104 protein-coding genes, 3 tRNA genes and 2 riboswitches (2 of these 109 running past the window's edge) are annotated in these 109,272 nt (G+C 68.0%); of the genes, 71 read left to right on the forward strand and 36 right to left on the reverse strand.

What is annotated here, in order from left to right; all coding sequences use genetic code 11:
• On the reverse strand, window positions 1-2,472 hold the 5' portion of the coding sequence (locus tag ACSX1D_RS06105) for an intermembrane phospholipid transport protein YdbH family protein (RefSeq protein ID WP_439861416.1). The gene continues 138 nt to the left of window position 1, outside the view; 2,472 of the gene's 2,610 nt are visible here — the first part of the coding sequence; its start codon is at window positions 2,470-2,472; the stop codon falls past the left edge of the window.
• A 140-nt stretch (window positions 2,473-2,612) separates the two neighbouring features.
• On the opposite strand from ACSX1D_RS06105, the gene ACSX1D_RS06110 reads away from it, so the two are divergent.
• The 4 genes from ACSX1D_RS06110 (at window position 2,613) to rmuC (ending at window position 6,315) form a co-directional block, all read left to right on the forward strand.
• Window positions 2,613-2,981 (forward strand): antitoxin Xre/MbcA/ParS toxin-binding domain-containing protein, encoded by a 369-nt coding sequence (locus ACSX1D_RS06110; protein WP_208708945.1) that lies wholly within the window; start codon window positions 2,613-2,615, stop codon window positions 2,979-2,981.
• Between the two features lie 76 nt (window positions 2,982-3,057).
• Entirely contained in the window at window positions 3,058-3,810 is a 753-nt protein-coding gene (locus ACSX1D_RS06115; protein ID WP_439861417.1) for an RES family NAD+ phosphorylase, read from the forward strand.
• A gap of 541 nt (window positions 3,811-4,351) precedes the next feature.
• Entirely contained in the window at window positions 4,352-4,759 is a 408-nt protein-coding gene (locus ACSX1D_RS06120; protein WP_439861418.1) for a tetratricopeptide repeat protein, read from the forward strand.
• Window positions 4,760-4,950: 191 nt separating this feature from the next.
• Window positions 4,951-6,315, forward strand: a complete 1,365-nt coding sequence (gene rmuC / locus ACSX1D_RS06125) for a DNA recombination protein RmuC (RefSeq protein ID WP_439862274.1) — start codon at window positions 4,951-4,953, stop codon at window positions 6,313-6,315.
• Window positions 6,316-6,320: 5 nt separating this feature from the next.
• Here rmuC and ACSX1D_RS06130 read toward each other — a convergent pair whose 3' ends face one another.
• Complete coding sequence (locus tag ACSX1D_RS06130) at window positions 6,321-7,577, reverse strand: MgtC/SapB family protein (RefSeq protein ID WP_439861419.1); 1,257 nt, start codon at window positions 7,575-7,577, stop codon at window positions 6,321-6,323.
• Between the two features lie 84 nt (window positions 7,578-7,661).
• A complete protein-coding gene (locus ACSX1D_RS06135) occupies window positions 7,662-11,144 on the reverse strand; it encodes a hybrid sensor histidine kinase/response regulator (protein ID WP_439861420.1) in 3,483 nt (1,160 codons plus the stop codon).
• Between the two features lie 247 nt (window positions 11,145-11,391).
• Between ACSX1D_RS06135 and ACSX1D_RS06140 the strand changes: the two genes are divergently transcribed.
• The 4 genes from ACSX1D_RS06140 (at window position 11,392) to ACSX1D_RS06155 (ending at window position 15,083) form a co-directional block, all read left to right on the forward strand.
• Window positions 11,392-11,961: a GNAT family N-acetyltransferase gene (locus tag ACSX1D_RS06140; RefSeq protein WP_439861421.1), complete on the forward strand. Its 570-nt coding sequence runs from the start codon at window positions 11,392-11,394 to the stop codon at window positions 11,959-11,961.
• Between the two features lie 83 nt (window positions 11,962-12,044).
• Complete coding sequence (locus tag ACSX1D_RS06145) at window positions 12,045-12,758, forward strand: AzlC family ABC transporter permease (RefSeq protein ID WP_439861422.1); 714 nt, start codon at window positions 12,045-12,047, stop codon at window positions 12,756-12,758.
• Entirely contained in the window at window positions 12,758-13,087 is a 330-nt protein-coding gene (locus ACSX1D_RS06150) for an AzlD domain-containing protein (protein WP_439861423.1), read from the forward strand. The genes ACSX1D_RS06145 and ACSX1D_RS06150 overlap by 1 nt, the downstream gene beginning before the upstream one ends.
• A 118-nt stretch (window positions 13,088-13,205) precedes the next feature.
• The gene (locus tag ACSX1D_RS06155) at window positions 13,206-15,083 is read left to right on the forward strand and encodes an MFS transporter (protein ID WP_439861424.1); all 1,878 of its coding nucleotides are present in this window, start codon (window positions 13,206-13,208) and stop codon (window positions 15,081-15,083) included.
• A 37-nt stretch (window positions 15,084-15,120) separates the two neighbouring features.
• On the opposite strand, the gene sugE is transcribed toward ACSX1D_RS06155, so the two are convergent.
• Both sugE and rdgC read right to left on the reverse strand, forming a co-directional pair.
• Window positions 15,121-15,435, reverse strand: a complete 315-nt coding sequence (gene sugE, locus ACSX1D_RS06160) for a quaternary ammonium compound efflux SMR transporter SugE (protein WP_439861425.1) — start codon at window positions 15,433-15,435, stop codon at window positions 15,121-15,123.
• A gap of 153 nt (window positions 15,436-15,588) precedes the next feature.
• Window positions 15,589-16,509 (reverse strand): recombination-associated protein RdgC, encoded by a 921-nt coding sequence (gene rdgC / locus ACSX1D_RS06165; RefSeq protein WP_439861426.1) that lies wholly within the window; start codon window positions 16,507-16,509, stop codon window positions 15,589-15,591.
• A 161-nt stretch (window positions 16,510-16,670) separates the two neighbouring features.
• On the opposite strand from rdgC, the gene ACSX1D_RS06170 reads away from it, so the two are divergent.
• The 7 genes from ACSX1D_RS06170 to ACSX1D_RS06200 all read left to right on the forward strand — a co-directional run bounded on the left by ACSX1D_RS06170 (window position 16,671) and on the right by ACSX1D_RS06200 (window position 19,912).
• Window positions 16,671-16,746, forward strand: a tRNA-Val gene (locus ACSX1D_RS06170).
• A 21-nt stretch (window positions 16,747-16,767) separates the two neighbouring features.
• Window positions 16,768-16,844 (forward strand) — tRNA-Asp (locus ACSX1D_RS06175).
• 197 nt (window positions 16,845-17,041) lie between these two features.
• Complete coding sequence (locus tag ACSX1D_RS06180) at window positions 17,042-17,746, forward strand: FKBP-type peptidyl-prolyl cis-trans isomerase (protein ID WP_208708956.1); 705 nt, start codon at window positions 17,042-17,044, stop codon at window positions 17,744-17,746.
• A 368-nt stretch (window positions 17,747-18,114) separates the two neighbouring features.
• Window positions 18,115-18,564 carry a YkvA family protein gene (locus ACSX1D_RS06185; RefSeq protein WP_439861427.1) on the forward strand — a complete coding sequence of 150 codons (450 nt, stop codon included), beginning with the start codon at window positions 18,115-18,117 and terminating at the stop codon, window positions 18,562-18,564.
• A 189-nt stretch (window positions 18,565-18,753) separates the two neighbouring features.
• Window positions 18,754-19,083, forward strand: a complete 330-nt coding sequence (locus tag ACSX1D_RS06190; RefSeq protein ID WP_439861428.1) for a helix-turn-helix domain-containing protein — start codon at window positions 18,754-18,756, stop codon at window positions 19,081-19,083.
• Window positions 19,080-19,445 carry a hypothetical protein gene (locus ACSX1D_RS06195; protein WP_208708959.1) on the forward strand — a complete coding sequence of 122 codons (366 nt, stop codon included), beginning with the start codon at window positions 19,080-19,082 and terminating at the stop codon, window positions 19,443-19,445. Before ACSX1D_RS06190 ends, ACSX1D_RS06195 begins: the two co-directional genes overlap by 4 nt.
• Complete coding sequence (locus ACSX1D_RS06200) at window positions 19,445-19,912, forward strand: sel1 repeat family protein (protein ID WP_439861429.1); 468 nt, start codon at window positions 19,445-19,447, stop codon at window positions 19,910-19,912. The genes ACSX1D_RS06195 and ACSX1D_RS06200 overlap by 1 nt, the downstream gene beginning before the upstream one ends.
• On the opposite strand, the gene ACSX1D_RS06205 is transcribed toward ACSX1D_RS06200, so the two are convergent.
• Together ACSX1D_RS06205 and ACSX1D_RS06210 are read right to left on the reverse strand one after the other, a co-directional pair.
• Window positions 19,909-21,669 carry a bifunctional diguanylate cyclase/phosphodiesterase gene (locus tag ACSX1D_RS06205; protein WP_439861430.1) on the reverse strand — a complete coding sequence of 587 codons (1,761 nt, stop codon included), beginning with the start codon at window positions 21,667-21,669 and terminating at the stop codon, window positions 19,909-19,911. The genes ACSX1D_RS06200 and ACSX1D_RS06205 overlap by 4 nt on opposite strands.
• 97 nt (window positions 21,670-21,766) lie before the next feature.
• Complete coding sequence (locus tag ACSX1D_RS06210; RefSeq protein ID WP_439861431.1) at window positions 21,767-23,842, reverse strand: carboxy terminal-processing peptidase; 2,076 nt, start codon at window positions 23,840-23,842, stop codon at window positions 21,767-21,769.
• A 128-nt stretch (window positions 23,843-23,970) separates the two neighbouring features.
• Between ACSX1D_RS06210 and ACSX1D_RS06215 the strand changes: the two genes are divergently transcribed.
• The 3 genes from ACSX1D_RS06215 to ahpF all read left to right on the forward strand — a co-directional run bounded on the left by ACSX1D_RS06215 (window position 23,971) and on the right by ahpF (window position 27,389).
• A complete protein-coding gene (locus ACSX1D_RS06215; RefSeq protein ID WP_439861432.1) occupies window positions 23,971-24,936 on the forward strand; it encodes an NAD(P)H-quinone oxidoreductase in 966 nt (321 codons plus the stop codon).
• Between the two features lie 177 nt (window positions 24,937-25,113).
• The gene (gene ahpC / locus ACSX1D_RS06220; protein WP_439861433.1) at window positions 25,114-25,677 is read left to right on the forward strand and encodes an alkyl hydroperoxide reductase subunit C; all 564 of its coding nucleotides are present in this window, start codon (window positions 25,114-25,116) and stop codon (window positions 25,675-25,677) included.
• Window positions 25,678-25,832: 155 nt separating this feature from the next.
• Window positions 25,833-27,389: an alkyl hydroperoxide reductase subunit F gene (gene ahpF, locus ACSX1D_RS06225; protein ID WP_439861434.1), complete on the forward strand. Its 1,557-nt coding sequence runs from the start codon at window positions 25,833-25,835 to the stop codon at window positions 27,387-27,389.
• Between the two features lie 113 nt (window positions 27,390-27,502).
• Here ahpF and ACSX1D_RS06230 read toward each other — a convergent pair whose 3' ends face one another.
• A complete protein-coding gene (locus ACSX1D_RS06230) occupies window positions 27,503-27,925 on the reverse strand; it encodes an organic hydroperoxide resistance protein (RefSeq protein ID WP_439861435.1) in 423 nt (140 codons plus the stop codon).
• 156 nt (window positions 27,926-28,081) lie between these two features.
• On the opposite strand from ACSX1D_RS06230, the gene ACSX1D_RS06235 reads away from it, so the two are divergent.
• The 3 genes from ACSX1D_RS06235 to ACSX1D_RS06245 are packed head-to-tail and all read left to right on the forward strand — an operon-like array spanning window position 28,082 to window position 32,298.
• Entirely contained in the window at window positions 28,082-28,750 is a 669-nt protein-coding gene (locus tag ACSX1D_RS06235; RefSeq protein ID WP_439861436.1) for an ABC transporter ATP-binding protein, read from the forward strand.
• Window position 28,751: 1 nt separating this feature from the next.
• A complete protein-coding gene (locus ACSX1D_RS06240) occupies window positions 28,752-31,229 on the forward strand; it encodes an FtsX-like permease family protein (protein WP_439861437.1) in 2,478 nt (825 codons plus the stop codon).
• A complete protein-coding gene (locus ACSX1D_RS06245; RefSeq protein ID WP_439861438.1) occupies window positions 31,219-32,298 on the forward strand; it encodes a lipocalin-like domain-containing protein in 1,080 nt (359 codons plus the stop codon). Before ACSX1D_RS06240 ends, ACSX1D_RS06245 begins: the two co-directional genes overlap by 11 nt.
• Before the next feature lie 5 nt (window positions 32,299-32,303).
• Here ACSX1D_RS06245 and ACSX1D_RS06250 read toward each other — a convergent pair whose 3' ends face one another.
• The 4 genes from ACSX1D_RS06250 to ACSX1D_RS06265 all read right to left on the reverse strand — a co-directional run bounded on the left by ACSX1D_RS06250 (window position 32,304) and on the right by ACSX1D_RS06265 (window position 36,613).
• Complete coding sequence (locus ACSX1D_RS06250) at window positions 32,304-33,041, reverse strand: TSUP family transporter (protein ID WP_439861439.1); 738 nt, start codon at window positions 33,039-33,041, stop codon at window positions 32,304-32,306.
• Between the two features lie 25 nt (window positions 33,042-33,066).
• Window positions 33,067-33,813 carry a DUF3726 domain-containing protein gene (locus ACSX1D_RS06255; RefSeq protein WP_439861440.1) on the reverse strand — a complete coding sequence of 249 codons (747 nt, stop codon included), beginning with the start codon at window positions 33,811-33,813 and terminating at the stop codon, window positions 33,067-33,069.
• A complete protein-coding gene (locus ACSX1D_RS06260) occupies window positions 33,813-35,534 on the reverse strand; it encodes a hypothetical protein (RefSeq protein WP_439861441.1) in 1,722 nt (573 codons plus the stop codon). Before ACSX1D_RS06260 ends, ACSX1D_RS06255 begins: the two co-directional genes overlap by 1 nt.
• A gap of 161 nt (window positions 35,535-35,695) precedes the next feature.
• Window positions 35,696-36,613 carry a LysR substrate-binding domain-containing protein gene (locus ACSX1D_RS06265; protein ID WP_439861442.1) on the reverse strand — a complete coding sequence of 306 codons (918 nt, stop codon included), beginning with the start codon at window positions 36,611-36,613 and terminating at the stop codon, window positions 35,696-35,698.
• Between the two features lie 93 nt (window positions 36,614-36,706).
• On the opposite strand from ACSX1D_RS06265, the gene ACSX1D_RS06270 reads away from it, so the two are divergent.
• The 6 genes from ACSX1D_RS06270 (at window position 36,707) to ACSX1D_RS06295 (ending at window position 46,153) form a co-directional block, all read left to right on the forward strand.
• Window positions 36,707-38,149 (forward strand): aldehyde dehydrogenase family protein, encoded by a 1,443-nt coding sequence (locus tag ACSX1D_RS06270; RefSeq protein ID WP_439861443.1) that lies wholly within the window; start codon window positions 36,707-36,709, stop codon window positions 38,147-38,149.
• An 11-nt stretch (window positions 38,150-38,160) separates the two neighbouring features.
• The gene (locus ACSX1D_RS06275) at window positions 38,161-39,150 is read left to right on the forward strand and encodes a membrane dipeptidase (protein ID WP_439861444.1); all 990 of its coding nucleotides are present in this window, start codon (window positions 38,161-38,163) and stop codon (window positions 39,148-39,150) included.
• Between the two features lie 47 nt (window positions 39,151-39,197).
• Window positions 39,198-40,760, forward strand: coding sequence for a BCCT family transporter (locus ACSX1D_RS06280; RefSeq protein WP_439861445.1), 1,563 nt, complete (start codon window positions 39,198-39,200; stop codon window positions 40,758-40,760).
• A gap of 76 nt (window positions 40,761-40,836) precedes the next feature.
• Window positions 40,837-41,208, forward strand: coding sequence for a RidA family protein (locus ACSX1D_RS06285; RefSeq protein ID WP_439861446.1), 372 nt, complete (start codon window positions 40,837-40,839; stop codon window positions 41,206-41,208).
• A gap of 398 nt (window positions 41,209-41,606) precedes the next feature.
• Window positions 41,607-45,182, forward strand: a complete 3,576-nt coding sequence (locus tag ACSX1D_RS06290; protein ID WP_439861447.1) for a PAS domain S-box protein — start codon at window positions 41,607-41,609, stop codon at window positions 45,180-45,182.
• Window positions 45,179-46,153 carry a GGDEF domain-containing response regulator gene (locus ACSX1D_RS06295; RefSeq protein WP_439861448.1) on the forward strand — a complete coding sequence of 325 codons (975 nt, stop codon included), beginning with the start codon at window positions 45,179-45,181 and terminating at the stop codon, window positions 46,151-46,153. The genes ACSX1D_RS06290 and ACSX1D_RS06295 overlap by 4 nt, the downstream gene beginning before the upstream one ends.
• 41 nt (window positions 46,154-46,194) lie before the next feature.
• Here the strand turns inward: ACSX1D_RS06295 and ACSX1D_RS06300 are convergent, their stop codons facing one another.
• From ACSX1D_RS06300 to ACSX1D_RS06315, 4 genes are all read right to left on the reverse strand, one after another.
• Entirely contained in the window at window positions 46,195-46,779 is a 585-nt protein-coding gene (locus tag ACSX1D_RS06300; RefSeq protein ID WP_439861449.1) for an HD domain-containing protein, read from the reverse strand.
• Window positions 46,779-47,906, reverse strand: a complete 1,128-nt coding sequence (locus ACSX1D_RS06305) for a TauD/TfdA family dioxygenase (RefSeq protein WP_439861450.1) — start codon at window positions 47,904-47,906, stop codon at window positions 46,779-46,781. The genes ACSX1D_RS06300 and ACSX1D_RS06305 overlap by 1 nt, the downstream gene beginning before the upstream one ends.
• 358 nt (window positions 47,907-48,264) lie before the next feature.
• Window positions 48,265-49,542: a Coenzyme F420 hydrogenase/dehydrogenase, beta subunit C-terminal domain gene (locus ACSX1D_RS06310; protein WP_439861451.1), complete on the reverse strand. Its 1,278-nt coding sequence runs from the start codon at window positions 49,540-49,542 to the stop codon at window positions 48,265-48,267.
• Between the two features lie 10 nt (window positions 49,543-49,552).
• Window positions 49,553-49,723, reverse strand: a complete 171-nt coding sequence (locus ACSX1D_RS06315; protein WP_439861452.1) for a hypothetical protein — start codon at window positions 49,721-49,723, stop codon at window positions 49,553-49,555.
• Window positions 49,724-49,924: 201 nt separating this feature from the next.
• On the opposite strand from ACSX1D_RS06315, the gene ACSX1D_RS06320 reads away from it, so the two are divergent.
• Window positions 49,925-50,851 (forward strand): LysR substrate-binding domain-containing protein, encoded by a 927-nt coding sequence (locus tag ACSX1D_RS06320; RefSeq protein WP_439861453.1) that lies wholly within the window; start codon window positions 49,925-49,927, stop codon window positions 50,849-50,851.
• 31 nt (window positions 50,852-50,882) lie between these two features.
• Here the strand turns inward: ACSX1D_RS06320 and ACSX1D_RS06325 are convergent, their stop codons facing one another.
• The 7 genes from ACSX1D_RS06325 to ACSX1D_RS06355 form a co-directional block, all read right to left on the reverse strand.
• On the reverse strand, window positions 50,883-51,296 hold the full coding sequence (locus tag ACSX1D_RS06325; protein ID WP_439861454.1) for a hypothetical protein: 414 nt from the start codon (window positions 51,294-51,296) through the stop codon (window positions 50,883-50,885).
• A gap of 86 nt (window positions 51,297-51,382) precedes the next feature.
• Window positions 51,383-52,036 carry an HAD family hydrolase gene (locus tag ACSX1D_RS06330; protein WP_439861455.1) on the reverse strand — a complete coding sequence of 218 codons (654 nt, stop codon included), beginning with the start codon at window positions 52,034-52,036 and terminating at the stop codon, window positions 51,383-51,385.
• A complete protein-coding gene (locus tag ACSX1D_RS06335; protein WP_439861456.1) occupies window positions 52,036-53,025 on the reverse strand; it encodes an ABC transporter ATP-binding protein in 990 nt (329 codons plus the stop codon). Before ACSX1D_RS06335 ends, ACSX1D_RS06330 begins: the two co-directional genes overlap by 1 nt.
• Window positions 53,022-53,819 carry an ABC transporter permease gene (locus ACSX1D_RS06340; RefSeq protein WP_208708988.1) on the reverse strand — a complete coding sequence of 266 codons (798 nt, stop codon included), beginning with the start codon at window positions 53,817-53,819 and terminating at the stop codon, window positions 53,022-53,024. The genes ACSX1D_RS06335 and ACSX1D_RS06340 overlap by 4 nt, the downstream gene beginning before the upstream one ends.
• Window positions 53,806-54,720 (reverse strand): ABC transporter permease, encoded by a 915-nt coding sequence (locus ACSX1D_RS06345; RefSeq protein ID WP_439861457.1) that lies wholly within the window; start codon window positions 54,718-54,720, stop codon window positions 53,806-53,808. The genes ACSX1D_RS06340 and ACSX1D_RS06345 overlap by 14 nt, the downstream gene beginning before the upstream one ends.
• A complete protein-coding gene (locus tag ACSX1D_RS06350; protein WP_439861458.1) occupies window positions 54,717-55,523 on the reverse strand; it encodes an alkaline phosphatase family protein in 807 nt (268 codons plus the stop codon). Before ACSX1D_RS06350 ends, ACSX1D_RS06345 begins: the two co-directional genes overlap by 4 nt.
• Before the next feature lie 94 nt (window positions 55,524-55,617).
• Complete coding sequence (locus ACSX1D_RS06355) at window positions 55,618-56,676, reverse strand: ABC transporter substrate-binding protein (protein ID WP_439861459.1); 1,059 nt, start codon at window positions 56,674-56,676, stop codon at window positions 55,618-55,620.
• Between the two features lie 326 nt (window positions 56,677-57,002).
• Here ACSX1D_RS06355 and ACSX1D_RS06360 point away from each other — a divergent pair, with 326 nt between their 5' ends.
• Window positions 57,003-57,719, forward strand: a complete 717-nt coding sequence (locus tag ACSX1D_RS06360; protein ID WP_208708992.1) for a UTRA domain-containing protein — start codon at window positions 57,003-57,005, stop codon at window positions 57,717-57,719.
• A 10-nt stretch (window positions 57,720-57,729) separates the two neighbouring features.
• Here the strand turns inward: ACSX1D_RS06360 and ACSX1D_RS06365 are convergent, their stop codons facing one another.
• Window positions 57,730-59,019: a M18 family aminopeptidase gene (locus tag ACSX1D_RS06365; RefSeq protein WP_439861460.1), complete on the reverse strand. Its 1,290-nt coding sequence runs from the start codon at window positions 59,017-59,019 to the stop codon at window positions 57,730-57,732.
• 107 nt (window positions 59,020-59,126) lie between these two features.
• Window positions 59,127-59,837 carry a 4'-phosphopantetheinyl transferase family protein gene (locus tag ACSX1D_RS06370; protein WP_439861461.1) on the reverse strand — a complete coding sequence of 237 codons (711 nt, stop codon included), beginning with the start codon at window positions 59,835-59,837 and terminating at the stop codon, window positions 59,127-59,129.
• Between the two features lie 409 nt (window positions 59,838-60,246).
• On the opposite strand from ACSX1D_RS06370, the gene ACSX1D_RS06375 reads away from it, so the two are divergent.
• Together ACSX1D_RS06375 and ACSX1D_RS06380 are read left to right on the forward strand one after the other, a co-directional pair.
• Window positions 60,247-61,044: a helix-turn-helix domain-containing protein gene (locus ACSX1D_RS06375; protein WP_439861462.1), complete on the forward strand. Its 798-nt coding sequence runs from the start codon at window positions 60,247-60,249 to the stop codon at window positions 61,042-61,044.
• Between the two features lie 195 nt (window positions 61,045-61,239).
• Window positions 61,240-61,893 (forward strand): hypothetical protein, encoded by a 654-nt coding sequence (locus ACSX1D_RS06380; RefSeq protein WP_439861463.1) that lies wholly within the window; start codon window positions 61,240-61,242, stop codon window positions 61,891-61,893.
• Window positions 61,894-62,044: 151 nt separating this feature from the next.
• On the opposite strand, the gene ACSX1D_RS06385 is transcribed toward ACSX1D_RS06380, so the two are convergent.
• Window positions 62,045-62,890: an EamA family transporter gene (locus ACSX1D_RS06385; protein WP_439861464.1), complete on the reverse strand. Its 846-nt coding sequence runs from the start codon at window positions 62,888-62,890 to the stop codon at window positions 62,045-62,047.
• 197 nt (window positions 62,891-63,087) lie between these two features.
• Here ACSX1D_RS06385 and ACSX1D_RS06390 point away from each other — a divergent pair, with 197 nt between their 5' ends.
• The gene (locus ACSX1D_RS06390) at window positions 63,088-64,272 is read left to right on the forward strand and encodes an MFS transporter (RefSeq protein WP_439861465.1); all 1,185 of its coding nucleotides are present in this window, start codon (window positions 63,088-63,090) and stop codon (window positions 64,270-64,272) included.
• Window positions 64,273-64,288: 16 nt separating this feature from the next.
• On the opposite strand, the gene ACSX1D_RS06395 is transcribed toward ACSX1D_RS06390, so the two are convergent.
• Window positions 64,289-65,287 carry an AraC family transcriptional regulator gene (locus ACSX1D_RS06395; protein WP_439861466.1) on the reverse strand — a complete coding sequence of 333 codons (999 nt, stop codon included), beginning with the start codon at window positions 65,285-65,287 and terminating at the stop codon, window positions 64,289-64,291.
• A 231-nt stretch (window positions 65,288-65,518) separates the two neighbouring features.
• Here ACSX1D_RS06395 and ACSX1D_RS06400 point away from each other — a divergent pair, with 231 nt between their 5' ends.
• From ACSX1D_RS06400 to ACSX1D_RS06425, 6 genes are all read left to right on the forward strand, one after another.
• Window positions 65,519-66,700 carry a CaiB/BaiF CoA transferase family protein gene (locus ACSX1D_RS06400; protein WP_439861467.1) on the forward strand — a complete coding sequence of 394 codons (1,182 nt, stop codon included), beginning with the start codon at window positions 65,519-65,521 and terminating at the stop codon, window positions 66,698-66,700.
• A gap of 194 nt (window positions 66,701-66,894) precedes the next feature.
• Window positions 66,895-68,358 carry a c-type cytochrome gene (locus ACSX1D_RS06405; RefSeq protein WP_439861468.1) on the forward strand — a complete coding sequence of 488 codons (1,464 nt, stop codon included), beginning with the start codon at window positions 66,895-66,897 and terminating at the stop codon, window positions 68,356-68,358.
• Between the two features lie 40 nt (window positions 68,359-68,398).
• Entirely contained in the window at window positions 68,399-70,174 is a 1,776-nt protein-coding gene (gene ctaD / locus ACSX1D_RS06410; RefSeq protein ID WP_439861469.1) for a cytochrome c oxidase subunit I, read from the forward strand.
• Entirely contained in the window at window positions 70,171-70,860 is a 690-nt protein-coding gene (locus ACSX1D_RS06415; RefSeq protein ID WP_439861470.1) for a cytochrome c oxidase subunit 3, read from the forward strand. The genes ctaD and ACSX1D_RS06415 overlap by 4 nt, the downstream gene beginning before the upstream one ends.
• A gap of 4 nt (window positions 70,861-70,864) precedes the next feature.
• On the forward strand, window positions 70,865-71,581 hold the full coding sequence (locus tag ACSX1D_RS06420; protein ID WP_439861471.1) for a heme-copper oxidase subunit III family protein: 717 nt from the start codon (window positions 70,865-70,867) through the stop codon (window positions 71,579-71,581).
• Between the two features lie 21 nt (window positions 71,582-71,602).
• Window positions 71,603-71,920: a cytochrome C oxidase subunit IV family protein gene (locus tag ACSX1D_RS06425; protein ID WP_208709006.1), complete on the forward strand. Its 318-nt coding sequence runs from the start codon at window positions 71,603-71,605 to the stop codon at window positions 71,918-71,920.
• A 54-nt stretch (window positions 71,921-71,974) separates the two neighbouring features.
• Here ACSX1D_RS06425 and ACSX1D_RS06430 read toward each other — a convergent pair whose 3' ends face one another.
• Window positions 71,975-72,529, reverse strand: a complete 555-nt coding sequence (locus ACSX1D_RS06430) for a magnesium transporter (RefSeq protein ID WP_208709008.1) — start codon at window positions 72,527-72,529, stop codon at window positions 71,975-71,977.
• Between the two features lie 330 nt (window positions 72,530-72,859).
• Between ACSX1D_RS06430 and ACSX1D_RS06435 the strand changes: the two genes are divergently transcribed.
• Complete coding sequence (locus ACSX1D_RS06435; RefSeq protein ID WP_439861472.1) at window positions 72,860-73,366, forward strand: O-acetyl-ADP-ribose deacetylase; 507 nt, start codon at window positions 72,860-72,862, stop codon at window positions 73,364-73,366.
• Between the two features lie 50 nt (window positions 73,367-73,416).
• On the opposite strand, the gene ACSX1D_RS06440 is transcribed toward ACSX1D_RS06435, so the two are convergent.
• From ACSX1D_RS06440 to ACSX1D_RS06450, 3 genes are all read right to left on the reverse strand, one after another.
• Window positions 73,417-73,911, reverse strand: a complete 495-nt coding sequence (locus tag ACSX1D_RS06440) for a SprT family zinc-dependent metalloprotease (protein WP_439861473.1) — start codon at window positions 73,909-73,911, stop codon at window positions 73,417-73,419.
• A gap of 114 nt (window positions 73,912-74,025) precedes the next feature.
• The gene (locus ACSX1D_RS06445) at window positions 74,026-74,625 is read right to left on the reverse strand and encodes a Yip1 family protein (RefSeq protein ID WP_208709014.1); all 600 of its coding nucleotides are present in this window, start codon (window positions 74,623-74,625) and stop codon (window positions 74,026-74,028) included.
• Between the two features lie 167 nt (window positions 74,626-74,792).
• A complete protein-coding gene (locus tag ACSX1D_RS06450; protein WP_439861474.1) occupies window positions 74,793-75,389 on the reverse strand; it encodes a DNA-J related domain-containing protein in 597 nt (198 codons plus the stop codon).
• Window positions 75,390-75,488: 99 nt separating this feature from the next.
• On the opposite strand from ACSX1D_RS06450, the gene ttcA reads away from it, so the two are divergent.
• The 8 genes from ttcA (at window position 75,489) to ACSX1D_RS06490 (ending at window position 80,238) form a co-directional block, all read left to right on the forward strand.
• On the forward strand, window positions 75,489-76,313 hold the full coding sequence (ttcA, locus tag ACSX1D_RS06455; protein ID WP_208709019.1) for a tRNA 2-thiocytidine(32) synthetase TtcA: 825 nt from the start codon (window positions 75,489-75,491) through the stop codon (window positions 76,311-76,313).
• 17 nt (window positions 76,314-76,330) lie between these two features.
• Window positions 76,331-77,002 (forward strand): DNA-3-methyladenine glycosylase I, encoded by a 672-nt coding sequence (locus ACSX1D_RS06460; RefSeq protein ID WP_439861475.1) that lies wholly within the window; start codon window positions 76,331-76,333, stop codon window positions 77,000-77,002.
• A 15-nt stretch (window positions 77,003-77,017) separates the two neighbouring features.
• A complete protein-coding gene (locus ACSX1D_RS06465; RefSeq protein WP_439861476.1) occupies window positions 77,018-77,797 on the forward strand; it encodes an NAD-dependent deacylase in 780 nt (259 codons plus the stop codon).
• 54 nt (window positions 77,798-77,851) lie between these two features.
• The gene (locus tag ACSX1D_RS06470; protein ID WP_439861477.1) at window positions 77,852-78,490 is read left to right on the forward strand and encodes a C40 family peptidase; all 639 of its coding nucleotides are present in this window, start codon (window positions 77,852-77,854) and stop codon (window positions 78,488-78,490) included.
• Window positions 78,491-78,573: 83 nt separating this feature from the next.
• Window positions 78,574-79,095 carry a C40 family peptidase gene (locus tag ACSX1D_RS06475; RefSeq protein ID WP_439861478.1) on the forward strand — a complete coding sequence of 174 codons (522 nt, stop codon included), beginning with the start codon at window positions 78,574-78,576 and terminating at the stop codon, window positions 79,093-79,095.
• An 18-nt stretch (window positions 79,096-79,113) separates the two neighbouring features.
• Complete coding sequence (locus tag ACSX1D_RS06480; RefSeq protein ID WP_439861479.1) at window positions 79,114-79,776, forward strand: O-methyltransferase; 663 nt, start codon at window positions 79,114-79,116, stop codon at window positions 79,774-79,776.
• 21 nt (window positions 79,777-79,797) lie between these two features.
• On the forward strand, window positions 79,798-80,118 hold the full coding sequence (locus ACSX1D_RS06485) for a hypothetical protein (protein ID WP_439861480.1): 321 nt from the start codon (window positions 79,798-79,800) through the stop codon (window positions 80,116-80,118).
• 44 nt (window positions 80,119-80,162) lie between these two features.
• Window positions 80,163-80,238: transfer RNA gene (locus ACSX1D_RS06490), tRNA-Ala, on the forward strand.
• Window positions 80,239-80,298: 60 nt separating this feature from the next.
• Here the strand turns inward: ACSX1D_RS06490 and ACSX1D_RS06495 are convergent.
• On the reverse strand, window positions 80,299-80,646 hold the full coding sequence (locus ACSX1D_RS06495; protein ID WP_439861481.1) for a GFA family protein: 348 nt from the start codon (window positions 80,644-80,646) through the stop codon (window positions 80,299-80,301).
• Between the two features lie 100 nt (window positions 80,647-80,746).
• Window positions 80,747-81,154: riboswitch (cobalamin riboswitch) on the forward strand.
• Between the two features lie 120 nt (window positions 81,155-81,274).
• On the opposite strand from ACSX1D_RS06495, the gene ACSX1D_RS06500 reads away from it, so the two are divergent.
• The 21 genes from ACSX1D_RS06500 to ACSX1D_RS06600 all read left to right on the forward strand — a co-directional run bounded on the left by ACSX1D_RS06500 (window position 81,275) and on the right by ACSX1D_RS06600 (window position 104,787).
• Window positions 81,275-85,591 (forward strand): cobaltochelatase subunit CobN, encoded by a 4,317-nt coding sequence (locus tag ACSX1D_RS06500; protein WP_439861482.1) that lies wholly within the window; start codon window positions 81,275-81,277, stop codon window positions 85,589-85,591.
• Window positions 85,592-85,593: 2 nt separating this feature from the next.
• Window positions 85,594-86,070, forward strand: coding sequence for a MotA/TolQ/ExbB proton channel family protein (locus ACSX1D_RS06505; RefSeq protein WP_439861483.1), 477 nt, complete (start codon window positions 85,594-85,596; stop codon window positions 86,068-86,070).
• The gene (locus tag ACSX1D_RS06510; protein ID WP_439861484.1) at window positions 86,048-86,347 is read left to right on the forward strand and encodes a DUF2149 domain-containing protein; all 300 of its coding nucleotides are present in this window, start codon (window positions 86,048-86,050) and stop codon (window positions 86,345-86,347) included. Before ACSX1D_RS06505 ends, ACSX1D_RS06510 begins: the two co-directional genes overlap by 23 nt.
• Window positions 86,348-86,411: 64 nt before the next feature.
• A riboswitch (cobalamin riboswitch) is annotated at window positions 86,412-86,648 on the forward strand.
• Window positions 86,649-86,769: 121 nt separating this feature from the next.
• A complete protein-coding gene (gene btuB / locus ACSX1D_RS06515; protein ID WP_439861485.1) occupies window positions 86,770-88,617 on the forward strand; it encodes a TonB-dependent vitamin B12 receptor in 1,848 nt (615 codons plus the stop codon).
• A gap of 53 nt (window positions 88,618-88,670) precedes the next feature.
• Complete coding sequence (locus tag ACSX1D_RS06520) at window positions 88,671-89,246, forward strand: hypothetical protein (protein ID WP_439861486.1); 576 nt, start codon at window positions 88,671-88,673, stop codon at window positions 89,244-89,246.
• The gene (gene cobO / locus ACSX1D_RS06525) at window positions 89,243-89,854 is read left to right on the forward strand and encodes a cob(I)yrinic acid a,c-diamide adenosyltransferase (protein ID WP_439861487.1); all 612 of its coding nucleotides are present in this window, start codon (window positions 89,243-89,245) and stop codon (window positions 89,852-89,854) included. Before ACSX1D_RS06520 ends, cobO begins: the two co-directional genes overlap by 4 nt.
• A 124-nt stretch (window positions 89,855-89,978) precedes the next feature.
• Complete coding sequence (locus ACSX1D_RS06530; RefSeq protein ID WP_439861488.1) at window positions 89,979-91,271, forward strand: cobyrinate a,c-diamide synthase; 1,293 nt, start codon at window positions 89,979-89,981, stop codon at window positions 91,269-91,271.
• Window positions 91,268-91,915 (forward strand): 5,6-dimethylbenzimidazole synthase, encoded by a 648-nt coding sequence (gene bluB, locus ACSX1D_RS06535; RefSeq protein WP_439861489.1) that lies wholly within the window; start codon window positions 91,268-91,270, stop codon window positions 91,913-91,915. The genes ACSX1D_RS06530 and bluB overlap by 4 nt, the downstream gene beginning before the upstream one ends.
• On the forward strand, window positions 91,912-92,709 hold the full coding sequence (locus ACSX1D_RS06540) for a cobalamin-binding protein (RefSeq protein WP_439861490.1): 798 nt from the start codon (window positions 91,912-91,914) through the stop codon (window positions 92,707-92,709). The genes bluB and ACSX1D_RS06540 overlap by 4 nt, the downstream gene beginning before the upstream one ends.
• A complete protein-coding gene (gene cbiB / locus ACSX1D_RS06545) occupies window positions 92,706-93,614 on the forward strand; it encodes an adenosylcobinamide-phosphate synthase CbiB (protein WP_439861491.1) in 909 nt (302 codons plus the stop codon). The genes ACSX1D_RS06540 and cbiB overlap by 4 nt, the downstream gene beginning before the upstream one ends.
• The gene (cobD, locus tag ACSX1D_RS06550; RefSeq protein ID WP_439861492.1) at window positions 93,607-94,599 is read left to right on the forward strand and encodes a threonine-phosphate decarboxylase CobD; all 993 of its coding nucleotides are present in this window, start codon (window positions 93,607-93,609) and stop codon (window positions 94,597-94,599) included. The genes cbiB and cobD overlap by 8 nt, the downstream gene beginning before the upstream one ends.
• Window positions 94,596-96,044 carry a cobyric acid synthase gene (locus ACSX1D_RS06555; RefSeq protein ID WP_439861493.1) on the forward strand — a complete coding sequence of 483 codons (1,449 nt, stop codon included), beginning with the start codon at window positions 94,596-94,598 and terminating at the stop codon, window positions 96,042-96,044. The genes cobD and ACSX1D_RS06555 overlap by 4 nt, the downstream gene beginning before the upstream one ends.
• A gap of 205 nt (window positions 96,045-96,249) precedes the next feature.
• Entirely contained in the window at window positions 96,250-96,771 is a 522-nt protein-coding gene (gene cobU / locus ACSX1D_RS06560; RefSeq protein WP_439861494.1) for a bifunctional adenosylcobinamide kinase/adenosylcobinamide-phosphate guanylyltransferase, read from the forward strand.
• Window positions 96,768-97,823: a nicotinate-nucleotide--dimethylbenzimidazole phosphoribosyltransferase gene (cobT, locus tag ACSX1D_RS06565; RefSeq protein WP_439861495.1), complete on the forward strand. Its 1,056-nt coding sequence runs from the start codon at window positions 96,768-96,770 to the stop codon at window positions 97,821-97,823. The genes cobU and cobT overlap by 4 nt, the downstream gene beginning before the upstream one ends.
• Window positions 97,820-98,395, forward strand: coding sequence for an alpha-ribazole phosphatase family protein (cobC, locus tag ACSX1D_RS06570; protein ID WP_439861496.1), 576 nt, complete (start codon window positions 97,820-97,822; stop codon window positions 98,393-98,395). The genes cobT and cobC overlap by 4 nt, the downstream gene beginning before the upstream one ends.
• The gene (locus ACSX1D_RS06575) at window positions 98,392-99,129 is read left to right on the forward strand and encodes an adenosylcobinamide-GDP ribazoletransferase (protein WP_439861497.1); all 738 of its coding nucleotides are present in this window, start codon (window positions 98,392-98,394) and stop codon (window positions 99,127-99,129) included. Before cobC ends, ACSX1D_RS06575 begins: the two co-directional genes overlap by 4 nt.
• A 295-nt stretch (window positions 99,130-99,424) precedes the next feature.
• Window positions 99,425-100,633: an MFS transporter gene (locus tag ACSX1D_RS06580; RefSeq protein ID WP_439861498.1), complete on the forward strand. Its 1,209-nt coding sequence runs from the start codon at window positions 99,425-99,427 to the stop codon at window positions 100,631-100,633.
• A complete protein-coding gene (locus ACSX1D_RS06585; protein WP_439862383.1) occupies window positions 100,630-100,755 on the forward strand; it encodes a hypothetical protein in 126 nt (41 codons plus the stop codon). Before ACSX1D_RS06580 ends, ACSX1D_RS06585 begins: the two co-directional genes overlap by 4 nt.
• A 166-nt stretch (window positions 100,756-100,921) precedes the next feature.
• Window positions 100,922-101,848 carry an esterase/lipase family protein gene (locus ACSX1D_RS06590; protein ID WP_439861499.1) on the forward strand — a complete coding sequence of 309 codons (927 nt, stop codon included), beginning with the start codon at window positions 100,922-100,924 and terminating at the stop codon, window positions 101,846-101,848.
• A 50-nt stretch (window positions 101,849-101,898) separates the two neighbouring features.
• Window positions 101,899-102,969, forward strand: coding sequence for a lipase secretion chaperone (locus ACSX1D_RS06595; RefSeq protein ID WP_439861500.1), 1,071 nt, complete (start codon window positions 101,899-101,901; stop codon window positions 102,967-102,969).
• A gap of 30 nt (window positions 102,970-102,999) precedes the next feature.
• On the forward strand, window positions 103,000-104,787 hold the full coding sequence (locus ACSX1D_RS06600; protein ID WP_439861501.1) for an ATP-binding response regulator: 1,788 nt from the start codon (window positions 103,000-103,002) through the stop codon (window positions 104,785-104,787).
• Between the two features lie 51 nt (window positions 104,788-104,838).
• Here ACSX1D_RS06600 and ACSX1D_RS06605 read toward each other — a convergent pair whose 3' ends face one another.
• The 3 genes from ACSX1D_RS06605 to ACSX1D_RS06615 form a co-directional block, all read right to left on the reverse strand.
• Window positions 104,839-105,453 (reverse strand): response regulator, encoded by a 615-nt coding sequence (locus tag ACSX1D_RS06605; protein ID WP_439861502.1) that lies wholly within the window; start codon window positions 105,451-105,453, stop codon window positions 104,839-104,841.
• Between the two features lie 104 nt (window positions 105,454-105,557).
• The gene (locus ACSX1D_RS06610) at window positions 105,558-106,037 is read right to left on the reverse strand and encodes a hypothetical protein (RefSeq protein WP_208709069.1); all 480 of its coding nucleotides are present in this window, start codon (window positions 106,035-106,037) and stop codon (window positions 105,558-105,560) included.
• 254 nt (window positions 106,038-106,291) lie between these two features.
• Window positions 106,292-107,146 (reverse strand): sulfurtransferase, encoded by an 855-nt coding sequence (locus ACSX1D_RS06615; RefSeq protein ID WP_439861503.1) that lies wholly within the window; start codon window positions 107,144-107,146, stop codon window positions 106,292-106,294.
• A 181-nt stretch (window positions 107,147-107,327) separates the two neighbouring features.
• Between ACSX1D_RS06615 and ACSX1D_RS06620 the strand changes: the two genes are divergently transcribed.
• Genes ACSX1D_RS06620 through ACSX1D_RS06630 form a run of 3 tightly spaced genes read left to right on the forward strand, consistent with a single transcriptional unit; the run spans window position 107,328 to window position 109,152 of the window.
• Entirely contained in the window at window positions 107,328-107,657 is a 330-nt protein-coding gene (locus ACSX1D_RS06620; RefSeq protein WP_439861504.1) for a rhodanese-like domain-containing protein, read from the forward strand.
• 53 nt (window positions 107,658-107,710) lie between these two features.
• On the forward strand, window positions 107,711-108,472 hold the full coding sequence (locus ACSX1D_RS06625; protein ID WP_439861505.1) for a ZIP family metal transporter: 762 nt from the start codon (window positions 107,711-107,713) through the stop codon (window positions 108,470-108,472).
• On the forward strand, window positions 108,469-109,152 hold the full coding sequence (locus tag ACSX1D_RS06630) for a spermidine synthase (protein WP_439861506.1): 684 nt from the start codon (window positions 108,469-108,471) through the stop codon (window positions 109,150-109,152). Before ACSX1D_RS06625 ends, ACSX1D_RS06630 begins: the two co-directional genes overlap by 4 nt.
• 70 nt (window positions 109,153-109,222) lie before the next feature.
• Here the strand turns inward: ACSX1D_RS06630 and ACSX1D_RS06635 are convergent, their stop codons facing one another.
• A protein-coding gene (locus tag ACSX1D_RS06635) for an SMP-30/gluconolactonase/LRE family protein (protein ID WP_439861507.1) crosses the window boundary here: on the reverse strand, window positions 109,223-109,272 show its end. Its footprint extends 1,012 nt past the window's final position; 50 of the gene's 1,062 nt are visible here — the last part of the coding sequence; the start codon falls outside the window, past its right edge; its stop codon occupies window positions 109,223-109,225.

Genomic DNA, 109,272 nt, shown 5'->3' on the forward strand with positions numbered 1-109,272 from the left:
GAAATGAATCGGCCGGCCCTGCTCGATGGCCGGGTTCTGGCCTTCCAGGCGCATGCTCAGCAGCAACTTGCCCTGGGGATCGTAGTCCACCTGGCTGCGCAGCGTGGTGAAGTGGAAGTCTTCCAGTGACTGGGTCACCAGCTGCATGGTGGGGTTGCTGCTTCCCAGTGCCCTGATGCGTTCGGAGCGCAGTTGCAGGTGGCCGCCGGGGTTGCGGGCGGCGATTCGGCCGCGGTCGACCTGGATGCCGTGCCGGCTCAGGCGCAGCGGTAGATGGCCGTCGAAGGTGCCGCTGCCGGCCAGCCCCTCGGCGGGATAGAGGGTGAACAGCCGCCTCAGTTGCAGGCCGCGCAGTTCCACGGGGATCAGCAGTGGCGTCTCCGTCAGCTTCCACTGATTGGCCGCGACGTGGACGCTGCCGCCCATCAGCCCAGCCTGGGCCAGGCGCAGGTTCAGCTGGCCCAGCTCCGGTCGCTCGATGGACGCGCTGTAGTCGGCCTGCAGCTGCAGCGGGCCGATGGGAATGCCCGGATTGGCTTCCTTCAGGCGCAGATCGCTCAGTGCTACCTGGAGGCGGCCATGGTCCAGGCTGATCTGCGTGCGCGCGTCGAGGCCGCTGAGGGCGGTGCGGTCGTAGATGCCGGCCAGGTCTTTGCCGGTCAACTCAAGCTTCAGGTCGGGCCAGTCGTGGCCGGGGGCGAGGTCGATTACCGCGTCGGCGCTCACGCGGCCCTGGTTCAGCTCGAGTAGCGCCGGCCAGTGCGCCAGGGTCGTGGCCAGCGGGTTGCCCGCGCGCAGGAACAGTTCCGGCAGCTGAGCGTGGGCGTGCAGGCCGCGCTCGGAGTCGTAGCGCAGCTGCAGGGGCAGCTTGAGGTCCGAGTCCGCCGACAGCTCGCCGCTCGACTCGAGCCGCTCTTCGGCCAGCTCCACTCGACCCTGCCAGCGCCAGCCCTGGGGCTTCAGGGCGGCGTGCAGCAGGCTTTCGACATCTATGGAGGCGGGGCCCTGCAGGTGCCAGTCGGACGCATCGCCGTTGTGCAGGCGTGCGCCCAGCTGCAGGCCGCCGAGGTTGGCGCGCAGGCGCCGCAGTTGCAGGTCGCGGCCGGCCACTCTGTCGAGGCTGAGTGCGGAGCCCCGTTGCAGCTCGATACGCAACTGCTCGGGGTCCAGGTAGCCGTTGAAGCGCAGGTCGGCCTTGGTCTTGTGCAGCGTCCAATTCCCCTGGGTGAGCCGTGGGCTGCTGGCGCTGAGTTGCACGTCGGCGAACTGCGCGGCCCAGGGCGGCGCGTTGGCCAGTGCCAGTTGACCCCGCAGTTCGAGTGGTGTCGGGCCCTGACTGTGCAGACGGAAAGCCAGGGGCAGGGAGCGCTCGGCCAGATTGCTCGGCAGCGGGCCCAACGGCTCGCCTGCCTCCAGCTGCAGGCGCAGCGAATCGGCGCGCAGCGCGGCCGGGAGTCTCTGTTGCTGGTCCGGCAGTGGTTGCTGCAACACCAGTTCGGCGCTCAGTTGTTCGGCGTACCAGCGGCCATCGAGGCCGCGCAGGCCCAGGCCGAGCTCGCCCTGCAACTGGCCGATTCCCGGGATGGCCCAGGGTTCGGCGAGCGCGCCGTTGGCCGTGATATGGCCCGTGGCGCGGCGCAACAGGTTGATGTCCAGATCGCCGCGGGGCAGCTGCAGCTGCCAGCTGGCGGCAAGCTGCACGGTACTCGGTGCGGCGGCCGGCGCCGCGTCCATGGGCAGTAGCCAGTCCCTCAGCCACTCGCGCAGCGCCGTGGCTTCGTCCAGTGTCGGTGCCGACAGCTCGCCGCGCCACAGCGTGCCATCGGCATTGTCCTGCAGGCGGCTGTGCAGGCTGAGCTGGGGGCGGTCGTTGACCGCCAGGGCCAGCTGCAGCTCGGTCGCATCGGCAACGCTTTGAATCCGGCCCTCGAGGTTGAGGCGAGTGGCGTCGCTGGCGAGATTGAGGCGCAGGTCCAGCGCGCCTGCTGAGACCGCCGAGCGGCTCTGCTGGAGGTCGCCGCGCAGCTGGCAGCGGCCCTTGGCGCAGGGCAGGTCGATGAGCAGCTCGTCGATGCTCAGGCTCAGGGGCAGGATGGCGAGCGCTTCGCCGAGCGCCTTCAGGTCCAGTCTCCGCGCCGGCGTACTGGCGGCGTGCTCCGTTACCGGGTGCCAGGCCATCGACAGTCGCTCGGCGCGAACCTGTTGGACGTAGGGCGGTTGCAGGCCGAACTGACCCCAACCCAGGTGCAGGCGCTCGATTCGCAGTTGCAACTGGCCGGCCGGACTCTGTTGCAGCAGCTCGAGTCGGCCCAGGTGCAGGCCATCCAGGGCCAGGCGCGGGGCTTGCCAGTCGAGGTGCTGGACATGCTGACGCTCGAGCAGGCGCCCCAGGCTGAAGTAGCCGTAGCCGCCGAGCAGCATCAGCACGAGCAGCAAGCAGAGGAATCGCAGCCAGGTGCGCCGGCTGATCATGGGCACTGATCCATCGCGTGAGGGTCTCCGGGGACGTTAACCCAAGGGCCCCTGGCTGCCAATCGGCTTCTCGGTCTGTTTGTGCGTTTGCATCATTAGGTATTAAGATTGATCTAAATAGATCACAGAGGTCGAGGGTCATGAGCGCACTTGTCCGACCCCATGCAGATGCCGATGCGGTGCTGGCCAAGGCCCTGCTCAATACCCGCGAGCAGCTGGGGCTGACGCAGCAGGAACTGGCCGACATAGTCGGCGTGCACCGCACGGCGATCAGTCGCTGGGCCGACGGTGGCCTGCGTCCGCAGAGCAAGACCGGCGAGCTGGCGCTGCTGCTGATCCGGGTCTATCGCGCGCTGTTTGCCCTGTTTGGCGGCAATCTGCAGGACATGCGGCACTTCCTGCGCACCGACAATCGTCATCTGGCCGGCGTGCCGCTGGAGCTGATGGGCCAGGTGCAGGGGCTGGTGCATGTGGTGGAGTATCTGGACGCGATCCGCGGCAAGGTCTGAGCACCGCGCCGAGCGCCGCATGCTGGGCTGTGTCACCCGGCCGGGAGCGGGCCGAGAACAATAAGGAAGAGTCGCCATGGACATCTGGCAAGAATGTCGCGGGGTCGAACAGGTCGCGCCCCTGCGCGGGCGTCTGGTGCGCCTGGTTGAGAGTCAGGAACAGGTCGCCACGCTGCAACTGGTGGATAACCTGAGCGAGCAGGCGCTGCTCGAGGAGTTGCTGGAAAGCAGCAAGCCGCCGCTGCCGCGTGGTGCCGAGGCGCTGCATTACCTGCTGAAAACCCCGTTTCGCTACCCGCCTTTGCGCTGGGGCTCGCGCTTCGGCACGCGCCAGGAGCCGAGCCTGTTCTACGCGGCGCTGGGCCTGGAGACCGCCATGGCGGAGGCCGCCTACTACCGCTTCGTGCTGCTGGACGGCATGGCCAGCGCACCGCCAAGCGGGCGTGTGCTGTCCGAGCACGCCTCGTTCGAGGCGCGTTATCAGGTCGCGCGCGGCATCCGCCTGCAGCGGCCGCCGTTCAACCGCTTTCAGCGCGAGCTGAGCCACCCGAGCGACTATCGCGCCACTCAGGCCCTGGGCGCGAGCATGCGCGCGGCCGGGGTGGAGGCCTTCGAGTATCGCTCCGCCCGCTGCCCGCTGGGTGGCAGCAACGTCGCGCTCTATGCGCCGGCGGCCCTGGCGGAAAAGCGACCGCGCAACCTGCTGCCCTGGTTGTGCGAAACCACCCGCAGCTATGTGGCGTTCAAGCACGCCCAGGCGCCCGACACGCCGCGGATGTTCCAGCTGGAGGACTACCTGATCGAAGGGCGCTTGCCCTTGCCGGCCTGAGCGATTGAGTCGCCGCGCACCAGGGTGAAGCAGGGTTGAGTCGCGGCTGCGGCCATCTACCGCAGGTCCGCGCCAGGGCCTGCGTTTGCCGCAGGCTGCGAGGGGGCTCGGGCTGGTAGGCAGCGCTGCGAACAGGGCCCGCAGGAGCCTGCCCCGGGTGGTTCGTTTTTGCCCTGCGAGCGCTCTGAAACGGGGCGTTGGCCGGGCTTGGCGAAAGACTTGTGCACATTTGCAAGGCGTCTTGTCAAGGCGGAATTAATCTTCGACGTAAACCCTTGATTCTCCGTGTGGATTCTATAAGTCAATGAAAAATATGATTTTTTCTGGTTGGTGAAAAAATCGTCAGTTTGACCTGAGGCCTTGTTTCATGGGTGATTGGGGCGCTTTCGCCCATGTTGTCCACTGAGTTATCCACAGCTTCTGTGGATTGTCGGAGGATGCTTTCGGCCAGCTCGAAGAGCCCCTGTTGCAAGGCTTTACCTCGGCGAAAAAAAGAGTAGAGTGGCGCGCCTTTCTTGCCGCCACTGCCGCTGTTCTCCTTATGTCTCGCGCTCTGCCTCGCCTGCCAGCCGAATCCTCGTCCAATCGTCCGCGCCTGCCGCTGCGTGTCGCCCTGTGGCTGCTGGACAGCCCGCGCCTGGGCCACGCGCCCAGCGTCAAGCGCTTCGCCGGCCATCTGCTCAAGCAGCCGGCGCGTCAGGGGGTGGTGCAGGCACAGAGTCGTCTGGGCCAGATGCTCTGCCGCGACTGCGACAATACCCGCGACCGGCGCATCGGCCTGGAACTGCTGCGTCAGGCCGCGCGTGCCGGCGATCGCCGCGCCCAGCTGGAGCTTGGCCGCTTCTACAGCCAGCCGCGCAGCCATGAGCCGCAGCAGGCTCGCCACTGGCTGGAGCTCGCCGCCGGGCAGGGCTCCCACGAGGCCAGGCGCCTGCTGAACGGCCTCTGAGCCGCGCCTGACCACCCCCGCGCACGGCTGGTTATACTCCCCGGCAATCTTGCGCGGAGCCGCTTATGCCCATCGATCCCTCTTCAATGTTGCCGGCCGTGCTGTTCGGTGTCGTCGCCGCGGGTCTGCCCGCGCTGGCGTTGGCCTGGGCGCTGCAGCGTCGCGCCGCCGAGGCGCGCCTGCAGTGCAGCCTGTTGCAGGAGCGCCTGAGCGCAGCCCAGCTGGCCCAGGCCGGCCTCGGCGCCCAGCTCGATGCCTGTCGCCAGGAGGTCTCGGAGATCGTCGAGATCAAGGCCGACCAGCAGGCCGAACTGGCCGCCCTGCGCCGCGAGACCGAGTTGCTGCAGCACGAGCGGCAGGTTGCCCGGGAAGCGGCCCAGGCCTGGCACGCGCAACGCGAACAGCAGGAGGCCGAGCTGCGCCGGCTGGGCGCCGAGAAGGCGGCCCTGAGTGCCGAGTTGCACGAGCAGCAGGGCAGCCACCAGCAGCGTCTGGCAGACCTGCAGGGCTCGCGTGACGAGCTGCGCGCGCAGTTCGCCGAGCTGGCCGGGAAGATCTTCGACGAGCGCGAGCAGCGCTTCGCCGAAACCAGCCAGCAGCGTCTCGGTCAGCTGCTCGATCCGCTCAAGGAGCGTATCCAGGCCTTCGAGAAACGCGTCGAGGAAAGCTATCAGCAGGAAGCGCGCGAGCGCTTCTCCCTGGGCAAGGAACTGGAGCGCCTGCAGCAGCTCAATCAGCGCCTGGGCGACGAGGCAATGACGCTGAGTCGCGCCCTGAAGGGGCAGAAGACCCAGGGCAACTGGGGCGAGCTGGTGCTGGAGCGGGTGCTGGAGCACGCGGGTCTGGAGAAGGGCCGCGAGTACCAGACCCAGGTCAGCCTGAAGAGCGCCGAGGGCGAGCGCTTCCAGCCGGACGTGCTGATCCAGTTGCCCGGCGACAAGCAGGTGGTGGTGGACGCCAAGGTCAGCCTGACGGCCTACCAGCAGTTCGTCGGCGCCGACGACGAGGCGGCCCGTCAGCAGGCCCTGAAGCAGCATGTGCAGTCGCTGCGCGCTCATCTCAAGGGCCTGTCGCTGAAGGACTACCAGCGCCTGGAAGGCCTGCACAGCCTGGATTTCGTCCTGCTCTTCGTGCCGATAGAGGCCGCCTTCGCCGCCGCCCTGCAGGCCGACCCGGGGCTGTTCCAGGAGGCCTTCGAGCAGAACATCGTGATCGTCAGCCCGACCACCCTGCTGGCCACCCTGCGGGTGATCGACAGCCTCTGGCGCCAGGAGCGGCAGAGCCAGAACGCCCGCGAGATCGCCGAGCGCGCCGGCGCGCTGTACGACAAGTTCGTCGCCTTCATCCAGGATCTCGACGAGATGGGCGCTCGCCTGCAGCAACTGGACAAGGCCTATGCGGCCGCACGCAACAAGCTGTGCGATGGCCGCGGCAATATCATCAGCCGCGTGGAGAACCTCAAACTGCTCGGTGCGCGGGCCAGCAAGAGCCTGCCGGCCGAGTTGCTCGAGCAGGCCGCCGGTGTGCCGCTGCTGGATGGGGTCGGCGACGACTGAGGGCGTTAGATCAGCAGCAGGATCAGCAGCCCGGCGCACAGGCCGGCGGCCATCACCGGCAGGGTGCGCAGGGCCAGTTCGCGCCCGCCGATCAGGGCGATGAGCAGGCCCTTGGCCAGGCTGTTGCTCAGGGTGGCGAGGAAGATGCCGCGCACCGCCACCTCGGCGCTCAGTTCGCTGCGGGCACTGCGGGCCAGGGACAGGGTGATGGCGTCGACGTCCGCCAGCCCGGAGAGCAGCGCCACCAGGTACACACCGGCATCGCCGAACCAGCGCCGCGCCCCCTCGACGACGAACAGGATCGCCACCAGCAGCGCGGCGAAGCGCAGCGCCGGGCCGAGCTCGAAGGGGTTCTTCAGCGGCGGCTCGGCCTTTTCCGTTGGCGCCGGGTTGCCCTGCATGGTGTAGGCCAGGGCGCCGCCGGCGTACACCAGCATGGCGGCGCTCAGGGGCCAGAGCAGTTGCGGCAGCAGCTGGGCGTTGACCAGGCTGACCTCCAGCAGCACCCGCGGGAACATCAGCGCCGAGGTGGCCAGCAGGCCGCAGGCGATGATGGCGCGCAACTCGCGGGCGCGGTCGAGGCGGGCCAGAGTGATGGTCATTGCCGTGGAGGAGACCACACCGCCGAGCAGCGCGGTGATCAGCAGGCCTTGGCGGGTGCCGGCCAGACGAATCGCCATGTAGGCGACGAAGCCCATCCCGGCGATCAGTACCACCATCCACCAGGTGACGTAGGGGTTGAATACCTGCCAGGGCCCGTAGCTTTGATTGGGCAGGGCCGGCAACAGCACCAGGGAGATGAACAGCAGCTTCAGGGCGCCGGACAGCTCGAGTTCGCTCAGCCGATGCAGCGAGCCGTGCAGCACCTGTTTGAGGCTCAGCAACAGGGCCACCGCCACGGCGCCGGCGGCGGCCAGTTGCGGATGGCCGGCGACCGCCAGGCTGCCGAGCAGGAAGGTGGTGAGCAGTGCCACCTCGCTGGTCATGCCCATGTCGCCGTGGCGCCTCAGTTCGCCAAAATAGGCGGCGATCACTAGGGCGCAGAAGCCGGCGAAGATCGATGCCCAGGCGATGACCCCGAGGCGCTCGCCGAGCAGTTCGGCCAGGCCGCCGAGCAGGCCGCACAGGGCGAAGGTGCGGATGCCGGCGGAGAAGCGGCCGTCCTCCAGGTCGCGCTGCTGCCAGCCGCGCTCGGCACCGATCAGCAGGCCGACCGCCAGGGCGCTGGCCAGGTTCAATAGGGTGTCGAGGGCATCGGGCACGGCGCGTCCTTGAGCGGGGGCATCATGCAAGCAGTCTAGCCAGCGGCCGGCGAGCGCATGTTGCGCGAGGTCAAGGCGCGCGGCTCAGCGCAGGCTCAGGTGGCGGCTCAGCAACGCGCGCAGGGCCGCCGGCTTGACCGGCTTGGCCAGGTAGTCGAGGCCGGCGGCATGCACCTCGGCGATCAGCTCGGCGCGACCGTCGGCGCTGATCACCACGCCGGGTACCGGCTCGCCCAGGCGGGTGCGCAGCCAGGCCATCAGCTCGGTGCCGGTCTCGCCCTCGTCGAGGTGATAGTCGACCAAGGCCAGCTGCGGACGCACGTCCTCGCTGAGCAGGTGCTCGCATTCCAGGCGGTTGCGCGCCGTCCACACCTGGCAGCCCCAGCGCGACAGCAGGCTGTGCATGCCGGCGAGGATGCTGTCCTCGTTGTCGATGCAGATGACCTGGGAGCCGCTCAAGGGCTGGCCATTGATCTCGGCCGGGGCGCGTTGCGGCGCGGCCGCCGGCAGGCGCGCCAGCGGCACGCTGACGCTGAACACGCTGCCCTTGCCCGGCCAGGAGCGAACCTGCAGCGGATGCTCGAGTACCCGACACAGGCCGTCGGCGATCGCCAGGCCGAGACCCAGGCCTTTCTCCGCGCGGGTCTGGTGGCTGTCTAGGCGCTTGAACTCCTCGAAGATCACCTTGCGCTTGTCCTCGGGGATGCCCGGGCCGCGGTCCCAGACCTCCAGGCGCAGCTGCCCGCCCTGGCGGCGCACGCCGAGCAGCACCCGCCCCTTGGCATAGCGGAAGGCGTTGGTGAGGAAGTTCTGCAGCACCCGGCGCAGCAGCTTGATGTCGCTGTCGATGCGCAGGCGGCTGCCGCGTACGCGGAAGTCGACGCCCTGCTCGGCGGCCAGGGCCTTGAACTCGGCGCCCAGGGTGTCGAACAGGTTGCTCAGGGCGAAGGGATTTCGTTCCGGGGTGACCCGCCCGCTTTCCAGGCGCGAGATGTCCAGCAGGTCGGTGATCAGGTCCTCGGCCGAGCGCAGCGAGCTGTCGAGGTGGCGCACCAGCTCCTGGGCCTCGCGCGGCAGCGCATCGTCCTGGTGGGAGAGGGCGGCGGAGAACAGCCGGGCCGCGTTCAGCGGCTGCATCAGGTCATGGCTGACCGCGGCGAGGAAGCGGGTCTTCGACTGGTTGGCGCCCTCGGCGCGGGCCTTGGCCTCGCTCAGCGCCTGGTTCAGCTGCGACAGCTCGAAGGTACGCTCGGCCACGCGCTGCTCCAGGCCTTCGTTGGCGGCCTTGAGGGCGCGCTCGGCCTCGCGGAACTCGGTGATGTCGGTGAAGCTCATGACGAAGCCACCACCGGGCATGGGGTTGCCGATCAGTTCGATGACCCGGCCGTTGGGGAACAGCCGCTCGTACTTGTGCGCGGTGCCCTGGCGCATCCAGTGCAGGCGTCTGGCGACGTTCTCCTCGATGTCGAGGTCGCCTTTGCCGAGCATGCCGCGCTCGGCATTGAAGCGGATGATCTCGGCGATCGGCCGGCCGACGTAGATCATGCCGTCCGGGTAGTCGAACAGTTCCAGGTAGCGGTGGTTCCAGGCCACCAGGCGCAGGGACTGGTCGACCACGCTGATGCCCTGGGTGATGTTCTCGATCGCCCCCTGCAGCAGTGCGCGGTTGAATTGCAGCACCTCGCTGGCTTCGCCGACGATGCGCACCACATCCTCGACCTGCATCTCCCGGCCCTCGATGGCCGCCTTGACCACCGCACGGGTCGAGGAGGCGCCCAGCACGCCGGCCAGCAGGCGTTCGGTGTGGGCGATCCAGTCGCCGTTGGCCGGCTGGTCGAGGTCGAGCTCCTGGCCCTGGCGTGCGGCGAAGCGCTGGAAGCTCTGCCGCGCCCGCTCTTCGCCGACGAAGCGGCTGGCCAGCAGCAGCAGGTCGTCGACCTGCACCGCCAGCAGGCTGCGGTTGCTCGGCTTGGCGCCGAAGTCATGGCCGATGAAGCGCCCGGCCTGCCAGTGCTCGGCCACCCGGGTTCGGGAAAAGTAGGAAACCCCGGCGAACAGCAGGAAGTTGCCGGCCAGCGACAGCACCACGCCACGGGTCAGGGGATCGACCTCGAAGCCCAGCGGCGCGTAGAGCAGCCCGTGCAGGCCGGGCAGGCTCTCCAGCGGCCAGCCGAGGCTACGCGCCACCAGCGGCATGATCAGGGTGTAGAACCACAGCAGGGAGCCGACGCCCAGTCCGGCGAACACCCCGCGGCGGTTGGCCTGCTTCCACACCAGGGCGCCGAACATGGCCGGGCCCATCTGGCCGATGGCGGCGAACGACACCTGGCCGATGGTCGCCAGGCTGACGCCTTCGCCGAGCAGGCGGTAGCACACATAGGCCAGCAGCAGGATCAGCACGATGCTCACCCGCCGGGCCGTGAGCATCCAGTGGCGGAAGGCCTCGAACGGCCGTTCGGTGTTCTGTCGGCGCAGCAGCCAGGGCAGCAGCATGTCGTTGGAGATCATGGTCGACAGCGCCACCGAGGCGACGATGACCATGCCGGTGGCCGCCGAGGCGCCCCCGATGAAGGCCAGCAGGGCCAGGGTCGGGTAGGCCTGGGCCAGCGGCAGGCTGATGACGAAGGAGTCCGGGCTGACCCCGGCCGGCAGCAGCATCTGGCCGGCCAGGGCGATGGGCACGACGAACAGCGCCGCCAGCACCAGGTAGGCGGGAAACACCCAGCGCGCCAGGCGCAGGTCATTCGGGTCGATGTTCTCCACCACGGCGACATGGAACTGCCGCGGCAGGCAGACGATGGCGATCATCGCCACCGCGGTCTGCACCAGCATCGCGGGCCAGTTCACCGCCTCGGCCCAGAACGTCGTCAGCTCGGGGGTGACCTTGGCCTGGCCGAGCAGGTCGTCGAAGCCGTTGTACAGGCCGTAGGTGACGAAGGCGCCGACGGCGAGGAAGGCCAGCAGCTTGACCAGCGACTCGAAGGCAATCGCCAGGACCATGCCGCGGTGGTGCTCGGTGGCGTCCAGGTTGCGCGTGCCGAACAGGATGGCGAACAGCGCCAGGACCATGGAGACGATCAGCGCGGTGTCCTGGGCGCGGGTTTCGGCGGACTCGGCGCCGGTGTCGATCAGCAGGTTGACCCCGAGGACGATGCCCTTGAGTTGCAGGGCGATATAGGGCAGCACCCCGACCAGGTAGATCAGCGCCACCACCACGGCCAGCGCCTGCGACTTGCCGTAGCGGGCGGCGATGAAGTCGGAGATCGAGGTGATGTTCTCCTGCTTGCTGATCATCACCATCTTCTGCAGCACCCAGGGCGCGCCCAGCAGCAGCAGGATCGGCCCGAGGTAGATCGGCAGGAACGACCAGAGCTGCTCGGCGGACTGGCCGACCGCGCCGAAGAAGGTCCAGCTGGTGCAGTACACCGCCAGCGACAGGCTGTAGACCCAGGCGCGCATCCGCGGCGGCAGGGGCGTGCTGCGGCGATCGCCATAGAAGGCAATGGCGAACAGGATGGCCATGTAGATCAGGGCGACCGCGGCGATCAGCCCGCTGGACAACGACATGTACACTCCGGCGAAAACAGTGGGGGCTCATCGATCCTGGTCATCCGGGCCGATCGAGCGGCAACCCCGAAGCTGGCGATACTTCTATGAGTCCGCACAGTGTCGCAGCAAAGCCCTCCGGCGTCAGGTGCGACCAAGGTCGCAGCCCGTCGGCCAGATGGCGGCTCGGGGCAGCGGGCCGGCAATTGTGCGCGGCAGCCTGCCCTGTTAGCGTGGGCCGCCTGCGTCCATGTGCGAGGAGGGAGCCGTGTTCAAGCCGCAGTTGATTACCCTGCAGCGTGGCGCGCTGCGCATCGAGCCGATGCTCGACGCCGATATCCCGGCGCTGGTGGCCCTGGCCGAGGCCAACCGTCAGGAGCTGCTCTATATGAGCGGTGCCCAGCGCCTCGACTGGTATCGCCAGGGTCTGCTGGAGCAGCGCGAGGGCAAGGCCCTGGCGTTCGTCATTCGCCTCGGCGAGCGGCTGGTCGGCACCACCCGCTTCGGCGACTTCATGCCGGCTCTGCCGGCGGCCGAGATCGGCTGGACCTGGCTCGACCGCAGCCAGCACGGCAGTGGGCTGAACGGCATGATCAAGTACCTGATGCTGCGCCATGCGTTCGAGAGCTGGCGCATGGTTCGCGTGCAGTTGAAAACCGCAGCGAGCAACCTGCGTTCGCAGCGCGCCATCGAGAAGCTCGGCGCCCAGCGCGAGGGCGTGCTGCGCAATCACCGACGCCTGGCCGATGGGCGCCTGGACGACAGCGTGCTGTACAGCATCACCGACCAGCAGTGGCCGCAGGTAAAACGACAACTGGAGGCGCGCTTCGGCGCGTGAAGCATGGAAGAGCTGGGACTGCAGAACCTTCAAGATCGCGCGCTCTGCCGAGGATATCCTGGCGGGTCAGGAGGGGAGTACCGATGACCCGCGCGCAAGTCTTTCTATTCGGTAGCCGCGACAGCATTCCGATGATCGTCGGCATTCTGCCGTTCGGGCTGATCTACGGCGCCCTGGCCAGCGTCGCCGGGCTCAGCCTGTGGCAGGCCCTGGGCATGTCCCTGCTGGTGTACGCCGGCTCCGCGCAGTTCATCGCCATCAGCCTGCTGACCCTGGGCACCGGGGCGGCAGTGATTCTCCTCACCACCCTGGTCGTCAATCTGCGCCACGTGCTCTACAGCGCGGCCTTGCAGCCCTATGTCGGGCCGTTGCGGCAGCGCTGGCGCTTGCCCCTGGCCTTCGGCCTGACCGACGAAACCTTCGCCGTGGTGCAGCGCCGCTACCTGGCCCGTGGCATGGACGGGCATGGCCAGTGGTATCACGCCGGGGTGGGCCTGGCGCTGTACCTGTCCTGGGTCGGCAGTTCGCTGGCCGGCATCCTGTTCGGCCAGAGTGTGCCGAACCTGGCTGGCTGGGGGCTGGACTTCGCCATGCTGGCGACCTTTATCGGCATCGTGGTGCCGGCGCTGCGCAATCGCCCGCAGATCGCGGCGGCGCTGGTGGCCGGCGCGGTGGCGCTGCTGTGCCACGCCTGGCCCTACAAGCTCGGGCTGATGGCCGCCGCGTTCAGCGGCATCGTCGTTGGCGTCGCCCTGGAGCGCCGGGCGAAGGGCGAGCTGACCGAGGAGGGCGCCTGATGCAGATCTGGATGCTGATTCTCGGCATGGCGCTGATCACCTTCGCCATCCGCTACAGCCTGTTCGCCTTTCCCGAGCTGCGCTTCCCGCCGCTGGTGCGCCAGGGCCTGCACTACGTGCCGACCGCGGTGCTCACCGCCATCGTGCTGCCCGGCATGCTGCTGCCCGATGGCCAGCACTGGGCGTTGCGCCTGGATAACGCCTACCTGCTGGGCGGCCTGGCGGCTATCGCGATTGCCGCGCTCAGTCGCCACCTGTTGGCGACCATAGGCGGCGGGCTGCTGGTGTTCTTCCTGCTGCGCTGGGCATTCGGCCAGTTGCCGCTCTGAACGCGGAATTTTGGCCGAAGGAGTGGCAAAACTCGTCGAATCCTGTGGCTTTCCCCAGGGCTGTTGCAGTCCAATGCTGGACGACCCGATTAGGTCATAGAAGACAGGTACACGGACGATGACCCCAGATTCGCAATTCACCCTGCTCGGTAAAAAGCGTTTCCTGCCGTTCTTCCTTACCCAGCTGCTCGGCGCCTTCAACGACAACATCTTCAAGCAGTCGCTGATCCTTGCGATCCTCTACAAGCTCAGCTCCGGCGCGGACAAGAGCCTGCTGGTCAACCTCTGTGCGCTGCTGTTCATCCTGCCGTTCTTCCTGTTCTCGGCGCTCGGTGGGCAGTTCGGCGAGAAGTTCGCCAAGGACGCGCTGATCCGCGCGATCAAGTTCGCCGAGATCCTGATCATGCTCGCCGGCGCCGCCGGGGTGCTGCTCGACAGCCTGCCGCTGATGCTCGCCGTGCTGTTCTGCATGGGCACCCAGTCGGCGCTGTTCGGGCCGGTGAAGTACTCGATCCTGCCGCAGCACCTGCGCGAGGAGGAGCTGGTCGGCGGCAACGCCCTGGTGGAAATGGGCACCTTCCTGGCCATCCTCGCCGGCACCATAGGCGCCGGCATCATCATGGCCGGTAGCGACTATGCGCAGATCGTCGCCGCCTCGGTGGTGACGGTGGCGGTGCTCGGCTATCTGGCCAGCCGCGCCATTCCGCGGGCCCATGCGGCCATGCCGGAACTGGCGCTGGACTGGAACATCTTCCGCCAGTCCTGGCGGATCATGCGCCTGGGGCTGGTCGAGCAGAAGGTCTCGGTGTCGCGCTCGCTGCTCGGCAACTCCTGGTTCTGGTTTCTCGGCGCGGTCTACCTGACGCAGATCCCGGCCTACGCCAAGGACTGGCTGCATGGCGACGAAAGCGTGGTGACGCTGATTCTCACGGTGTTTTCCCTGGGGATAGGCCTGGGCTCGATGCTCTGCGAGCGGATGAGCGGGCACAAGGTGGAAATCGGCCTGGTGCCCTTCGGCTCGATCGGCCTGACCCTGTTCGGCATCCTGTTGTGGTGGCATTCCGGCGACTTCGTCCAGGGCGCCGAGCCCCACGACTGGCTGGCCCTGCTGCAGTTCGCCCAGGCCTGGTGGGTGCTCGGGGCGATCCTCGGCATCGGCCTGTTCGGCGGCTTCTACATCGTGCCGCTGTACGCGCTGATCCAGTCGCGCACGGTGGAGCAGGAGCGGGCGCGGGTGATCGCCGCCAACAACATCCTCAACGCGCTGTTCATGGTGATCTCGGCGCTCGTCTCGATCCTCTTTCTCAGCGTCGCCGAGCTGTCGATTCCGCAGCTGTTCCTGGCCATCTCGCTGATGAACGTCGCGGTCAACAGCTACATCTTCAAGATCGTCCCCGAGTTCAGCATGCGCTTCCTGATCTGGCTGCTGGGCCACTCGATGTACCGGGTCGAGCACAAGGGGCTGGAGGCCATCCCGGACGAGGGCGCGGCGGTGCTGGTGTGCAACCACGTGTCCTTCGTCGACGCGCTGCTGATCGGTGGCGCGGTGCGCCGGCCGGTGCGTTTCGTCATGTACTACAAGATCTACAACCTGCCGGTGCTGAACTTCATCTTCCGCACCGCCGGCACCGTGCCGATCGCCGGGCGCAGCGAGGATCTGCTGGTGTACGACGCGGCGTTCAAGAAGATCGCCGAGTACCTGCGCAACGGCGAGCTGGTGTGCATCTTCCCGGAGGGCAAGCTGACCGGCGACGGCGAGATCAACGAATTCAAGAGCGGCATCGAGCGCATCCTCAAGGAAAACCCGGTGCCGGTGATTCCCATGGCGCTGCAGGGGCTGTGGGGCAGCTTCTTCAGTCGCGATCCGAAGCGGGCGCCATTTCGCCGGGTATGGTCGCGCATCGGCCTGGTCGCCGGTGCGCCGCTCGAGCCGCAGGCGGCGGACCGCCAGCGGCTGCAGGCCCAGGTGGCCGAGCTGCGCGGCGAGGTGCGCTGACCCGCAGAAGCCCGCTGGGTGGCGGGCTTCTCCTGCGTCAGTGACTGAGCTTGAGGCCGAGCAGGCCGCAGAGAATCAGCGCCACGCTGGCCAGGCGCACCAGCGCCATGGATTCACCGAACAGGATGATCCCGGCGATCACCGTGCCGAGCGCGCCGACACCGGTCCAGATGGCGTAGGCAGTGCCCAGGGGTAATTCCTTCATGGCCAGGCCGAGCAGCGCCAGGCTGACGATCATCGCCGCGACGGTGAGCAGGGTGGGCAGGGGGCGGGTGAAACCATCGCTGTACTTCAGGCCGACGGCCCAGCCGACTTCGAACAGGCCGGCGAAAAACAGAATGATCCAGGACATAGGCACCTCCGAGGGTTGGCAAAGGCTAGGGGCCGTCCCCGGATGGTCACTCGTGGAGTGCTGAGGTCGTCCTCAGGCTGCTGGCTATTGTGCACGGCCGGGCCGCCGGGGCAAGCCGCCGTGGACCGGCGGATGCCCCGAGGGCGGAGGCGATCAGATGCCCTGGGGGATCTCTTCGCCGCCCAGTGCCTCGAACAGCGCCGGGAGGAATTCGACGAAGGTCAGCATCATCAGGGTGAAGCTGGCATCCAGCTGGCCGAGGGCGTCATCGCCGCCGTCCTGCTCGGCCTGGTCCTGCAGCAGGTCCTCGAAGCGCAGGCGCTTGATCACCAGCTTGTCGTCGAGGACGAAGGACAGCTTGTCCTGCCAGCCCAGGGACAGTTGGGTGACCTGTTTGCCGGCGCTCAGGTGCAACTGGATCTCGTCGCTGGTCAGGTCCTGGCGCTTGCAGCGCACCACGCCGCCATCCTCATGGGTGTCGCGCAGCTCGCACTCGTCCAGCACATGGAAGTCGGCGGCGGCCTGCTGCGCCTTGACCCAGTCGGTCATGGTCGCGCTCGGCGCGATCTTCACCGTCAGCGGTCGCACCGGCAGCGAGCCGATGGCCTCGCGCAGGGTCGACAGCAGGTCCTCGGCGCGCTTGGGGCTTGCGGCATCGACCAGGATCAGACCCTGGGCCGGGGCGATGGCGGCGAAGGTCGCCGACTTGCGGATGAAGGCGCGCGGCAGGAAGGTCTGCACGATCTCGTCCTTGAGCTGGTCGCGTTCCTTCTTGTAGACCTTGCGCATCTGCTCGGCTTCGATCTCGTCGACCTTCTCCTTCAGCGCGTCGCGCACCACGCTGCCCGGCAGGATGCGTTCCTCCTTGCGCGCGGCGATCATCAGGAAGCCCTGGCTCTCGTGCACCAGCGGCGCGTCGGCGCCCTTGCCGAAGGGGGCGATGAATCCGTAGGTGGTCAGTTCCTGGCTGGCGCAGGGGCGCGCCGGCTTGGCGGCCAATGCGGCTTCGAGTGCCTCGGCATCGAACGGGACATTTTGGGTGAGGCGATAAACCAGCAGGTTACGAAACCACATGAGCGGGTGATTCTCCATTAACGCAAAGCGCGCATTATTCTCCCCTCGACGGCGAAGGCCAACCCTGCGCTAAGCCTTTGCTACACCAATAAAATTTTTTTCAATCAGGGCTTGCCAAGGTGTCGATGGCTCTCTAGAATGCGCCCCACTTCGAGAGTGAAGGGTGATTAGCTCAGCTGGGAGAGCATCTGCCTTACAAGCAGAGGGTCGGCGGTTCGATCCCGTCATCACCCACCAAACTCGCTTTTGAGGTTACGCGCAGCGGTAGTTCAGTCGGTTAGAATACCGGCCTGTCACGCCGGGGGTCGCGGGTTCGAGTCCCGTCCGCTGCGCCATTTTTTCCTCGCTTCATCTCCGCTCCATGTCCGCACCACTCCTTCGCAGCATTCGCCGTACTTCTCCGAATTTACGTTAAAACACCTGAACTTATGCGCATTTTCCGGTTCGTATCCTGGTAGCCAGTGATCGCGGCGGCCTGCTAAGCTCGCGCCTTCACTCGATTGCCCTAGGGCGCACCGGACAAGGAATAAGCATGAAACAGCATCGTTTGGCAGCAGCGGTTGCGCTGGTTGGCCTGGTACTCGCAGGTTGCGATTCGAAGACCAGTGTCGAGCTGGAGACGCCTGCGCAGAAGGCCTCCTACGGCATCGGCCTGAACATGGGCAAGAGCCTGGCCCAGGAAGGCATGGACGACCTGGACTCCAAGGCCGTGGCCCAGGGCATCGAAGATGCCATCGGCAAGAAAGAGCAGCGCCTGAAGGACGAAGAGCTGATCGAGGCCTTCGCCTTCCTGCAGAAGCGTGCCGAAGAGCGCATGGCGGAGATGAACGAGGAGTCGGCCAAGGCCGGCAAGAAGTTCCTCGAAGACAACGCCAAGCGCGACGGCGTGGTGACCACCGAATCGGGCCTGCAATACGAAGTGCTGAAGAAGGCCGACGGTGCCCAGCCCAAGGCCAGCGACGTGGTGACCGTGCACTATGAAGGCAAGCTGACCGACGGCAGCGTGTTCGACAGCTCGATCGAGCGTGGCAGCCCGATCGATCTGCCGGTCAGCGGCGTGATTCCGGGCTGGGTCGAGGGGCTGCAGCTGATGCACGTCGGCGAGAAGTACAAGCTGTATATCCCCAGCGAGCTGGCGTATGGCGAGCAGAGCCCGACTCCGGCGATTCCGGCCAACTCCGTGCTGGTATTCGAGCTGGAACTGCTGTCCATCAAGGATGCCGCAACCGAGCAGTAAGTTCGCGGTTGTGTACAACGCCCCGTCTCGACGGGGCGTTGTCGTTTCTGGCGCCAATAAAAGGCTGCGAGTTGACGACCAGTCGGTCCGAAAAGGGCCCGTTTCGAGTTTCCGGTGTTACGGTTATGCACATTCGCTATCACGTACCGTAGCGGCCAGCAAGAACCTTGCTCGAGAAACCTTGTCTCTTTTTAAGTAATTGATTTATTTGTATTTTATTGGCTGTATAAAAATTCGCCGATCTGTCTCAAGGCCCGATAAGACGGGCCTTTGGCCGGCTCATCCAGATTATGTACACAGGGTTATCCACAGCATGCGTGGATAACCTCAAGGAGCCCAGCAGGCATGCGGGCTGGCGAGGTGCGATCATGAAAACACCCTGGGGATTCGCCCGATTCCTGCCGTTGGCCCGGCAAATCCTGAGCCGGGCCCGGCTGCCGGGCCTGCTGTTGGCCGTCGCGCGCAAGAGTGCTCGACCCGGCCGACGCTTTGCCGAGTTGAAGGACGATCTGCTCCTGCTGCAGAACCTCTGCCTGGCCTGGTGGCGCGGCGAATACCGGGCGATCAGCGGCGAGGCGCTACTGGCGGTGGTCGCCGCGCTGCTGTATTTCGTCACGCCGCTGGATGCGCTGCCGGACTGGCTGATCGGCGTGGGCTTTGTCGATGACCTGGCCGTGCTGGCCTGGGTGCTGCGGACCTGGAGTGGCGAACTCGACGCCTTCCGCGCCTGGCGGGAGGCCCAGGCACCGGAGGTGCTGGAGATCATCGAGCGGCTGCCGGCGGACGACGCTGCCCTGACAGATGAGTCGAAACCCTGAGGGTCGCGCTCAGCGCGCGTGCAGCGCTGGGCAGACTGGCGCTGCGCTCTGTCGTCGATGGCCCTCCAGCCCGCTCCACGAGCCTTCGCGCCGGATAGTTCGCGCCCCAGTCGGCGCCGGGCTGGTAACATAGGGCCCAGCAAGGAATGGACTGAAACGCTCAGTAGCGCTTTCCATGGAGAGTCGAAGATGAATGTGCAAGTGATCAAGAATGACGGCGAACCGCAGTATGCGGTGCTGCCGTGGGCGGAATACCAGTCGCTGTTGCAGGCGGCCGGCCGCACCGAACAGAGTGCCGAGCCGCCAGCCGCGACTACGCCGGCGCCGGTGCCGGCGTTGAGTCAGCTGGCGCGCCTGCGCGAAGCCAAGGGCTTGTCGCCCGAGGAGCTGGCGCGAGCGGTGGGCATCAGCCCGCATTACCTGGGAATGATCGAAAGCGGTGAGCGCCAGCCGGATGCGGCCATCCAGCGTGCGCTGGCTTGGACGCTCGGCGTCGCGGGCTGGGAGGCGGGCTCTTGACTGTCAGTATCAGTCGTCAACATTGGCAGGCCTTGCTCACCGAGCTTGAAGAGGCGCGGCGCCAGCGCCATCTGCTGACCTATCGCGCGCTGATCGAGCGTCTGGCCTTGCCGAGCCCGGCGATGCAGACCCTGACCGCCGCGCTGGAGCACCTGGCGGCACTGGATGCGCGTGCCGAACGGCCGCTACGCAGTGCCCTGGTGATCAGCCAGGGCGCCAGTCGCCTGCCGCGTACCGGCTTCTTCGACTGCGTGACGCGCCTGGGGCGCTTCAGTGGCGCCTCCGACGGCATCGCCGCGGCGTCCTGGCATGCCGGAGAAGTGGCGCGGGTGTTCGAGTTCAGCTACCCGGACGAGGTCTAGTGCTCCACCGGCTGCGCGCTCGGCTGGGCTACGCCTTGGCCAGACGCCTGTTCCACTGGTCCTGGTGGGTCAGGCAGCCGCGTGCCTGGCGCTGGCTCGAGGGCCGGTTCGCGCGCATGGCCAACCTCGGTGATGTCGCGGCGCAAAGCTTCTATGGCCATATCCTGCTGTTTCGCGGCCAGGGGCTGGGGGCGCGGGACGAGGGCGTGCGTCTGCTGCGCCTGGCCGCCGCAGGTGGCGACGGCAAGGCCGCCTACCAACTGGGCGTACAGAGTCTGGCCGGCGATGCCCGGCAGGCGCCCGATGGCCGGCAGGCCGCGCGCTGGTGGACCTTGGCCAGCGAGGCCGGGCATCCCCTGGCCACTCGGCGTTTGGCCGCGCTGTACCGTGATGGCGGCCCGGGCCTGCCGGCCGATGGCGCGGCGGCGGCGCGCCTGGCCGCCCGGGCCGAAGCGTTCGGACTCTAGGCCGAGAGTTTTTCCGTATCGATGATGTGCAGGCTGTAGCCGGGCACCGCCTTGGCCTGGCGCTTGGCCTCCGAAGCCAGGGCGGCGAGCTGCTCGGCGTCCAGCTGTGCGCACTGGGCGGGGCGCAGGTGCACCACGCCGAGGGACAGTGACAGCAGCGGGAAGTCCTGGCGCTGGCCCTGGCGGTTGAAGGCGCTGAAGTAGCCCGCGTGCAGGTGCTCCTCGCTGTAGAAGCGCCGGCAGCGACTCTGAAAGTCCTCCAGCAGGCGATTGAGGCGGGCACGCCAGTCTTCCGAGCCGAGCACCAGGAGGAAGTCGTCGCCGCCGATGTGGCCGACGAAGTCGCGCGCCCTGTCGACTCTCTCGCTCAGGCTCTGCGCCAGGCTCAGCAGCACCTCGTCACCCTTGGCGTAGCCATAGAGGTCATTGAACGGCTTGAAGCTGTCGATGTCGACGTAGCACACCACCGCTTCCCGGGCCTGCTGCAGCAGGCGGGTCAGGCACTGCTGGATCGGCACGTTGCCCGGCAGCATGGTCAGCGGGTTGGCATGCCGGGCCCGCTGGATCTTCATCTCGGTAATCAGCTTGAGCACGTCGATGACCCGTCCCATGCCGCAGTAGCGGCCCTCGAGGGTGATGATGAAGTCCTCCTCGATGCGCTGGCGGGCGCGGCTGGTGAGCAGGCGGCTGACCTTCTGCAGCGATTGATCCCGCTCGACGGCGAGAAAGTCATCGCTCATCAGCCGACTGATCGGTTTGCGCGAATACAGCTCGGTGGCGAAGGGTTTGAGCAGGGCGTCGGCCAGCGAGTGGCGGTGGATGATGCCCACGGGCTGCTGGCGCTCGTCCAGCACCGCCAGGGAGTTGAGGTTGGCCTGGGCGCGGAAGGCTTCGAGCACCGCGGCGGTGGAGGTCGACCAGGACACGGCGGCTTGCCGGTTGAGCAGGCTGGAGAGGTCGCCCTCGCTTTCGCCCAGGCCGGCCGGCGGGCTGGCCAGCGTCGGCAGCAGGGCGCGCACTTCGCGTGGCGGCTGCTCCAGGGGGCGGCTGATCAGGTAGCCCTGGACCAGGTTGACGCCCATTTCCGAGAGCACGGCCAGCTCTTCGGCCTGTTCGATCCCCTCGGCGATCACCTCGGCGCGCGAGGCCTTGGCCATCTTCAGGATCGAGCCGACGAACTCGCGCTTGACCGCATCCTGGTGGATGCCCTCGATGAAGTGGCGATCGATCTTCACGTAGTCCGGTCGCAGTTCCGACCACAGGCGCAGGCTGGAGTAGCCGGCGCCGAGGTCGTCCAGGGCGATGGAGAAACCCATGGCACGGTAGTGGTGCAGGGCGTTGTCGAGCAGGGCGAAGTCCTCGGTAGGCGACTGCTCGGTCAGCTCGATCACCACCCGGCTCGGTGGAATGCCCAGGCTCTGCAGCAACTGCAGGGTGCGCCCGGACTGGTGGCCGGACTCCAGCAGGGAGTCCGGCGAGACGTTGAGAAACAGCTTGCCGTCGAGCTGCAGCGCGCTGAAGCGTTGGCAGGCGCTCTTGCGGCAGGCGCGCTCCAGCTCACTCAGGCGCCCGGCATGGCGGGCCACGGCGAACAGGTTGATCGGCGAGTGCAGGGCGCTGTTGGAGGGGCCGCGGGTCAGGCCTTCGTAGCCGTAGATGCGCCGCTCGGAAAGGGAAACTATGGGCTGGAACAGGCTGCTCAGGTCGCCGTGAGCGAGGATATGGTCCAGTGCGCTCAACTGCTCGGTGACGGTCATCTAGGGCCTCTATCTCCAGAAAAACAAAGGGGTTGATCCTGCGATCAGCCCCCTGCATTTCACGACGGTTTCGTGACCGTTTGATGACTGCCCGGTTCTAGTGCTTCGCCACGGCGGCGTTGAGCCCGAGGTAGTCCAGGAGGATGTGCCCGCTTTCGGCGAGGAAGGCGTCATCCTGGCCCTGGTCTTGCTCCTCGCTCGCCACCTCGGGATCTTCTTCCTTCAGCTCGGTCAGCGGCGCCAGGCCCTTGGCCTTGCGCCGGTTGTTCTCGATGATCAGCTGTTGGGCCTCGATCTCGGCCTGCTGGGCGCGGCGCTTGCTTTCGTTGAGGCTGACGCTGGTCTCGCCCATCAGCTTCTTGGCCAAGGCCAGGCGTTCGCGGGTGAAGGTGAAGTCCGGGTTCTTCGCGGTACGGCTGTCATAGCGGCTCTGCAGCTCGGCGAGGAACGGCATGATCGGGTCCCGCTCGGGTTTGATCGCCGGGCGGATGCTGTCCCAGGGCAGGGCCTCGGGCAGCGCGCTCTCGCCGATCTCCTTGGTGTCCATGACGTCCGGATACTGGATGTCGGGGATCACCCCCTGGTGCTGGGTGCTCTGCCCGGAGACGCGGTAGAACTTGGCCAGGGTCAGTTTCAGCTCGCCATGGTTGAGCGGCTGGATGGTCTGCACCGTGCCCTTGCCGAAGGTCTGGCCGCCGAGGATCAGCGCGCGGTGATAGTCCTGCATGGCGCCGGCGAAGATCTCCGAGGCCGAGGCCGACAGGCGGTTGACCAGCACGGCCAGGGGGCCGGCGTAGTAGGTGCCGCGGTTCTCGTCGGCCAGCACATCCACGCGGCCGTCGCTGTTGCGCACCAGCACGGTCGGCCCCTGGTCGATGAACAGCCCGGTCAGCTCGGTGGCTTCCTGCAGGGAGCCGCCGCCGTTGTTGCGCAGGTCGATGACCACGCCGTCGACCTTTTCCTGCTCCAGTTCGCTGAGCAGGCGTTTGACGTCGCGGGTGGTGCTCTTGTAGTTCGGATCGCCGGCGCGATAGGCCTTGAAGTCCAGGTAGAAGGCGGGAATCTCGATGATCCCCAGCTTGTAGTCGCGGCCTTCATGCTGGAGTTCGAGCACCGACTTCTTCGCCGCCTGCTCCTCCAGCTTGACCGCCTCGCGGGTGATGCTGACCACCTTGCTGCTCTGGTCGTTGGGCGCGTTGTTCGCCGGGATCACTTCCAGGCGCACCAGCGAGCCCTTCGGCCCGCGGATCAGCTTGACCACCTCGTCCAGGCGCCAGCCGATCACGTCGACCATCTCGCCGTCGCCCTGGGCCACGCCGATGATCTTGTCCGCCGGGGCGATCTGCTTGCTCTTCTCGGCCGGGCCGGCCGGCACCAGGCGCACCACCTTGACGTGCTCGTTGTCGGTCTGCAGCACCGCGCCTATGCCTTCCAGCGACAGGCTCATGTTGATGTCGAAATTTTCCGCGTTGTCCGGCGACAGGTAGGTGGTATGCGGGTCGTAGGTGGTGGCGAAGGCATTGATGTAGGCCTGGAACACATCCTCGCCACGGGTCTGCTGCAGGCGCGCCAGCTGGTTCTTGTAGCGCTTGGTCAGCAGCTCCTGGATGGCCTTGGGCTCCTTGCCGGCGATCTTCAGGCGCAGCACCTCGTCCTTCACCCGCTTGCGCCAGAGGTCGTCGAGTTCCGCGACATCCTTGGCCCAGGGGGCGTTCTCGCGGTCGATCAGCAGGCTTTCGTCGCGGCTGAAGTCGAGCTTGTCGATGCCCTGGTCGAGCAGATTCAGTGCGAATTGCAGGCGGCCCTGCAGGCGCTCGAGCTGGCGCTTGTAGATGGTGAAGCCCGGGTCCAGGTTGCCGCTTTTCAGCAAGTCGTCGAACTGCTCGCGCCACTGGTCGAACTCGGCGATATCCCCGGCGGTGAAGTAGCTGCGCGCCGGGTCGAGCATCTTCAGGTAGCCCTGGTAGATCTTCGTCGAACGTGCGTCGTCCAGTGGCGGCTTGTTGTAGTGATGGCGTTTCAATAGCTCGACGACGTTGAGGCTGGCGATGATCTGCTCGCGGTCCGGTTGCAGGTATTCCCAGGAATCGGCCTGGGTGGTCTTCGCGGCCAGGGGCAGCGCGCTCAGACCGAGGGCAAAGGCGAGGGTGGCGCAGAGCAGTGAGCGCTTCATGCTGATTCGACGCGAGGGTAATTGATAACGCATATTAGGCCGTCTAGAGGGGCGCCGAGTTCCCTGGGCGCAAAGCAGAAGCCCAGCGCTGAGCGCCGGGCCCGGTTCAAATCCACTATGGAGGCAGCGTGAAGGCATTGCAAGGCGTTGAGGGCCGGACGGAATGGGCACGGCAGCCCGCCCCGGTCTGTGATGTAGGGGAAATTCGCATTCGCGTGGCGGCCGCCGGCGTCAACCGGGCCGACCTGCTGCAGCGCGCGGGACTCTACCCGCCACCGCCCGGCGCCAGCGAGGCGCTCGGCCTGGAATGCGCCGGTATCGTCAGCGAAGTCGGCGCCGGCTGCGACTGGCAGGTGGGTGACCGGGTCTGCGCCCTGCTCGCCGGTGGCGGTATGGCCGAGGAGGTGGTGGTCGATGCGCGCCACGCGCTGCCGCTGCCCGACGGGCTGTCGCTGGCCGAGGCGGCAGCCGTGCCGGAGGTCTACGCCACTGCCTGGCTCAACCTGTTCCAGCTGGCCGCGCTGAAGCCGGGCGAAAAGGTCCTGCTGCATGCCGGCGCCAGCGGCGTCGGCTCGGCGGCGATCCAGCTGTGCAAGGCCTTCGGCAATCCCTGCTGGGTCAGCGTCGGCTCGCCCGAGCGGCTGGCCTATTGCCAGGCCCTGGGCGCCCAGGGTGGTGTGTTGCGTGGCGATGACGGCCTGCAGGCGCTGCGCGACTTCGGCCCCTTCGATGTGATCCTCGACCCGGTCGGCGGCAACTACGCGGCGCTCAACCTGGAGCTGCTGGCGCGCGACGGCCGCTGGGTGAATATCGGCCTGATGGGCGGGCGCAAGGCGGAGCTGGACCTGGCGTTGCTGCTGGGCAAGCGCATTCAGCTGATCGGCTCGACCCTGCGCACGCGCGACGACCAGTTCAAGGCCGACCTGCTGCGTGACCTGCAGCAGCACCTCTGGCCACTATTCGCCGAGGGCCGGCTCAAGCCGCAGCTGGAGCGCTGCTACCCGATCGAGGAGGCGGAGCTGGCCTTCGCCGAACTGGCCGGCAACCGGGTTAACGGCAAGCTGGTACTGCTGATCGACGAAAGCCTGGCCTGAGCGCGCAAGGGCATTGCCGCAGCCCGTGGCAGAGCCCTTGATCGCGAGATTGCAGAGGCCTATGAAGGCCGATTGAGTTATCCAATCAATCTAATGGGCGCAATCAATAGGATTTTAAGAACATCTCTGTATAGGATTCGCCGGGTCAAAATTCTCAACCCTCAGAAGGAATCAGAGATGAACCTCATCAACACCCAAGTTCAACCGTTCAAGGCCAACGCTTTCCACAACGGCAAGTTCATCGAAGTCACCGAGCAGTCCCTGAAGGGCAAGTGGTCCGTGCTGATCTTCATGCCGGCCGCCTTCACCTTCAACTGCCCGACCGAGATCGAAGACGCGGCCAACAACTATGCGGCGTTCCGCGATGCCAACACCGAGGTGTACATCGTCACCACCGACACCCACTTCTCGCACAAGGTCTGGCACGAGACTTCCCCGGCGGTGGGCAAGGCCCAGTTCCCGCTGGTCGGCGACCCGACCCACGCCCTGACCAATGCCTTCGGCGTGCACATCGCCGAAGAAGGCCTGGCCCTGCGCGGCACCTTCGTGATCAACCCGGAAGGCGTGATCAAGACCGTGGAGATCCACTCCAACGAGATCGCCCGCGACGTCTCCGAAACCCTGCGCAAGCTCAAGGCTGCCCAGTACACCGCCGCCAACCCGGGCCAGGTTTGCCCGGCCAAGTGGAAGGAAGGCGAAGCCACCCTGGCCCCGTCGCTGGACCTGGTCGGCAAGATCTAAATCTGCCGCCTTCCCGCTCCCGAGCAGCTGCTTAGGAGCGGGAAACCTTTCTGCGCTGCTAGGGCTGCAACCCAGCCCAGCCAGCGCCCGAATGCCCGGGCGCGATCCGCCCGGGCATTTTATTGCCCGAATTTCGTCATTGAGGACACGCCGCCATGTTGGACGCCAATCTGAAAGCCCAGTTGAAGACCTACCTCGAGAAGGTCACCCAGCCGTTCGAGATCGTCGCGTCCCTCGATGACAGCGACAAATCCCGTGAGCTGCTCGCACTGCTGCAGGACATCGTCGGCCTGAGCGACAAGATCGCCCTGAAGACCGACGGCATTGATGCCCGCACGCCGTCCTTCTCGCTCAATCGTCCGGGCGCCGATATCGGCCTGCGCTTCGCCGGTATCCCCATGGGTCACGAGTTCACCTCGCTGGTCCTGGCCCTGCTGCAGGTCGGTGGCCATCCGTCCAAGCTGGCGGCCGAGGTGATCGAGCAGATCAAGGGCCTCGAAGGCCAGTTCAGCTTCGAGACCTACTTCTCGCTGTCCTGCCAGAACTGCCCGGACGTGGTCCAGGCGCTGAATCTGATGGCCGTGCTCAACCCCAATATCCGCCACGTCGCCATCGACGGCGCGCTGTTCCAGGCCGAGGTCGAAGAGCGCCAGGTCATGTCGGTACCGAGCATCTACCTGAACGGCGAGCCGTTCGCCTCCGGCCGCATGGAGGTCGAGGAGATCCTCGCCAAGCTCGACACCGGTGCCAGTGCCCGCGATGCCGAGAAGCTCAACGCCAAGGCCGCGTTCGACGTGCTGGTGGTTGGAGGTGGCCCGGCCGGTGCCGCGGCGGCCATCTATGCCGCGCGCAAGGGCATCCGCACCGGCGTGGCCGCCGAGCGCTTCGGCGGTCAGGTGCTCGATACCATGGCCATCGAGAACTTCATCTCGGTGCAGGAGACCGAAGGGCCGAAGCTGGCCCGCGCCCTGGAAGAGCACGTCAAGCAGTACGAGGTCGACGTGATGAACCTGCAGCGCGCCAGCGCACTGATCCCGGCGAGCAGTGCCGGCGGCCTGCATGAAGTGCGGTTCGACAGCGGCGCCAGCCTCAAGGCCAAGACCCTGATCCTCGCCACCGGCGCCCGCTGGCGCGAGATGAACGTACCCGGCGAGCAGCAGTACCGCGGGCGCGGCGTGGCCTACTGCCCACACTGCGACGGGCCGCTGTTCAAGGGCAAGCGGGTGGCGGTGATCGGCGGCGGCAACTCCGGCGTCGAGGCGGCCATCGACCTGGCCGGCATCGTCGCCCAGGTGACCCTGATCGAGTTCGACAGCCAGCTACGCGCCGATGCGGTGCTGCAGAACAAGCTGGCCAGCCTGGCCAACGTCACCGTGATCAAGAGCGCCCTGACCACCGAAGTCAAAGGCGACGGCCAGAAGGTCAACGCCCTGGTCTACCGGGATCGCAACAGCGACGAGCTGCATGAGCTCGAGCTGGAAGGGATCTTCGTGCAGATCGGCCTGCTGCCCAACAGCGACTGGCTCAAGGGCGTCATCGAGCTGTCGCCGCGGGGCGAGATCATCGTCGATTCGCGCGGCGAGACCTCGGTGCCGGGCATCTTCGCCGCCGGCGACGTGACCACCGTGCCCTACAAGCAGATCGTCATCGCGGTGGGCGAGGGGGCCAAGGCCTCGCTCTCCGCCTTCGATCACCTGATCCGTTTGGCTTGATCGGCTCGGCCGGATCGGCTTGATCGGCCGCCTGCGCAGTCGTCAGAGAAAAGGCGGCTAACCCTCGGGTTAGCCGTTTTTTTTTTCAGTCCGGCGCAGCTGGCGGACGTCAGCTACAGCACTAGGGTGCGCACCACCAGGCCGTTGCGAGTGGCATGGGAGTAGGGGCAGACCACATGGGCCTGGCCCACTATCGCCTCGGCCTGGGCGTGATCGATACCCGGCAGGCGCACCTCCAGGGCCACGTCCAGGCCGAAGCCCTCGCCGTCGTCACGGGCGCCGATGCCGACGGTGGCGGTAACCGTGCTGTCGTCGTCGATCGTCACCTTCTGCTTGCCGGCGACGAACTTGATCGCGCCGAGGAAGCAGGCCGCATAGCCGGCGGCGAACAGCTGTTCCGGGTTGTTGCCGGCGCCCCCCGGGCCGCCCAGTTCCGTCGGCGTGGTCAGGGTCACGGCCAGGGCGCCGTCCGCGGTGCTGGCCTTGCCGGTGCGGCCGCCGGTGGCGGTGGCCTGGGTCGAGTACAGAACATTCATCGCGTGTCTCCTGTGCGGTTGCGGGAACGGACGCTGCATAGTCTCAGTAAATCAGCTTCTGCCCGATGCGCCCGGCCGAGTGCCGGGCGGCGCTAGACTCTTCCTGGCCAGTGCCCGGGTTTTTCCCCGGGCCACACGCGCCAAGGTGGCTTGCCGATGCTCAGCATTCAGGGCCTGTACAAGAGTTACCCGACGCCCCAGGGGCCGCTGCCGGTGCTGCGCGGCGTCGACCTGCAACTGGCCGCCGGCGCCAGCCTGGCGCTGATGGGCGAGTCCGGCAGCGGCAAGAGCACCCTGCTGCACCTGGTGGCCGGGCTCGACCGCGCCGATGCCGGCAGCATCCGGGTCGGCGAGCGGGCGCTGGAACGGCTCGACGAGTCCGCGCTGGCCGCCTGGCGGCGCAACGGCATCGGCCTGGTGTTCCAGCAGTTCAACCTGATCAGCAGCCTGAGCGTCGCCGACAACCTGGCCTTCCAGGCGCGCCTGGTGGGCCGTCACGACCCGCAGTGGCAAGGCGAGCTGAGCGAGCGCCTGGGCCTGGCCTCCTTGCTGCGCCGTTACCCCGAGCAGCTGTCGGTCGGTCAGCAGCAGCGCGTGGCCCTGGGCCGGGCGCTGGCGTCCCGGCCGCCGCTGCTGCTGGCCGACGAACCCACCGGCAGCCTGGACGAGCGCAGTGCCGACGAGGTGCTGGCGCTGCTGCTGGAGCTGCTGGCCGGCAGCCGTACCAGCCTGTTGATGGTGACCCACAGTGCGCGGGTGGCGGCGCGCCTGCAGCGCCGCCTGACCCTGCAGGGCGGGCGCCTGCTGGAGCCGGGGGCGGACTGAGATGGCCGTGCTCGGGTGGACCCTGCGTGCCCTGGCCGGCCATTGGCGGCGCCACCCGCTGCAGCTGTTCGCGGTGCTCACCGGGCTGTGGCTGGCGTGCGGCCTGTGGGCCGGGGTCCAGGCGCTCAACGGTCAGGCCCGCGACAGCTATGCCCGGGCCAGCCAGCTGTTCGGTGGCGATCGCCACTACGCCCTGGTCGCACGCCAGGGCGGGCTGTTCGACCAGCAGGCTTTCGTCACGCTGCGCCGCGCCGGCTGGCCGGTCTCGCCGCTGCTGCAAGGCGTTCTGCGCCTGCGCGGGCTGGAGCAGGAACGCCTGCAGCTGATCGGTATCGAGCCGCTGACCCTGCCCGCCGGCACGGGGCTGGCGGGCGCGGCGGGCGACCGCGAGCAGCTGGCCAATTTTCTCGGCCCGCCGGGGCGCACCTGGATCGCCGCCGAGACCCTGGGGCAACTCGGCCTGGCGCCCGGTGCCCGTCCGCTTAGCACGTCCGGCCGGGCCCTGCCGCCGCTGCAGATCCGGCCGGGACTGGCGCCCGGGGTGCTGCTGGTGGACATCGGCGAGGCCCAGCGCCTGCTCGAGGCGCCCGGGCGGCTGTCGCGGCTGCTGCTCGATGGCGACTTCGTCGCCGCCGGCAGGCAACTGCCGGCGGCGCTGGCCGCGCAGCTGGTGCTGCGGCGCAGCGACCCGGCGGCCGACCTGGCGCGCCTCACCGACAGCTTCCACCTCAACCTCAGCGCCCTCGGCCTGCTGGCCTTCGTCGTCGGCCTGTTCATCGTCCACGCCGCCTTCGGCCTGGCCCTGGAGCAGCGCCGCGCGCTGCTGCGCAGCCTGCGCGCCTGCGGGGTCAGCCTGCGCGGCCTGCTGCTGGCGCTGGTCCTGGAGCTGGCTGCGCTGGGCCTGCTCGGCGGCCTGGCCGGCCTGGCCAGCGGCTACGCCCTGGCGGCCTGGCTGCTGCCGGATGTCGCCGCCAGCCTGCGCGGGTTGTATGGCGCCGAAGTAGCCGGACAGCTCAGCCTCGCGCCGAGCTGGTGGTTGGGCGCGCTGGCGATCTGCCTGCTCGGCGCGCTGCTGGCCGGCGCCGCCAGTTTGCTGCGCGCCGCACGCCTGCCGGTGCTGGCGCTGGCCCAGCCGCAGGCCTGGCAGCAGGCCCAGGCGCGCAGCCTGCGCCGCCAGGCTTGGCTGGCCGCCGTCCTGGGGCTGCTGGCCGGGCTGGCGCTGTGGCTGGGCGACAGCCTGCAGGCCGGCTTCGTTGGCCTCGCCGCGCTGCTGCTGGGGGCGGCCCTGGCCCTGCCGGTGCTGCTCAACCTGCTGTTGGAGGCCCTGCTGCCGCGTTGCCGCGGGGCGCTGATTCAGTGGTTCGTCGCCGACAGTCGCCAGCAGCTGCCGGGCCTGGCCCTGGCGCTGATGGCGCTGCTGCTGGCCCTGGCGGCGAATGTCGGCGTCGGCAGCATGACCGAGGGCTTTCGCCAGACCTTCGGCTCCTGGCTTGACCAGCGCCTGGCAGCCGAGCTGTACCTGACGCCGACGGACGCAGAGCAAGGCGCGGCCATCGAACGCTGGTTGCAGCGCCAGGAACAGGTGCAGGCCGTGCTGCCAAGCTGGCGGGTCGAGCTGCCGCTGAACGGCTGGCCGGTCGAGCTGACTGGCATCCAAGAGCACCCCCACTACCGCGTGCACTGGCCGTTGTTGAGCGCCGCGGACGCGGTCTGGGAGCGCCTGGCCGCCGGCCAAGGCCTGCTGCTCAGCGAGCAACTGGCGCGGCGCCTGGGACTGGGCCTGGGCGCGCGCTTGAGCTTGCCCAGCCCGCGGGGCGACTGGAGCCTGGAGGTGCTGGGCATCTACGCCGACTACGGCAACCCCAAGGGGCATGCGCTGGTCGACGCGACGGGCCTGCTGCGTCACTGGCCGGGGCTGGCGCCGCGCAGCTACAGCCTGCGCCTGGCGAGCGACGCGGTACCGCCGCTGATCCAGGCCCTGCAGGCGCGTTTCGCCCTGGATGACAGCCGGCTGATCGACCAGGCTGCGCTCAAGGCCTGGTCGCGGCGGGTATTCGAGCGCACCTTCGCCGCCACCGCCGCGCTCAACAGCCTGACCCTGGGGGTGGCCGGCGTGGCGCTGTTCATCAGCCTGCTGACCCTGGGGCAGACGCGCCTGAACCAGCTCGCGCCACTCTGGGCGCTGGGGGTGGCGAGGGCACGGCTGGCCTGGCTGAGCGCCGGCCAGACCCTGCTGCTGGCCGCGGCGACCCTGTTCCTGGCGCTGCCGTTGGGCCTGCTGCTGGCCTGGTGGCTGGTGGCGGTGATCAACGTGCAGGCCTTCGGCTGGCGCCTGCCGCTGCAGGTCTTTCCCTGGCAGTTGCTGCAATTGTTCGGCCTGGCCCTGCTGGCGAGCCTGCTGGCGGCGGCCTGGCCGCTGTGGCGTCTGGCGCGCAGCACGCCGGCTGCCTTGCTGCGGAGCTTCGCCGATGAACGCTAGACGCCTCGGCCTGGCCCTGGCCGCGTCGCTGCTGGCCGCCTGCGAGGGCGAGCCGGCGTCGCCCCAGGGCTTCGCCGGACTGGGCAGCGCCGCCGAGGCGTTCGCCCGGGTCGAACCGGGACGAGTGCTGGCGTTCCCCGCCGACCACGCGGCCCATCCGGACTACCGCATCGAGTGGTGGTACCTTACCGCCAACCTCAAGGATCCGCAGGGCCGCGACTGGGGCCTGCAGTGGACGCTGTTTCGCAGCGCCCTGCAGTCGGGCGCCAATGCGGCGGACTGGAGCAACCGCCAGCTGTGGATGGGCCATGCCGCGCTGACCGGCCCCCATGGTCACCGCTTCGCCGAGACCTTCGCCCGTGGCGGCGTCGGCCAGGCCGGGGTGACCTCCGCACCGCTGCAGGTCTGGATCGACGATTGGCTGCTGCGCAGCCTGTCGCCGCAGCACGGCGATCTGGGCGAACTGCGGCTGCAGGCCAGCGGCCGCGACTTCGCCTATCGCCTGCGCCTGTCCACGGTGCGCGAGCCGGTGCTGCACGGCGATAACGGTTACAGCCAGAAGTCCGGCCAGGGCCAGGCGTCCTACTACTACAGCCAGCCGTTCCTGCGGGTTCGCGGTGAAGTCGAGCTGGACGGCCAGCGGCATCAGGTCAGCGGCCGGGCCTGGCTCGACCGCGAATGGAGCAGCCAGCCGCTGGCGCCCGATCAGCTGGGCTGGGACTGGTTTTCCCTGCACCTCGACTCGGGCGACAAGCTGATGCTGTTCCAGTTGCGCCACGCCGACGGCCAGCACTACCGCGCCGGCACCTGGATCAGTGCCGACGGCAGCAGCCAGGCCCTCGCCGAGGGCGATATCCAGATGGTCCCGCGCAGCCACAGCCGGGTCGCCGGCCGCCGCCTGCCGACCGCCTGGACCCTGCGTGTCCCGGCCAAGGGCCTGGCCATCGACAGCGTGCCATTGCATGAGCAGGCGTGGATGGCCACCCGCTTTCCCTACTGGGAGGGGCCGATCCGCTTCGCCGGCAGCCACGCGGGGGTGGGCTACCTGGAGATGACGGGCTACCGATAGGCCGCTCAGCCGCCGCGCAGTAGCCGCCACAGGCTGACCAGCACTAGGCCGCCGGCGGCCAGCAACGACAGCAGCAGGAGCAGCTGCCGTGGGCTGCGCTGGTCGATGCGTCCCTCCAGGCAGCGGGCCAGGCCGTAGCCGGCCAGCACCGCGGGCGCCAGCTTCAAGGCGCCGGCCAGCTGGTCGAGGGGCAGGCGGCCTTGGTGCAGCAGGACCAGCAGCGACAGCGGGGTGCTCAGCAGGAAGAAGGCGGCCAGTTCGTCGCAGGCAGCGACGCGGCTGCGCCCCTGGTAGACCAGGGCCATGGGCGGGCCGCCGACCGAGGTGGCGGTGCCCATCAGTCCCGAGCAGAAACCGGCGATGCCGAGGTTGCGCGGGCTGCATGGCAGGGCCAGCCAGCGGTAGCTGGACAGCGTGGCCAGCAGCACGCAGCCGCCCAGCAGCAGGCCGAGCCAGGCGGCGGGCAGCAGGCCGAGCAGCAGGGCGCCGCACCAGGCCCCGGGCAGGCGCCCGAGGATGGCCGGCAGCGGCCGGCGCCAGGCCAGCGGCTGGCGTTTGCCGAGCAGCATGCAGCAGGCCAGGACGAAGCCCAGCAGCAGGATCGGCCCCGGCACGTAGCCCGGGTCGAGGAGAAATAGCAGCGGCGCCGCGAGCAGGGCGAAGCCGATGCCCAGCAGGGCCTGCACCAGGCTGCCGCCCAGCACGATCAGCAGCGCCAGGCAGTCGATGGCAGCGTAGGTCATGGTCCCGGGACTCGGGCCGAGGGCCTCAGCGACCGCCGGCGCCGCTGCGCGACTGCTCGGAGTTCTCCACCAGCACCGCCTCGGCCAGCTGGTTGAGCTGCTGCCAGAGTTCGATGGAGATATCCATGCCGCCCTCCAGGGCGCCCTGGCCGGCGCGGGCGAACTGCTCGGGGCTGACCTGGCGGTAGCCGCTGCGCTGGCTGGCGTTGCCGTGCAGCTGGCCGAGCAGGTCGATGCGGGTGCTCAGCAGCAGGGTCAGGGTCTGGGTGTCGGCCGTGGCCGGGTCGACCAGCAGGGCCTCGCTATAGGTCGGGTAGGCGGCGCCGGCGGCGATGCTGGCGACGTGCTCGCTGACCGGCTGCTTGCCGTTCTGCCAGTAGGCCAGGCCGCTGATGCCCTGGCGCGCGCAGTCGACCAGCAGCTTGAGGACGAACTTGCGGTTGTGGCAGTTGCGCACCTTGACGTTGACGCAGCCCTGTTCCAGGGCCTTGGTCTCGGCCAGCTCGATGATGCTCGGCAGGCAGTTCAGGGCGCTGCGGCCGTGGCAGTCGAACAGCAGCGCCTGGCTCTCCTCGGCCAGCAGCTGCAGCGCCGGGCGCTCGCGGTCGGCGACGAAGGGCAAAGCCCGCTGCAGCTCGCCGAAGCCCTGCTCGCCGTGCACCTGCAGCCATTTGACCAGGGCGGCGGCGTCCTCGTAGTAGCCCACCGGGTAGCCCATGCCCTCGAACACGCGCTTGAGCAGGGCGGTCAGTTCATTCGACGAAATCAGCATCAGCACGTCTCCAGGGTCGGGGCCAGGGGCAGGAACCAGTCATCCTCGAACGGCTGGCCGATGTCCTCGAGCAGTGGGGCGCCCTGGAACATGGTGTTGCGCACCCACAGGCGCGAGCGCGGATCGAACTTGCTGACGCCGAAGAAGGCCAGCTTGCAGCGCAGCAGGTGCATCGGCAGCACGTCGCGGTCGAGCAGGTTGGCCTGGATCTCGCCGTAGTGGGTCTTGGCCATGCTCTGCATGCGCCGCACGATGCCGCGCTGCTCGGGATGCCGCAGGAGGAAGCTGGCGGTGCACTGCTCGGGGTGCTCGGCCAGGTAGGCGCAGAGCTGACGATGGCACTGCTGGGCCAGGAAGCCGATGCCCAGGGGCATCTGCTTGTCGCGCCCGCTCTCCAGGCTGCAGTTGCCCAGGCGCGGCTCCTGTTTCTCCTCGGAGCGGTACCAGAAGGTCTCGGTGGCGCCCTCGGCCTCGAAGTCGATGGCCAGGGCCCAGGCGTAGTGCTGCTCGATCAGGCTGCGCAGCTCGCGGGCCGGCATCTGCGGTTGCAGCTCCAGGGACTCGACCAGGGCGAAGCTGTCCTCCAGGTTGTCGACCAGCTCCGGGTAGAGTTCCAGCAGGATGCAGTTGAGCAGCTCCTGGGCCTGCAGGCTGAGCTGGCGCTCGGCCCAGGCCAGCAGCTGCGCCCAGCTTTCCAGGCGCACCGTGGCCAGCCAGTCCTGCAGGGCGGCGAAGTCCTCCAGCACCACCCGGTTGTTCTCGGTCTGCCAGGCGTCCTCGGTGACGGTCTGCTCGATGTGCAAGATGCCGCGCGCGACCAGGACGTGCAGGCGTGCCAGGCGCTCTGCGGTGACCTGGCCGAGGCTGCGTACCCGGGCCAGGGCCAGCTCGCGCATCTCGATCCAGCGGCCGACCAGCTGCGGATGGTTGATCAGGTAGGGCGCCATGCCCAGGCCGGTGGAGTTGCCGATGCCGAAGTAGCGCTTGAGCTGCGGCTGCAGCGCCACGGCGGTGTCCGGCGCGCGCCGGCGGGCGATGTGCTCGGCCTGCTGCAGGCTGAAGTTGCGCAGCATGAAGCAGTTGAACATCTCCGCGGCGAAGGGCCGGGCGAAGTCCGGGTGCTTGCTGCTGACCTTCTCCCAGTCGGCCATGCCCAGCTTGCCGCTGCCATACACCGCGGTGGTGCGGTAGAGGTAGCCGACCCGGGCGATCTGCTCGACTTGCGGCTGGCGGCCGGCGCTCAGCGCCTCGACCACGCTGTCGAAGTTGCGCACGCTGCGGTTGGCCCGCGACAGCACCATGACCCGCGAGTCCAGGCGCCCGGCTTCCTGCAGCGGCACGTTGCGGCGCAGGAACTCGACGTAGTCGTCGTCCACCTCGCCCTCGCACAGGGCCATGGTCAGGTCCCACTCGCTGGCGATCACCCGGTCGTTGCGCTTGTCCGGGTCGAGGTACTGGGAGAACAGCACGAAGCTGAAACGGTCGCCGTTGGTCTGGATACGGTAGATCACCGTGCCGTAGCCCTGGTCATCCAGGTCGAAGCGGCGCGCCTCGATCTGCCAGCCCTCGCGCATGATCTTGCGCACGAGGCAGCGCATGAAGCTCAGGCGGCTCTGGTGCAGGCTGCCGAGACGCTCCAGGTCCATGACCACATGGGCTGGACGCATGCGCAGGGTCTGGGCCCCGCCGCTCGCGGCATCGATGCTGGAAGGAGTGCTCATAGGCTTGCCCTCGACTGGTGCAGTGCACACCCGGCGGTTTGACCCGCAGGGTGCGGCAGATTGTTTTTATCTGCCGCCGATGGTGGTGCAAGGCCGGGCCTTGAGCAATTCAGATCGGCCTATCAGCTGATAAGTGAAACTTATATAGATGGTGGTTTCGATCAGCTGGAGCCATCGTCGGCCCGGGCCGGATTCAGCGCGTTCTCGCGCAGGATGAATTCATAGAGCGCCTGGGCCGCCACCGGCAGGGAGCGGTTGGCCAGGCAGACGATGCCGATGTCGCGGCTGACCAGTGGATCGCTCAGGGGAATGAAGCGCAGGCGCTCATGTCCCGCCGCAAAGGCGAAGCGCGGCAGGGTGGTGATGCCCATGCCGGCCTCGAGCATGGCCAGCAACGAGATCATGTTGGACATATAGAACTGCGAGTCGGTCACCAACTCCTCGGCCTCGGTGCCGGCCAGCAGACGCGAGGTGCCGTTGGCGATCAGTCGCTCGCCGCGCAGCTGCTGCCAGCCCAGCTGCGCCTCGCCGGCCAGGCGATGGTCGTCGCGGCAGACCACGCCGATGCTGTCCTCCCAGATGGGGGTGAAGCGGATGTCGCTGTCCGCCTCCCACAGGCTGGCGATGCCGAAGTCCACCTGCTGGTTCTCCACCATCGCCAGTACCGCCTCGGAGCTGTCGTCGAACAGGCTGACGTGCAGGTCGGTGGCATCGCCGATGAAACGGGCGAGGATGTCCGGCAGCAGGCGGCTGGCGATCGAGGGCACCGAAGCGATGCGCAGGTGCCCGGACTTGTGCTGGGCGATCAGGTTCATGTCGTTGACCACCCGGTCGTGGTGGGCGATCAGCTCCTTGGCGTAGACCATGAACTGTACGCCGAAGGGGGTCAGCTCCGGTCGCGCCGCCCGCGCATTGCGCTTCTCGAACAGGGCCTGGCCGAGCTTGCCCTCTAGGTCGCGGATCGACAGGGAGATCGCCGGCTGGGTGCGGTGCGCCTTCTCCGCCGCGGCGTGGAAACCCTGGAGCTCGGCGACCCAGACGAAATGCCGCAGTTGGGCGATCTTCAGCTCGGGCAGCATGGTAAGTTTTCCTTATCAAACAATATTTACTATTAATTTTAGTTTATTTCGGAGCGCGCCTACCATTCGGCTACAGCTTGAGAGGAGGCGCACATGTCCACTGATATCTTCCGCAACTACATCAACGGTGAATGGGTCACCGGCACCGCCAGCGTGAGCAACATCAGCCCGGCGAACATCCAGGACGTGCTGGGCCAGTATGCCCAGGCCGATGCCGGGCAGGTCGAGCAGGCCATCGCCGCGGCCCATGCCGGCCAGGCGCAGTGGCAGCAGAGCGGCCTCGAACAGCGCTACCAGGTGCTGATGGCCATCGGCGACGAGCTGATCGAGCGCAAGGCCGAACTGGGCGAGCAGCTGGCCCGGGAAGAGGGCAAGACCCTCGCCGAGGGCATGGGTGAAGTCTACCGCTCCGGTCAGTTCTTCCATTATTACGCCGCCGAAGTGCTGCGCCAGATGGGCGAGACCGCCGATTCGGTGCGCCCCGGCGTGGAGATCGAGACCCGCCGCGAGCCGGTGGGCGTGGTCGCCATCATCACCCCGTGGAACTTCCCCATGGCCACCGCGGCCTGGAAGATCGCCCCGGCCCTGGCCTTCGGCAACGCCGTGGTGTTCAAGCCGGCCAACGCGGTGCCGGCCAGTGCCTGGTCGCTGACCGAGATCATCGCCCGCCAGGGGCTGCCGGCCGGCACCTTCAACCTGGTGATGGGCAGTGGCGCCACGGTCGGTGACGCGCTGATCCACTCCAACAAGATCCAGGCCCTGAGTTTCACCGGCTCGGTGGAGACCGGGCGCAAGGTGGCCGCGGCCACCGCCGCCAACTTCGTCCGCTGCCAGCTGGAAATGGGCAGCAAGAACGCCCTGATCGTGCTCGACGACGCCGACCTGGAACAGGCCGTGGACTGCGCGCTGAACGGCGCCTTCTTCGGCACCGGGCAGAAGTGCACCGCCTCCTCGCGGCTGATCGTCACCGCCGGCGTGCACGACCGCTTCGTCGCCAGGCTGGTCGAGCGCATGGGCCAGCTCAAGGTCGGCTACCCGCTGCGCGAGGGCGTGCAGATCGGCGCAGTGATCGACGGCAAGCAGCTGGAGCAGAACCTGCGCTACATCGAGCAGGCCAAGGCCGAGGGCGCGGTGCTGGCCTGTGGCGGCGAGCGCATCGAAGAGGAGTACGAAGGCTTCTACATGCGCCCGGCGCTGTTCGTCGACACCCGCAACGACATGCAGATCAACCGCGACGAGGTGTTCGGTCCGATCGCCTGCGTGATCAAGGTCGATGACTACGAGCAGGCCCTGGCCACCCTCAACGACACCGACTTCGGCCTCACCGCCGGGATCATGACCCAGTCGCTGAAGGTCGCCAGCGACTTCAAGCGCCGCGCCAAGACCGGCTGCGTGATGGTCAACCTGCCGACCGCCGGCACCGACTACCACGTGCCCTTCGGCGGCCGCAAGAACTCCAGCTTCGGCCCGCGCGAGCAGGGCCAGTACGCCCGCGAGTTCTACACCGTGGTCAAGACCACCTACATCCGTGCCTGAGGGCGTGCGCCATGCATGACGAACTGATCGTGATCGACGGGTTGCAGTACTCCAACTGGTCCCGCGAGATCTTCACCCAGCTACGCGAAGGCGGCGTCAGCGCCGTGCACGCGACCCTGGTGTACCACGAGAACGCCCGCGAGACCCTGAGCCGCCTCGGCGAGTGGAACCGCCGCTTCGAGCAGCACGGCGACCTGATCATGCCGGTGGCCGGCGCCGCCGACATCCGCCGGGCCAAGGAGCAGGGCAAGGTCGGCATCTTCTTCGGCGCGCAGAACTGCTCGCCGATCGAGGACGATATCGCCCTGATCGAGGTGTTCCGCCAGCTCAACCTGCTGATCATGCAGCTGACCTACAACAACCAGAGCCTGCTGGCCACCGGTTGCTACGAGGGCAGCGACAGCGGCATCACCCGCTTCGGCAAGCAGGCTATCGCCGAGATGAATCGGGTCGGCATGCTCATCGACATGTCCCACAGCGCCGAGCGCAGCACCCTGGAGGCGATCGAGCTGTCGAGCCGGCCGATCATCATCTCCCACGCCAACCCGGCGTTCTTCCACCCGGCCAAACGCAACAAGTCGGAGACCGTGCTGCGCGAGCTGGGCCGCTCCGGCGGCCTGCTCGGCTTCAGTCTGTATCCCTTCCACCTGCACAACGGTTCGGACTGCAGCCTGGATCAGTTCTGCGACATGGTCGCGCGCACCGCCGACCTGATGGGCATCGACCATATCGGCATCGGCACCGACCTGTGCCAGAACCAGCCACAGTCGGTGCTGGAGTGGATGCGCAGCGGCCGCTGGTCGAAGCAGGTCGATTACGGCGAGGGCTCGGCGAGCAACGCCGACTGGCCCAAGCCGCTTTCCTGGTTCGGCGACAGCCGCGATTTCCCGCACATCACCCAGGGCCTGCTGCAGCGCGGTTTCACTGCGCAGGACACTGCCAAGGTGATGGGCCTCAACTGGCTGAACACTCTGGAACAGGGTCTCAAGCCTGCCCAATAACGGTCCTGAACAACCAACAAGTACAAGATTCTTGTCAGGAGGCTGTAATGAATAGCACCCAATCGGCTACCCAAACGGGAGCACCGGTGATGAGCGAGAAGAGCAAACTGCTGCACGGCGTGGATATCCCGGTGTTCCTCATGAGCGGCGGCTTCGTCCTGCTGTTCGCCATCCTCGCCCTGTGGGATATCGAACTGATGACCCAGTGGGTCAACGGCGCCTTCGCCTGGTCGACCAAGTTGTTCGGCGCCTACTGGCAGGTGCTGCTGCTGCTGACCTTCGGCATCGGTATCTACCTGGCCCTCGGCCGCACCGGCCGGGTGCGCCTCGGCGCCCTGGCCAAGCCTGAGATGCCGACCTTCACCTGGGTCTGCGTGATCATGTGCACCCTGCTGGCCGGCGGCGGCGTGTTCTGGGCCGCGGCCGAGCCGATGGCGCACTTCCTCTCGCCGCCACCGCTGCACGGCGGCGAGACCGGCACCCCGCAGGCGGCCTACAACGCGCTGGCGCAGAGTTTCATGCACTGGGGCTTCCTGGCCTGGGCGATCCTCGGCAGCCTGACCGGCATCGTGCTGATGCACCTGCACTACGAGAAGGGCCTGCCGCTCAAGCCGCGCACCTTGCTCTATCCGCTGTTCGGCGAGCGCGTCATGACCGGCTGGTTCGGCGCCCTGACCGACGCCTGCTGCGTGCTGGCGGTGGTCGCCGGCACCATCGGGCCGATCGGTTTCCTCGGCCTGCAGGTGAGCTTCGGCCTTGAGAAACTGTTCGGCATCAGCAACGACTATGGCACCCAGGTCACCATCATCGGCGTACTGGTGGCGGTCTACACCCTCTCGGCGGTGTCCGGGGTGGCCCGCGGCATCCAGTGGCTGAGCCAGATCAATGTGGTCCTGGCGGTGGCGCTGATGCTGTTCATCCTGCTGCTGGGGCCGACCGGCTTCATCGTCGACGCCTACCTGCAGGCCATGGGCATCTACCTGGACAAGTTCATCCCGATGGCGACCTTCCGCGCCGATCCGGCCTGGCTGGACTGGTGGACGGTGTTCTTCTGGGGCTGGTTCCTCGGCTACGGCCCGCTGATGGCCATGTTCGTGGCGCGCATCTCCCGCGGTCGCACCCTGCGTGAACTGGTGCTGACCATCTCGGTGGTGGCGCCGCTGATCACCTGCTTCTGGTTCACCATCGTCGGCGGCAGTGGCCTGTCCTTCGAGCTGAGCAACCCCGGCTCGGTGTCCGAGGCCTTCGCCGGCTTCAACCTGCCCGGCGCCTTGCTGGCGATCACCGCGCAGCTGCCCCTGGGCTACCTGATGTCGGTGCTGTTCTTGATCCTCACGGTGATCTTCGTCACCACCACCGGCGACTCGATGACCTACACCATCTCCATGGTGATGACCGGCACCGACCACCCGCGCGCCGAGATCCGCGTGTTCTGGGGAGTGATGATGGGCGTGGTGGCGGCGCTGCTGATCTCCATCGGGGCCGGCGGCATCAGCGCGCTGCAATCGTTCATCGTCATCACCGCCGTGCCGGTGTCGCTGATCCTGCTGCCGTCGCTGTGGAATGCCCCGCAGATCGCCCGGCGCATGGCCGACGAACAAGGGCTCTAATCCCCGCAACTTTCGAGGGAGCGTGGCGCAAGCCGCCTCCCTCTTTTTTATTCCTCTCTCGAACCAGGAGCACGCCATGAAACAGGCCGTGAAGACCCAGCTGTTCCCATCCAAGGCCCCGCTGGAGTGGGCGGTGATCGGCAACGGCACGCTGTACACCGCGCAGATCCCCATCGACGTCCAGGGCCAGGTGGTGCCTGGCGGCATCGAGGCGCAGACCCGCCAGACCCTGGACAACCTCAAGCACACCCTGGCGTGCGCGGGCCTGGGTCTGGACGCGGTGAACCAGGTGCTGATCTACGTCACCGACCGCAGCTACCTGGCCACGGTCAATGCGGTGTATGCCGAATATTTCAGCGCGCCCTACCCGAACCGAGCGGCCATGGTCATCGCCGGCCTGGCCCGCGAGGAGATGCTGGTGGAGCTGGTGGTCTACGCCAGCGCCTGATCCCGGCATCTGCATGGCGTGCCTGGGCGGTGATCCCGCCGGGTGCGCCGAGCGCCTTTGGCGCTCACCCGCCTTGTCGGCCGACCGCGCCGACCAAGGTCTCTTCTCCCCCCGCCTGCGCAAGCGCCCACTGTCCACAAGACAGGCGGCGTTTGCCACCGCCGGCCGGCCCGTCGCCGGCGCAGCGTCTACCGTTAATGCTCTGGGCAAGGGAAGGCTCCTTGAACCGCGCGTTTGTCTTAGGCGCGCGCCGTGGCCAGCTTGTGATTCTCGCCCAGCGCAGGCAGCATGCAGCCTGCGCTGGCGGGCCTGACGCGCCAGTGGGCGAGGGGCCGGGCGGCGAAACCCATGGTTTCGACTGCACGCCATCGCATCAATTGAGCCGAAGGAGCGAGCAAGTGCGTGCAATCCGAGCCAAGCTGTTGCGCAACCTGGATTGGCGAATGGCGCTCGGCGCATTGCTGCTGTGGGCGCTGCTGGCTGCAGCCGTGGCCTTCGTCGCCGGGCGCAGCGAGCGCGAGCGTGCGCTGCAGCTGTTGCACAGCGAGCTGCAGTCGCTCAGCCAGCTGCGTGTCGAGTCACTGGCGCGGCAGATCGACCGGCGTCGCCAGCAGGTGCGCCTGCTCGCCAGGACACCCCCGGCCCTGGGGATGGTGGCGACCAGCCATCAGCAAGGCTATGACGCGCTCGGCCGGAGTTCCTACGAGTCGTGGCAGAGCCGCCTGGAAACCATCTTCAGCGCCTTCGTCAGCACCACCCCCGACGTGTTGCAGGTGCGCCTGATCGGCGTCGCCGAGCAGGGCCGCGAGCTGATTCGGGTGATCCAGCGCAAGGGCCGGGTGCAGGTGCTGGCGCCCAGCCAGCTGCAGCCTCGCGGCGATGCCGCGTACTTCCGCGAAGGCGTGCGCCTGCAGGACAACGAGGTGCATGTCTCCGACATCGTACTGAGCCGCGAACACGGCGACGAGCGATCGCCCCTGGTGCCGACCATGCGGGTGGTGACCCCGCTGTTCGACGACGCCGGCGAGCTGTTCGGCATCGTCCTGGTGGACCTGGATGCCGGCCGCCTGCTGGCCACCATGCAGACCGGTCCGGACGAGAAGCAGCTGCGGGTCTATATGACCGACCAGAACGGCTATTTCCTCCTGCACCCGGACCCGCACAAGGCGTTTGCCTTGGAGCCAGGCCGGACCTGGCGCTGGCAGGACGAGTTCCGCGAGCTGGACTCTCCGGCCGCCTCGCGCAAGCTGCAACTGTTGCAGAACGCCGCCGCCCAGGCCTATGCGGTGACCCGGCGCTTGCGCCTCAACCCTGGCACCCGCGACGGCCGTAGCCTGACCATCGCCATGGCGGTGACGGAGGCGCCAGTGGTGGCCGCCGTGGCCAGCGCGCGTCGCACGGCCTTGCTGGCGATGCTCGGTGGCGGCCTGCTCGCCGCCTTGCTGGCGTTCGCCTTTCAACGCCAGCGGCGCACGCTTTACCGCCGCCGCGCCGAGCTGGCGGCCATAGTCGGCGGCGCCCAGGATGCGATCATCGGCACCGACCTGGCTGGCGTGGTCAGCAGCTGGAACCCGGCCGCCGAGCGGATGTTCGGCTATGCCGCCAGCGAGGCCATCGGCCGGCCACTGGCCGCGCTGATCGTGCCGCCGGAGCTGAGCGAGGAAGATGCCGCGATTCACCGCCTCGCCGCCGGCGGCGAGCCGGTGCCGGGGATCGAATCGGTGCGTCGGCGCCGCGACGGCAGCGAGTTTGCGGTATCCCTGCTGGTCACGCCGATCATTTCCCAGGCAAACGGCGTCGCCGGCCTGGCCGACACCATTCGCGACATCAGCGCGCAACGTCTGGCCGAGCGCAAGGTCCGCGAGATGAACGCCGCGCTTGAGCACCAGGTGGCCGAGCGCACCCAGCAGACTCAACGCCTGGCGGCCCTGCAACAGGCGATCATCGCCGACGCCGGTTACGCCATGGTGGCCACCGACCCGGACGGCCTGATCACCCTGTTCAACCCCGCCGCAGAGAAGCTGTTCGGCTATGCCGCCGAGGAGTTGCTGGGGCGCCAGACGGCGCTGCTCTGGCACGACGGCCAGGAGCTCGCTGAGCGCGCCCAGGCGTTCGCCCGGGAGTTGCAGCAGCCGCTGGAGCCCGGGTTCGAGGTGCTGGTGGCCAAGTCGCGCTGTGGCCTGGCCAATCAACACCAGTGGTCGGTGCTGCGCCAGGACGGCGTCAGGCTGGCGGTGTTGCTGGATATCAGCGCACTGCGCGACGAGCACGGGGGCATCCAGGGCTATATCGCCATGGCCTCGGATATTTCGCGGCAGCAGCAGAGCCAGCGCGAGATGCTGGCCCCCCGGGATCAGCTGGCCAAGCTCATCGAGGTCGCCAGGCTCGGCATCTGGACCTGGGTACCGGACGATGATTCGCTGATCTGGAATGCCCGCATGTTCGAGATCTATCAGCAGCCGCCGAGCCTGAACGGGCAGGGGCTCAACTACGCTTATTGGCGCTCGCGGGTCCATCCCGAGGACATCGAGGCGATGGAGGCGGCGCTGCAGGCGGCTGTCGAAGGGCGCGGGGAGTATGCCCCGGTGTTTCGCATCGTTCTGCCGGATGGCCAGATCCGCCCTATCCAGGCCGGCGCCTATGTGGAGCGGGACGAAATGGGTCGGGCCCTGCGCGTTACCGGCATCAATCTCGATATCAGTGCGCGGCGCCAGTTCGAGGCGACCCTGCACGGTGCCAGGGAACAGGCCGAGGCAGCCGCCCAGGCCCTACTCGGCAACCTTGACGACATCCTCGACTTCTCGAAGAACGAGGCGCAATCCCTGACGCGCGATCCCCTGCCGTCCGTCCTCGATCGCCAGCGCGCGTCGGCGCCCGAAGGCGGTGGTCCAGCCGCGAGCAAGGCGCCACCGGCCGCCAGGCCTGCGTCGGCGGCCCGGCCACGCGGGCTGTCGGGACTGCGCCTGCTGCTGGTCGAGGACAATCCGACCAACCAGCTGGTGGCCCGCGAGCTGCTGATCAGCGCCGGGGCCGAAGTGGCGGTGGCCGGCGATGGCCGGGCCGGCATCGCCGCGGTACAGGGGGCCGCTCCGCAGTTCGATGCGGTGCTGATGGACATCCAGATGCCCGGCATCGACGGTTACGAGGCCACCCGCGAGCTTCGCCGCCGCTACACCCGCGAGCAGCTGCCGATCATCGCCATGACGGCCAACGCGATGCCGGCCGACCGCGCGGCCGCGCTGGATGCGGGGATGAACGAGCATGTCGGCAAGCCGTTCGAGCTGGCGACGCTGGTGACAGTGATCCGGCAACTGACCGGGCGGGGCGCCGACGCTGCGCCCGTGCCAGCAGTGGCGCCGGCGCGGGCGACGCGCAGGGTGCTCGATGACGAGGCCGCGTTGCACCGATTCGGCGGCAACCGGCGGATCTACCAGCAGGCGCTGGGCAAGTTCAGCAGCGATGCGCAGGTGCAGCTTGCCGAGCTGGCCACAACGCTTGAGCCGGACCGGGAGGGGCTGCTGCGCCAGCTGCACAATCTGAAGGGGTTGGCCGCGACCATCGGCGCCGAGACATTTGCCGCGCTGGCCGCCGACGCCTGCAAACTGCTCGCCTCGGGCTGTTCGCAGGAGCGCTGGACGGCCGTGCGGGCGGCGCTGATGGAAGCGGGGCAGGGCGCGGCGAGTGCGGCGCAGGCGCTGCTCGAGGCCGCAGCCGACCCGGCCGAGGTGGCCGCTGTGGCACCGCCAGCGGCGGCGATGGATGACGAGGTCGGCAGAAATGAGCTGTTGGCGTTGTGGCGGCTGCTCGAGGCCAATAACATGGACGCCCTGTGCGTCTACGATCGACTGCACAAGCATTATCAGGGGGCGTCTGTGCACGCATTCAAGCAGCTCGGCGAGGCGATCGAGCAACTCGATTTCACCGCGGCAGCGGCACAGTGCCAGGCGTTGTTGGAGAGCAGGGAGGGGGCATGAGCATAGGCGGCGAAGGACCAGGCCCCTACGACCTCGGCGGCAGGCGTGCGCGCCTGCTGGTGGTCGACGACGAACCGGTGTTCGTCAAGTTGATCCACCAGCTGTTTTCCGCCGAACATGAGGTGTTCATGGCGACCAGCGGCGAGGAGGCCTTGAGGATCTATGCCCGTTCGGCCCCCGACCTGATTCTGCTCGACGTCAAGATGCCGGGCATGGACGGACTCGAGCTGTGCCGGCAATTGAAGCGCTTGCCAGACGCCCGCGCGATCCCGGTGATCTTCGTCACCGGGCACGAGTCGCTGGACGAGGAGACGGCCTGCTGGAACGCCGGTGGCGTCGACTTCGTCAACAAGCCGTTCAATCCGCTGACCCTGCGCAACCGGGTCAATGTCCACCTGGCGCTGAAGTTCCAGGCCGATCGCCTGCGCGAAATGGCCTTCGTCGATGGCCTGACCGGGATCGCCAATCGGCGGCAGTTCGAGGAGCGGCTGGGGCAGGAGTACCGGCGCAGTCGGCGCAACCGCACCTCGCTGGCCCTGCTGCTGATCGATGTCGACTTCTTCAAGCCCTATAACGATCGCTATGGCCACCAGGCCGGTGACGAATGCCTGCGCCAGGTGGCGGCGTTGTTGAGTTCGAACATGCAGCGCCCAGGCGACCTGGCGGCGCGCTACGGTGGCGAGGAGTTCGCCTTCCTGCTGCCGGAGACGGATGCCAAGGGCGCGCGGGTCATCGCCGAGCGCCTGGTCGAGGTGGTGCGCCAGCTCAACCTGGAACACCTCGACTCCAGTATCGCCGACGTGCTGACCGTGAGCATCGGTGCGGCCGTGCTGGACCCGGACTCGAGCGATTCCTGCGGGGCGCTGATCACCCAGGCCGACGCGCAGCTCTATCGGGCCAAAAAGCAGGGGCGCGGGCGCGTCTGCTGCAGCCTGACCTCAGAGCCGCGTGCTGAAGCGGTGCGGCCCTGATTCCGGCCAGCCAGGCCCTGGGCACGCCGCGCGTCTGAACCTCAAGCCAGTGCGTATTCCTCGCCGATCACCGCCGGGTCGAACGGCTGGCGGCTGAACACGCGCTGAACCATGGGGCGGAAATGCTCCAGGCTCGGCGTCGGGTAGGCCGGGTCGAACGAGGCCTGGTCCCATTTCTCGCAGAAGTCGACGCACAGCTGGTAGGCCGGATGGTCCTTGTAGCGGTCCCGCTCGTTACGGTCGCCGCCGAAGTGGTGGGCGTAGTAGAAGTTCTGGAACAGCCCGTGGTGGTGCAGCACCCAGGTGACCTCGCCACGCACGTAGGGCCTGATGACCGAGGCCGCCAGCTGCGAGTGGTTGTAGGGGGCCAGTTCGTCGCCGATGTCGTGAATCAGGGCACCGACGATCATGTCCTCGTCGGCGCCGTCGGCCTCAGCGCGCGCGGCGGTTTGCAGCGAGTGCTGCAGGCGACTGACCTGATAGCCGCTCAGGCTGTGCTCCAGTTCGGCCAGGGCCTTGAGGATGCGCTCGGGCAGGTTCTGGTTGAACTCGGTTTCCAGGCGGTCGAGGAATTCGTACTCCTCGGCGGTGCCGTCTTTCATCTGGGTGAATTGCACGCTGTTCATCAGGCGACTTCCTTGATGGTTTTGAGCTGGATAAGGGTGCTGGCGTAGCGTTCGCGCGGGCCGTCGAGGTCGATGTAGCAGCCTTGCAGGTGTCTTGGACCCTCGGATGGATCGAAGCTGCTGCGTCCGTGCAGCACCCGGCTGTTGTCGAACAGCATCAGTTCGCCGGCGCGCAGGGGGAAGCGGATCTCGTAGGCCGGGTCGCAGAACAGCTCGCCGAGGCGCTTGCGCGCACGGTGATAGGCCTTCATCTGCTCGATGGGCAGAAGCGGCAGGCCATCGAGGCGGGGGCTGTAGTGCATGCCCAGCGTGCGCCCGTGCTCGTCGGTCTTGATGATCGGCTTGTGGCTGACCAGCTCGGTGCCCTTGTCGATGAAGCGGTATTTGACCGAGGTGTCCTTGAGCAGCCGATAGCCCTGCGGATCGGTCGCGGCCAGCTCACGCACCACGCTGACGCTGTCGACCAGGGTCGACAGGCCACCGCTGGTCTCGTTGACCAGGCAGTGCAGCAACTGGATGCCCGGCACCGGGTCGCGGTAGGGGTTGTCGGTATGGGGGCCCAGGTGCACGCCGGTATAGGCCAGGTCGTTGGCATCGGGCCTGGAGTAGACCTCGAAGTAGCGGCCGAAGTTGGTTTCCTTGAGGTAACCGAACTGGGCGGCCACATCGAGAATGCTCTCGGGTTCCGTGGGTACCTGGGTCAGGACGATGAAGCCGTAGCGCAGGTAGGTGTCGAGCGCTGCCAGGAACTGCTCGGGAACCTGCATGTTCGGCCAGCCGAAGCGCACCGAGCGCTGATCGAGGTTGCTGTCCCAGCCCTGGGCGGCCGGAAAGGCGTCATCGGCATCCAGCTCGGCCTGCAGGAACGAGAAGTCATACAGGGAGCGGTGACCGTCGCTGAACTCGAGCCGTGCCTGCCGCGCGCCGACCGGCTCCACGGCAAGCAGGGCGATTTCCGGATCGATGGCGTGGGAGTCGAACAGGCGCTGCTGGGTCTTGTGATCCAGTTGCGTGGGGTCCTGGCTGCGCTCACGCAGCCAGAGTGCCGGTAGCTCGGTGATTGCGCCATCGGCGCGGACGCTTACCGCGGGTGGAGCCTGCTCGAAGATGACCTCAATGTTTTTCATCGCCTGTATCCCGTGATGCAGATGCTGTGTGGGGGGCAGTTGTTCGAGCGCTTTCGCTGGCGCGCCGAGGCCAAAGTCGCTGCATTGCCTGGCCGCTCTTCGGCGGCTTCGTTGCACCCTACCCATGCCATGGTTGTCGCAGGTGGTAAGCGAATGGTCGCATCTGGCGCGGTGGCGGCCCAGCCGCGTTAGTTGATGCACAGGTATGCAAAAATTTTATGGGAAGTCGACCGCGCCCAAGGCTGGGCGGGTCGCTCGGCCGGCATTGCCGCGCGCCTTTGCGGCGCGCAGCAGAGGGGGCGATCCGGCGCTGTTCGCGGGCCGAGCCCGCTTGGGGCGCACAGCCGCAGTGAGGGGGCTAGCCGCGTTCGGGGGTGACGACCGCGTTGGGACCACGCGGGCTGGGGCGGGGTTCGCTCATGCGCCCGCTCTTGGCCCGCGCACGGGTGCCGCGGGCCTCGTGGAGGTTCTCGGCTAGCGAGTTGAGCTGGGCGCATTCGATCAGGCGCAGGTTGTGCACCTCCGGCACGGGTTGGCCTGCGGCCTTCATGCCGGTCAGGCGCGCCCATACCGCGCGTTTCTTGCGCACCTGGTGTGGCTGGAAGCGATCGAAGTCGCGAAAGCCGACCGGCTCGGGCTGCACCTCGATAGCGCCTGCAGCGAGCGCCGCCTGATAGAGCTCGAGGCCGCGCCGGGTGCGCACGATGATGCCGTTGAAGCCTTCATCCTCGCCGCTGGGCCCGCCTCCGGGCCAGACATCCGAGGCGGCCAGGTCGGCGCTCTCGCCGATGGCATCCGCACAGATCTTGCAGCGTGGCTGCAGCATCCATTTGTCTTCTTTTTCCCACATCGACTGGTAGGTCAGTTCGAAGGCCTGGCCGCTCTTGGTTTCCAGGCGGGTCAGGCCCGGGTTGCCGTTGCCGCGGTAGCGGAACAGGCTGAGTTGGCCCTCCTGGAGACCGAACTGGGCCAGTACCTCTTCCGACTTGGTCAGGTCCGAGGCGCCGCCGCAAACCAGGGTCAGCGCGTACTTCATGTACTGGTCGACGCGCGGGTCCAGCCGGGCCAGGTTGCGCACCGCCGTGATATCGCAGGGTTTGGCAATCAGGGCGAAGGGCTGGCGGCGCTCGAGGATTTCGTTGAAGTCGAGCAGCGGCGCCGCCGGGCCGTAGCGCGAGCCGGCACCCTCGAGGACCGCGGCCGCATCGAAGCTGAGACGGCGCTCGCTTCGCATCGGCTGCTGGCGCGAGGCGCCGACATGCAGAATGAAATCGACCCGTCCGCTGCTCAGCAGGAACTGCCCCAGTGCGGTCAGTACGCCGCCGGTGGAGGCGCGAAAGCGCACCAGCGGATCGCCGGCGTAGCCGATCGCCAGCCGCTCGGCCGCGCCCCAGATCAGGTCATGCTGGGCATTCGGCGATTGGCTTGCCGGCTGGGCGCCCTCGATGCGCGTGCCGGGGCAGACGGCGTTGATGCGTTCAAGCGTCGTCTCGCTCAGGGGCGCATGCACCAGCGGCCGTTCGCGCCCCTCGGGGGTAAGTACCAGGCTGATCTGTTGCGGCTCGGCAATGGTGCGGCACAGGCCGCAGCCGATGCACAGGCCGTTCTCGACTATTTCTTCAACGGCGAGGGGCATCCGCGTCTACCTAGATCAGAGGCGGGGTCAGCCAGCGCTGGGCCGGGATCTCCAGGCTCTGGCGGGCGCGGGCGAAGCTCGGCACGGCCGCCTTGCTCAGGCGCTCGGCCAGGTTTTCCTGGGGGGTTACGGGTGCGCGGCGGTTGGCCCGCGCGAGCTTGAAGAGTTGGGTCAATGCCATGGTGATGAGCCTTATTCTTATTTTGGCCTTGCGGCAGCCATGGGTTGCTCTAGGCATCCCTTGGTCGAAGCCGCTGGAGTATGTAACGATCTGCCGGCGCGACTGTTTGCCCGCCCGCATCCATCTCGCGGCGAAGAATAAGCAGCTTTCTTCCCAATTGCACAGCCCTTTTTTCTTGATGCCGAGGCATGCAGTATTTTTATGATTTCCGATCGCCATCAGCCGCCCTCGATGAAAGCCCTGCTCGCTTTCGAGGCGTCGTTTCGCCTCGGCTCAATGACGGCGGCGGCTCAGGAACAGGGCACCACGCAACCGGTGATCTCGCAGCGCATCCGCGTGCTGGAGGAGAGCATTGGCCGCGTGCTGTTTGATCGCACCGGCAGCCGGCTGGCGCCGACCGAGCAGGGGCGCTTCCTCTACGGCGAGTTGTCCGGCGCCCTCGCCAGCATCAACGCCGCGGTGGCCAAGCTGCGTGACGAGGCCCAGGCCGTCGAGCCGAACCTGTCGCTCGCCGCCAACTTCGGCTTCGCCCATGCCTGGCTGCTGCCGCGCCTGAGCGAGCTGCAGCGCGCCTTTCCGCGCTACCGCTTCGAGGTGACCCCGGTGGATTCCGACTCCGCCCTGGAAATGGCCGAGGCGGACATCGCCATCCGCTTCGGCCACCTGAGCAGCTGCCGGGCCAATGAGATGCAGCTCGCGGCGGAAGTGGTGTTTCCCATTTGCAGTCCGGCATTCGCCCAGCGCCATGGCCTGACTGGCCACGTCGACGACAAAGTGCTGGCGCAGGTGCCGCTGCTGCACATGGACCAGAACAATCCGCGCTGGCTGGATTGGCCCCGCTGGTGCACGCTGGCCGGCCTCGCCCCCGTGGCGGACGCGGCGCGTTTCAAGTTCAACAACTATCCGTTGCTGCTCGGCGCAGTCCTGCAGGGCGAGGGCATGGCGCTAGGCTGGTCGGAGCTGGTGCAGCAGCCGATCGCCGAAGGGCGCCTGCTCGCCTTGCAGCCGAAGGTGGTGAGGGGCGACCACGGCTATCTGCTGGCGAGCAAGCACCGTAACAGCAGCCTGGTGCAGCCGGTTGTCGAGTGGTTGCAGGCGCAGCTGGCCGAGACGGTGGCGGCGACCTGAGGACGCGCCCGGCCCCCGGCCCGGGTCGGCTTCAGTCCAGCGATTCGTCGTCGCGGATCAGCACGTAGCTGTGGCCGTTGTCCGCGTCCACGCAGTCGTGCACATAGAACATCACCACCTCTCCCAGGCCCGGCATGGTCGCCACGTAGTCGCCGATTTCCGCACTGAAGTAGGCCGCCGACGAGGGCTTGGCCTCGCATTCGATGGCGGCGGTCATGAACAGCTCGGGGGCGCTGTCGCCGTAGAACTCGTCGCGTTGCCCAGCATCCCACTCCTGCGGCGGCTGGAAGGCGCCGGTGAAGAGGATCTTGGCATCGCCCAGGTCGCGCTCCTCTGCGTCGGGATCGTTGTCGTCCGGGCGGTAGACCGTGCAGTCCTGGGCGTCCGGGTGGCTGAGGATGGCCTGGCGGGCGGCCAGGCGTTGCTGAGGGTCGAGCTGGGACATGGAGCGCTCCGCGGTCAGAGGGTCGGCTGCTGGGGCAGGGTTGCCAGGGGCGCCACGTTACCGCTGTGCGCCTCTGCCGGGAAGCCTTAGCGCCAGTGCAATATCGGCCAGCCGGCCTGTTCGGCGTGGGCGCGCAGCAACGCATCGGGGTTGACCGCGTGGGGCTGGCTGACCAGCTGCAGCAGCGGCAGGTCATTGCGCGAGTCGGAGTAGAAGTAGGCGCCGTCCAGGGTTTCGCCCTGTTGCTCGAGCCACTGCCGCAGGCGCGTGACCTTGCCCTCGCGGTAGGTCAGCACGCCCTGGGTGTGGCCGGTGTAGCAGCCGTGCTGCAGCTGCAGATCGATCGCCAGCACCTCGTCGATGCCGAGCCGAGCGGCGATGGCGCTGACCAGAAAGTGCGCCGAGGCGCTGATGACCAGGATGCGGTCGCCGGCGGCGCGGTGGCTCGCCAGGCAGCGGGTGGCGTCGCTGTAGAGCAGCGGCTCGATCACCTCCTCGACGAAGGGCTCGACGACATAGGCCACTTCTTCGGCGCTGCGGCCGACCAGGGGCGAGAGGCTGAAGGCCATGTAGTCCTCCATGGCCAGCTGGCCTTCGGCGTAGAGGGCCATCAGCTCGTGGTCGCGGGCCAGGAAACTGTCGCCATCGACCCAGCCGAGCTTGGCCATTTCGGCGCTCCACAGGCTGGCGCAGTCGCCGTCGATCAGGGTTTCGTCCAGGTCGAAGATTGCCAGGGCCATCAGGCCACCTCATGGATGGCGTGGGCGTCAATGTTCAGCGCGATGCGCTGGCCGCTGGCATGCATGTCGGCCGCCGAGCGGTTGAGCACGTCGACCAGCAGTTCGACGCCGCGGGCCTCGACGCGGTAGCGGATGACATTGCCGAGCAGGCTGTGGCTGCGCACCAGGGCCTCGATCTCGCCCTGGGCGCCGAGGGAGATGGCCTCCGGGCGAATGGCGATGCGCCCGCCGACCGGGCGGCCGAGCAGGCGAGTGGCGGCCTCGGCATCCAGCAGGTTGTAGTTGCCGATAAAACCGGCGGCGAAGGCGTCGACCGGCGCGGTATAGAGCGTCTCGGCATCGCCGCTCTGGACGATCTGCCCGGCGTTCATCAGGAAGATGCGGTCGCTCATCACCAGCGCCTCCTCCTGATCGTGGGTGACGAAGATGGTGGTCAGGCCCAGCTCCTGCTGGATGCCGCGGATCTGCTCGCGTAGGTGCTTGCGAATCCGCGCATCCAGCGCCGACAGCGGCTCGTCGAGCAGCAGCAGGCGCGGCCGGGTGACCAGCGAGCGGGCCAGGGCCACGCGCTGGCACTGGCCGCCGGACAGCTGCTGCGGGTAGCGCGTGGCGAACTCGCCCAGTTCGACCATGTCCAGGGCTTCGCGCACGCGCCGGCCGCTCTCGTCCGCCTTGACCTGCTGCATGCGCAGGCCGAAGGCGACGTTTTCCTGCACGGTCATGTTGGGGAACAGCGCGTAGCTCTGGAACACCATGCCGATGCCGCGCTTCTGCGGCGCCAGCGGCACCAGGTCCTGGCCATCGAGGAGGATCTGCCCGCTGTTGACCCCGGTCAGCCCGGCGATGCAGCGCAGCAGGGTGGACTTGCCGCAGCCCGAGGGGCCGAGCAGGGTGACGAATTCGCCCTGGCCGATTTCGCAGTCGATATCGCTGAAGATCGGGGTCTGGCCGTAGCTTTTGTGCAGGCCTTGGATGCTCAGGAAACTCATGTCTTGTCCTTGTTCAGGCGGTTGGCGGCCCAGGTGAACACCAGCACGAAGAAGAAGTAGGAAATCACCAGCGCGCTGTTGAAGTGGCCGCTGCTGTTACGCATGTTGTTCAGGTAAACCTGCAGGGTCTCGTAGCGCGTGCCCACCAGCAGGTTGGCGAAGACGAACTCGCCGAACAGGAAGCTGAAGGAGAGGAACAGCGAGACCATCAGGCCCTTGCGCAGGTTCGGCAGCACCACCAGGAAGGCCGCCTTCCAGGTGCTGGCGCCGAGCAGATGGGCGGCGTCCATCAGGTCGCGCAGGTTGATCGCCTGCAGGTTGTTGGTGATTGCCCGGTACATGAAGGGCAGGGCGATGGTGAAGTAGCAGCCGATCAGGATCCACGGCGTGCCGACCATGGCCAGCGGCCCCGAGCCGTAGACCTGCAGCAGGCCCACCGAGGACACCACCGGCGGCACGGCGAAGGGCAGCAGGATGAGGATGTTCATCAGACCGTCGAGCCTGGGGAAGTGGTAGTGCACCACGAACAGCAGCGGCAGGATCAGCAGCACCGCCAGCAGCAGGGCGCCGAAGCACACCAGCAGCGACTGGCCGAAGGCGGCGAGAAAGCGCGCGTCGCTCCACAGCGCCAGGTACCACTTGAAGGTCAGGCCGTCCGGCAGGATGGTCGCGCCCCAGCTGGTGGACAGCGAGTAGAGCAGGGTGGCGGCCAGCGGCAGCAGCAGGATCACGAACAGCAGCCAGACCACCACCCGGTGGTACAGCTCGCCGGGCTTGGCGTCAGCGCGAGACATGGTAGCTCCTCTTGAGCAGCAGCTGGTGGGCCACGGTGATCACCGCCATCAGGCCGACCAGCACCATGGCCAGGGCGCTGGCCAGGTCCGGATTGAGCGAGATGTCGCCGGACACCAGCCCGGCGATGCGGATCGGCAGCACGTTGAAGTTGCCGGTGGTCAGGTAGTACACCGTGGCGTAGGCGCCCAGGGCGTTGGCCAGGAGGATGACGAAGGTGCCGAGCAGCGCCGGGGTCAGCACCGGCAGGCCGATGTGCCGCCAGTAGTCCCAGGTGCCGGCGCCGAGCAGGGCGGCGGACTCGCGCCAGTCCTCGCGCAGGGCGTCGAAGGCCGGGTACAGCAGCAACACGCCGAGGGGAATCTGGAAGTAGGTGTAGAGCACGATCAGGCCGGTCTTGGAGTAGAGGTTGAAGTCCTCGATGATGCCGATCTGCTTGAGCAGCAGGGTCAGCGCGCCGTTGAAGCCGAGCAGGATGATGAAGGCGAAGGCCAGCGGTACCCCGGCGAAGTTGCTGGTCATGTTGGAGAAGGCGATGACGAAGTCGCGCAGCTTGGAGTCCACCTGGCGCAGCGAATAGCTGCCGAGGATGGCGATGACGATGCCGAACAGGCTCGACCAGAAGGCGATCTGCAGGCTGTGCTTGATCGCCTGCAGGTAGAACCTGGAGCTGAATATCTTCTCGAAGTTGTCCAGGCCCCAGCCGTCGCTGACGCTCAGGCTGTGCACCGCGACCCACGCCAGCGGGGCGATCTGGAAGGCGATGAAGAATACGGCGAAGGGCAGCAGGCAGAGCAGGGCCAGCCATCTGCCCGGCACGCGCAGTCGAGCTGGCGCTGTGGCCACGCGCTCCGGCAGCAATGTGCCGGGGTGCTTCGGGGTGTTTTCCAGTGGAACGGTCATTTCAGCAGCTCGCGGCAGACGGGTTTGTCGTGAGGCACGCCGAGCAGCTCGCAGACGGTGCCGCACAGCTCGGTCTGTTTCGGCAGCGCCGCCTCGTCCAGGCTGAAGGCCTCGCCCAGCACGAACAGCGGTACTTCGCGCTCCTCGGGCAGCAGGCCGTTGTGCGAGCGGTCGTCGTTCATGCCATGGTCGGCGGTGACCAGCACCTGATAGCCGGCTTGCAACCAGCCCTGCAGGTAGTCGGCCAGGATGATGTCGGCGCGCCGGGCGCTGTTGCGGTATTGGGCACTGTCGAGGCCGTGCTTGTGGCCGGCGTCGTCGACGTTCATCGGGTGCACCAGGAGGAAGTTCGGCTGGTGGCGCAGGCGCAGGCTTTCCGCGTCGGCGAACAGGTGCGAGTCCGGGTAATGGTCGGCGTAGTAGAAATGGCCGTGCTGGATCGGCAGGTCGGGCGCCTCGGTATGGCGGTCGCGGGCCGCGACGAAGGGCGCGCGGTTGTACAGCTCGCTGATCCAGTGATAGGCCGCGGCGGCGGTGTTCAGGCCGGCGTCACGGGCGTAATGGAAGATGCTGCGCTGGTTGGAGAGGCGCACCACATCGTTGTGCACGATGCCGCTGTCGATCGGCGTGACGCCGGTGAGGATGCATTCGTAGAGCGGCCGGGACAGCGAAGGCAGCTCGCAGTCGAGCTTGTACAGCGCGGCGCGCCCGGCTTCGCGGTAGGCCTGCAGGTGGCCCAGGGCATGGCGGGCGACCTGGTAATTCAGGCCATCCAGTACGACCAGGATGACGTTGTGTTTCATCGTTGCTCTTGACCCCATTGCGTTCGTTTGACGGCGCGCCGGAGGAACTGCCTCAAGGGCAGTCCCTCCGGCGCGTGCGGATGGCGAACGCGGCTTACTCCATATTGATGATCACGTGCTCCTGCCACAGTTGCGGCAGCGCCTTGGAGGTGGCCTCCCAAGCCGCGGCGTCCTTGATCGGCTGGACCTTGGCGTACTGGGCGTTGGGCAGCAGCTTGGCCTGCACCTCGGCCGGCAGGGTCAGGTGCTCGGCGCGGATCGGTCGGGCGTTGCCCTTGGCCAGGTTGATCTGCCCGGCGTCGCTGAGGATGTACTCGCGCGCCAGCTTGGCGGCGTTGGGGTGCTTGGCGTACTTGTTGATGATGGTGCTGTAGCCGGAGATCACCGAGCCATCCGAAGGGATCAGCACTTCGAAGCGGCTCGGGTCGATCTGGTCGCGATAGCTCAGGCCGTTGAAGTCCCACACCACGCCGACTTCCACTTCGCCCTTCTCCAGGGTCTGGATGGTCGGGTTGGACAGCGACAGGCGGCCCTGCTCGGCGATGCCGGCGAAGAAGTCCAGGCCCGGCTGGATGTTCTTCTCGTCGCCACCATTGGCGATGGCCGCGGCCAGTACGCCATTCACCGCCTGGGCGGCGGCGCTGACGTCACCGATGGCGACCTTGTACTGGCCGTTCTTCAGATCGGCCCAGGAGGTGGGGATGTCCTTGACCAGCTTCTTGTTGACGATGAAGGCGATGGAGCCGGTATAGGCCAGCATCCAGTGGCCGTCCTGGTCCTTGGCCCAGGCCGGGATCTGCTCCCAGGTGCTCGGCTTGAACGGCTGGGTCACGCCCTGCTGCACGGCGATGGGGCCGAAGGCGGCGCCGACGTCGCCGATATCGGCGGTGGCGTTGTCCTTCTCGGCGGCGAACTTGGCGATCTCCTGGGCCGAGCTCATGTCGGTGTCCAGGTGCTTGAGGCCGTACAGCCTGTTCAGATCCTCCCAGGTGTCCTTCCAGTTGGCCCAGCTGTCGGGCATGCCCACGCTGTTCACCTCGCCCTCGGCGCGGGCGGCCTGTTCCAGCGCTTGCATGTCCATGTCAGCGGCCATGGCCGAGGTGGCCAGGGCGATGGCCGAACCCATCAGTGAAGCCAGCAGCAATCGTTTCATTGGAAACTCCTTTGCGATGAGGGTGTTGGTCTAGATCAGCAGAGTCCGGGTCAATCTAGGCGGCGGAGGTGACAGTTTTATGTCCGCCGCGCGCGTGCGCATTTCCAGGCCGTTCGCCAGATTGGCGCTCATCTAGCGTAGACCATGGATTACCGGGCGCTTGGCCGGTTTGACGGCGATCTTTCCGGCTAACCCGGATGCTGCGATTGGCCTGTTGTCATCGACTGGTCATGCAGATTGCCTAGACTTGCAACAGACTCGCCGGACTCCGACCCTGGAATCCTGGCTTGCGGGTCGAGCTGGACTAGGCCAAAGGGGGATCGTTGATGCGCGAAGAAGCGCCGCGTGCCGTCACCACCATCTGCCGTGCACTGGAAGAGCAGATCGAACATGGCCTGCTGCCCTCCGGCAGCAAGCTGCCGGCCGAGCGCAAGCTCAGCGAGCTGTTCGACACCACGCGCATCACCCTGCGCGAGGCGCTCGGCCAGCTGGAGGCGCAGGGGCTGGTCTACCGCGAGGAGCGCCGTGGCTGGTTCGTCTCGCCGCCGCGGCTGACCTACAACCCGCTGGTGCGCAGCCATTTCCATGCCATGGTCGGCGAGCAGGGGCGGGTGCCGGCCACCGAGGTACTGAGTGCGCGGCTGATGCCGGCCAATGCGGAAATCTGCCAGCTGCTGGCGCTACCGGCGCTGTCCAGCGTCTACCAGATCCGCCGCGCCCGGCGCATCGACGGTCGCCTGGTGCTGTATGTCGAGCACTACCTCAACCCGGCCTATTTCCCGGGAATCCTGGGGTTCGACCTGACCCGCTCGCTGACCGAGCTGTACGAGCACGAGTACGGGGTGCGTTACGGCCGGGTGCGTTTCGACATGGTGCCGACCGCCCTGCACAGCGAGGCCGCGGCGGCGCTTAAGGTGGCCCTGGGCAGCCCGGCGCTGCGCATCGTGCGGGTCAACCGTGACCAGCACGGCCGGCTGATCGACTGCGACCTGGAGTTCTGGCGCCACGACGCCCTGCATGTGAGCGTCGAGGTGCCGGAGTAGCGCCGCCGGCTCAGGGCAGTTCGGCGCTGGCGTAGAAGGCGGTGAGCACCTTGACCAGGTGCGCCAGGTCCTGGCTGCCGGCCAGCTCGCGGATCGAGTGCATGGCGAAGGTCGGCAGGCCGATGTCGACGGTGCGCACGCCCAGCTGGCCGGCGGTGAGCGGGCCGATGGTCGAACCGCAGCCCATGTCGCTGCGGGTGACGAAGCTCTGCACCGGCACTTCGTTCTCCAGGCACAGGTGGCGGAAGAAACCGGCCGTTTCGCTGTTGGTGGCGTAGCGCTGGTTGCTGTTGATCTTGATCACCGGGCCGGCGTTGAGCTTGGGCCCGTGGTTCTCGTCGTGCTTGTCCGGGTAGTTGGGGTGCACGGCGTGGGCATTGTCGGCGGAGACCAGCAGCGAACGCTGGATGCAGCGCACGAAGGCATCGCCCTCCGGCAGCACCCGGCGCAGCACCTGCTCGAGCATCGGCCCGTCGGCGCCGCAGGCGGAGGTGGAGCCGACCTCCTCGTGGTCGTTGCACACCAGCACGCAGCTCTCGGCGTCCGGGGCGGCCAGCAGCGCCTGCAGGCCGGCGTAGCAGGACAGCAGGTTGTCCAGGCGGGCGCCGGCGATGAAGTCGCGATTGAGGCCGATCACCGCGGCGGCCTGGGTGTCGTAGAAGCTCAGCTCGTAATCCAGCACCGCATCGGCGCTCAGGCCGTGTTCGCTGGCCAGCTGGTCGGCCAGCAGGGCGCGGAAGTCCGCCGCCTCGCTGCCGGTGAGCTGGGCCAGGATCGGCGGCAGCTCGGTCTGCGCGTTGATGTTCCAGCCCTGGTTGGCCTCGCGGTTGAGGTGGATGGCCAGGTTGGGGATCACCGCGATCGGCGCCTGGAAGTCGATCAGCTGGCTCTGCACCTTGCCGCTCTCGCGGAAGGTCACCCGTCCGGCCAGCGACAGGTCGCGGTCGAACCAGGGGGTGAACAGGGCGCCGCCGTAGACTTCCACGCCGAGCTGGAAGAAGCCCTGGCGCTGCAGCTCCGGATGGGGCTTGACCCGCAGGCAGGGGCTGTCGGTGTGGGAGCCGACCAGGCGCAGGCCACCCTCGACGGGCGGACGCTGGCCGAGCTTGAAGGCGATGATCGAGGAGTCGTTGCGGGTCACGTAATAACGGCCGCCGGCCTCGGTGTGCCAGGAGGCGCGTTCGTCCAGTGGCTGGAAGCCGGCTGCCTGCAGGCGCTGGGCGAGGGCGGCGGTGGCATGAAAGGGCGTCGGCGAGGCCTTGAGGAAATCGATCAGGCCTTGGTTCAGTTCTTCGCGCATGGGGCACTCCTGGCGGCAATGCGCGGAGTTTATCGGATTTGTCGCCGGCATTGGCGCGGCCTGTGTCTCGCCAGCGTCCGCCATGGCCGAGATTGGATGGGGTGGGCTCAGGCCGGGATGCTGACCAGGCTGAGCAGCTGGCCGTCGCACTCGGCGAACTGGCCCTGCAGCTCGCTGCCGGCCGGCCAGTCGGCGCCCAGGTCGATCAGCAGGCGTAGGTGCGCGCGGCCGTCGTCCTGGCAGTTCAGCAGCTCGGCGTCGTGGAAGTAGAAGCGGCGCAGCACCAGGGGGTAGAGCGCCTTGAACAGGCTTTCCTTGAGCGAGAAGGTCAGGCTGACGCGCCAGGCGCGCTGCTCGGCGGGCAGCGACTGGAGCCGGTGCAACTCGGTCGGGGTGAGGATCTCCGCGGCCAGGCGCTCGGCGCGCGTGCTCGCCAGGGGGGGCTCGATATCCAGACCGAGGCCGCGCCAGGCGCTGCTGCGCGCCACTAGGGCGGCGGCCCAGCCGTGGCCGTGGCTGATCGAGCCGACCACCCCGGCCGGCCACTGCGGCGCCCGGTCGGCGCCCACCGCGGGAACCTGCGGCTGCCCGGTCAGGCGGCGCAAGGCCTCGCGCGCGCACAGGCGGCCGGCCAGGTATTCGGCCTGGCGTTTGGCCACGCCGCGGACCGGGGCGATGGCGCAGCGGTTGAAGTCCTCGCCATCCAGGCGTTCGGCGCTAAAGCTTGTGCTGAGCAGGTGCACGCCGGGTAGCGCGTGGGGCAACGGCCAGTGATCGCTCAGGGGGGTGCAGCAGGACGGCAGGTAGGGTTCGCTCATGCCGGCATTCTGCCGGGAGCCGTCGGCGGTCGCCAGCTGCCCGGGTGGTTACATTTCTTTGCAAAAGCGCAACAAAGCTAAACGGATAGTCGCCTGGGCATTTGCCAGACTGGCGTCGCGTTTCTTCGGGGACGCAGGTGAGGTTGTAGTTGGTGCCGGTGTCCGCCGGCCCTGACCTTTTCTCAGATTCGAGTACGGGAGCCCGTTTGGGCTCCCGTTTTTTTTGCGCGGTTGCCTACCGGCGCCGCCGGGCAGGCAGCCGCATTGGCTGGGGGCGCTGCACCGCTGCGTGCCTATACTTGCCCAATGAGTAGCCGCGCGGGTGTGCCTGTGAATCGCCGGCAGGCCTGTGCCAACGATGCCCTTGCTCACCGTTCGCGGGCGGGGTGAATAGGCTGGGAGGCGAATGATGAGTTTGCCGGGCCTCGTCTGGACAGATCTGCGCAGCGACACCCATGAGCCCAGTCCTGTCGGCGAGTTGAAGGCGCATTTTCGGCTGCATCATCTGGTCGGAACCGCGAGCCTCACGCAGGACATCGATCAGCGCGCGCCGCTGCTGGCCTGCTTCGAGTACGACTACCCGAATCTGCCTGGCTTGAAGGCGCTGCGTGCGACCAAGCGCGCCTATCCCGGCCTGCCCATTCTGATGCTCACCGTCCATCATTCCGAGGCGCTGGCGGTGTGGGCGTTTCGCACCCGGGTCTGGGATTACCTGGTCAAGCCCGTCTCGGCCGAGGAGCTGTGGCGACGGATCAGACAGCTGCTGTCGGTGTTGCCGGCCAACCCGGACGCTGCCCGGCGGATCGCCATGCCCGCGCCGCTGATTCCCCGGGAGGCGCGCATCGGCGCTCCAGGCCCGACGGAGCGCCTGACCCAGCAGGCGCTGACCTATGTTCAGCGCCACTATGGCGAAGTGCTGCGCCTGCAGGATGTCGCCGGCTGCTGCCGCATGAGCGTCTACGAATTCAGCCGTTGCTTCAAACGCGTGTACGGGCTGACCTTCCGCGAATACCTGTGTCGCTACCGGCTGCAGCGCTCCCTGGAGATGCTGGTCAACTCCCACGCCAGCATTGCCGAGGTGGCCATTGCCGCCGGCTTCCGCAACCCCTCGCACTTCTCCCGGCTGTTTCACCAGCGAATCGGGGTCACCCCGTCCGAATACCGGATGAGCCCGCCCGACGGTCGCCTCCTTCCAGAAGACGCATAGCGTTACGCAATCAAAGTAAAGTCAGACTTTAGTCTGAAGCCCATACTTGCACCCGACAGTAGTCGACCGCCTCGCGGGCCTCTGCTGTCGCTCCTGCCTTTCCGGTGTAGAGAGGCGGAGCAACTTTTTGGCTATGTCTGCTGTGGGAGGAAGCGAACCCGAAGGCTGGGGCTTTGCGGAGAGAAGGAGGACACCATGTTCACTCACTGGTTGAAAATCTACTCGGTGCCACTGGCCCTGGGAATCGCTGGCGCAGGGCTGTATGCCGGCGCGGCAAGTGCAGGCACCTGCGAACTGGCCGACGGCAATCGGGATACCGGTTGGATGCTGACCTTCGATGACGCTCAGGTGAGCAATTGTGTATTCACCGGCAATGCCGGCACCGGGCGCAACAAGGGCACCCTCGACCTGACCCTCAACATCGCCAGTGCCAAGCCGATCGACATCGGTTTCGTCCAGGAGGTGGCGCCTGCCGAGGACAGCTTCGGCCTGCGCATCACCTGGAACCTGACCGTCAACAACAACTATCAGGTGCTGCGCGGCATTCGCGGACGGGCGTTCGATAACACGGAAAAACTCGACGACGACGAGAACGAGTTTGTCGAGAATGCACACCCAGGCTTCGCCCACTTCCACAACGACGGCACGTTCAACCCCGGACCCTTCGTAGGGGCCGAGGATTGCGACTGCGAGTCGGACCGTGATTTCAAGATCAAGGGCGAAGATCATGGCGTGTTCTCGCTCGGCACCGGTACCGTCACCGGGATCGGCGTCCACCAGATCCAGGAGCAGGGCCGCGTGCGCAGCTTCTCGGTTAGCGTCGAGCCACTGGAAGCCGAGGTGAAATAGCGGGCCACCGGCCAGGCGGCGCGCTCCTCGGCCACCAGGCCATGCCAGGAGGACAAGTGCGCTGGGGCGCATGATCGAATAGTCCCGCAATGCTGCTGGTCACGCAGCTTGCGGGATACTTGTCTGGCCGTCGCGACGGCTTCGCGGGGCTTCAGGCCAGTTTCATCACCAGCATGCCGAACAGGATCAGCCCGCAGGCCAGCAGGCGGATCGCGGGCAGGCTTTCCTTGAGCCACAGGCTGCCGATCAGCAGGGCGAACAGCACGCTGGACTCGCGCAGCGCCGAGACCAGCGCCACTGGTGCCTGGGTCATCGCCCAGATGACGATGCTGTAGGCCGCCAGCGACAGCGCGCCGCCGGCCAGGCCGCCTTTCCAGTGCGGCCCCAGGCGCAGGAACGCCCGCGGCCCACGGGTTGCCGCGACCACCAGGGCCATGACCATGCCACTGACCGTGAACAGCCACATCGAGTAGGACAGGGCGTCCTGGTTGTGGCGCGCGCCGACTGCGTCGGACAGGGTGTAGCCGGCGATGAAGCAGGCGGTCATCAGCGCGCTGAACAGCATCGGCGCATTCAGCGCGGCCGCCCGCTGGCTGCCGCGCAGGGCCATCAGCCAGATGCCGGCGACCAGCGTCAGCAGACCGAGCCATTGCCCGGCAGTCAGGCTGTCGGCCAGCAGGGTGACCGACAGCAGGGCGACGAGCAGCGGCGAGCTGCCGCGGGAGATCGGGTAGACCTGGCCCAGGTCGCCATACTGGTAGGCGCGGGCGAGAAAGCTGTTGTAGCCGATATGCAGCAGGGCGGAGAGGGCGATCCACGGCCAGGCGGCGGCCTGGGGAAAGGCCACGAAGGGCAGGGTGCAGAGGGCCACCGCGCCGGCGGCGATCTGGATCAGGCAGGCGGTGAGAAAACGATCGAGGCCGATCTTGAGCAGGGCGTTCCAGCCGGCATGCAGGGCGGCGGCGGCCATTACGGCGAGAAATACGGAGGTTTCCAAGCGGCTTCTTCCTTGTACCAGTGGCGCGCTGCAACGTGGCAATACTGCCACAGGCGCCGGGTATCGGTCGTCCTTCTGTGTCGGGTCGGAAGGCGCGGAATAGAGCGATGGCTGTGGCGGCCGGGGGCCGTTAGAGCGTGGCTCCATGCTAGTCTTGCTCCGCGGCCTGCCTGTGGCCGGAATTGCGAGCCCCTGCGATGTCTACCTCCCCTGTCAGCGCGCACCTGCAGCGCGGTACCGGCGCCTATCGGCGCGCCACCCTGGCGCTGTTCTGCGCCGGCTTCGCCACCTTCGCCATGCTCTATTGCGTGCAGCCGCTGTTGCCGCAACTGGCCGCCGAGTTCTCGGTGTCGGCCGCGGCCAGCAGCCTGGCCCTGTCCCTGGCGACCCTGAGCCTGGCACTGTGCCTGCTGGTGTCCGGCGCCCTGGCCGAGAGCTGGGGGCGCAAGCCGGTGATGGCCGCCGCCCTGGCCCTGGCCAGCGTGCTGGGGCTCGGCTGTGCCCTGGTCGAAAGCTGGGACTACCTGTTGCTGCTGCGGGCGCTGCTCGGCCTGGCCCTGAGCGGCCTGCCGGCGCTGGCCATGGCCTATGTCGGCGAGGAGTTCGACCCGGCGGCACTGCCGGCGGCGATGGGCCTGTATATCGGCGGTACGGCGCTCGGCGGCCTGCTCGGCCGGCTGCTCGCCGGCGTGCTCAGCGACCTCGGCGGCTGGCACCTGGCCCTGGGCGGCATCGCCGGGCTGGGGCTGCTGGCGCTGGCGCTGTTCCTCTGGCTGCTGCCGCCCTCGCGGCATTTCCAGGCCCAGCCGCTGTCGCTGCGCGGCCTGCTCGGCAACTTCGCCCAGCACCTGGGCAACGCCGAGCTGCGCAGTCTGTTCCTGCTCGCCTTCCTGCTGATGGGCGGCTTCGTCGCGCTGTTCAACTACATCGGCTTTCGCCTGGCCCTGGCGCCGTTCAACCTGTCGGCGAGCGCCATCGGCCTGCTGTTCAGCGTCTACCTGCTGGGGATCTTCAGCGCCGGCTGGGCCGGCCGTCTGGTGCCGCGCTTCGGTGCTCGCCAGGTGCTGCAGGGCGGCATCGGCATCATGCTGCTCGGCGTGGTACTGTGCGCCACGCCCTGGCTGGCCGTGGTGGTGAGCGGCCTGGCGCTGTTCACCCTGGGCTTCTTCGCCGCCCATGCGGTGGCCAGCGGCCAGGTCGGCCAACGCGCCCAGGGCGCCAAGGCCCAGGCCTCGGCGCTGTACCTGTGCGCCTACTACCTGGGCTCCAGCCTGGTCGGCTATGTCGGCGGCTACGTCTGGCAGCACGGCGGCTGGCTGCCCCTGCTGGCGGTGCTGACGAGCCTGTTCCTGCTGGCCGCCTGGGGCGCGCGGCGCCTGTGACGGGCCGTGTCGGTGGCTAGTGTTCCTGGGCCCGGTAGGCGCCGGGGGTCAGTCCGGTCCACTTCTTGAACGCGCGGTGAAACGCCGAGGGCTCGGAGAAACCCAGCTGCTCGGCGATCGCCTGGATCGACAGCTCGTCGCGGCCCAGCTGGTAGATCGCCAGGTCGCAGCGCAGCTGGTCCTTCAATTCCTGGAAGCTCGAGCCTTCCTCGCGCAGGTGGCGGCGCAGGGTCGGCGGGCTCAGGTGCAGTTGGCGGGCGATGCCGTCCAGGTCCGGCCAATGCCGGCAGTCGCGGCCGAGCAGGCGGCGGATCTGGCCGGTCAGGCTGTCGCCGCCGTCGGGGCGCGCCAGCAGGTCGGCCGGCGAGCGCTCGAGGAAATGCTTGAGCGTGCGTTCGTCCTGCAGCAGCGGCATCGTCAGGTAGCGGGCGTGGAACAGCAGGCAGTTGGCGTCGGCGTCGAAGCGCCGGGGGCCGGGGAACAGCAAGGCATATTCGCCGGCGTGGGCCGGTGCGGCATAGGCGAAACGGGCCTGCTCCAGGCGGATGCGCTGGCCGATCAGCCAGCTGCCGAGGCGGTGCCAGATTACCAGCAGGCTCTCCAGCAGGAAATGGTCCGGGTCCCACAGGCTGGCGTCGTCCACGCTCAGGCGCGCCCAGTCGCCTTCGCGCTCGAGGCGGATGCGCGGCGCCTCGGGAAACAGCCCGTAGAACAGCGCGCCGCGGCTCAGGGCCTTGTCCAGGGTGCGGCAGTGGATGATTGCGTGGCACATCATGGCGAAGGTGCCGCGCCGGCTGCGCAGGCGCGCCAAGCCCAGGTACTCGTCGTCGAGTCGCTCCCAGAGCAGCTGCATCAAGCGGGCGAACTGCTCGGGAGCGATGCGCGCGCGCGGCTCGTCGAGCAGTGCCGGCTGGATCCCCGCCTGGCGCAGCAGTGCGGCGCCGTCCAGGCCCTGGCGCACGCCACCGCGCAGGGCGGCGCAGACGAAGTGGCTGGCGATGGTGCGTTCGCGCATGGGGGCAGGCTCCTGTTCAGGCCGCCGATGGTAGGCAGGCGGACCGCGGCAGGACAAGCCGGGCGAGCGAATGGGTCAATCGAGGCCGAGCGCCTGGGTCATTGAGCCGCCTGCCGGCGTTGCCTACTCTGCAGGGCTACTGTTCCGGGTAATGGCGCGTACGCACCGGCCCCGCCCGAACACTGTCGCCACCGGCACTGCCCAGTCCGGCCGCTGATCCGAGGAGTTGAAATGAACGGCCCGCTGTCCTCCCTGAAGATTCTCGATTTCTCCACCCTGCTGCCGGGGCCGTTCGCCTCTCTGTTGCTCGCCGACATGGGCGCCGAGGTGTTGCGCGTCGAGTCGCCCAGCCGCATGGACCTGGTGCGCGTGCTGCGGCCGCACGATGGCGGCGTCTCGGCCAGCCACGCCTATCTCAATCGCAACAAGCGCAGCATCGCCCTGGACCTCAAACGCGTCGAGGCGGTGGACATGGTCAAGCAGCTGGTGGGCGAGTACGACATCGTCCTCGAGCAGTTCCGCCCCGGGGTGATGGACAAGCTGGGGGTCGGCTATGCAGCGCTCAAGGCGGTCAACCCGCGGCTGATCTACGTGTCGATCACCGGCTATGGCCAGACCGGGCCCTACAAGGACCGCGCCGGCCACGACATCAACTACCTGGCCCTGGCCGGCCTCGCCAGCTACAGCGGGCGGCGCGACAGCGGTCCGCTGCCCCTCGGCGTGCAACTGGCGGATATCGCCGGCGGCTCGCTGCACGGGGTGATGGGCCTGCTGGCGGCGGTGATCCAGCGCCAGGTCACGGGGCAGGGGCAGCAGGTCGACGTGAGCATGACCGACTGCGCCTTCAGCCTGCACGGCATGGCCGGTGCCGGCTACCTGGCCGCCGGCGTCGAGCCGCAGATGGAAAGCCAGGTGCTCAATGGCGGCAGCTTCTACGATTACTACCGCACCCGTGATGGGCGCTGGCTGTCGGTCGGCAGCCTGGAACCGCAGTTCATGCAGCGATTCTGCGCGGTCATCGGCCGCCCCGAACTGGCCGGGCGCGGGCTGTCGGCCGATCCCGCCGAGCAGCGAGCGCTCAAGCGCGAGATCGAAGCCGAGATCGCCAGGCGTGACTTCGCCGAATGGAACCGGCTGTTCGCTGCCGAGGATGCCTGCGTCGAGCCGATGCTGAACCTCTCCGAGGCCGTCGAGCATCCCCAGCTCAAGGCCCGTCAGTTGGTCACCGAGGTGCCGCGCGAGGATGCGCCGCCACAGAGGCAGATCGCCTGCCCGATCAAGTTCTCCGGCGGACTGCCCGCGCCGCGGCACATCGGCGCCGCGCTCGGCGCGCACACCGATCAGGTGCTGAGCGAACTGGGCTATGCGCCGGAACGGATCGCCGAACTCAGGGCCAGCAAGGTCATCGCCTGAATCCTCCGCGACCGCGGTGGCCACGGCCGAAAGTGGTCGCTGCGGCCCTGCACTATACTTTTGCAGGCGCTGCCCCCGGCAGTGCCGACGCTGGCTTGCGCCGTTGGGGGATAGGCCGAGATTGATTGCAGGCCGCTGTTGCTCAGTGCGGCCCGGGTCTTGCCCGGTGCCAACGCAGACAGGATGAAAAGACAATGGCAATTGCAATTATCTTGATTCTAATCGTCGTCGCGTCGGTGCTGTTCCACCTGCTCAGCCCCTGGCACCTGACCCCCGCGGTGTCCAACTGGGGCTCGATAGACGCCACGCTGCTGATCACCCTGGTCATCACCGGAATCTTCTTTGTCGCCGTGACCCTGTTCATGGCGGTGGCGGTCATCCGCTTCCGTCACCGCGAGGGCCGGCGGGCGACCTATGAGCCGGAAAACAAGAAGCTCGAGTGGTGGCTGATCGGCGTCACCAGCGTGGGTATCGTCGGCATGCTGGCCCCGGGGCTGGTGGTTTACGACGACTTCGTCAGGGTGCCCGAGGAGGCCCATGAGCTGGAGGTGGTCGCCCAGCAGTGGCAGTGGGCATTTCGCTTTCCCGGTGCCGACGGCCAGTTGGGCAAGTCGGACGTCAAGCATATCGACGCCGGCAACCCGCTGGGGATCGACCCCGGCGACCCAGCCGGGCAGGACGACGTGCTGGTCAAGAGCAACGAAGTGCGCCTGCCCCTCGGGCGTCCGGTCAAGGTGCTGCTGCGTTCCAAGGACGTGCTGCACAATTTCTATATCCCGCAGATCCGCAGCAAGATGGACATGGTTCCGGGCATGGTCTCCTACTTCTGGTTTACCCCGACCCAGACCGGCAAGTACGAGGTGCTCTGTGCCGAATACTGTGGCGTTGGCCACTACAACATGCGCGGCTTCCTGCGCGTCGAGCCGGCGGCGGCGTTCGAGCAATGGCTCGGCGCCCAGCCGACCTTCGCCCAGTCCCTGGCCGCGGCGGCCAAGCCGGGCCGGGACGACCTGCTGGAGCAGGGCCGTACGCTCGCCCAGAGCCATGGTTGCCTGGCCTGCCACAGCCTGGATGGCAGCGCCAGCCTCGGGCCAGGCTGGCTGGGGCTGTATGGCAAGACCGAGACCCTGGCCGACGGCAGCAGCGTCGTTGTCGATGAGGCCTATCTGAAGGAGTCGATCATCGATCCCAAGGCCAGGATGGTGCAGGGCTATCCGCCGGTGATGGTGGCCTATTCGTTCGCCGAGGACGAACTGGACGCCCTGGTCGCGTTGATCAAGTCGCTGAGCGGCGTGCCGGCCGCCGAACCCGCAGGTGACGACGGCGCGGCCAGGGATGCGGTCAGCCACGGGCGCCAGGTGGCCGAATCCCTCGGCTGCCTGGCGTGCCATAGCCTCGAGGGCAGCCCGCGCGTCGGGCCCGGTTGGCAAGGCTTGTATGGCAAGACCGAGACCCTGGTCGACGGCACCCAGGTGCGGGTCGATGAGGCCTACCTAAAAGAGTCTATCCTTAACCCCAACAGCCAGGTCGTCAGAGGCTACGCGCCGATGATGCCGGCCTATACCCCGAGCGACGAGGAGTTGCAGGCGCTGATCGCCCTGATCAGCTCCCTGACGGACAGCAATGCTGATGCCGGCAAGGTGGAGTCGGGAGAGTAGCCCCAGGCGCTCCCCCTGAACTTCACAGGAGGGTGATTCGATGGCCTATGCGGAGCAAGCCGAGACGGCGCTGCTTCACGAGCCGAAAAGCTTCCTGACCCGCTACATCTGGAGCCAGGACCACAAGGTCATCGCCATTCAATATGCGCTGACGGCGATCTTCGTCGGCCTCATCGCCCTGGTGCTGTCCGGCCTGATGCGCATGCAGATCGGCTTCCCCGGCAGCCTCGAATTCATGGACGCCAGCGCCTATTACCAGGCCATGACCATGCACGGCATGATCATGGTCATCTATCTGCTCACCGCGCTGTTTCTCGGCGGCTTCGGCAACTACCTGATCCCGCTGATGGTAGGGGCCCGGGACATGGTCTTCCCCTACGTCAACATGCTCAGCTACTGGTTCTACCTGCTCTCGGTGATCGTCCTGCTGGCCAGTTTCTTCGTCCCGGGCGGCCCCAGCGGCGCGGGCTGGACCCTCTATCCGCCCCAGGCCATCACCGCGGGTTCGCCGGGCACCGAGTGGGGCATCGTGCTGATGCTGGTGTCCCTGGCGATCTTCATCGTCGCCGCCACCATGGGCGGCCTCAACTACGTGACCACGGTGCTGCAGGCGCGCACCCACGGCATGACCCTGATGCGCATGCCGCTGTCGGTGTGGGGCATCTTCATGGCCTCGATCCTCGCCTTGCTGGCGTTCCCGGCCCTGTTCGTCAGCGCTGTGATGATGCTGTTCGACAAGTTGCTGGGCACCAGCTTCTTCATGCCGGCGATCGTCTCCCTGGGCCAGGCGCTGGATCACCAGGGCGGCAGCCCGATCCTGTTCCAGCACCTGTTCTGGTTCTTCGGCCACCCGGAGGTGTACATAGTCGCGTTGCCGGCCTTCGGCCTGGTTTCCGACCTGATCAGCACCCATGCGCGCAAGAACATCTTCGGCTACCGCATGATGGTCTGGGCGATCGTGGCGATCGGCGTGCTCAGTTTCGTGGTATGGGCGCACCACATGTACGTCAGCGGCATGAACCCCTACTTCGGCTTCTTCTTCGCCACCACCACCCTGATCATCGCGGTGCCGACCGCGCTGAAGGTCTACAACTGGGTGCTGACCCTGTGGCGTGGCGACATTCACCTGACCGTGCCCATGCTGTTCGCCCTGGCGTTCATCGTCACCTTCGTGGTCGGCGGCCTGACCGGCTTGTTCCTCGGCAACGTGATCGTCGACATTCCCCTGTCGGACACCTATTTCGTGGTCGCCCACTTCCACATGGTCATGGGCGTCGCGCCTATCCTGGTGGTGTTCGGTGCCATCTATCACTGGTACCCGAAGATCACCGGGCGCCTGCTCGACGACCGCCTGGGCAAGCTGCATTTCTGGATCACCTTCCTCGGCACCTATGCCATCTACTTCCCCATGCACTACCTGGGCTTCCTGGGCATGCCGCGGCGCTACTACGCCTACGAGAACTACGAGTTCATCCCGCAGTCGGCCCAGGACCTCAATGCCTTCATCACGGTGGCGGCGCTGACCGTCGGCGTGGCCCAGCTGTTGTTCCTGTTCAACCTGGCCTGGAGCCTGTTCAAGGGCAAGCCGGCCGGGGCCAACCCCTGGGGCGCCACCAGCCTGGAGTGGCTGACCCCGGACACGCCGCCGCGACACGGCAACTGGGGTGCCAGGCTGCCGGTGGTGCACCGCTGGGCCTATGACTACAGCATGCCGAGCGTCGAGCAGGACTTCGTGCCGCAGACGGTGTCGGATGAGGAACTCAAGCAGTGGCGCCAGCGTGACGGCGCCGACCGGCAGGAGGGCGCCAGTCCATGAGCGGGCTGTTGTTGCGCGACGCGGCCGGTGGCGACCCGGGTGGGGGCTGGGGCCACGCGCCTGGCCCGTTGCAGGGTTTCGACGAGGCCCGGGCGCGGACCGCCCGGGTCGGCCTGCGCCTGTTCCTGGCGGTGGTCAGCTCGCTGTTCCTGCTGTTCCTGATCGCCTTTATCGTCCGTTCGCAGGTGCCCGACTGGCAGCCCCTGACCGAGCCGCTGGCGCCCTTGGCCCAGCCCTGGCAGCTGTGGTTGAACTCGGCCTTTCTGCTCGCCGCCAGCATCGCCTTGCAATGGGCGCGGGTGGCGGTCGGGCGCGGGCAAGCCGCGGCGACGAGCCTGGGCTTCGGGCTGGGCGGGCTATTCGCCCTGGCCTTCCTGGTTGGCCAGCTGTGGGTCTGGCAGCAGTTCGCCGCCTGGGGCTATGGCGTGGCGGGCAACCCGGCCAACAGCTTCTTCTTCCTGCTGACCGGCCTGCATGGCCTGCACCTGCTGGGCGGGCTGGTCGCCTGGGGGCGAACCCTGGGCAAAATGCTGCGCCGAGCGCCGGCCAGGCAGCTGCAAAGCAGTGTGGAGTTGTGCGCCATCTATTGGCACTACCTGCTGGGCCTCTGGCTGCTGCTGTTCGCCTTGCTGACCAGCACGCCGGCAACCTATCAAGCCATCGCTGCGTTCTGCGGCTTGAGGTGATGCCATGGCCATCCAGTCGCCACCGTCAGGTGAACCCCGTGAATCAGCGCTGAAGTCGGCCGAGGGTTCGGCGCCCGGATGGTCGGGGATCGTCGGTGACTGGGCCTCGGACAAGGATGCGTTCAAGCAGGTGTCCTGGGGCAAGGCGATGATGTGGATCTTCCTGCTCAGCGATACCTTCGTGTTCACCTGCTTCCTCACCGGCTACATGTCGGTGCGCATCAGTGCCACCGAGCCCTGGCCGCATGCCAGCGAGGTGTTCGCCCTGACCATAGCCGGTGCCGAGATCCCGCTGATCCTGATCGCCATCATGACCTTCGTGTTGATCACCAGCAGCGGCACCATGGCCATGGCGGTGAACTTCGCCTACCGACGCGACCGCGCCAAGACCGCCGCGCTGATGCTGGTCACCGCGGCCTTCGGGCTGGCCTTCGTCGGCATGCAGGCCTTCGAGTGGAGCAAGCTGATCAGCGAAGGGGTCAGACCCTGGGGCAATCCCATGGGCGCCGCACAGTTCGGCGCGAGTTTCTTCATGATCACTGGCTTTCACGGTCTGCACGTGTCGATCGGGGTGATCTACCTGAGCATTGTGGCGCTGAAGGTGCTGCGCGGAGATTACGAGCGCTCCGGCAACTACCAGATCGTCGAGATCGCCGGGCTCTACTGGCACTTCGTCGACCTGGTGTGGGTGTTTATCTTTGCATTCTTCTATCTATGGTGACGTTCTAGAGGAGCCCGGGCGATGGCGCATGCACAGGGCCAGCAACATCCGATCGGCCTGTATCTGAAGATATGGGGGCTGTTGTTCGTCCTCAGTACCCTGTCCTACCTGGTCGACTACTTCCATTTCGTCGGCTACCTGCGCTGGTCGCTGATCATCATCTTCATGCTGCTCAAGGCGGGACTGATCGTGGCCATTTTCATGCACATGGCCTGGGAGCGGCTGGCGATGGTCTACGCCATACTGGTGCCGCCACTGTGCCTGCTGGTGCTGGTCGGGCTGATGGCCGCCGAGGCGGACTACATCTTTCTGAGTCGGGAGCTGTTCTTCGGCCACTGACGCGCCTCCCAGGTGACCGCGTGGGTCACCCAGGGAAGGCTGGCGGCGGGCAGGCTAGATGGTGCGCTTGAACTGGTGCCACTTCTGCTGCCAGGCGACTATCCAGTGTGGTGAAGCGGCGCCGGTGCCGGCATCGACCAGGGACGGGTGATGCTGGATGACGCGATCCAGAATCGACTCCTGCTCCGGCTCGACATCGACGAAAAACACATGTTTGCCTTCCTTGAGCTTCTGCCGGAAGCCGCGGAAGTGGGCGTTCGGCACCTGGATGCCGAAGAAGCCGCCTTCCCAGGTGCAGAAGCCGAACAGCACGATGGCCAGGAAGATGAAGGGAACCCAGCCGGCCGCCGACTCGGTCCAGCCCAGCAGGTAGGCACCGCCGAGTACCACGGCGGCCAGCACCGCACCGATCGCCGCGCCGATTTCACCGGAGTGCACCACGTCCTGCTTCATGAAGGAGGGCACCTCGTGCAGCTGGTGATGCTCCACGTCGGCGTCCTTCTCGCTGAGTACATGGATCTGTTCGGTACTGATGCCGCTGGCTTCCAGCTCGTTTTCAACGGTTTCAAGATCGTCGAGATCGTCACTGATGTAATAGTGTCGATTCATGACACACCTCCCATCTAGTGTTTGCCCCAGATCCCCGCCATCTAGAAGCCGATAGGTGAAAAATCGCAGTGGGCGCTCGCCGCCGTGGAACGGGTAGCGCACCTGCTGCAGTCGACCAAAAGTATAGCACCGCAATCTCGGCGCCCCGGCCGCCTCCAGCCGTCGGGGAGGGCCATGGCGTCGAGGCCTCACTTGTGGCTCTCGGGCCAGGAATTGCGCGGTAGCGGCCGGTCGCGGTAGGTGGTTGGGCTGGGCTGATCTGCGCACGGCGAGGCGGCCAGGGGCCGCTAAACTTGTCTGAGGTGCAAGTCTCCGGAGGTCAGTCAGTTCATGCCAGCCAAGCTCAGTGCCATGCGCGCCGATATCGCCACCCTGTCTGTGGACGCCATAGTCAATGCCGCGAACAGCGCCCTGGCTGGAGGCGGCGGCGTCGACGGTGCCATTCACCGGGCCGCCGGACCGGAGTTGTCGCAGGCCTGCCGACAGCTGGGGGGCTGTCCGACCGGAGAAGCCAGGCTTACCCCAGGCTTCAATTTGCCGGCCAAGTACATCATCCACACCGTCGGCCCGGTCTGGAGCGGCGGCGAGCGGGGCGAACCGGAGCTGCTGGCGTCCTGCTACCGCAACTCGCTGGCGCTGGCGGCCAGTCATGAGGTGCGCAGAATCGCCTTTCCCAGCATCGGTACGGGGGTCTACGGCTATCCGGTCGACCTGGCCGCGCGGACCGCCGTCGGCACGGTGCGTGAGACGGTGCGGGAGCTGCCCTCGATCGAGGAAGTGATCTTCTGCTGCTTTTCGGCCGGCGACCTGCAGGTCTACCAGCGCCTGCTCGGTTAGCCTGTCGCTCGGTACAGGGGCGGGTCAGGAGTTGGGCATAAGCCGCGAACTCACTCCAGGCGTCGCTCGCCGGTGAAACTCAGGGTCGCCTTGCAGCGCCGGCAGTAGTAGCGGCGACCCTTGGCGACCAGGCTGTGGCGCTGCGAGGAAAACGGGAACTCGCCCTGGGGGCAGCTGCAGCGGTAGATGAAGCGACTGACCTGACGGCGCTGCACTTCGTAGTTGTGGCAGCGATTGGGCGGTAATTGGTAAACGCCGCGCATGATCAGCTGCCACTCCTCGCCATGGGCCCTGATATTCGCGCCGAACAGCTGGTGGGCGATCAGGTGGGCCACTTCGTGGGCCACGGTCTGGCGCAGGAAGTCCTCCTGATTCTCACGGTACAGCTGCGGGTTGAAACGCAGCTTGTTCTCCGTCAGGTGGGCGACTCCGGCCTTCTGCCCGCGCAGCTTGAAACTCACCTCGGGGCGGCTGAAGGCGCGCTTGAAGAAGCTTTCGGCCTGCAGGTAGCAGGCCTCGACGCGGGCATGGAGACGTTCGGGCATGGTGGTGGCTTCTCGGCTGTGCCGGGCGATTATGCCCAAGCATGGCGCCTGCGGCAGCCCGGAAACGACGAAACCACCCGCAGGTGGTTTCGTCTTGTTGCCCCGATCAGCAGTTTAGCTGGTGTACACCGGGCCCACGCCGAAGCCCCAGAGGATCACCGAGCAGGCGATCATCGCCACCAGCACCACCAGCCCCACCGCCAGTACCGAGCTGGAGAACATGAAGCCCTCGTCCTTGGGAATGTTCATGAAGGTCGGTATGCCCACGTAGAGCAGGTAGACGGTGTAGCAGATGGCGACCGTGCCCACCGTCATGGCCAGCCACAGGTGCGGGTAGAGCGCCGCCAGGCCGCCGACGAACAGCGGGGTGGCGGTGTACGCGGCGAATACCACGCATTGGGTCAGGCTCGGGCTGGCGTCGTAGGTCCGTGCCATCCAGTGGATGAAGGCGCCCATCACCGCGACGCCGGCGAGCATTGCCAGGTAAGACATGATGGTCATTTGCAACGCACTGGCTTCGGTCAGCATCACCGGGGCTCGGTCGCCGATCGACCAGCCGACCTGGGTGGTGCCGATATACGCGGAGATCGCGGGGATCGCTGCGAGAACCAGGATGTGGGTGAGATACATGTGGCTGATGGTTTCTTCCTCGCCACGGATTTCTTGCCATTCTTGGTCAGGATGGGTGAAGAGCCCCCAAACATGGTGGATCATGCCATACACCTCCTCTTGTTATAGCGATCGCCCCCCAGCGGAGCGCCCGGCGCGCGTGAGCAGCGCCACCGGGTGCCAGGCCGAACCTATGCGACCGTATGTCGCAGTATAGGCAAGGGCTGGAGACCACGAGGGGGGAGGAGTTAGAGCAAATTGATCTCTACGGATCAGTTGTAATAGCGCTCTAGAATTTCCATTGCCTTGTTGATCGACTGCAGCCGCTCTGTGTTGCCGCCGCGGTCGGGGTGGTGGAGGCTGACCAGTTGGCGGTAGCGGTGCTTGATGGTGGCGAGGTTGAGCGGCTGCTGATGATCGTGCAGCTCGAACAGCTCCAGCGCCGCCTGCTTCTCTTCGCCACCCTGCATGCGCGTCCAGAAGCTGGTGAGCAGCTTCTCCACGTCGTCCGCGTCGGTATTGCGCAGGTTGTCCAGGTCCAGATAGTAGTCGCGCAGCGGGTCGTGCTCGGCGAGCCCGGCGCCGCCGGCGCGGTAGGGTTGCAGCTGGACGCACAGCGGGTTGATTTCCAGGTGACCGCGGCGCTCGTCCCACAGGCGCTCACGCAGCAGGTAGAGGGCGTTGAATACCAGGAAGTGGGTGCGAAACAGGATTAGGTTGTCGAGCAGCGGAAGGTTGGGGATATGGGTCGAGTGGCCGCCTTTCAATTGCTGGATCAGCTCGTATTCGCTGAGACCGGCAGGCGCGTCCTGCAGCAGTTGCAGGATCTGATCGACCAATTCGAGGTCGGGATCGAGTTCATCATTCATGTTTTCAGCCTAACACTTCGCCACTAATGGGGTGGGGCGCACCGCGGTTTCTGCGTAAAATGTCGCGTTCTAGCACTTCTTTCCGGACTCCAGCGCACCATGGGCACCCTCTCGGTCAACCAGAACAAACTGCAAAAGCGCCTGCGTCGTCAGGCCGGCGAAGCCATTGCCGATTTCAACATGATAGAAGATGGCGACAAGGTCATGGTCTGCCTGTCCGGCGGCAAGGACAGCTACACCATGCTCGACGTGTTGCTGTACCTGCAGAAGGTCGCGCCGATCAAGTTCGAGATAGTCGCGGTGAACATGGACCAGAAGCAGCCGGGCTTCCCCGAACACGTGCTGCCGGCCTACCTGGAGTCCATCGGCGTGCCCTACCACATCGTCGAGAAGGACACCTACTCGGTGGTCAAGGAGAAGATCCCGGAGGGCAAGACCACCTGCTCGCTGTGCTCGCGCCTGCGCCGCGGCACCCTGTACACCTTCGCCGACGAGATCGGCGCGACCAAGATGGCCCTGGGACATCACCGCGACGATATCCTCGAGACGTTCTTCCTCAACATGTTCTACGGCGGCACCCTCAAGGCCATGCCGCCGAAGCTGCGCGCCGACGACGGGCGCAACGTGGTGATCCGCCCGCTGGCCTACTGCAACGAGGCCGACATCGAGGCTTACGCAAAGCTCAAGGAGTTTCCGATCATCCCCTGCAACCTCTGCGGCTCCCAGGAGAACCTGCAGCGCAAGGTGGTCAAGGAAATGCTCCAGGAGTGGGAGCGCAAGACCCCGGGGCGCACCGAGATCATGTTCCGCGCCCTGCAGAACGTGGTGCCCTCGCAACTGGCCGACCGCAACCTGTTCGACTTCGTCAACCTGAAGATCGACGACGCCGCCACGCCGCGCTTTCTCGACGTGATGAACCTCTGAGCCGGCAAGGACAGCCCATGCGCGACTATCAATGGCTCAACGAGTACTGCCTGAACCGCTTCGGCTCGGCCGCCGCCCTGGAGGCCATGCTGCCGCAGCCGGCCAGCGCCGAGGAGCTGCGCGGGCTGGGCGACGACCGCTACCTGTCGCTGATCAGCCTGCGGATCTTTCGCGCCGGTCTCAAGCACAGCCTGGTGGACGCCAAGTGGGCGGCCTTCGAGGAGGTGTTCTTCGGCTTCGACCCGGAAAAGGTCGTGCTGATGGGCGGCGAGCGCCTGGAGAACCTGATGCAGGACGCGCGGCTGATTCGCCATCTGGGCAAGCTCAAGAGCGTGCCGCGTAACGCCCAGTTCATCCTCGATGAGCGGCGGGAAAAGGGCCGCTTCGGCGCCTTGATCGCCGACTGGCCGGTGACCGACATCGTCGGGCTGTGGAAGTACCTGGCCAAGCACGGCAGCCAGCTGGGCGGGTTGTCGGCGCCACGCCTCCTGCGCATGGTCGGCAAGGACACCTTCATCCCGACCAGCGACATGGTCGCCGCACTCAAGGCTCAGGAGTTCATCGACAAGGCGCCGACCAGCCTCAAGGACCTGGCCGCGGTGCAGGCGGCGTTCAACCACTGGCACGCACAGAGCGGTCGGCCGCTGTGCCAGCTGTCGGTGATGCTGGCGCACACGGTCAATCACTGAGGTCGGGGGCGGGCGATGCAGCAGCAGATCGAGCGTGTCGCCCTGGCCATCGCCCTGGCCAAGCGCGTCCTGGTCATCACCGGTGCCGGCCTTTCCGCCGACTCGGGTCTGCCGACCTATCGCGGTCTTGGCGGCCTGTACAATGGCCACACGGCCGAGGGGCTGTCGATCGAGGCGGCGCTGTCGGGGCCGATGCTGCAACGGGATCCGGCGCTGTGCTGGAAGTACCTGGCGGAGCTGGGCAGGGCCTGTCTCGGCGCCCGGGCCAATGCCGGCCACCTGGCCATCGCCGAGCTGCAGCAGCTCAAACCGCAGTGCTGGTTGCTGACCCAGAATATCGACGGTTACCACCGTGCCGCCGGTAGTCCGCCCGAGCGGTTGATCGAGATCCACGGCGAGCTGGCCCCGTTGTTCTGTCAGTCCTGCGGGGCGGAAGATGCCGAGCTGGCCGAGCATCTGGAGCGGCCGCTGCCACCGCGTTGCCGGCAGTGCGGCGGCATCCTGCGCCCGCCCGTGGTGCTGTTCGAGGAAATGCTGCCGGAAGCTGCCATTGCCAGCCTCTACGCCGAGCTGGGCAAGGGCTTCGATCTAGTGTTGAGCGTCGGCACCAGTGCCAGCTTTCCCTACATAATCGAGCCGGTGCTGCGCACCCGCGAGGGCGGCGGCCTGACCGTGGAGATCAACCCGGGCCGCACCGACCTGAGCGATGAGGTGGATGTTCGCCTGCAAGGGCGGGCCTTAGATGTCCTGCCAGAACTACTGAGTCACATTTCTGCCCAAGGAAATTGCAAATAGGAGCGAGTGAGGGCATAGTCGCCGCCACTTCAGAATTCCGACACGGCTGTGCCCATGCTCAAACGCTTCGCACCCCTCGTGCCTTTCGCACCCCTCGTGCCTTTCGCACTCGTCCTGGTCCTCGCGGGCTGCGCCGGCCAGGCGCCGCAGACGCAATCCAGTGTATTCGGCCCCCTCAGCAAGTCGTCGATGTTCGTCTCGCGCCCCCCCCATGCCGAACCGACCGAGGAAGAACTCGCCGACCTGACCGACGACCAGCCCTATGAAATGCCCCAGCTGGCCGACAGCATCCTGTCCCATGGCCTGTCGCTGGTCGGCACCCGTTATCGCTTCGGCGGCAGCTCGGTGAAGTCCGGCTTCGATTGCAGTGGCTTCATCGGCTACCTGTTCCGCGAAGAGGCCGGCCTGCAACTGCCGCGCTCCACCCGCGAGATGATCAATATCGACGCGCCGCTGGTCGAGCGTGATGAGCTGGAGCCGGGCGACCTGGTGTTCTTCAGCACCAACGGCCGCGGCCGCGTCAGCCATGCCGGCATCTACCTGGGCGATGACCAGTTTATCCATTCGGCCAGTCGCCGCAGTGGCGGCGTGCGGGTCGACAGCCTGGACGACCGCTACTGGAAGCGCAGCTTCATCGAGGCCAAGCGCGTGCTGGCCATGGCGCCCAGCGAGTCGCTCGAGCGCCATCCCTGAGTCGTTGGTGGCGCCTCGGCGGTTGCGCGCCGACGCCTGAGCCGGCAGAGTAGGGCGCATCCAGGCTCAGGATCGCCTCGCTCATGCCCGCTACGCCCCGTGTCGCCTTGTTGCTTCTCGTCGCGCTGCTCAGCGCCTGCGCCGGCCGCCCGGCCGCTCCGCCAACCTCGATTCAGCTTCCCGCCGGTAGCCTTCACGGCAGCTCCGACGACGTGCTATTCCGTGCCTTGGGCCTGGTCGGCACCCCCTACCGCTATGGCGGCAACACCCCCGAAGGGGGCTTTGACTGCAGCGGGCTGATCGGCTATGTCTATCGCGACGCCGCCGGCATCCAGTTGCCCCGTTCGACCCGCGAACTGAGCGCACTGCGCGCGCCGACCATCGGCAGCCGCGAGGCTCTGCAGAGTGGCGACCTGGTGTTCTTCGCCACCAGCGGCGGCAGTCAGGTCAGCCATGCCGGCATCTACGTCGGCAACGGCCGCTTCGTCCATGCGCCCTCCAGTGGTGGCACCGTGCGCCTGGACAGCCTGAGCAACAGCTACTGGCAGCGCACCTACCTGGACGCCAAGCGCGTGTTCAGCGCCGAACTGGCGCGCAACCCCTGATTTCAGGCAGGCCAGCCCATGACCAATCGCACCCTCAACCTCGACGACGCACTGTATCGCTACCTGCTCGAGGTCTCCCTGCGTGAGACGCCGCTGCTCAAGCGCCTGCGCGAGGAGACCGCGCAGCTGGAAAACGCGCGCTGGCAGATCGCCCCGGAGCAGGGCCAGTTCATGGCGCTGCTGGTCAAGCTGACGGGCGCCAGGCGGGTCATCGAGATCGGTACCTTCACCGGCTACAGCGCCATTTGCATGGCCGAGGCCATGCCCGAGGACGGCCGGCTGATCTGTTGCGACATTTCCGGCGACTACAACGCCATGGCCCGGCGCTACTGGGACGAGGCGGGCCTGGCCGGGCGCATCGAGCTGCGCCTGGCGCCGGCCCTGGAGACCCTGGCAGCGATGGCCGGCGAGGAGCAGGACGGGCAGTTCGACCTGATCTTCATCGACGCCGACAAGGCCAACTACCCGGCCTACTTCGAGCATGCCCTGCGCCTGCTGCGCCCGGGTGGCCTGGTGCTGTTCGACAACACCCTGTGGAGCGGTCGGGTGCTCGAGGCCGCGCCGGACAGCGCCGATACCCGCGCTATCCAGGCCCTCAACCTGGCCCTGCGTGACGATGCGCGCATCGACCTGTCGCTGCTGCCCCTGGGCGACGGCCTGACCCTGTGCCGCAAGCGCTGACCCTGAGCTCGCCGCCGTCCCATGGCCGAACCGATTCGCCTGCCGCCCCAGCCCGAAGGCTGTGAGCTCTGCGCCCGCCAGGCGCCCTTGACCCGTCACCACCTGATCCCCAAGGCGTTGCACGACAAGCCCTACGTGCAGAAGCGCTACGCCAGGAGCGAGCGGATCACCGCCACCCTGTGGGTGTGTCGCGCCTGCCATAACCAGATCCACCGGCTGTTCAGCGAGAAGGAACTGGCGCTGCACTACAACAGCCGCGAGGCCCTGTTGAGTGATGAGCGCCTGTGCACCTTCGTCGCCTGGCTGGCGGCCAAACCGGCGGGCTTCATGCCGCGTCACTGAGCCATTGGCGTGCCGTCGAGGGCGGGCTAGATTGAATACTGCACGGGCCGATAGCTCAGCTGGGAGAGCGCCGCGTTCGCAATGCGGAGGTCGGGAGTTCGATCCTCCTTCGGTCCACCAAGTCGAAAAGCCAGGCCTCGGTGGCCTGGCTTTTTTGTCTTCGCTGCAGCTGTCGCCGCTCTAGAGCGCCTTGCCGTCGAACTGCTGGACCGGCACGGCGTCCAGGTCGATGCCTTCGAGGCAGCGGATATTGATCGCCGCCATGGCATTGCCCTTGGGGTCGGTGCCTTCGCCGAAGGGGTGGATGCCGCAGCGCGGGCAGAAGCGGTGCATGATCACATGCTTGTTGAAGCTGTAGGCGGCGGCGTCGCTGTCCGGGGTCAGCAGGTTCAGCCGGTCCCGCGGGACGAACCACATCAAGGCACCCTTGCGCTGGCAGATCGAGCAGTTGCAGGCCACGGCTCCGGCGATCTCGCCCTCCACCTCGAACGCCACCTGGCCGCAATGACAGCGTCCTCGGTATTTCATCGCAACGCTCCTGACGAGTAAGAGGAGGTAGAAGCTTAGCTCCCGTTGCGGGAGGCATCGGGCGCGCCCGTGCATTGACGCCCCGCCTGCCTGTCTCTACCCTGCGCGCCTTGCAACAGGTGCCCCCGACGCCGCGCGTCCGAGGGGTGAAACAGGGAAGTCGGTGCGTTCGGCCTCTACGGGCCCGCAATTCCGACGCTGCCCCCGCAACGGTAGACGAGTCAAACCCGCGCTTTTTACCACTGTGCCTGGGAGACTGTCGGACTTAACGCTGTTCTGCTGCGGAAAGCCGGATTCGGCCATTTTTGCTGCTCTTTTTCGTTGAATAGCCCGCTATTCGCCGCGAAAGACCAACAAAACTGCGCGGGGGTGCCCCCTCGAACCGGACTTTCCCTCGCTACGTACGGTTAAGCCCGCCAGGCTCCGCGCACGGGAAGGTGCGCGGGCCGGCGCCCTTAGAGGCGCGCCGCTCGTGAGCCCGGAGACCGGCCTGTCGCAGTCCACGGCATCGCGGAGGGCGTTGTCCGGCGGGTGGGCCGCGCCCTTGTCGTGGCCCATGCGTCGTCGTTCCTCCGCCTGCCTCTTGCGGTCTGGGTCGCGCGGGTGAGCGCGGCGGAGCTATTACGACATGAGCATGTCCCTTCCACGGTCTGCGTCCTTCCTGACGTGCGCCCTTTCCCTGGGCAGACGCCTGGCGCTCGCCACCTGCCTGGCGCTGAGCGCGCCGCTGGCCGGTGCGGCGCAGATCAACGCCATCGTCTCCGCCTACAGCGCCGCCGAGTTCGCCGCGGCGGTCGCCCAGTTCCAGCGCCAGTATCCCGGCCAGCGGGTCAGCGCGCGGACTCCCGAGCAGCTGGCCGAGCTGGACGATGCCGCCCTGCAGCAATGGCTGGATGCGGGCCAGGTGCTGTTCGGTGCCGGCATCTTCGGCGCCGAGGTGGAGCGTCTGCGGCCCCTGCTGGGCCGGGCGTCAGCCGCCGAGCTGTTCGTCCTGCACAGCGACCATGGCCTGGTGCAGCTCAGCCGCGCCGCCGGTCGTCCACTGTTCGCCTCCCGCGAAGAGGCCGAGCGCCTGGGCGCGGCCAAGCCGGGCGGGGCGCTGGCCCCCTGGCTGCAGGAGCAGCAGCGCGAACATCCGCGCCAGGCCGACTGGCTGAGCGCGCGCAGCTACTGGCTGGCCGGCGGCAGCGAGAACATCGCCGGGCTGCTGGCCTGGCTGGCGGCGCGGGTGGATACCGGCGTGGCGCCGGCGCCGGCCAGGGAGCGGGCGCCGCTGCGCTTCTACCAGGACGGCGAGCTGCGCAGCGCCGAGCAGCTGCGCTGGCGCGGCGAGGCCCTGGTGGCGCTGGTCGACCACGGGCGCGCCGATCGTGCCGGCGACCAGGCGCTCAACGATGCGCTGTGCCGCGCCCTGGGCGAGGCCGGTCTGGCTTGCGTCAGCCTGTTCGCCAACTGGGGTGAGGGCTCCCTGCAGGCGGTGCGCTGGCTCAAGGAGGGCGAGCACCCGCCGTTGGCGGCGGTGGTCGCCCTGCAGGACTTTGTCATCGGCGGCGGCGAGCACCGCGAGCAGGTCACCGAGCTGTTCGGCGAGCTGAACGTGCCGGTGCTCAAGGGCCTGCGCCTGGAGGACCGCAGCGAGGCGGCCTGGCAGCTGTCCAGCGACGGCCTGGCGCGCGACAAGGTGCACTACCAGCTGGCCATGCCGGAGCTGCAAGGCACCAGCCAGGCCATGGTGCTGGCGGCCTGGCGCGAGCGCCAGCTCGACCCGCTGTCCGGCATCCGCTTCGCCATCGGCGAGCCGCTGCCGCACCAGGTCGCCGCGATGAGCGCGCGCATCCAGCGCTGGCGACACCTGCAGCGCACGGCCAACGCCGACAAGCGCCTGGCGATCATCTACTACAACCATCCGCCGGGGCGGCACAACATCGGCGCGGACAACCTCGATGTGCCGCAGTCGCTGTGGCACATCCTCCAGCGCCTGCAGGCCGAGGGCTACGACACCGGGCCGCTGCCGGACAGCCCCGCGGTGCTGCTCGAACTGTTGCAGGAGCGCGGCGTCAACCTGCCGGAGCAGGGCGACGCCCTGGCCGAGATGGCCGGCAAGGTGCAGAGTCTGGGCGCTGAGGAGTACCGCGACTGGTTCGCCACGCTGCCGGCCGCGCTGCAGGCGGAGATGGTCCAGGGCCCCCTGGGTTACTGGCACGCCCAGCTGCGCCGGGCCCTGGCGGCCTCCGAGCTGCAGATCGCCGCGGATATCCTGGCCAGCGGCTCCAGCGAGCTGCACCACGTGCTCGATGGCGTCGAGCACCCGGCGCGGGCCCGCGCCCTGGACCTGCTGGCGCAGCTCGAGGCGCTGTACCGCGCGGCCGTGGCGCAGCCGACCCAGGCCGACTGGGCCCAGGCCGAGGGGTTGATCGCGGCGCTGGTGGCGACCGGCATCGAGGGCCTGCGCGGCTGGGGCGAGGGCCCGGGGCGGGTGATGGTCCGCGACGGCCGCCTGCTGTTGCCGGGGCTGCGGTTCGGCAAGGTATTCGTCGGCCCGCAGCCGCCGCGCGGCTGGGAGGTGGACGAGGAGCTGCTGCACGCCAACCTGGTGTTTCCGCCGCCGCATCAGTACCTGGCCTTCTATCACTGGCTGCGCGAGGGTTTCCGTGCCGACGCGCTGATCCACCTCGGCCGCCACTCCACCTACGAGTTCCTGCCGCGGCGGCGGGCGGGCCTGAGCGACGAGGACTATCCGACGCAGATACTCGGCGACCTGCCGAGCATCTACCCGTACATAGTCGACGGGGTCGGCGAGGGCATTCAGGCCAAGCGCCGCGGCCTGGCGGTGATGATCGACCACCTGACCCCGCCGCTGGTGGCCACGCCGCTGTACGACGACCTGCTCAAGCTGCGCCAGCTGATCGAGAGTTTCGAGGCCGGCGCCGGGCAGGGCGAGGGGCCGGCGCGACGCGCCACCATCGCCGAGATCAAGCGGCTGGTCGGCAGCGCCGGCCTGGAGTCGGAGCTGCGCGAGTCCATGGCCGAGGTGCTGGTCACCCGTGGCATCGACTTCGAGCAGGTCGATGACGACCTGCTGGTGCACGAGGTCGGCCACTACCTGACCAACATCCAGGAGCGCTTCATGCCCATGGGCCTGCACGTGTTCGGCAAGCCCTGGCAGCCCGAGGCGGTGCAGACCCTGCTGACCTCCATGGGCGCCGCCGGGGCGGGCCAGCGCCAGGCCCTGGTCGACTCGCCGGCGGCCGAGATGGCGGCGCTGCTGAGGGCTCTGGACGGCGGCTTCGTCGTCCCCGGCAAGGGCAACGACCCGATCCGCACGCCGCAGGCGCTGCCCACCGGGCGCAACTTCCATGCCCTGGACAGCAGCCTGCTGCCCAGTCGCATCGGCTGGGGCATCGGCCGCGAGATGGCGCAGCAGGCGCGGCAGCGGCCGCTCGCCGCCGAGGGCCGCGAGGCGGTGATCCTCTGGGCCTCGGACACGGTGCGCGACGAAGGCGCGATGATCGCCTTCGGCCTCGACCTGCTCGGCGTCGAGCCGCAGTGGAACGGTCGTGGCATCGTCCAGGGCATCCGGCGCCGCCCCCTGGCGCCTGGGGAGGAGCGTCGCGACCTGCTGTTCACCACCTCCGGGCTGTTCCGCGACCTCTACGCCGACCAGCTGGCGCTGCTCGAGCGCGCGGTGCTGCTGGCCCTGGACGGCGCCGCCGCAACCATTCGCCGCGACTACCCGGCGCTGCGTCCGGCCCTGTCCGCGGCCCTGGAGCCCCTCGGCGCGGCGGCCGGCGGCGGTCGCGAGAGTCTGGCGGCCAACCGCGTCGCCGCCCACTGGGTAGCGGACGCCGCGCGGCGCCTGGAGGCCGGGTTGAGTGCCGAGCAGGCCGGCAGCCTGGCGGCCCTGCGCCTGTTCGGCGTGGCCCCCGGGGCCTATGGAGCCGGCATCAACCGCCTGGTGGAGCGCTCCGGCAGCTGGCAGCAGCGTGGCGAACTGGCCCAGGCCTATGTCAGCCGCCTCGGCCACGCCTACGGCCTGCGCCACCAGGGCGAGCCGGTGCAGGAGGTGTTCCGCGACAACCTCAAGACGGTGCGCCGCACCTACCTCGGCCGTTCCAGCAACCTCTACGGCCTGCTCGACAACAACGACTCCTTCGATTACCTGGGTGGCCTGAGCCTGGCGGTGGAGCAGGTCTCCGGCAGCACCCCGGAAAACTTCGTCAGCTGGCACAACGACCCGGCGCGGGTGCGCCTGGAGCCGCTGCAGCAGGCGCTGCTGGCCGAGCTGCGCGGGCGCTTCCTCAACCCGGCCTGGATCGAGGCGCTGATGCAGCACGACTACGCCGGCGCACGGACCATGGGCAGCGAGTTCCTCGAATACCTCTGGGGTTGGCAGGTGACCAACCCGGAGATCATCCGTGACAGCGCCTGGGAGGAGGTCAAGGCGGTGTATGTCGACGACCGCTACCAAGTCGGCCTGGACGACTTCCTCGAGCAGGGCGCCAACGTGCACGTGAAGAGCAACATGCTGGCGATCATGCTGGTGGCCATCCACAAGGAGTTCTGGCAGGCCGACGCGGCCACCCGCCAGCAGCTCGGCGAGCAGTTCGCACGCCTGGTGGTCGCCCACGGCCTGCCCGGCAGCGGCCACACCCGGCCGGATCACCCCATGCTGCAGTGGCTGCTGCCGCAGCTGCCGGAGGAGCTGCGCAGCGCCCTGCAGCAGCGCCTGCAGGCGGCGCGCATCCAGTACGAGCCGGCGCCTGCGCCGAGCAGCCTCAGCGAGATCCAGGCGCCGCAGGCCGAGCCCGCCGCAGAATCGGGCGCCGCCCAAGGCGAGCCCCAAGCCCTGAGCCAGGCATTCTGGTTCGCCCTGGCGCTGCTGGCCGGCCTGCTCGCCCTGGGCGTATGGCGCGGCCGCGGCCCACGTATTTCGATAGGAGGTTAAGGATGTTCGACAGTCAAGTATTCACCTGGCTGCACCTGCTGGTCGGCTGGCTGCTGCAACCGGTCACCCTCGGCCTGTTCGCCCTGCTGGCCGTGGCGGTGTGGGATTGCGGGGTGGCCGTCGGCGAGCGCTGCGGCGGCCTGGCCCGCTGGCGCGTCTTGCCTGTCGCGGAGATCGAGCGGCGGGCGCGCCGGCGCCTGGACCGCGCCGACCTGATCGCCCGCATCGGCCCCATGCTCGGCCTAATGGGCACCCTGATCCCCCTGGGGCCCGGGCTGGCGGCCCTGGGCGAGGGCAATGTGCAGATCCTCAGCGTGGCCATGCGGGTGGCCTTCGACACCACGGTGTTCGGCCTGCTCGCCGGGCTGCTCGGCTTCGGCCTGGGGCGCCTGCGCCGCCGCTGGTACGACGAACTGCTGGACCAGTGTGAGGCCTGGGCGGGCGAGGAGCGGGCCGATGAGCCGGCGCTGGCGCTCTAGCCGCTTCGCCGCGGGCGACGACGACCCCCTCGGCCCGCTGGCCAACCTGGTCGACGTGGTGCTGGTGTTCGCCTGCGGGCTGATCGCCGCCCTGGTGGCGCAGACCGACCTGCTGGCCCGGCTCGAGGCGCGCCAGCAGCCGCTGCCGGTCGAGCGAGGCCGCGAGCTGCCGGCCCTGCCCGACAGCCTCAAGGGCCAGGGCGGCGAGGGGCTGGAGAGCGTCGGCCAGGTCTATCGCGACCCGCAGACCGGCAAGCTGATCCTGATCGGCCAGTGAGGCGGCAGGAGGGCGGCGGTCGACAGGCGCGCGCGGCGTTGACGTTGCCGTGGCAACTCTCTACCCTGCGCGCCTTGCTTCAGGTGCCCCCGACGCTGCGCGTCCGAGGGGTGAAACAGGGAAGTCGGTGCGTTAGGCCTGTCCGGGCCAACCATTCCGACGCTGCCCCCGCAACGGTAGACGAGTCAAACCAGCGCTGTTCAACCACTGTGCCTCGGCATGGGAAGGTACGCTGGCGGGCGATCCGCAAGTCGGATCGCCGCTCGTGAGCCCGGAGACCGGCCTGTAGCAGTCCACGGCATCGCGGAGGGCGTTGTCGGGCGGGTGGACTGCGCCTGACTGCCGTTCGCCCGTCCTTTGCGCTCCGTATGCCTTTCTCAGCCTAAGTCGCCCGGGTGGGTGCGACGGAGCATAGATCGAGCATGAGCAAGTCCCTTCTGACGCCGGCAGCGCTGCTGGCGTGCAGCATCAGCAGTATTTCCCTGGCGCAAGCCGCCCAACCGACGCGGTTGAACGATCAACTGGTGACCGCCAGCCGCACGGCGCAGACCGCCGAGCAGAGCCTGGCGGCGGTAACCGTATTCGACCGCGCGCAGATCGAGCAGAGCCAGGCGACCTCGGTGCCCGAGCTGCTCAAGCGCGTGCCGGGCGTGTCCTTCGCCAACAACGGCGGGCCGGGCAAGAACACCTCGCTGTTCATGCGCGGCAGCGAATCCGACCATGTGCTGGTGCTGATCGACGGCATCAAGGTCGGCTCGGTGACCTCTGGCGGCACGGCCCTGCAGGACCTGCCCCTGGAGCTGATCGAGCGCATCGAGGTGGTGCGCGGGCCGCGCTCCAGCCTGTACGGCTCCGAAGCCATAGGTGGGGTGATCCAGATCTTCACCCGCAAGGGCGGCAGCGGCGCTGCCAAGCCGTTCTTCTCCGCCGGTTACGGCACCCACGACAGCTACAGCGGCAGCGCCGGGGTTGCCGGCGGCGCCGGCGCCGGCTGGTACAGCCTGGGCGTCAGCGGCATCGATACCGACGGCATCAACGTCAAGCCGATCGGCGCCAGCGGCTACGAAGACGATGCCGACGGCTACCGTAACCTCTCCGCCACGCTCAGCACCGGCTACCGCTTCGCCAACGGCCTGGAGCTGGACGCCAACCTGCTGCGGGCCAAGTCGCACAACGACTACGACCAGGTCAATCGCAGGCGCACCTCGGGCTTTCACGCCCATGCCGATGGCGAGGCGAACGTCTTCGGCACCCGTGCGCGCTTCGCCCCGCTCGAGCCCTGGCAGGTGACCCTGCAGGTCGGGCGCAGCGAAGACAAGTCCGACGCCTTTCTCGACGGCCGTTTCAGTTCGCGTTTCGACAGTCGCCGCGACAGCGCCAGCTGGCAGAACGACCTCGCCCTGGCGAGCGGCCATACCCTGACTCTGGGCGCCGACCATCAGCACGACGAGGTCAACGGCAGCACCGCCTACGCCGAGGATTCCCGGGACAACAAGGGCGCCTTCGCCCAGTACCTCGGCGAGGTCGGCCGGCACGACTGGCAGCTGTCGCTGCGCCGCGACGACAACCAGCAGTTCGGCCGCCACGACACCGGCAACCTCGGCTATGGCTATGCCCTGAGCGACGCGCTGCGGGCGACTGTCAGCTATGGCACGGCGTTCAAGGCACCGACCTTCAACGAGCTGTACTACCCCGGCTATGGCAACCCGCAACTGCAGGCGGAAACCTCCCGGAGCCTGGAGGTCGGCCTGGCCGGCCGGCATGGCTGGGGCCATTGGTCGCTCAACGCCTTCCGCACGGTGATCGACGACCTGATCGCCTACGACTCGAGCATCAAGGCGCCGGCCAACGTCGACCAGGCGCGCATCCGCGGCGTCGAGCTGGTGCTCGGCAACCGGTTGCTCGGCTGGGACTGGAACGCCAACTACACCCTGCTGGAGCCGGAGAACCGCTCGTCCGGGGCCAATGACGGCAACGAACTGGCGCGCCGCGCCAAGCAGCTGTTCAACCTGGACCTGGATCGTCGCCTCGGCGCCTTCAGCCTCGGCGCCAGCCTGCACGCCGAAGGCCAGCGCTTCGACGACCTGGCCAACAACAAGCCGCTGTCCGGCTTTGCCACCCTCGACCTGCGCGGCGAATACCGCATCGACCCCGAATGGCGCCTGCAGGCCCGGGTGGCCAACCTGCTGGACGCCGACTACGAGACCGCCGAGGGCTTCAACCAGCCCGGCCAGGCGGTCTACCTGACGGTGCGCTACCAGGCGCTGTAATCCCCCCGGCGCCGACGGGCTGACCCGTCGGCGCCCTCACCAGGAGAACCCCCATGCCCAAGCTGTCACCCTCCCTGCAACTGCTGCTCGGCCTCGCCCTGGCGGCGCTGCTGGCCATGACCCGCGGCCATCACTTTGCCTCGGTCAACCTGCCCAGCGCCTCCTGGGCGGTGTTCTTCCTCGCCGGCGTGCTGCTCGCGCCGCGCTGGGTGTTCCCGGCGCTGTTCATCGAGGCTTCCCTGCTCGATTTCGCCGCCATGCAGTGGGCCGGGGTCAGCGACTGGTGCATGTCGCCGGCCTACTGGCTGCTCGTGCCGGCCTACGGCTCGCTGTGGCTGGCTGGCCGCCTGTACGCCGGCTGGCACCGCGACAGCCTGCAGAGCCTGGCGCTGCTGGCGGCGACCGTGGCGCTGGGCGCCCTGGTCGCCTACCTGTTCTCCGGCGGCGGCTTCCTCTATTTCTCCGGGCGTTATGCGGAGCCGAGCCTGGCCCTGCTGGCCGAGCGCATCGCCCAGTATTACCCGCGCTACCTAGGCACCCTGGCGCTCTATGTCGGTGTGGCGGCGATGCTCTACGTCGGCGCCCGCTCCTGGCAATTGGCGCAGCGCCGCGCGGAGGTGCAGGGATGAGCGAGTCGGTCGAGCGGGACGCGCGGCACAAGGCGCGCATGGCGCGCAAGAAGGCGTTGATCGACGAGAAGATCGCCCAGGCCCAGGACGAGTACGGCCTGCTGCTGGTGCACAGCGGCAACGGCAAGGGCAAGAGCAGCTCGGCCTTCGGCATGGTCGCCCGGGCCCTGGGGCACGGCATCAAGGTCGGCGTGGTGCAGTTCATCAAGGGTGCCGCCAGCACCGGCGAGGAGAGCTTCTTCCGCCGCTTCCCAGAGGAAGTCAGCTACCACGTGATGGGCGAGGGCTTTACCTGGGAGACCCAGGACCGCCAGCGCGACATCGAGAAGGCCCGACAGGCCTGGGCGGTCGCCCGGCAGCTGCTGAACGATCCGGCCATCGGCCTGGTCGTGCTGGATGAACTGAACATCGCCCTGAAGTACGGCTACCTGGAGCTGGAACCGGTGCTCGCCGATATCGAGGCGCGGCCGCTGCTGCAGCATGTGGTGGTGACCGGCCGGGGCGCCTTGCCGGGGATGATCGAGGCGGCGGACACCGTCACCGAGATGAGCCTGGTCAAACACGCCTTCAAGGCTGGCGTGAAGGCGCAGAAGGGCGTGGAGTTCTGATGAGCCCGCTCAAGGCATGCAGAGACCGCAGTTGCGTAGGGTGGATGACGCCGTTTTCATCCACCGTTGTCGTTGGTGGATGGGTAAGGCGCCATCCACCCTACGATGGTGAAGGGAGGCCGCGATGAGCGTTAGAAGCTGCCCGGCCCTGTTGGTCGCCGCGCCGGCCTCGGGGCAGGGCAAGACCACGGTCACCGCCGCCCTGGCGCGGTTGCACAGCCGCCAGGGCAAGCGGGTGCGGGTGTTCAAGTGCGGGCCGGATTTCCTCGACCCGATGATCCTCGCCCGCGCCAGCGGCCTGCCGGTGTACCAGCTGGACCTGTGGATGGTCGGCGAGGCCGAGAGCCGCCGGCTGCTGTGGCAGGCGGCCGGGGAGGCCGACCTGATCCTGATCGAGGGGGTGATGGGCCTGTTCGATGGCAGCCCGTCGGCGGCCGACCTGGCGCGGCGCTTCGGCGTGCCGGTGATGGCGGTGATCGACGGCTCGGCCATGGCCCAGACCTTCGGCGCCCTGGCCCATGGCCTGGCCAGCTTCCAGCCCGATTTGCCGTTCTCCGGGGTGCTCGGCAACCGGGTCGGCAGCGCGCGCCATGGCGAGATGCTGCGCGACGCCTTGCCCGCGGCGATCCGTTGGTACGGCGCCCTGCCGCGCAGCGCCGAGATCGAGCTGCCCAGCCGCCATCTGGGGCTGGTCCAGGCCGAGGAGCTGGCCGACCTGGATGCGCGCCTGGATGCCGCGGCCGACGCCCTGGCGGCCAGCGCCGATGTGGCCCTGCCGCCGCCGGTGGCCTTCGCCGCCCCCGCGCCGCGCCCGCTCGAGCCGCTGCTGGCCGGGGTGCGCATCGGCGTGGCCCGGGACAGCGCCTTCGCCTTTCTCTACCAGGCCAACCTGGACCTGCTGCGTGAGCTGGGCGCCGAGCTGCACTTCTTCTCGCCGCTGGCCGACAGCCAGTTGCCGGCGGTCGACAGCCTCTACCTGCCGGGCGGCTATCCCGAACTGCACCTGGCCGAGTTGCAGGGCAACCAGGCCATGGCCGAGGCGATTCGGAGCCACCACGCCGCCGGCAAGCCGATCCACGCCGAATGCGGCGGCATGCTCTACCTGCTCGAGCGGCTGACCGACAAGCAGGGCGTCAGCGGGCGGATGCTCGGCCTGCTGGCGGGCGAGGCGACCCTGCAGCCACGGCTGACCGCCCTGGCCCTACAGGAAGTCGAGATGCCCGTCGGGCGCCTGCGCGGCCACACCTACCATCACTCGGCGCTCAGCTGCGAGGTGGCGCCGTTTGCCCGTGGCGAGTGTCCGAACTACAAGCGCACCGCCGAGGCGGTCTATCGCCTGGGTCGGCTGACGGCCTCCTACATCCACTTCTACCTGCCCTCCGCTCCGCTGGCTGCTGCGGAGCTGTTCCGACCATGAACCCGCAGGCCTTCAGCCCCGCCGAGCGCGCGGCGGTCTACCGCGCCATCGCCGAGCGTCGCGACATGCGTCACTTTTCCGGTGGGCGGGTCGAGCCGGAGCTGCTGGCCCGGCTGCTGGAGGCGGCTCATCAGGCGCCCAGCGTCGGCCTGATGCAGCCCTGGCGCTTTATCCGCATCACCCGGCCCGAGCTGCGCGCGGCGATCCAGACCCTGGTGGAGGCCGAGCGCCTGCGCACCGCGGCGGCCCTGGGCGAGCGTGGCGACGACTTCATGCGGCTCAAGGTCGAGGGCATCGGCGACTGTGCCGAATTGCTGGTGGTGGCGCTGATGGACGGCCGCGAGGCCCATGTGTTCGGCCGGCGCACCTTGCCGGAGATGGACCTGGCCTCCCTGGCCTGCGCCATTCAGAATCTCTGGCTGGCCGCCCGCGCCGAGGGCCTGGGCATGGGCTGGGTGTCGTTGTTCGAGCCCGCTGCCTTGGCCGAACTGCTGGCCATGCCGCCGGGCAGCAAGCCGCTGGCGGTGCTCTGCCTGGGGCCGGTGACGTCCTTCTACACGGAGCCGATGCTGGCCCAGCAGGGCTGGGCCCGGCCGCGGCCGCTGGGCGAACTGCTGTATCAGGATCAATGGGGACAATCATGAAAGGCCCGCAACGCATCGTCTGCCTGTCCACCGAGACCTGCGAGACCCTCTACCTGCTCGGCGAGCAGGCGCGCATCGTCGGCATCTCCGGGTTCACCGTGCGCCCGCCCCAGGCGCGCAAGGAAAAGCCCAAGGTCAGCGGCTTCAGCAGCGCGCGGATCGACAAGATCCTCGCAGTGCAGCCCGACCTGGTGCTCGGCTACTGCGACCTGCAGGCAGACATCGCCGCCGATCTGGCCCGCCGGGGCCTGGAGGTGCACCTGTTCAACCAGCGCGATATCGCCGGCACCTATCGGATGATCGAGACCCTCGGCGCCCTGGTGCATGCCAACGCGCGGGCCGAAGCGCTGATCGCCGAGTTGCAGGCCGGCCTGGAGGCGATCCGCGCCAGCGCCGCGCGCCTGCCACGGCGGCCGCGGGTGTATTTCGAGGAGTGGAACGAGCCGCTGATCAGCGGCATCGGCTGGGTCAGCGAACTGATCGAGCTGGCCGGCGGCGAGGATTGCTTCGCCGAGCTGGCTGGCTGCCACAGCGCCCGGCAGCGGATCATCGCCGACCCGCTGGAGGTGGTGCGCCGTGCCCCGGAGCTGATCATCGGCTCCTGGTGCGGCAAGCGCTTCCGCCCGCAGCAGGTCGCCGCCCGGCCGGGCTGGCAGGCGATTCCGGCGGTGCGGCATAACCAGCTGCACGAGATCAAGTCGCCGGACATCCTCCAGGCCGGCCCGGCGGCGCTGAGCGATGGCGTGCGCCAGTTGCATGCGCTGATTCGCGCCTGCGTGGAGGCCGGCGCATGAGCCTGCTGCTCGCCACCCTGGCCGGTGTCGCCCTGGACATGGCGCTGGGGGAGCCCAAGCGCTGGCACCCTCTGGTGGCGTTCGGCCGCCTGGCCGAAGGCATCGAACAGCGGCTCAACGCCGCCGGGCGCGGCTGGCGCAGTCACGGGGTCAGCGCCTGGTGCCTGGCGGTGCTGCCGCTGACCCTGCTGGCCGGGTTGCTGGCCCAGCTGCCGCTAGTCGGCTGGGCCGTGGAAATCCTCGCCCTGTACCTCGCCCTGGGGCTGCGCAGCCTGGGCGAGCACGCGCTGCCGGTGGCCCAGGCCCTGCGCCTGGGCGACCTGCCCCTGGCCCGCGAGCGGGTTGGCCAGATGGTCAGCCGCAACACCGCGGTTCTGGATGCCAGGGGCGTGGCCCGCGCCGGCACCGAGTCGGTGCTGGAGAACGGCTCGGATGCGGTGTTCGCCGCACTGTTCTGGTTCCTCGTCGCCGGCGCCCCGGGCGTCGTGCTCTATCGCCTGAGCAATACCCTGGACGCCATGTGGGGCTACCGCACGGCGCGCTTCGAGCGCTTCGGCTGGGCCGCGGCGAAGGTCGACGATTGGCTCAACTACCTGCCGGCGCGGCTGGTGGCGCTGACCTATGCGCTGCTCGGGCGCACCGGCATGGCCCTGCAGTGCTGGTGGCGCCAGGCGCCGCAGTGGGACAGCCCCAACGCCGGCCCGGTGATGGCTGCCGGCGCCGGCGCCCTGGGCATCGGCCTGGGCGGCGCGGCGCAGTATCACGGCGAGCTGCATGAGCGCCCGGTGCTGGGCGAGGGCCCGCCGCCGCGGGCGCGGGACATCGAGCGGGCGCTGAACCTAGTGCATGGCGGGGTGCTGCTGTGGCTGGCCCTGTTGCTGCTGTGGGGGCTGTTCGGTGCTTGAGCATGGCGGGCGGCTGCGCGCGGCGGCGCAGCGTCATGGTATCGCCCTGGGCGACTGGCTGGACCTGTCTACCGGCATCGCCCCCTATGGCTGGTCGGTCCCGACTTTGCCGCTGCAGGCCTGGACCCGTCTGCCCGAACCGGACGACGGCCTGCAGGCGGCGGCCCGCGATTATTACGCGGCGCCAGCCGTGCTGCCGGTGGCTGGTTCCCAGGCGGCGATCCAGGCCCTGCCGCGGTTGCGCGGGCGATCCAGGGTGGGCGTCGTCGCGCCGGCCTATGCCGAGCACGCGGCAGCCTGGCAGCGCGAGGGCCATCAGCTGCTGACCCTCGCCGATCAGGCGATCGATGCGCAGTTGCAGCAGCTCGACGTGCTGCTGCTGGTCAACCCGAACAACCCCAGCGGCCGGCGCTTCGCCCCCGAGCAGCTGCTGGCCTGGCATGCGCGTCTGGCCGCGCGCGGTGGCTGGCTGGTGGTCGACGAGGCCTTTGTCGACTGCACGCCGCAGTCCAGCCTGGCTGGCCACAGCCAGCTGCCAGGGCTGATCGTGCTGCGTTCGTTCGGCAAGTTCTTCGGTCTCGCCGGTATCCGCCTGGGCTTCGTCCTGGCCGAGCAGTGCCTGCTGGAGCGCCTCGACGAACTGCTCGGGCCCTGGACCGTCAGCGGCCCGACACGGGCGCTGGCCACGCTGCTGCTGCGGGATCGACCCGGCCAGCAGTTGCAGCGCCGGCGCCTGCTGGCCGATGGTGAGCGGCTGGCCGCCTTGCTCGGCGCCCACGGCCTGCCGCCCAGCGGCGGCTGCGCGCTGTTCCACTGGTGCATCGAGGCGCGCGCGGCACAACTGCACGAATTTCTTGCCCGCCAGGGCATTCTCACCCGCCTGTTCGCCAGCCCTCCGAGCTTGCGCTTCGGCCTGCCGGCGGACGAAGCGGGCTGGGCCCGCTTGGAGCGGGCATTACAGGCATTCAAGGAGCATTCGGCATGACCACATTGATGGTCCAGGGCACCACCTCCGATGCCGGCAAGAGCACCCTGGTGACCGCGCTGTGCCGCTGGCTCAGGCGCCAGGGCGTGGCGGTGGTGCCGTTCAAGCCGCAGAACATGGCGCTCAATTCCGCCGTTACTGAAGACGGCGGCGAGATCGGCCGCGCCCAGGCGGTGCAGGCCCAGGCCGCCGGCCTGGCGCCGCACAGCGACATGAACCCGGTGCTGCTCAAGCCCAACAGCGACACCGGCGCCCAGGTGATCATCCACGGCCGCGCCATCAGCAGCATGGAGGCCGCGACCTACCATGACTACAAACAGGTGGCGATGCAGGCGGTGCTGGCGTCCCACGCGCGCCTGTGCGCCGCCTATCCGGTGGTGATGGTGGAGGGTGCGGGCTCGCCGGCGGAGATCAATCTGCGCGCCGGTGATATCGCCAACATGGGCTTCGCCGAGGCGGTGGACTGCCCGGTGATCCTCATCGCCGATATCGACAAGGGCGGAGTTTTCGCCCACCTGGTCGGCACCCTCGACTTGCTCAGCCCGTCGGAACAGGCGCGCATCCAGGGTTTCGTGATCAACCGTTTTCGCGGCGACATCGCCCTGTTGCAGCCGGGCCTGGACTGGCTGGAGCGGCGCACCGGCAAACCGGTGCTCGGCGTGCTGCCGTACCTGATGGATTTCCACCTGGAGGCCGAGGACGCCATCGACACCCGCCAGAGCGCCAAGGCCGGCGAGTCGATCAGGGTGGTGGTGCCGGTGCTGCCGCGCATCAGCAACCACACCGATTTCGACCCGCTGCGCCTGCACCCGCAGGTCGAGCTGTGCTTTGTCGGTCCGGGCCAGGCGATTCCGCCGGCCGACCTGATCGTCCTGCCCGGCTCCAAGAGCGTGCGCGCCGACCTGGCGTTCCTCCGCGAGCAGGGCTGGGAGACGGCCATTCACAAGCACCTGCGCTATGGCGGCAAGCTGCTGGGCATCTGCGGTGGCCTGCAGATGCTCGGCCGCTTCATCGACGACCCCCATGGCCTGGAAGGGGCATCCGGCAGCAGCCAGGGTTTCGGCCTGCTCGACTTGGCCACGGTGCTGGAGGCTGAGAAGCAGCTGCGCAATGTGCAGGGGCGCCTGTGCCTGGAGGACGCGGCCGTGACCGGCTACGAGATCCATGCCGGGGTCAGCACGGGGACCGGGCTGAACGGCGCGGTGCGGCTGGACGACGGCCGTTGCGATGGCGCGCTGAGCGCCGACGGCCAGGTGATGGGCACCTATCTGCACGGCCTGTTCGAGTCCGTCCCGGCCTGTGGCGCGCTGCTGCGCTGGGCCGGCCTGCGCGAGGTGCAGACGGTGGATTACCGGGCCCTGCGCGAACGCGATATCGAGCGCCTCGCCGATCTGGTCGAGGCGCACCTGGATACCGCCAGGCTACGCGAGCTGTGCGGCCTGTAGGAGTAGGGTGCCCCAGGCGCACCAAAGGGCAGATTAACGGTGCGCACAGCGCACCCTACGGAGTCGGTAGGGTGGATGTCGCCTTTTACATCCACCAAGGCAGCGGCCAACGGTGGAGCGCGGTCCACCCTGGGCGGGCGTAGGGTGCGCCAGGCGCACCAAGGAAAACATGAACGGTGCGCACGGCGCACCCTACGGAGAGGCCATGCATGAACTGATCCTCGGTGGCGCCCGGTCCGGCAAGAGCCGCCTGGCCGAGAAGCTGGCCGCCGACAGCGGCTTGCCGGTGACCTATATCGCCACCAGCCAGGCGCTGGACGGCGAGATGAGTGCGCGCATTCGCCAGCACCGCGAGCGGCGTCCGCCGCACTGGGCGCTGCTCGAAGAGCCCGTCGAGCTGGCGCGGGTGCTGGGCGAGCAGGCGGACACGGGCCGCTGCCTGTTGGTTGACTGCCTGACCCTGTGGCTGAGCAACCTGCTGATGCTGGACGATGCGGCGCGACTGAGTGCCGAGCGCGACGCCCTGCTCGCGTGCCTGGGCGAATTGCCGGGGCGCATCATCCTGGTCAGCAACGAGACCGGGCTGGGCGTGGTGCCCTTGGGCGAGCTGAGCCGCCGCTATGTCGACGAGGCCGGCTGGCTGCACCAGGCCCTGGCCGAGCGCTGCCAGCGGGTGACCTTCACCGTGGCCGGCTTGCCGATGATCCTCAAGGGGCAGATGCCATGAGTCGCCAGTGGTGGCAGGCCGAATGCCGGCCCGTGGATGCACGGGCGCGGGAGGCGGCCGAGGCCCGCCAGCGGCAGCTGACCAAGCCGGTCGGCGCCCTCGGCCAGCTGGAGCGCGTGGCGATCCGGCTCGCCGGTTTGCAGGGCCGCCCGCGACCGTGCATCGAGCGGGTGTTCATCGGCCTCTTCGCCGGCGACCACGGTGTGGTCGAGGAGGGCGTATCGGCCTACCCGCAGGCCGTCACCGGACAGATGCTGGCCAACTTCGTCGGCGGCGGCGCGGCGATCAGCGTGCTGGCCCGGCAGCTGGGCGCGACCCTGGAGGTGCTCGATCTGGGCACTGTCACGCCTCGGGCCGACCTGCCCGGGGTGCGCCAGCAGCGCCTCGGCCCTGGCACGCAGAGCTTTCTTCGCGGCCCGGCGATGAGCGCCGAGCAGACGTTGCTGGCCCTGCAGGCCGGGCGCGACAGCCTGTTGCGCGCCGAGCAGCTGGGCGTCGAGCTGTTTATCGGTGGCGAGATGGGCATCGGCAACACCACCGCCGCCACGGCACTGGCCTGCTGCCTGCTGGACTGTCCGGCTGCCGAACTGGTCGGCCCGGGCACCGGCCTGGATGGCGACGGCGTGGCGCACAAGGCGCGGGTGATCGAGGCGGCCCTGGCCCTGCACGGCCCGGCGTTGCGCGGCCCTTTCGAGGCCCTGCAACGCCTCGGCGGCTTCGAGATCGCCGCCCTGGTCGGCGCCTATCTGGCCTGCGCCCAGCAGGGCGTGCCGGCGCTGGTCGACGGCTTTATCTGCAGCGTCGCGGCGCTGCTGGCGGTGCGCCTGAATCCCGCTTGCCGCGACTGGCTGCTGTTCGCCCACTGTGGCGCCGAACCCGGCCATCGCCGGGTGTTGGATGCCTTGGCGGCCGAGCCGTTGCTGCAGCTGGGCCTGCGCCTGGGCGAGGGCAGCGGCGCGGCCCTGGCCGTGCCACTGCTGCAACTGGCCTGCCGGTTGCACGAGGAGATGGCCACCTTCGCCGAGGCGGCGGTGGCGGAGCGGCCGGCATGAGCCTGCAGCTGGAGTTGCTGCGCCATGGCGAGACCGAGCGGGGTGGTGGACTGCGCGGCAGCCTGGACGACGCGCTGACAGCCGCGGGCTGGGCGCAGCTGCGCGCCGCCGTGGTGGAGGCCGGTCCCTGGGATCGCCTGATCAGCTCGCCGCTGCAGCGCTGCGCCCGGTTCGCCGAGGAGCTGGCGGCGCAGCGTGACCTGCCCCTGCACCTGGAGCCCGATCTGCAGGAGCTGCACTTCGGCGCCTGGGAGGGACGCAGCAGCGCCGAGTTGATGGTGTCCGACGCCGAGGCCCTGGGCCGCTTCTGGGCCGATCCCTATGCCTTCACCCCACCGGCCGGCGAGCCGCTGCCGGCCTTCGAGGCGCGGGTGCTGGCCGCCCTGGGGCGCTTGCATGCCCAATACGCCGGCGAGCGCCTGCTGCTGATCACCCATGGCGGGGTCATGCGCCTGTTGCTGGCGCGGGCCCGCGGTCTGCCGCGCGAGGGCCTGCTGCAGGTGAACGTGGGCCATGCCCAGCGCGTTCGCCTGGAATGCCGGGCGGACGGCCAGTTGCGGGAGCTGCCATGAGCCCGCTGCTGATCGCCCTGCAGTTTCTCACCCGTCTGCCCGTGAGGCTGGCGGCCATGCCGACGCCCGTAGAGGTCGGGCGCTCGCTGCTCTGCTATCCCCTGGTCGGCCTGCTGATCGGCGGGCTGTTGCTCCTGGCGCACGCGGGCCTCGGCGGGACCTCGGCGCTGCTGCAGGCGGCCCTGTTGCTGGCGCTCTGGGTCGGCCTGAGCGGCGCGCTGCACCTCGACGGCCTGGCCGACAGCGCCGACGCCTGGGTCGGTGGCCTGGGCGACCGCGAGCGCACCCTGGCGATCATGCAGGACCCGCGCAGCGGGCCGCTGGCGGTGGTGGTGCTGATGCTGGTGCTGCTGCTCAAGTTCGCCGCCCTGGTGACGCTGCTCGAGGCCGGGCAGGGCGGCTTGCTGGTGCTGGCGCCCTGGCTGGGGCGGGGACTGTTGCCGCTGCTGTGGCTGAGCACGCCCTACGTGCGCGCCGGCGGCCTGGGGCAGGCCCTGGCCGAGCATCTGCCGCGCCGCGCGCTGCCCTGGGTGCTGGCGCTGCACGGGGCCGCGGTGCTGCTGCTCGGCTGGCCGGCGCTGCTGGCCCTGCTGGTGGCCGCCGGGCTGTTCCTCGGCCTGCGCCGGGCCATGCTGCGACGCCTGGGCGGTACCACCGGGGATACCGCCGGTGCCCTGGTGGAGCTGGTCGAATGTGGCGTGCTGGTGGCGCTGGCACTGCACCTCCAGCCCTGAGGGCAATCTGTAGCGGCGCATTGGCGGGCAGCTGTAGCTGCCGCGATGCGGGCTGGGGGTATATACCTGTCGCCAACCTGCCGCACCCTTGGCCCTGCGTTCCGTCGCGCCTTGCCAGTCGCGGCGTGAGCGAGGCCTACGACGATGCGCGTATAGCCATCGACCTGAATGTCACCCAGTATTCGTGGTTCAGGCAGCGCGGCGAGCAGCGCCGATGGTGCTGCTCGCCGGCTGATGCCGGCTCGACCGATATTTTCTCGATAACCCGGGTCACGGCTCGGCAAGGACTGTTTTTATGACTTCGGTATGGCGCACGAGTGGTTGGGTTCTTCTGGGCGCGTCCCTGATCCTCGCTCTGTCACTCGGCATCCGCCACGGCTTCGGCCTGTTCCTTGCGCCGATGAGCGCCGAATTCGGCTGGGGCCGCGAGGTGTTCGCCTTCGCCATCGCCCTGCAGAACCTGATCTGGGGCCTGACCCAGCCGTTCACCGGCGCCCTGGCTGATCGCTTCGGCGCCCAGCGCACCATCGTCGTCAGTGGCGTGCTCTATGCCCTGGGCCTGGTGCTGATGGGCCTGTCCGATTCGGCCTGGTCGCTGTCGCTGAGTGCCGGCCTGCTGATCGGCATCGGCCTGTCCGGCACCTCCTTCTCGGTGCTGCTCGGCGTGGTCGGCCGCGCCGTGCCGGTCGAGAAGCGCAGCATGGCCATGGGCATCGCCGCGGCGGCGGGCTCCTTCGGTCAGTTCGCCATGCTGCCCGGCAGCCTCGGCCTGATCAGCTGGCTGGGCTGGTCGGCGGCGCTGCTCGCCCTGGGCCTGCTGGTGGCCTTGGTCGTACCGCTGGCGGCGATGATCAAGGACAACCCGCTGCCTAGCGCCGGCCACGAGCAGACCCTGGCCGATGCCTTGCGCGAGGCCGCCGGCCATTCCGGCTTCTGGCTGCTGTCCCTGGGCTTCTTCGTCTGCGGTTTCCAGGTGGTGTTCATCGGCGTGCACCTGCCGGCCTACCTGGTCGACCAGCATCTGCCGGCGCTGGTCGGCACCACGGTGCTGGCCCTGGTCGGCCTGTTCAACGTGTTCGGCACCTATATCGCCGGCTGGCTGGGGGGGCGCATGTCCAAGCCGCGCCTGCTCAGCGCCCTGTACCTGGCCCGCGCGGTGGTCATCGCCGCCTTCGTCATGGCGCCGCTGACGGTGTGGAGCGCCTATGCCTTCGGCATCGCCATGGGCCTGCTGTGGCTGTCCACCGTGCCGTTGACCAATGGCACGGTGGCGACCCTGTTCGGCGTGCGTAACCTGTCGATGCTTGGCGGCATCGTCTTTCTCTTCCATCAGCTCGGCGCCTTCCTCGGCGGTTGGCTGGGCGGCTACCTGTACGACCAGACCGGCAGCTACGAGCTGGTCTGGCAGATCGCGATTGCCCTGAGCCTGATGGCCGCGGTATTGAACTGGCCGGTGCGCGAGCAACCGGTGGCGCGCCTGCAGGGCGCCGGAGCCGGGGCGTGAGCAGTCGGCACTGGCTGAGCGCCGGCCTGGCCCTGGCCGGGGCCGGCCTGCTGGCCCTGGTCTGGTGGGGCTGGCAGCAGGGCGGCCTGGCATTCCTGCAACTGGGCCTGGGCGCCTGCTAGGGCAATAGCCCGTTGGCCGGGCCTGCCACGCGGCGCGTGCAGTTCGTCACATTGGCGCTGCGTTCACCCGTTTGGGCGATTAGACCCGCTATCCCGTCTTCTTAAACTCTTGCCACGCCGGACGCAGTCCCCCGGCGTGCCCACAAGAAAAATAAAGGAGGCACCCATGCGTCGCGCATTCACTGCAACCCTGGCCGCACTGGCCCTGGCCGGAGCCGTCGAGGCCCAGGCCAACTACACCCAGACCAAGTACCCGATCGTGCTGGTGCACGGTGTCACCGGTTTCGACACCATCGGTGGCCTGGTCAACTACTTCCATACCATTCCCTGGAACCTCGAGCGCGACGGGGCCAAGGTCTATGTCGCCAGTGTCGCGGCGCTCAACGACAGCGAGCAGCGCGGCGCCGAACTGGCCCGGCAGATCGTCCCATGGGCCACCGCCAACGGCGGCAAGGTCAACCTGATGGGCCACAGCCAGGGCTCGCCGACCTCCCGCGTGGCCGCCTCGCTGCGTCCCGACCTGGTGGCGTCGGTGACCTCGATCAACGGTGTCAACAAGGGCTCCAAGGTCGCCGACGTGATCCGTGGGGTGATCCCGGCGAACGGCCTCATCGAAGGCGGTGCCAATGCCATCGCCGTGGCCCTCGGCTCGGTGATCAACCTGCTGTCCGGCAGCAGCAATCCGCAGAACGGCGTGGCCGCGCTCGGCACCCTGACCACTCCGGGCACCGCCGCCCTCAACAGCCGCCACCCCTGGGGCGTGAACAACGCCAGCTACTGCGCCAAATCGACCGAAGTGCACAACGTGCGCGGCAACAACATCCGTTACTTTTCCTGGACCGGCAACACCAGCTACACCAACGTCCTCGACGTGGTTGATCCGTTCCTGGCCATCACCGGCCTGGTGTTCGGCAGCGAGAAGAACGACGGCCTGGTCGGCGTCTGCTCCACCTACCTGGGCCAGGTGCTTGGCGACAGCTACAGCATGAACCACGTCGATGCGATCAACCACCTGTTCGGCATTCGCGGCTGGACGGAGCCGGTGTCGCTGTACCGCCAGCACGCCAACCGCCTGAAGAACAAGGGCGTCTGATCCCGCAAGCCATCGCGGGCGGCCGCGGCCGCCCGCCATCCGGAGTCCGCATGCCGCTGCCTGTGCGCTACATCGCCCCGCTGTTCTTCCTGATTGTCGCGCTGGCCGGCCTTGTCCTCTATTGGCAATGGCCGGTTGCTCCGCCCACGCCCCATGTCGGCGCGGCGGTCGAACAGCAAGCACCGGCGCTCAGCCCGGTTGCGCCGCAGGCGTTGCCCGGCGTCGCCCGCCAGCAGCCACTGCAGCAGCCGCCACTGGTGCCGAGCATGGCTGACACCGAGGTCGATGGTGAACTCAAGACCGATCGCGCCGGCAACCTGCTGCTCGGGCTGGGCGTGCGCGATTACTTCGATTATTTCCTCAGTGCCGTCGATCAGGTCGGCCTGGATCGCTCGGTGGAGGCGCTGCTGGCAGATGCTTCTGGGCGTTTGCAGGAGCCGGCGCTCGGTCAGCTGATCGGCCTGCTGGGTGACTACCTGGATTACAAGCGCGCCAGCCTGGCGCTGATGCAGCAGCCGCTGAGCGCCCAGCAGCAGAGCCAGCCGCAGACGCAGCTGGCGACCCTGCAACAGGCGTTCGACAACCTGGCCCAACTGCGCCGTGCGCACTTCTCCGCCGCGGCGGTGGAGGCGCTGTTCGGCGCCGAAGAAGCCTACGCCCACTACACCCTGGACAACCTGGCGCTGCTGGCGCGCGAAGACCTGAGTGAGCAGGCCAAGGCCGAGGCCCAGGCGCGCTTGCGCGACCAGTTGCCGGCGGCCCTGCGGGCCAGCGAGGAGCGCCAGCAGCGGGCCCTGGCCCAGCAACAGGAGAGCGACCGGCTATGGCGCGAGGGCGCCAGTGAGGAACAGGTGCGCCAGGCGCTTGCCATGGCCTATGATCCGCCCACGGTCGAGCGTGTGCTCGCCGAACAACGCGACGAGCGCGCCTGGCAGAAACGCTATGGGGCTTACCGCCAGGAGCTGGCCGGCCTGCAGGGCGACGGCCTGAGTGCGGCGGACCAGCAGCGGGAGCAGCAGCGCCTGCGTCAGCGCTTGTTCAGCTCAGAAGAATTGCACCGGGTGGACACCTATGACGCGATTGCCGCCAAACAGCAGGACGGCGCCAGCCCCCAGCCGTGATTCCGTGCCGGCAGGCCGCGGGCGCTGCCGATGAACCTGCCGGAGGAGGAACGCCTGCTGCTCGCGCAGCAGCGCCGCGGCCATAACCGCTTGCGTTTCGTCGCGGCGCTGGAGCAGGGCTTCGTCGAGCACCGGGTGCAGCGCATCAGGCGTCGCCTCTGGCTGATCGGCGGCGTCGCGATCGGCTTCCAGCTGGTCTATGTCGGCCTGGACCTGGCCCTGCTGCCGCCAGTCGTGAGTCTGTCGATATTGCCGCTGCGCCTGCTGGGTATCGCCGGCGTCCTGCTGGCTTGCCTCTACTGCCGCCGTCCCCAGAGTTCGCTGTTCGGCACCCAACTCGCCTACACCGGCGCCTACGCGCTGAATGCCGCCTGCGTGGTGGCGCTGATCTACCTGAGCGAGGCCCTGGGGCAGTCCATGCCCTATGACGGCCTGTTCCTGATCCTGCTGTTCGGCTATGTGCTGCTCGGCGTGTCGTGTCGCGCGATCAGCCTGGCGGCCTGGGGATTCTGCCTGCTGTACCTGCTGCTCGGCGTGCTGCTCACCGATGCGGGGTCGCAGCTGGCCTTCCAGGGGCTGTTTCTCGGATGCGCCAACCTGATCGGCAGCGGTGGCGCCTATCTGCAGGAGCATGGCCAGCGCAGCGCCTGGCTGAACATGCGCCTGCTCGACCTGGCGCGCCAGCGCGCGGTCGCCGACGATGGGCGCAAGCTGCGCCTGCTCGCCGCTGCCAGCCATGACCTGCGTCAGCCCCTCAACGCCATGGGCCTGTATGCCCAGCACCTGCTCGAGCAGAGTCACGAGCCGGGCATTCGCCAGGTCAGTGGGCGTCTGGCAACCTCGGTGGAACAGCTCAGCCGTCTGCTGCAGTCACTGCTGGACTACAGCCGCCTTACCCTGCCGGGGGGCGTGCCGGTCAAGCCGGAAGTCTTCCCCCTGCGCCCGCTGCTCGAGCGCCTGAGTGGCGAGACGCGGGATGAGGCCAGGGATCAAGGGGTGGACCTGCAACTGCGTTGCGCCGACCTCTGGGTGCGCAGCGACCCGCTGCTGCTCGAGCGGGTGCTGCGCAATCTGCTGGTCAACGCCCTGCGCCACGCCCGGGCGCGGCTGGTGACGGTCGCCGCGCGGGAGGAAGACGGCGCCGTGCTGCTGGAGGTGGCCGACGATGGCCGCGGCCTGTCCCGGGAGGAGCAGGCCCAGGTGTTCGAGGAGTTTCGCCAACTGGATAACCCGGGGCGTAATGCCGAGCAGGGCCTGGGGCTGGGCCTGGCGATCGTCCAGCAGCTGGCCACGCTGCTGGAGCACCCGCTGGAGCTGCACTCCAGTCCGGGGCAGGGTGCGCGCTTCAGCTTGCGCGTGCCGCTGGCTGTGGCGGGTGAGGCGCCGGCGCCGGCGCCTGTAACCCAGGCGATGCAGGGGCGCGTTCTGCTGCTGGAGGACAACGGCCCGGGCCGCCAGGCCCTGGCCGGGCTGCTGCAGCGCTGGGGGTGCGAGGTATGGGCCTGTGCCGGGCTGGCGGAGGCGCTCGGCTGTGTCGGCGAAGCCCAGCCCCAGCTGCTGATCAGTGATTACCGTCTGGCCGCCGAGGAAGATGGCTTGCAGGCCATCGAGCGGGTGCGCGAGGCAGCCGGGCGGATGCTGCCAGCCTTGCTGATCAGCGCCGACATCAGTCCCGAGTTGCAGGAACGCTGCATTCCCGCGCACGTCACCCTGCTCGGCAAACCCCTGCTGCCGGCGCGGCTGCGCCAGGCCCTGGCGGTATTGCTGCCGGGCGCCTCGGCAAGCCAGGCGCAGCGCACAGCCAGCACGGAAAGCTAGCGCCTACGGCGTGTGCGCGCAACGCCGGCGTGCCGAGCGCTTGGGCGAGGCTCAGAGCCAGCCGCGCTGGCGCGCCGCACTGACGCAGGCGGTGCGGGTGTGCACCTCGAGTTCCTGGAACAGCGCCTTCAGGTGGGTCTTGACCGTGTCCTCGGCGACCCCCAGCTGGCGGCTGATGGCCTTGTTCGGCAGGCCGTCGGCCAGCAGCAGGAGAATTTCCTGCTGGCGGGGGGTGAGTTGGGGCTTGTCGGCGGCCGGGGCGGGAAGTGTCTCGCCGAGCAGTACGCGGGTCACCGCCTGGCGCAAGTCGTCGCCGTCGGCGCTTTTCGGAATGAAGCCCAAGGCCCCGGCGGCCAGGGCGGCCTGGGCATCCAGGCTGGAATCGCTGGCGCTGAGGATCGCCACCGGGGTCATGCGCCCCTGCTGCTGCCAGCGTTGCAGCAGCTCCAGCCCGGGCAGGTCGGGCAGGCGCAGGTCCAGCAGGATCAGGTCGAAATCCTGCCGTTTCAGGCAGTCCTCCGCATCGGCGGCATTGTACGCCGCCTGCACCCGCAGATCGGCGCACAGCGGGGCGAGGGCCAGGCTCAGGCCGTCGAGAAATATTCGGTGATCGTCCACCAGCAACAGGTTCAACTGGTCTGGCAAGGCAGTGCAAAGTGTCGTCATGGCTGTCCCACGCGGCTTTTCTTGTAGTTGTCGACGCTGCGCGAGTGTACCGCAATCGCGCGAGCGGAATCGCTGCGTGAGGTCGCGGTTGTGGACGAGTGGGCTCAGGCGACCTGGCTGAGGTTGCCGACGCAGCGTTGCCAGGCCGCGATGAATGCGCCGGGCTGGCCGTGGGGATGAAACACCCGCCGCCAGATCAGCGCCAGGCCAAGCAGGTCGTTGGCCGCCGGCAGCACGATGTCTTCCGCCTCAATCAGCAGCCAGGCGATGGCGGTGGCGTAGCGCAGGTTGACGGTCAGCTCCAGGTGCGGGGCGGCGAGAAAGGCATGCTGGCTGGCCAGCCCGCGGACCTGGCTGGCCAGATCCGGATCGCGGGCCAGGTGCAGGTCCCACAGGCGTTGGTGGCGCTGTTCGGCGATGCGGTACAGGCCATGTCCGCGGCGGTCGTCGAGGGCGCTGCCAAGCCCGGATTGGCTGGCGGCGGCCCCCAGCAGAAGGGCTTCGGCGGCAGGGGAGTGGCGCCCCAGGTAGATCAGGGTGGGGCGAATGACGTGCTGGCACAACTCGCAGGCGGCGATACCCATAGAGCCCTCGCGGAAGGTGGCCGGTGGGGCCAGGGCGCATGGCAGCTTCTGTTTGTTCTGATAAAGGCCCCACCGGGAGCGGGGTTAGCCGCTCATGTTCAAGTCTAGTGCGACCTTTGAGCCGTAAAGGGCTGTTTTTAAATTGTTTTCAGCTTTCGCTCATTGCCTATATTCCACATCGTGCTTAATGAGGCGCGGATGGCGGCAGAGATTGCCTAGCCTGCTTGCCTCGACCTCCGCGCGCCCGTGCAGGCTCAGTCGCCGCTCGCCACGGGCCGCGCCGGATCGGTGATCCACTCGCTCCAGGAGCCGGCATACAGCGGCGCCAGCGGGTAGCCGGCGAGGCACAAAGCGAACAGGTTGTGGCAGGCGGTGACGCCGGAGCCGCAGTAGGCGACCAGTCCGCTGGCCGGGCGTGCGCCCAGTTCCCTGGCGAAGCGCTGGCGCAGCTGTTCGACCGCCAGGAAATGGCCATCGCTGTCCAGGTTGTCGGTGAAGGTCGCGCACCGGGCGCCGGGAATATGCCCGGCAACCGGGTCCAGCGGCTCCACCTCGCCGCGAAAACGCGGCAGCGCGCGGGCGTCGAGCAGGGTCAGTTCGGGGCTGCCCAAACGCTGCTGCAACTGCGCGGCGCCGATCAGCAGGCGCGCATCCGGCTCCCCGTGGAAATTGCCGCGGGGGCGGCTCGGTTGTTCCTGGCCAAGGGCCTGGCCGGCGGTCCTCCAGGCCTTGAGCCCGCCGTCGAGCAGGTAGACGCCCTCACGCTTGCCCAGCCAGGCCAGCAGCCACCAGGCGCGGGCGGCGAACGCGCCGGGGCCGTCGTCATACAGCACCACCTCGTCGTCCTGGTTCAGGCCCCACTGGCGCAGGCGCTCGACCAGGGCGTCCGGCGCCGGCAGCGGGTGCCGCCCGGTGACGCCTTTGTGCACGGGGCCGGACAGGTCCTGCTCGAGGTCGGCGAAGCAGGCGCCGGGAATATGTCCGCCGGCATAGCTGCGCTGGCCGTAGCCCGGGTCGTCGAGGGCGAAGCGGCAGTCGAGTATCAGCAGGTCGGTCTGATCGAGACGAGCGGCCAGGGCCGCGGGGGTGATCAGCTGGGCGAGGGGCATGATGGGCGTCCTGTGTCCAAAGGGGGCAGAAGCATCATAAACCCAGCCCCGCAGCAGCGGTACAACGCCTGGACTAGGCTGGCTGTGACCAGGCGCTGCCGCCGCGGCGCGGTCGAGGAGGAAGGGTGAATGCCTAAGGTGAATGCGCTCAGGCGCGCTGCCTGTTTTTTTGGAGTCCCGCATGGTTGAGGCCATCTCTGTCGCGCAATTGCAGGCCCTGATGGCGTCGGCCAAACCGCCACTGCTCTGCGATGTGCGCCGCCAGCCGGCGTTCCTGGCCAGCCCCGCGGTGATTCCTGGCGCGGTGCGCCGCTTGCCCGAGACCGTTGCCACCTGGGGCGCGCAGCTTGGCGAGGTGGAGGAGGTGGTGGTGTATTGCGTGCACGGTCACGAGGTCAGCCAGGGCGTCGCCGCGCAACTCGCCGAACGGGGCGTGCGCTGCCGCTATCTGTTCGGTGGCATCGAGCAGTGGCTGGCCGAGGGTGGCCCGACCGTGGCACCGACCGATTGAGCCCGGCGGTCGGGCCTTGGTTGAGTTGCTGTTGAGCATGGAAGAGGTGATGTGTGCAGCAGTTGCTGATGGTGGTGCTATTCACCCTGATTGCGGGCATGGCGATGCCGTTCGGTGCGGCCCTGGCCAGTGTCGAGCGGATCAGCCCCGGCTGGCTGGAGGAGGAGTTTCGCCACAGTGTGATCGCCTTCGGCGGCGGCGCCTTGCTGGCGGCGGTGGCCCTGGTGCTGGTGCCGGAGGCGATCGACGATCTCAGCCCTGTCCCGGTCATGCTGTATTTCGCTGCCGGCGGGGCGGCGTTCATGGCGGTGGACATCCTCCTGTACCGCATGCAGACCTCGGCCAGCCAGCTGGCGGCCATGCTCGCCGACTTCGTTCCCGAATCCCTGGCCCTGGGCGCGGCCTTTGCCATCGGCGGCGAGGGGGCGGTGCTGCTGGCGCTGCTCATCGGCCTGCAGAACCTGCCGGAGGGCTTCAACGCCTATCGCGAGCTGAAGGATTCGACCCGTTACAGCCGCGCCAGGATCATCCTGCTGTTCGCCGCCATGGCGTTGCTCGGCCCGGTGGCCGGGGGGTGCGGCTATCTGTGGCTGGCCGACAGTCCGGCGCTGGTCGGCGCCATCATGCTGTTCGCCGCCGGCGGCATCCTCTACTCGGTGTTTCAGGACATCGCCCCCCAGGCCAGGCTGGACAAGCACTGGGCGCCTTGCTGGGTTTCGTACTGGGTATCGTCGGGCACATGCTGGCTGTGGCCTGAGCCGGGCTGCTGTATCGTGCCGCCTTCTTTCACTGCACAGGTCGGTCGATCGACATGAAACGCTTCGTACTGCTGGACACGGCTCAGATTCCCGATGGCGCCGGCGCGCTGTGTCTGTTCGAGTACGGCGAGGACTTCGTGATCAAGATCGCCGGCGGCGACGGTGGCCAGCTGATGAACACGCGCATGCACGGCTCGGAAGACGCCCTGGCGGCGATTCCCTGCAAGAAGGTGGCCGGCCGGCCGCAGGTGCGGGCGCTGATCGGCGGCCTGGGCATGGGCTTTACCCTGGCTTCGGCGCTGCAGCACCTGGGGGCGGATGCCGAGGTGACGGTGGCCGAACTGGTGCCCGGCGTGGTGGAGTGGAACCGCGGGGCGCTGGGCGCCAAGTCGGGGTACCCGCTGCTGGACCCGCGCACCCGGGTGGTCCAGGAGGATGTCGCCAAGCTGCTCAAGGCGTCCGCCCAGGCCTTCGATGCGATCATGCTGGATGTCGACAACGGTCCCGAGGGGCTGACCCAGAAGGGCAATGGCTGGCTGTATTCGGCCGAGGGCCTGCGTCAGTGCCACCAGGCGCTGCGCCCCAAGGGCATGCTGGCGGTGTGGTCGGCCAGCGTCGACCGCGCCTTCGCCGACAAGGTGCGCCGCAGCGGCTTCAAGGTCGAGGAAGTGCAGGTCTATGCCCACGGCAACCGTGGCACCCGGCACACCATCTGGATCGCCGAAAAACTCAAGTAACAGTCACGCGCTCGTCACCGAACGCAGCCCGCCGCGGGTCAACCGCCGGCGGGCTTTCTCGTAGGGCGAGTCAGTGGATCCTCAGCCTGCCGAGGCGGTCGTTGTCCAGGCTGCCGAGGT

The sequence above is a fragment of the Pseudomonas sp. MBLB4136 genome (genome assembly GCF_051904765.1).
Taxonomy (GTDB): domain Bacteria; phylum Pseudomonadota; class Gammaproteobacteria; order Pseudomonadales; family Pseudomonadaceae; genus Aquipseudomonas.

What these genes read in the sequence shown, in the direction of transcription:
- ACSX1D_RS06110 (WP_208708945.1), top strand. Translation starts at nt 2,613, where the DNA reads ATGAGCGCACTTGTCCGACCCCATGCAGATGCCGATGCGGTGCTGGCC.
- ACSX1D_RS06115 (WP_439861417.1), top strand. Translation starts at nt 3,058, where the DNA reads ATGGACATCTGGCAAGAATGTCGCGGGGTCGAACAGGTCGCGCCCCTG.
- ACSX1D_RS06120 (WP_439861418.1), top strand. Translation starts at nt 4,352, where the DNA reads ATGTCTCGCGCTCTGCCTCGCCTGCCAGCCGAATCCTCGTCCAATCGT.
- ACSX1D_RS06135 (WP_439861420.1), bottom strand. Translation starts at nt 11,144, where the DNA reads ATGTCGTTGTCCAGCGGGCTGATCGCCGCGGTCGCCCTGATCTACATG.
- ACSX1D_RS06145 (WP_439861422.1), top strand. Translation starts at nt 12,045, where the DNA reads ATGACCCGCGCGCAAGTCTTTCTATTCGGTAGCCGCGACAGCATTCCG.
- ACSX1D_RS06150 (WP_439861423.1), top strand. Translation starts at nt 12,758, where the DNA reads ATGCAGATCTGGATGCTGATTCTCGGCATGGCGCTGATCACCTTCGCC.
- ACSX1D_RS06155 (WP_439861424.1), top strand. Translation starts at nt 13,206, where the DNA reads ATGACCCCAGATTCGCAATTCACCCTGCTCGGTAAAAAGCGTTTCCTG.
- sugE (WP_439861425.1), bottom strand. Translation starts at nt 15,435, where the DNA reads ATGTCCTGGATCATTCTGTTTTTCGCCGGCCTGTTCGAAGTCGGCTGG.
- rdgC (WP_439861426.1), bottom strand. Translation starts at nt 16,509, where the DNA reads ATGTGGTTTCGTAACCTGCTGGTTTATCGCCTCACCCAAAATGTCCCG.
- ACSX1D_RS06180 (WP_208708956.1), top strand. Translation starts at nt 17,042, where the DNA reads ATGAAACAGCATCGTTTGGCAGCAGCGGTTGCGCTGGTTGGCCTGGTA.
- ACSX1D_RS06185 (WP_439861427.1), top strand. Translation starts at nt 18,115, where the DNA reads ATGAAAACACCCTGGGGATTCGCCCGATTCCTGCCGTTGGCCCGGCAA.
- ACSX1D_RS06190 (WP_439861428.1), top strand. Translation starts at nt 18,754, where the DNA reads ATGAATGTGCAAGTGATCAAGAATGACGGCGAACCGCAGTATGCGGTG.
- ACSX1D_RS06205 (WP_439861430.1), bottom strand. Translation starts at nt 21,669, where the DNA reads ATGACCGTCACCGAGCAGTTGAGCGCACTGGACCATATCCTCGCTCAC.
- ACSX1D_RS06210 (WP_439861431.1), bottom strand. Translation starts at nt 23,842, where the DNA reads ATGAAGCGCTCACTGCTCTGCGCCACCCTCGCCTTTGCCCTCGGTCTG.
- ahpC (WP_439861433.1), top strand. Translation starts at nt 25,114, where the DNA reads ATGAACCTCATCAACACCCAAGTTCAACCGTTCAAGGCCAACGCTTTC.
- ahpF (WP_439861434.1), top strand. Translation starts at nt 25,833, where the DNA reads ATGTTGGACGCCAATCTGAAAGCCCAGTTGAAGACCTACCTCGAGAAG.
- ACSX1D_RS06230 (WP_439861435.1), bottom strand. Translation starts at nt 27,925, where the DNA reads ATGAATGTTCTGTACTCGACCCAGGCCACCGCCACCGGCGGCCGCACC.
- ACSX1D_RS06235 (WP_439861436.1), top strand. Translation starts at nt 28,082, where the DNA reads ATGCTCAGCATTCAGGGCCTGTACAAGAGTTACCCGACGCCCCAGGGG.
- ACSX1D_RS06240 (WP_439861437.1), top strand. Translation starts at nt 28,752, where the DNA reads ATGGCCGTGCTCGGGTGGACCCTGCGTGCCCTGGCCGGCCATTGGCGG.
- ACSX1D_RS06245 (WP_439861438.1), top strand. Translation starts at nt 31,219, where the DNA reads ATGAACGCTAGACGCCTCGGCCTGGCCCTGGCCGCGTCGCTGCTGGCC.
- ACSX1D_RS06250 (WP_439861439.1), bottom strand. Translation starts at nt 33,041, where the DNA reads ATGACCTACGCTGCCATCGACTGCCTGGCGCTGCTGATCGTGCTGGGC.
- ACSX1D_RS06255 (WP_439861440.1), bottom strand. Translation starts at nt 33,813, where the DNA reads ATGCTGATTTCGTCGAATGAACTGACCGCCCTGCTCAAGCGCGTGTTC.
- ACSX1D_RS06260 (WP_439861441.1), bottom strand. Translation starts at nt 35,534, where the DNA reads ATGAGCACTCCTTCCAGCATCGATGCCGCGAGCGGCGGGGCCCAGACC.
- ACSX1D_RS06265 (WP_439861442.1), bottom strand. Translation starts at nt 36,613, where the DNA reads ATGCTGCCCGAGCTGAAGATCGCCCAACTGCGGCATTTCGTCTGGGTC.
- ACSX1D_RS06270 (WP_439861443.1), top strand. Translation starts at nt 36,707, where the DNA reads ATGTCCACTGATATCTTCCGCAACTACATCAACGGTGAATGGGTCACC.
- ACSX1D_RS06275 (WP_439861444.1), top strand. Translation starts at nt 38,161, where the DNA reads ATGCATGACGAACTGATCGTGATCGACGGGTTGCAGTACTCCAACTGG.
- ACSX1D_RS06280 (WP_439861445.1), top strand. Translation starts at nt 39,198, where the DNA reads ATGAATAGCACCCAATCGGCTACCCAAACGGGAGCACCGGTGATGAGC.
- ACSX1D_RS06285 (WP_439861446.1), top strand. Translation starts at nt 40,837, where the DNA reads ATGAAACAGGCCGTGAAGACCCAGCTGTTCCCATCCAAGGCCCCGCTG.
- ACSX1D_RS06295 (WP_439861448.1), top strand. Translation starts at nt 45,179, where the DNA reads ATGAGCATAGGCGGCGAAGGACCAGGCCCCTACGACCTCGGCGGCAGG.
- ACSX1D_RS06300 (WP_439861449.1), bottom strand. Translation starts at nt 46,779, where the DNA reads ATGAACAGCGTGCAATTCACCCAGATGAAAGACGGCACCGCCGAGGAG.
- ACSX1D_RS06305 (WP_439861450.1), bottom strand. Translation starts at nt 47,906, where the DNA reads ATGAAAAACATTGAGGTCATCTTCGAGCAGGCTCCACCCGCGGTAAGC.
- ACSX1D_RS06310 (WP_439861451.1), bottom strand. Translation starts at nt 49,542, where the DNA reads ATGCCCCTCGCCGTTGAAGAAATAGTCGAGAACGGCCTGTGCATCGGC.
- ACSX1D_RS06315 (WP_439861452.1), bottom strand. Translation starts at nt 49,723, where the DNA reads ATGGCATTGACCCAACTCTTCAAGCTCGCGCGGGCCAACCGCCGCGCA.
- ACSX1D_RS06320 (WP_439861453.1), top strand. Translation starts at nt 49,925, where the DNA reads ATGATTTCCGATCGCCATCAGCCGCCCTCGATGAAAGCCCTGCTCGCT.
- ACSX1D_RS06325 (WP_439861454.1), bottom strand. Translation starts at nt 51,296, where the DNA reads ATGTCCCAGCTCGACCCTCAGCAACGCCTGGCCGCCCGCCAGGCCATC.
- ACSX1D_RS06330 (WP_439861455.1), bottom strand. Translation starts at nt 52,036, where the DNA reads ATGGCCCTGGCAATCTTCGACCTGGACGAAACCCTGATCGACGGCGAC.
- ACSX1D_RS06335 (WP_439861456.1), bottom strand. Translation starts at nt 53,025, where the DNA reads ATGAGTTTCCTGAGCATCCAAGGCCTGCACAAAAGCTACGGCCAGACC.
- ACSX1D_RS06340 (WP_208708988.1), bottom strand. Translation starts at nt 53,819, where the DNA reads ATGTCTCGCGCTGACGCCAAGCCCGGCGAGCTGTACCACCGGGTGGTG.
- ACSX1D_RS06345 (WP_439861457.1), bottom strand. Translation starts at nt 54,720, where the DNA reads ATGACCGTTCCACTGGAAAACACCCCGAAGCACCCCGGCACATTGCTG.
- ACSX1D_RS06350 (WP_439861458.1), bottom strand. Translation starts at nt 55,523, where the DNA reads ATGAAACACAACGTCATCCTGGTCGTACTGGATGGCCTGAATTACCAG.
- ACSX1D_RS06355 (WP_439861459.1), bottom strand. Translation starts at nt 56,676, where the DNA reads ATGAAACGATTGCTGCTGGCTTCACTGATGGGTTCGGCCATCGCCCTG.
- ACSX1D_RS06360 (WP_208708992.1), top strand. Translation starts at nt 57,003, where the DNA reads ATGCGCGAAGAAGCGCCGCGTGCCGTCACCACCATCTGCCGTGCACTG.
- ACSX1D_RS06365 (WP_439861460.1), bottom strand. Translation starts at nt 59,019, where the DNA reads ATGCGCGAAGAACTGAACCAAGGCCTGATCGATTTCCTCAAGGCCTCG.
- ACSX1D_RS06370 (WP_439861461.1), bottom strand. Translation starts at nt 59,837, where the DNA reads ATGAGCGAACCCTACCTGCCGTCCTGCTGCACCCCCCTGAGCGATCAC.
- ACSX1D_RS06375 (WP_439861462.1), top strand. Translation starts at nt 60,247, where the DNA reads ATGAGTTTGCCGGGCCTCGTCTGGACAGATCTGCGCAGCGACACCCAT.
- ACSX1D_RS06380 (WP_439861463.1), top strand. Translation starts at nt 61,240, where the DNA reads ATGTTCACTCACTGGTTGAAAATCTACTCGGTGCCACTGGCCCTGGGA.
- ACSX1D_RS06390 (WP_439861465.1), top strand. Translation starts at nt 63,088, where the DNA reads ATGTCTACCTCCCCTGTCAGCGCGCACCTGCAGCGCGGTACCGGCGCC.
- ACSX1D_RS06395 (WP_439861466.1), bottom strand. Translation starts at nt 65,287, where the DNA reads ATGCGCGAACGCACCATCGCCAGCCACTTCGTCTGCGCCGCCCTGCGC.
- ACSX1D_RS06400 (WP_439861467.1), top strand. Translation starts at nt 65,519, where the DNA reads ATGAACGGCCCGCTGTCCTCCCTGAAGATTCTCGATTTCTCCACCCTG.
- ACSX1D_RS06405 (WP_439861468.1), top strand. Translation starts at nt 66,895, where the DNA reads ATGGCAATTGCAATTATCTTGATTCTAATCGTCGTCGCGTCGGTGCTG.
- ctaD (WP_439861469.1), top strand. Translation starts at nt 68,399, where the DNA reads ATGGCCTATGCGGAGCAAGCCGAGACGGCGCTGCTTCACGAGCCGAAA.
- ACSX1D_RS06415 (WP_439861470.1), top strand. Translation starts at nt 70,171, where the DNA reads ATGAGCGGGCTGTTGTTGCGCGACGCGGCCGGTGGCGACCCGGGTGGG.
- ACSX1D_RS06420 (WP_439861471.1), top strand. Translation starts at nt 70,865, where the DNA reads ATGGCCATCCAGTCGCCACCGTCAGGTGAACCCCGTGAATCAGCGCTG.
- ACSX1D_RS06425 (WP_208709006.1), top strand. Translation starts at nt 71,603, where the DNA reads ATGGCGCATGCACAGGGCCAGCAACATCCGATCGGCCTGTATCTGAAG.
- ACSX1D_RS06430 (WP_208709008.1), bottom strand. Translation starts at nt 72,529, where the DNA reads ATGAATCGACACTATTACATCAGTGACGATCTCGACGATCTTGAAACC.
- ACSX1D_RS06435 (WP_439861472.1), top strand. Translation starts at nt 72,860, where the DNA reads ATGCCAGCCAAGCTCAGTGCCATGCGCGCCGATATCGCCACCCTGTCT.
- ACSX1D_RS06440 (WP_439861473.1), bottom strand. Translation starts at nt 73,911, where the DNA reads ATGCCCGAACGTCTCCATGCCCGCGTCGAGGCCTGCTACCTGCAGGCC.
- ACSX1D_RS06445 (WP_208709014.1), bottom strand. Translation starts at nt 74,625, where the DNA reads ATGATCCACCATGTTTGGGGGCTCTTCACCCATCCTGACCAAGAATGG.
- ACSX1D_RS06450 (WP_439861474.1), bottom strand. Translation starts at nt 75,389, where the DNA reads ATGAATGATGAACTCGATCCCGACCTCGAATTGGTCGATCAGATCCTG.
- ttcA (WP_208709019.1), top strand. Translation starts at nt 75,489, where the DNA reads ATGGGCACCCTCTCGGTCAACCAGAACAAACTGCAAAAGCGCCTGCGT.
- ACSX1D_RS06460 (WP_439861475.1), top strand. Translation starts at nt 76,331, where the DNA reads ATGCGCGACTATCAATGGCTCAACGAGTACTGCCTGAACCGCTTCGGC.
- ACSX1D_RS06465 (WP_439861476.1), top strand. Translation starts at nt 77,018, where the DNA reads ATGCAGCAGCAGATCGAGCGTGTCGCCCTGGCCATCGCCCTGGCCAAG.
- ACSX1D_RS06470 (WP_439861477.1), top strand. Translation starts at nt 77,852, where the DNA reads ATGCTCAAACGCTTCGCACCCCTCGTGCCTTTCGCACCCCTCGTGCCT.
- ACSX1D_RS06475 (WP_439861478.1), top strand. Translation starts at nt 78,574, where the DNA reads ATGCCCGCTACGCCCCGTGTCGCCTTGTTGCTTCTCGTCGCGCTGCTC.
- ACSX1D_RS06480 (WP_439861479.1), top strand. Translation starts at nt 79,114, where the DNA reads ATGACCAATCGCACCCTCAACCTCGACGACGCACTGTATCGCTACCTG.
- ACSX1D_RS06485 (WP_439861480.1), top strand. Translation starts at nt 79,798, where the DNA reads ATGGCCGAACCGATTCGCCTGCCGCCCCAGCCCGAAGGCTGTGAGCTC.
- ACSX1D_RS06495 (WP_439861481.1), bottom strand. Translation starts at nt 80,646, where the DNA reads ATGAAATACCGAGGACGCTGTCATTGCGGCCAGGTGGCGTTCGAGGTG.
- ACSX1D_RS06500 (WP_439861482.1), top strand. Translation starts at nt 81,275, where the DNA reads ATGAGCATGTCCCTTCCACGGTCTGCGTCCTTCCTGACGTGCGCCCTT.
- ACSX1D_RS06505 (WP_439861483.1), top strand. Translation starts at nt 85,594, where the DNA reads ATGTTCGACAGTCAAGTATTCACCTGGCTGCACCTGCTGGTCGGCTGG.
- ACSX1D_RS06510 (WP_439861484.1), top strand. Translation starts at nt 86,048, where the DNA reads ATGAGCCGGCGCTGGCGCTCTAGCCGCTTCGCCGCGGGCGACGACGAC.
- btuB (WP_439861485.1), top strand. Translation starts at nt 86,770, where the DNA reads ATGAGCAAGTCCCTTCTGACGCCGGCAGCGCTGCTGGCGTGCAGCATC.
- ACSX1D_RS06520 (WP_439861486.1), top strand. Translation starts at nt 88,671, where the DNA reads ATGCCCAAGCTGTCACCCTCCCTGCAACTGCTGCTCGGCCTCGCCCTG.
- cobO (WP_439861487.1), top strand. Translation starts at nt 89,243, where the DNA reads ATGAGCGAGTCGGTCGAGCGGGACGCGCGGCACAAGGCGCGCATGGCG.
- ACSX1D_RS06530 (WP_439861488.1), top strand. Translation starts at nt 89,979, where the DNA reads ATGAGCGTTAGAAGCTGCCCGGCCCTGTTGGTCGCCGCGCCGGCCTCG.
- bluB (WP_439861489.1), top strand. Translation starts at nt 91,268, where the DNA reads ATGAACCCGCAGGCCTTCAGCCCCGCCGAGCGCGCGGCGGTCTACCGC.
- ACSX1D_RS06540 (WP_439861490.1), top strand. Translation starts at nt 91,912, where the DNA reads ATGAAAGGCCCGCAACGCATCGTCTGCCTGTCCACCGAGACCTGCGAG.
- cbiB (WP_439861491.1), top strand. Translation starts at nt 92,706, where the DNA reads ATGAGCCTGCTGCTCGCCACCCTGGCCGGTGTCGCCCTGGACATGGCG.
- ACSX1D_RS06555 (WP_439861493.1), top strand. Translation starts at nt 94,596, where the DNA reads ATGACCACATTGATGGTCCAGGGCACCACCTCCGATGCCGGCAAGAGC.
- cobU (WP_439861494.1), top strand. Translation starts at nt 96,250, where the DNA reads ATGCATGAACTGATCCTCGGTGGCGCCCGGTCCGGCAAGAGCCGCCTG.
- cobT (WP_439861495.1), top strand. Translation starts at nt 96,768, where the DNA reads ATGAGTCGCCAGTGGTGGCAGGCCGAATGCCGGCCCGTGGATGCACGG.
- cobC (WP_439861496.1), top strand. Translation starts at nt 97,820, where the DNA reads ATGAGCCTGCAGCTGGAGTTGCTGCGCCATGGCGAGACCGAGCGGGGT.
- ACSX1D_RS06575 (WP_439861497.1), top strand. Translation starts at nt 98,392, where the DNA reads ATGAGCCCGCTGCTGATCGCCCTGCAGTTTCTCACCCGTCTGCCCGTG.
- ACSX1D_RS06580 (WP_439861498.1), top strand. Translation starts at nt 99,425, where the DNA reads ATGACTTCGGTATGGCGCACGAGTGGTTGGGTTCTTCTGGGCGCGTCC.
- ACSX1D_RS06590 (WP_439861499.1), top strand. Translation starts at nt 100,922, where the DNA reads ATGCGTCGCGCATTCACTGCAACCCTGGCCGCACTGGCCCTGGCCGGA.
- ACSX1D_RS06595 (WP_439861500.1), top strand. Translation starts at nt 101,899, where the DNA reads ATGCCGCTGCCTGTGCGCTACATCGCCCCGCTGTTCTTCCTGATTGTC.
- ACSX1D_RS06600 (WP_439861501.1), top strand. Translation starts at nt 103,000, where the DNA reads ATGAACCTGCCGGAGGAGGAACGCCTGCTGCTCGCGCAGCAGCGCCGC.
- ACSX1D_RS06605 (WP_439861502.1), bottom strand. Translation starts at nt 105,453, where the DNA reads ATGACGACACTTTGCACTGCCTTGCCAGACCAGTTGAACCTGTTGCTG.
- ACSX1D_RS06610 (WP_208709069.1), bottom strand. Translation starts at nt 106,037, where the DNA reads ATGGGTATCGCCGCCTGCGAGTTGTGCCAGCACGTCATTCGCCCCACC.
- ACSX1D_RS06615 (WP_439861503.1), bottom strand. Translation starts at nt 107,146, where the DNA reads ATGCCCCTCGCCCAGCTGATCACCCCCGCGGCCCTGGCCGCTCGTCTC.
- ACSX1D_RS06620 (WP_439861504.1), top strand. Translation starts at nt 107,328, where the DNA reads ATGGTTGAGGCCATCTCTGTCGCGCAATTGCAGGCCCTGATGGCGTCG.
- ACSX1D_RS06630 (WP_439861506.1), top strand. Translation starts at nt 108,469, where the DNA reads ATGAAACGCTTCGTACTGCTGGACACGGCTCAGATTCCCGATGGCGCC.